The 115343-nt window shown below is 70.8% G+C and carries 81 protein-coding genes and 2 pseudogenes; 54 read left to right on the plus strand and 29 right to left on the minus strand.

Going from position 1 to position 115343, the window contains the following annotated elements; translation table 11 throughout:
- The 7 genes from mbhE to ACZ32T_RS30885 form a co-directional block, all read left to right on the plus strand.
- Nucleotides 1-1131: hydrogen gas-evolving membrane-bound hydrogenase subunit E (gene mbhE, locus ACZ32T_RS30855; RefSeq protein ID WP_467370311.1), on the plus strand; the 1131-nt coding region annotated here is incomplete at its 5' end.
- Entirely contained in the window at nt 1128-1721 is a 594-nt protein-coding gene (locus ACZ32T_RS30860) for a Na(+)/H(+) antiporter subunit C (protein ID WP_467267868.1), read from the plus strand. The genes mbhE and ACZ32T_RS30860, both read left to right, overlap by 4 nt.
- Nucleotides 1718-3367, plus strand: a complete 1650-nt coding sequence (locus ACZ32T_RS30865) for a Na+/H+ antiporter subunit D (RefSeq protein ID WP_467267866.1) — start codon at nt 1718-1720, stop codon at nt 3365-3367. The genes ACZ32T_RS30860 and ACZ32T_RS30865 overlap by 4 nt, the downstream gene beginning before the upstream one ends.
- Nucleotides 3364-3996, plus strand: coding sequence for a Na+/H+ antiporter subunit E (locus ACZ32T_RS30870; protein WP_467267864.1), 633 nt, complete (start codon nt 3364-3366; stop codon nt 3994-3996). Before ACZ32T_RS30865 ends, ACZ32T_RS30870 begins: the two co-directional genes overlap by 4 nt.
- The gene (locus ACZ32T_RS30875) at nt 3993-4316 is read left to right on the plus strand and encodes an MrpF/PhaF family protein (RefSeq protein ID WP_356710531.1); all 324 of its coding nucleotides are present in this window, start codon (nt 3993-3995) and stop codon (nt 4314-4316) included. Before ACZ32T_RS30870 ends, ACZ32T_RS30875 begins: the two co-directional genes overlap by 4 nt.
- Nucleotides 4313-4726: a monovalent cation/H(+) antiporter subunit G gene (gene mnhG / locus ACZ32T_RS30880; RefSeq protein ID WP_467370315.1), complete on the plus strand. Its 414-nt coding sequence runs from the start codon at nt 4313-4315 to the stop codon at nt 4724-4726. The genes ACZ32T_RS30875 and mnhG overlap by 4 nt, the downstream gene beginning before the upstream one ends.
- A gap of 92 nt (nt 4727-4818) precedes the next feature.
- Nucleotides 4819-5550: a CDP-alcohol phosphatidyltransferase family protein gene (locus ACZ32T_RS30885; RefSeq protein ID WP_467267859.1), complete on the plus strand. Its 732-nt coding sequence runs from the start codon at nt 4819-4821 to the stop codon at nt 5548-5550.
- On the opposite strand, the gene ACZ32T_RS30890 is transcribed toward ACZ32T_RS30885, so the two are convergent.
- Nucleotides 5519-5968: an FAD synthase family protein gene (locus ACZ32T_RS30890; RefSeq protein ID WP_365934772.1), complete on the minus strand. Its 450-nt coding sequence runs from the start codon at nt 5966-5968 to the stop codon at nt 5519-5521. The genes ACZ32T_RS30885 and ACZ32T_RS30890 overlap by 32 nt on opposite strands.
- A gap of 166 nt (nt 5969-6134) precedes the next feature.
- On the opposite strand from ACZ32T_RS30890, the gene ACZ32T_RS30895 reads away from it, so the two are divergent.
- From ACZ32T_RS30895 to ACZ32T_RS30905, 3 genes are read left to right on the plus strand one after another with little or no spacing between them, the layout of a single operon-like run.
- The gene (locus tag ACZ32T_RS30895) at nt 6135-7364 is read left to right on the plus strand and encodes a glycosyltransferase (RefSeq protein WP_467370485.1); all 1230 of its coding nucleotides are present in this window, start codon (nt 6135-6137) and stop codon (nt 7362-7364) included.
- Nucleotides 7361-9046: a P-loop NTPase family protein gene (locus ACZ32T_RS30900; protein WP_467267856.1), complete on the plus strand. Its 1686-nt coding sequence runs from the start codon at nt 7361-7363 to the stop codon at nt 9044-9046. The genes ACZ32T_RS30895 and ACZ32T_RS30900 overlap by 4 nt, the downstream gene beginning before the upstream one ends.
- Nucleotides 9043-10281: an MATE family efflux transporter gene (locus ACZ32T_RS30905; protein ID WP_467370317.1), complete on the plus strand. Its 1239-nt coding sequence runs from the start codon at nt 9043-9045 to the stop codon at nt 10279-10281. Before ACZ32T_RS30900 ends, ACZ32T_RS30905 begins: the two co-directional genes overlap by 4 nt.
- On the opposite strand, the gene ACZ32T_RS30910 is transcribed toward ACZ32T_RS30905, so the two are convergent.
- Entirely contained in the window at nt 10250-11764 is a 1515-nt protein-coding gene (locus ACZ32T_RS30910) for a hypothetical protein (RefSeq protein ID WP_467370319.1), read from the minus strand. The two genes, ACZ32T_RS30905 and ACZ32T_RS30910, sit on opposite strands and share 32 nt — an antisense overlap.
- A gap of 121 nt (nt 11765-11885) precedes the next feature.
- On the opposite strand from ACZ32T_RS30910, the gene ACZ32T_RS30915 reads away from it, so the two are divergent.
- Nucleotides 11886-13043 (plus strand): glycosyltransferase, encoded by a 1158-nt coding sequence (locus tag ACZ32T_RS30915; protein ID WP_467370322.1) that lies wholly within the window; start codon nt 11886-11888, stop codon nt 13041-13043.
- Between the two features lie 4 nt (nt 13044-13047).
- On the opposite strand, the gene ACZ32T_RS30920 is transcribed toward ACZ32T_RS30915, so the two are convergent.
- Genes ACZ32T_RS30920 through gmd form a run of 5 tightly spaced genes read right to left on the minus strand, consistent with a single transcriptional unit; the run spans nt 13048 to nt 20618 of the window.
- Nucleotides 13048-13875, minus strand: a complete 828-nt coding sequence (locus tag ACZ32T_RS30920; protein WP_467370324.1) for a glycosyltransferase family 2 protein — start codon at nt 13873-13875, stop codon at nt 13048-13050.
- Nucleotides 13872-14585, minus strand: coding sequence for a hypothetical protein (locus ACZ32T_RS30925; protein ID WP_467370326.1), 714 nt, complete (start codon nt 14583-14585; stop codon nt 13872-13874). Before ACZ32T_RS30925 ends, ACZ32T_RS30920 begins: the two co-directional genes overlap by 4 nt.
- Nucleotides 14582-16837, minus strand: a complete 2256-nt coding sequence (locus ACZ32T_RS30930; RefSeq protein ID WP_467370328.1) for a LamG-like jellyroll fold domain-containing protein — start codon at nt 16835-16837, stop codon at nt 14582-14584. Before ACZ32T_RS30930 ends, ACZ32T_RS30925 begins: the two co-directional genes overlap by 4 nt.
- Nucleotides 16834-19608: a DNRLRE domain-containing protein gene (locus ACZ32T_RS30935; RefSeq protein ID WP_467370331.1), complete on the minus strand. Its 2775-nt coding sequence runs from the start codon at nt 19606-19608 to the stop codon at nt 16834-16836. Before ACZ32T_RS30935 ends, ACZ32T_RS30930 begins: the two co-directional genes overlap by 4 nt.
- Entirely contained in the window at nt 19605-20618 is a 1014-nt protein-coding gene (gene gmd / locus ACZ32T_RS30940) for a GDP-mannose 4,6-dehydratase (RefSeq protein ID WP_362932444.1), read from the minus strand. The genes ACZ32T_RS30935 and gmd overlap by 4 nt, the downstream gene beginning before the upstream one ends.
- Nucleotides 20619-20736: 118 nt before the next feature.
- Here gmd and ACZ32T_RS30945 point away from each other — a divergent pair, with 118 nt between their 5' ends.
- Nucleotides 20737-21720 (plus strand): GDP-L-fucose synthase family protein, encoded by a 984-nt coding sequence (locus ACZ32T_RS30945; protein ID WP_467370335.1) that lies wholly within the window; start codon nt 20737-20739, stop codon nt 21718-21720.
- Between the two features lie 72 nt (nt 21721-21792).
- Here the strand turns inward: ACZ32T_RS30945 and ACZ32T_RS30950 are convergent, their stop codons facing one another.
- A complete protein-coding gene (locus ACZ32T_RS30950; protein WP_467370337.1) occupies nt 21793-23343 on the minus strand; it encodes a sugar transferase in 1551 nt (516 codons plus the stop codon).
- Nucleotides 23344-23545: 202 nt separating this feature from the next.
- On the opposite strand from ACZ32T_RS30950, the gene ACZ32T_RS30955 reads away from it, so the two are divergent.
- Nucleotides 23546-23923 carry an ankyrin repeat domain-containing protein gene (locus ACZ32T_RS30955; RefSeq protein ID WP_467267840.1) on the plus strand — a complete coding sequence of 126 codons (378 nt, stop codon included), beginning with the start codon at nt 23546-23548 and terminating at the stop codon, nt 23921-23923.
- A gap of 65 nt (nt 23924-23988) precedes the next feature.
- Here ACZ32T_RS30955 and ACZ32T_RS30960 read toward each other — a convergent pair whose 3' ends face one another.
- On the minus strand, nt 23989-25491 hold the full coding sequence (locus ACZ32T_RS30960) for a catalase (protein ID WP_467267838.1): 1503 nt from the start codon (nt 25489-25491) through the stop codon (nt 23989-23991).
- Nucleotides 25454-25933: a Fur family transcriptional regulator gene (locus ACZ32T_RS30965; protein WP_467267837.1), complete on the minus strand. Its 480-nt coding sequence runs from the start codon at nt 25931-25933 to the stop codon at nt 25454-25456. The genes ACZ32T_RS30960 and ACZ32T_RS30965 overlap by 38 nt, the downstream gene beginning before the upstream one ends.
- Before the next feature lie 133 nt (nt 25934-26066).
- On the opposite strand from ACZ32T_RS30965, the gene ACZ32T_RS30970 reads away from it, so the two are divergent.
- The 14 genes from ACZ32T_RS30970 to ACZ32T_RS31035 all read left to right on the plus strand — a co-directional run bounded on the left by ACZ32T_RS30970 (nt 26067) and on the right by ACZ32T_RS31035 (nt 63606).
- A complete protein-coding gene (locus ACZ32T_RS30970) occupies nt 26067-27554 on the plus strand; it encodes an AlkA N-terminal domain-containing protein (RefSeq protein ID WP_467370339.1) in 1488 nt (495 codons plus the stop codon).
- A gap of 81 nt (nt 27555-27635) precedes the next feature.
- A complete protein-coding gene (locus tag ACZ32T_RS30975) occupies nt 27636-28145 on the plus strand; it encodes a methylated-DNA--[protein]-cysteine S-methyltransferase (protein WP_467370342.1) in 510 nt (169 codons plus the stop codon).
- A 202-nt stretch (nt 28146-28347) separates the two neighbouring features.
- Nucleotides 28348-28851: a hypothetical protein gene (locus ACZ32T_RS30980; RefSeq protein WP_467267831.1), complete on the plus strand. Its 504-nt coding sequence runs from the start codon at nt 28348-28350 to the stop codon at nt 28849-28851.
- Nucleotides 28851-30242 carry a hypothetical protein gene (locus ACZ32T_RS30985; protein ID WP_467267830.1) on the plus strand — a complete coding sequence of 464 codons (1392 nt, stop codon included), beginning with the start codon at nt 28851-28853 and terminating at the stop codon, nt 30240-30242. Before ACZ32T_RS30980 ends, ACZ32T_RS30985 begins: the two co-directional genes overlap by 1 nt.
- Entirely contained in the window at nt 30239-31654 is a 1416-nt protein-coding gene (locus tag ACZ32T_RS30990) for a vWA domain-containing protein (RefSeq protein WP_467370344.1), read from the plus strand. The genes ACZ32T_RS30985 and ACZ32T_RS30990 overlap by 4 nt, the downstream gene beginning before the upstream one ends.
- Before the next feature lie 50 nt (nt 31655-31704).
- A complete protein-coding gene (locus ACZ32T_RS30995; RefSeq protein WP_467267827.1) occupies nt 31705-32817 on the plus strand; it encodes an ATP-binding protein in 1113 nt (370 codons plus the stop codon).
- On the plus strand, nt 32814-35609 hold the full coding sequence (locus ACZ32T_RS31000; RefSeq protein ID WP_467370347.1) for a DUF5682 family protein: 2796 nt from the start codon (nt 32814-32816) through the stop codon (nt 35607-35609). Before ACZ32T_RS30995 ends, ACZ32T_RS31000 begins: the two co-directional genes overlap by 4 nt.
- Before the next feature lie 278 nt (nt 35610-35887).
- Nucleotides 35888-37393: a glycine betaine/L-proline transporter ProP gene (gene proP, locus ACZ32T_RS31005; RefSeq protein WP_467370349.1), complete on the plus strand. Its 1506-nt coding sequence runs from the start codon at nt 35888-35890 to the stop codon at nt 37391-37393.
- A 516-nt stretch (nt 37394-37909) separates the two neighbouring features.
- Nucleotides 37910-38128 (plus strand): MbtH family protein, encoded by a 219-nt coding sequence (locus ACZ32T_RS31010; protein ID WP_356710585.1) that lies wholly within the window; start codon nt 37910-37912, stop codon nt 38126-38128.
- A gap of 404 nt (nt 38129-38532) precedes the next feature.
- Nucleotides 38533-53046 (plus strand): amino acid adenylation domain-containing protein, encoded by a 14514-nt coding sequence (locus ACZ32T_RS31015; protein WP_467370353.1) that lies wholly within the window; start codon nt 38533-38535, stop codon nt 53044-53046.
- Entirely contained in the window at nt 53043-60602 is a 7560-nt protein-coding gene (locus ACZ32T_RS31020; RefSeq protein WP_467370355.1) for an amino acid adenylation domain-containing protein, read from the plus strand. The genes ACZ32T_RS31015 and ACZ32T_RS31020 overlap by 4 nt, the downstream gene beginning before the upstream one ends.
- Before the next feature lie 45 nt (nt 60603-60647).
- Complete coding sequence (locus ACZ32T_RS31025; protein ID WP_467267817.1) at nt 60648-61100, plus strand: GNAT family N-acetyltransferase; 453 nt, start codon at nt 60648-60650, stop codon at nt 61098-61100.
- 99 nt (nt 61101-61199) lie between these two features.
- Entirely contained in the window at nt 61200-62258 is a 1059-nt protein-coding gene (locus ACZ32T_RS31030) for a vWA domain-containing protein (RefSeq protein ID WP_467267815.1), read from the plus strand.
- Between the two features lie 280 nt (nt 62259-62538).
- Nucleotides 62539-63606, plus strand: a complete 1068-nt coding sequence (locus tag ACZ32T_RS31035; protein ID WP_467370358.1) for a C40 family peptidase — start codon at nt 62539-62541, stop codon at nt 63604-63606.
- Between the two features lie 61 nt (nt 63607-63667).
- On the opposite strand, the gene ACZ32T_RS31040 is transcribed toward ACZ32T_RS31035, so the two are convergent.
- On the minus strand, nt 63668-63853 hold the full coding sequence (locus ACZ32T_RS31040) for a DUF397 domain-containing protein (RefSeq protein ID WP_467370362.1): 186 nt from the start codon (nt 63851-63853) through the stop codon (nt 63668-63670).
- Nucleotides 63850-64719: a helix-turn-helix domain-containing protein gene (locus tag ACZ32T_RS31045; RefSeq protein WP_467370487.1), complete on the minus strand. Its 870-nt coding sequence runs from the start codon at nt 64717-64719 to the stop codon at nt 63850-63852. The genes ACZ32T_RS31040 and ACZ32T_RS31045 overlap by 4 nt, the downstream gene beginning before the upstream one ends.
- 146 nt (nt 64720-64865) lie before the next feature.
- On the opposite strand from ACZ32T_RS31045, the gene ACZ32T_RS31050 reads away from it, so the two are divergent.
- Nucleotides 64866-65336, plus strand: a complete 471-nt coding sequence (locus ACZ32T_RS31050) for an ATP-binding protein (protein WP_467267809.1) — start codon at nt 64866-64868, stop codon at nt 65334-65336.
- A gap of 58 nt (nt 65337-65394) precedes the next feature.
- Here ACZ32T_RS31050 and ACZ32T_RS31055 read toward each other — a convergent pair whose 3' ends face one another.
- Nucleotides 65395-66144 carry an SDR family oxidoreductase gene (locus tag ACZ32T_RS31055; protein ID WP_467267807.1) on the minus strand — a complete coding sequence of 250 codons (750 nt, stop codon included), beginning with the start codon at nt 66142-66144 and terminating at the stop codon, nt 65395-65397.
- Between the two features lie 94 nt (nt 66145-66238).
- Between ACZ32T_RS31055 and ACZ32T_RS31060 the strand changes: the two genes are divergently transcribed.
- Nucleotides 66239-66847, plus strand: coding sequence for a TetR/AcrR family transcriptional regulator (locus ACZ32T_RS31060; protein ID WP_467267806.1), 609 nt, complete (start codon nt 66239-66241; stop codon nt 66845-66847).
- Between the two features lie 65 nt (nt 66848-66912).
- On the opposite strand, the gene ACZ32T_RS31065 is transcribed toward ACZ32T_RS31060, so the two are convergent.
- The gene (locus ACZ32T_RS31065) at nt 66913-67986 is read right to left on the minus strand and encodes an alkene reductase (RefSeq protein WP_467370365.1); all 1074 of its coding nucleotides are present in this window, start codon (nt 67984-67986) and stop codon (nt 66913-66915) included.
- Between the two features lie 155 nt (nt 67987-68141).
- Between ACZ32T_RS31065 and ACZ32T_RS31070 the strand changes: the two genes are divergently transcribed.
- Nucleotides 68142-68573 carry a MerR family transcriptional regulator gene (locus ACZ32T_RS31070; RefSeq protein ID WP_467267803.1) on the plus strand — a complete coding sequence of 144 codons (432 nt, stop codon included), beginning with the start codon at nt 68142-68144 and terminating at the stop codon, nt 68571-68573.
- Nucleotides 68574-68740: 167 nt separating this feature from the next.
- Here the strand turns inward: ACZ32T_RS31070 and ACZ32T_RS31075 are convergent, their stop codons facing one another.
- The gene (locus tag ACZ32T_RS31075; RefSeq protein WP_467267801.1) at nt 68741-69700 is read right to left on the minus strand and encodes an ROK family protein; all 960 of its coding nucleotides are present in this window, start codon (nt 69698-69700) and stop codon (nt 68741-68743) included.
- A 993-nt stretch (nt 69701-70693) separates the two neighbouring features.
- On the opposite strand from ACZ32T_RS31075, the gene ACZ32T_RS31080 reads away from it, so the two are divergent.
- Nucleotides 70694-72001, plus strand: a complete 1308-nt coding sequence (locus ACZ32T_RS31080) for a cellulase family glycosylhydrolase (RefSeq protein ID WP_467267799.1) — start codon at nt 70694-70696, stop codon at nt 71999-72001.
- A 209-nt stretch (nt 72002-72210) separates the two neighbouring features.
- On the opposite strand, the gene ACZ32T_RS31085 is transcribed toward ACZ32T_RS31080, so the two are convergent.
- Together ACZ32T_RS31085 and ACZ32T_RS31090 are read right to left on the minus strand one after the other, a co-directional pair.
- Nucleotides 72211-72333: a hypothetical protein gene (locus ACZ32T_RS31085; RefSeq protein ID WP_467267798.1), complete on the minus strand. Its 123-nt coding sequence runs from the start codon at nt 72331-72333 to the stop codon at nt 72211-72213.
- Nucleotides 72334-72427: 94 nt separating this feature from the next.
- Nucleotides 72428-72838 carry a MerR family transcriptional regulator gene (locus ACZ32T_RS31090; RefSeq protein WP_467267796.1) on the minus strand — a complete coding sequence of 137 codons (411 nt, stop codon included), beginning with the start codon at nt 72836-72838 and terminating at the stop codon, nt 72428-72430.
- Nucleotides 72839-72887: 49 nt separating this feature from the next.
- Between ACZ32T_RS31090 and ACZ32T_RS31095 the strand changes: the two genes are divergently transcribed.
- Nucleotides 72888-73772, plus strand: a complete 885-nt coding sequence (locus ACZ32T_RS31095) for an NAD(P)-dependent oxidoreductase (RefSeq protein WP_467267794.1) — start codon at nt 72888-72890, stop codon at nt 73770-73772.
- 287 nt (nt 73773-74059) lie between these two features.
- Here the strand turns inward: ACZ32T_RS31095 and ACZ32T_RS31100 are convergent, their stop codons facing one another.
- Nucleotides 74060-74854 carry an SDR family NAD(P)-dependent oxidoreductase gene (locus ACZ32T_RS31100; RefSeq protein ID WP_467267793.1) on the minus strand — a complete coding sequence of 265 codons (795 nt, stop codon included), beginning with the start codon at nt 74852-74854 and terminating at the stop codon, nt 74060-74062.
- Nucleotides 74855-75032: 178 nt separating this feature from the next.
- On the opposite strand from ACZ32T_RS31100, the gene ACZ32T_RS31105 reads away from it, so the two are divergent.
- The gene (locus ACZ32T_RS31105; RefSeq protein WP_467267791.1) at nt 75033-75635 is read left to right on the plus strand and encodes a TetR/AcrR family transcriptional regulator; all 603 of its coding nucleotides are present in this window, start codon (nt 75033-75035) and stop codon (nt 75633-75635) included.
- 201 nt (nt 75636-75836) lie between these two features.
- Here the strand turns inward: ACZ32T_RS31105 and ACZ32T_RS31110 are convergent, their stop codons facing one another.
- Nucleotides 75837-76772 carry an alpha/beta fold hydrolase gene (locus tag ACZ32T_RS31110; RefSeq protein ID WP_467370368.1) on the minus strand — a complete coding sequence of 312 codons (936 nt, stop codon included), beginning with the start codon at nt 76770-76772 and terminating at the stop codon, nt 75837-75839.
- Nucleotides 76773-77606: 834 nt separating this feature from the next.
- On the opposite strand from ACZ32T_RS31110, the gene ACZ32T_RS31115 reads away from it, so the two are divergent.
- The gene (locus tag ACZ32T_RS31115) at nt 77607-78332 is read left to right on the plus strand and encodes a glycoside hydrolase family 11 protein (RefSeq protein WP_467267787.1); all 726 of its coding nucleotides are present in this window, start codon (nt 77607-77609) and stop codon (nt 78330-78332) included.
- A gap of 178 nt (nt 78333-78510) precedes the next feature.
- Here ACZ32T_RS31115 and ACZ32T_RS31120 read toward each other — a convergent pair whose 3' ends face one another.
- Together ACZ32T_RS31120 and ACZ32T_RS31125 are read right to left on the minus strand one after the other, a co-directional pair.
- Nucleotides 78511-78732: a hypothetical protein gene (locus ACZ32T_RS31120; RefSeq protein WP_467370370.1), complete on the minus strand. Its 222-nt coding sequence runs from the start codon at nt 78730-78732 to the stop codon at nt 78511-78513.
- A 92-nt stretch (nt 78733-78824) separates the two neighbouring features.
- Complete coding sequence (locus ACZ32T_RS31125; protein WP_467370372.1) at nt 78825-79853, minus strand: LacI family DNA-binding transcriptional regulator; 1029 nt, start codon at nt 79851-79853, stop codon at nt 78825-78827.
- A 420-nt stretch (nt 79854-80273) separates the two neighbouring features.
- Between ACZ32T_RS31125 and ACZ32T_RS31130 the strand changes: the two genes are divergently transcribed.
- The 4 genes from ACZ32T_RS31130 (at nt 80274) to ACZ32T_RS31145 (ending at nt 86060) form a co-directional block, all read left to right on the plus strand.
- Nucleotides 80274-81596 carry an extracellular solute-binding protein gene (locus ACZ32T_RS31130; protein ID WP_467370375.1) on the plus strand — a complete coding sequence of 441 codons (1323 nt, stop codon included), beginning with the start codon at nt 80274-80276 and terminating at the stop codon, nt 81594-81596.
- A complete protein-coding gene (locus tag ACZ32T_RS31135) occupies nt 81593-82495 on the plus strand; it encodes a carbohydrate ABC transporter permease (protein WP_467267780.1) in 903 nt (300 codons plus the stop codon). The genes ACZ32T_RS31130 and ACZ32T_RS31135 overlap by 4 nt, the downstream gene beginning before the upstream one ends.
- A complete protein-coding gene (locus ACZ32T_RS31140; RefSeq protein WP_467370377.1) occupies nt 82496-83380 on the plus strand; it encodes a carbohydrate ABC transporter permease in 885 nt (294 codons plus the stop codon).
- A 310-nt stretch (nt 83381-83690) separates the two neighbouring features.
- Nucleotides 83691-86060: a beta-xylosidase/alpha-l-arabinosidase gene (locus tag ACZ32T_RS31145; RefSeq protein ID WP_467370380.1), complete on the plus strand. Its 2370-nt coding sequence runs from the start codon at nt 83691-83693 to the stop codon at nt 86058-86060.
- Between the two features lie 178 nt (nt 86061-86238).
- Here the strand turns inward: ACZ32T_RS31145 and ACZ32T_RS31150 are convergent, their stop codons facing one another.
- Both ACZ32T_RS31150 and ACZ32T_RS31155 read right to left on the minus strand, forming a co-directional pair.
- Nucleotides 86239-87426 carry a fumarylacetoacetate hydrolase family protein gene (locus ACZ32T_RS31150; RefSeq protein WP_467370382.1) on the minus strand — a complete coding sequence of 396 codons (1188 nt, stop codon included), beginning with the start codon at nt 87424-87426 and terminating at the stop codon, nt 86239-86241.
- Between the two features lie 48 nt (nt 87427-87474).
- Nucleotides 87475-89208 (minus strand): IlvD/Edd family dehydratase, encoded by a 1734-nt coding sequence (locus tag ACZ32T_RS31155; RefSeq protein ID WP_467370384.1) that lies wholly within the window; start codon nt 89206-89208, stop codon nt 87475-87477.
- A 104-nt stretch (nt 89209-89312) separates the two neighbouring features.
- Here ACZ32T_RS31155 and ACZ32T_RS31160 point away from each other — a divergent pair, with 104 nt between their 5' ends.
- Together ACZ32T_RS31160 and ACZ32T_RS31165 are read left to right on the plus strand one after the other, a co-directional pair.
- Nucleotides 89313-90113, plus strand: coding sequence for a FadR/GntR family transcriptional regulator (locus tag ACZ32T_RS31160; protein WP_467370387.1), 801 nt, complete (start codon nt 89313-89315; stop codon nt 90111-90113).
- Nucleotides 90114-90694: 581 nt separating this feature from the next.
- On the plus strand, nt 90695-91330 hold the full coding sequence (locus ACZ32T_RS31165) for a carbonic anhydrase (RefSeq protein WP_467370389.1): 636 nt from the start codon (nt 90695-90697) through the stop codon (nt 91328-91330).
- 510 nt (nt 91331-91840) lie between these two features.
- On the opposite strand, the gene ACZ32T_RS31170 is transcribed toward ACZ32T_RS31165, so the two are convergent.
- Nucleotides 91841-92515, minus strand: a complete 675-nt coding sequence (locus tag ACZ32T_RS31170) for a lytic polysaccharide monooxygenase auxiliary activity family 9 protein (RefSeq protein ID WP_467267768.1) — start codon at nt 92513-92515, stop codon at nt 91841-91843.
- A gap of 333 nt (nt 92516-92848) precedes the next feature.
- Here ACZ32T_RS31170 and ACZ32T_RS31175 point away from each other — a divergent pair, with 333 nt between their 5' ends.
- The 6 genes and pseudogenes from ACZ32T_RS31175 (at nt 92849) to ACZ32T_RS31200 (ending at nt 98192) form a co-directional block, all read left to right on the plus strand.
- Nucleotides 92849-93640 (plus strand): calcium-binding protein, encoded by a 792-nt coding sequence (locus ACZ32T_RS31175; protein WP_467370391.1) that lies wholly within the window; start codon nt 92849-92851, stop codon nt 93638-93640.
- Between the two features lie 310 nt (nt 93641-93950).
- On the plus strand, nt 93951-94277 hold the full coding sequence (locus ACZ32T_RS31180; protein WP_467370393.1) for a hypothetical protein: 327 nt from the start codon (nt 93951-93953) through the stop codon (nt 94275-94277).
- A gap of 187 nt (nt 94278-94464) precedes the next feature.
- Nucleotides 94465-94925: pseudogene (locus ACZ32T_RS31185) on the plus strand (transposase); the annotation flags it as partial.
- Between the two features lie 564 nt (nt 94926-95489).
- Nucleotides 95490-96803, plus strand: coding sequence for an NtaA/DmoA family FMN-dependent monooxygenase (locus tag ACZ32T_RS31190; RefSeq protein ID WP_467370395.1), 1314 nt, complete (start codon nt 95490-95492; stop codon nt 96801-96803).
- Nucleotides 96804-96862: 59 nt separating this feature from the next.
- On the plus strand, nt 96863-97315 hold the full coding sequence (locus ACZ32T_RS31195) for a flavin reductase family protein (protein WP_467370397.1): 453 nt from the start codon (nt 96863-96865) through the stop codon (nt 97313-97315).
- Nucleotides 97316-97475: 160 nt separating this feature from the next.
- Nucleotides 97476-98192, plus strand: a complete 717-nt coding sequence (locus ACZ32T_RS31200) for an NADPH-dependent F420 reductase (protein WP_467370398.1) — start codon at nt 97476-97478, stop codon at nt 98190-98192.
- A gap of 71 nt (nt 98193-98263) precedes the next feature.
- Here the strand turns inward: ACZ32T_RS31200 and ACZ32T_RS31205 are convergent, their stop codons facing one another.
- Both ACZ32T_RS31205 and ACZ32T_RS31210 read right to left on the minus strand, forming a co-directional pair.
- A complete protein-coding gene (locus tag ACZ32T_RS31205; protein ID WP_467370400.1) occupies nt 98264-98815 on the minus strand; it encodes an NAD(P)-binding domain-containing protein in 552 nt (183 codons plus the stop codon).
- A gap of 248 nt (nt 98816-99063) precedes the next feature.
- Nucleotides 99064-99684 (minus strand): TetR/AcrR family transcriptional regulator, encoded by a 621-nt coding sequence (locus ACZ32T_RS31210; RefSeq protein ID WP_467370403.1) that lies wholly within the window; start codon nt 99682-99684, stop codon nt 99064-99066.
- A 304-nt stretch (nt 99685-99988) separates the two neighbouring features.
- Here ACZ32T_RS31210 and ACZ32T_RS31215 point away from each other — a divergent pair, with 304 nt between their 5' ends.
- A complete protein-coding gene (locus ACZ32T_RS31215; protein ID WP_467370405.1) occupies nt 99989-101530 on the plus strand; it encodes a DHA2 family efflux MFS transporter permease subunit in 1542 nt (513 codons plus the stop codon).
- 95 nt (nt 101531-101625) lie between these two features.
- Here the strand turns inward: ACZ32T_RS31215 and ACZ32T_RS31220 are convergent.
- The 3 genes and pseudogenes from ACZ32T_RS31220 to ACZ32T_RS31230 form a co-directional block, all read right to left on the minus strand.
- Nucleotides 101626-101812 (minus strand): annotated as a pseudogene (locus ACZ32T_RS31220) (IS5 family transposase); the annotation flags it as partial.
- A 212-nt stretch (nt 101813-102024) separates the two neighbouring features.
- Entirely contained in the window at nt 102025-104883 is a 2859-nt protein-coding gene (locus ACZ32T_RS31225) for a GH32 C-terminal domain-containing protein (RefSeq protein ID WP_467370407.1), read from the minus strand.
- A 116-nt stretch (nt 104884-104999) separates the two neighbouring features.
- Nucleotides 105000-107933: a glycoside hydrolase family 32 protein gene (locus ACZ32T_RS31230; RefSeq protein WP_467370410.1), complete on the minus strand. Its 2934-nt coding sequence runs from the start codon at nt 107931-107933 to the stop codon at nt 105000-105002.
- A 262-nt stretch (nt 107934-108195) separates the two neighbouring features.
- Here ACZ32T_RS31230 and ACZ32T_RS31235 point away from each other — a divergent pair, with 262 nt between their 5' ends.
- The 7 genes from ACZ32T_RS31235 (at nt 108196) to ACZ32T_RS31265 (ending at nt 115289) form a co-directional block, all read left to right on the plus strand.
- Entirely contained in the window at nt 108196-109230 is a 1035-nt protein-coding gene (locus ACZ32T_RS31235) for a LacI family DNA-binding transcriptional regulator (protein WP_467267749.1), read from the plus strand.
- 141 nt (nt 109231-109371) lie between these two features.
- Nucleotides 109372-110673 (plus strand): ABC transporter substrate-binding protein, encoded by a 1302-nt coding sequence (locus ACZ32T_RS31240; RefSeq protein WP_467267747.1) that lies wholly within the window; start codon nt 109372-109374, stop codon nt 110671-110673.
- A gap of 63 nt (nt 110674-110736) precedes the next feature.
- On the plus strand, nt 110737-111672 hold the full coding sequence (locus tag ACZ32T_RS31245) for a carbohydrate ABC transporter permease (RefSeq protein ID WP_467370412.1): 936 nt from the start codon (nt 110737-110739) through the stop codon (nt 111670-111672).
- A gap of 1 nt (nt 111673) precedes the next feature.
- Nucleotides 111674-111898: a hypothetical protein gene (locus ACZ32T_RS31250; protein ID WP_467370414.1), complete on the plus strand. Its 225-nt coding sequence runs from the start codon at nt 111674-111676 to the stop codon at nt 111896-111898.
- Nucleotides 111899-111939: 41 nt separating this feature from the next.
- On the plus strand, nt 111940-112548 hold the full coding sequence (locus tag ACZ32T_RS31255) for a carbohydrate ABC transporter permease (protein ID WP_467370416.1): 609 nt from the start codon (nt 111940-111942) through the stop codon (nt 112546-112548).
- Nucleotides 112549-112629: 81 nt separating this feature from the next.
- Nucleotides 112630-114108 (plus strand): glycoside hydrolase family 32 protein, encoded by a 1479-nt coding sequence (locus ACZ32T_RS31260; RefSeq protein ID WP_467370418.1) that lies wholly within the window; start codon nt 112630-112632, stop codon nt 114106-114108.
- A gap of 185 nt (nt 114109-114293) precedes the next feature.
- Nucleotides 114294-115289 carry a carbohydrate kinase family protein gene (locus ACZ32T_RS31265; protein WP_467267740.1) on the plus strand — a complete coding sequence of 332 codons (996 nt, stop codon included), beginning with the start codon at nt 114294-114296 and terminating at the stop codon, nt 115287-115289.
- The last annotated feature ends 54 nt before the right edge of the window (nt 115290-115343 follow it).

The raw sequence follows: 115343 nt of genomic DNA on the forward strand, positions 1-115343 counted from the left end.
CCCCTCCAGGGGGCGGTGGCCGCGCTCACCTGCGCAGCGGCCCTCTCCTGTCTGACCGTCAGCCGCCGGATGAAGGCCGTCGTCCTGGCGGGGCTGACCGGATACGGGGCCGCCCTCCTCTTCGTCGTACAGGGCGCTCCTGACCTGGCGCTCACCCAGTTCTGCGTCGAGACCGTGTCGATGATCGTGTTCGTGCTGGTGCTGCGCCGGATGCCGGTGCGTTTCGAGGAGTCGATCGGCACCTGGCGGCGCGCGGTGCGGATCCCCGTGGCGCTGGCCGCGGCGGCGACGGTCGGCGTGGCCGTCTGGGTGGCGGGAGCCGCGCGGGTCGCCGAGCCCGCGGGCGCCGCGATGGTCGAGGAGGTCGCCCACCACGGTCTCAAGGACGTGGTGGCCACCATCCTGGTCGACCTGCGCGCCTGGGACACGATGGGGGAGTCCGCCGTCCTCGCGGCCGCGGCGATCGGGGTGACCAGCCTCATCTATCTGCACCGCCGCGGTGAGGCCTCCATGCCCAGGGAGGAGCTGCGGGGGGAGACCGCCTGGGCGGCGCTGTCCGGCCGGCGGCTGGCCGGCGTGCCGGAGGGTGACGACAACGCGCCCGAGCGCAGCTGGCTGGCGGCAGGCTCCACCCTCGCGCCCGAGCACCGGTCCATCGTCTTCGAGGTGGTGGCCCGCCTGCTCTTCCATCCCATTCTGGTGCTCTCCCTCTATCTGCTGTTCTGCGCGGAGAACATGCCGGGCGGCGGCTTCGTCGCCGGACTCGTGGCGGGCCTCGCCCTCATCACCCGCTATCTGGCGGGCGGCAGATTCGAACTGGCGGAGGCCGCACCGCTGCAGCCCGGGCTCTTCACCGGACTCGGACTGTTCGTGTCCACCGGAGTCGCCCTGGGCGGCCTCGCGGAGGGGACGGTGCTGCACGCCTGGACCTACCACGGGCATCTGCCGGTCTTCGGTGACTTCCACCTGAGCACATCGGTCCTCTTCGACTTCGGTGTCTATCTGCTGGTGCTCGGCGTGGTCCTGGACATCGTGAGGGCGCTGGGCGCCAAGGTCGACCGGCAGATCGAACGGGCGGCGGGCGCCCTGACCCCCGTGACGGACACCGGGAAGGGGGAGCCGCAGCGATGACCATGAGCGCCTCGCTCCTCGCCACCGCCGTCGTCCTGTGCGCGGTCGGCGGCATCCTCATGCTCACCCGGCCGCTCACCCGCATCCTGCTCGGCGCGGTGATCACGGGCAACGGCGTCAACCTGCTGGTCCTCGCGTCGACCGGCTCGGCGGGCGCCGCGCCCCTGCTCTACGGCGTGCCGCTGCGGCGGATCACCGACCCGCTGCCCCAGGCCATCGCCCTCACCGCCATCGTCATCACGCTCGCCACCACGGCGTTCCTGCTCGCCATGGCCTACCGCAGCTACCAGCTGACCGGCACGGACGAGGTCCACGACGACCTGGAGGACCGGCGCATCTTCCTGCGCGCCGAGGTGATGGGTCAGCGGGCCGAGCTCCGCGAGGAGTACCGGGCGGGGCCACGCCCCACACAGGAGGAGCGTGCGGACTACCGCGAGGAGCGCCGCCGGCTGCGGGCCCGGCTCCGGGCAGACCGCGCCCTCCAGGCCCGGGGCCGGGACGCCGGCGGAAACCTCTGGCACGACGTGCTGGGAGCCGATCCGGAGGACTACGTGAAAGACAAGGACGACGACCGAGGAGCCGCCGGATGAACGCGCTCGTCCCGCTGCCCGTCCTGCTGCCGCTCTGCGCCACCGGGGTGAGTCTCGCCTTCGGTACCAGGCTCGCGCGCTTCCAGCGCTTCATCAGCGTGGCCGTCCTCACCGCCGTCCTCGGTCTCTCGGTGACCCTGATGATCGCCGCCGACCGCCAGGGCCCCCTCTCCGTCCACCTCGGTGACTTCGCGCCGCCGCTCGGCATCACGCTCGTCGCCGACCGGCTGTCCGGACTGATGCTGACCGTCTCCTCGGCGGTCACCCTCTCCGTCCTGGTCTACTCGCTGGGCCAGGGCATGGCCGACCGGGACAAGGAGACGCCCGTCGCCGTCTTCCACCCCGCCTATCTCATCCTGGTCTCGGGGGTCTCCCTCACCTTCATCGCGGGCGACCTCGTCAACCTGTACGTCGGCTTCGAGATCATGCTGGTCGCCAGCTTCGTCCTGCTCACGCTCGGTGGCACGGGCCCCCGGATCCGGGCCGGCTCCACCTACGTGATCATCTCCCTGTTCTCCTCGATGCTGTTCCTCACGGCGATCGCCATGACCTACGCCGCCGCCGGCACGGCGAACCTGGCCCAGCTGGCCGTCCGGCTGCCCGAACTCTCCCTCGGCGTGCAGACCCTGATCCAGGCCATGCTGCTCACCGTCTTCGCCATCAAGGCCGCCGTCTTCCCCGTCGCGGCCTGGCTCCCCGACTCCTACCCGACGGCGCCCGCGCCCGTCACCGCGGTCTTCGCGGGCCTGCTGACGAAGGTCGGCATCTACTGCATGCTGCGGACCGAGACGCTGCTCTTCCCCGGTAACCGGCTCGGCGATCTGATCATGGCCGTCGCCCTCGTCTCGATGCTCGTGGGCATCCTCGGGGCGGTCGCGCAGACCGACCTGAAGCGGCTGTTCTCCTTCACGCTCATCAGCCACATCGGTTACATGGTCTTCGGTATCGGCCTCGCCACCCGTGCGTCCTACGGCGCCGCGATCTTCTACGTCGCCCATCACATCACCGTCCAGACCTCCCTCTTCCTCGTGGCGGGCCTCATCGAACGCCGGGGCGGGACCAACGAGCTCACCCGGCTCGGCGGACTGGCCAGATCCGCTCCGCTGCTCGCGGTCCTCTTCTTCGTCCCCGCGATGAACTTCGCCGGGATCCCGCCCTTCTCCGGTTTCATCGGCAAGCTCGGACTCATGCGGGCCGGCGTCTCGGACGGCGGCGTCTGGGCCTGGACCCTTGTCGCGGGCGCGACCGTGACGAGCCTGCTCACCCTGTACGTGATGGCCAAGATCTGGAACCTGGCCTTCTGGCGCACCGAGCCACCGGGCCAGGCCGCCTACGGCACCGTCCTGGAGGCCGCCGACGACAGCGACGACGACGACACCGACACCGGACCCGACCGCATCCCCGGGACCGGCGACGAAGGCGTGGGGCCGCCTCCGGCCGGCCGGACCCAGGCCGCGACCCTGCAGGGGCGGGCCGTCACCACCACGGTCCGCCCGCCCGGAGCCATGACGGCGGCCACCGCGGGAGCCGTCGTACTCGGTCTCGCCTTCACCGTGCTGGCCGGCCCGCTGGCGGCGTTCACCGACCGTTCGGCAGCCGGACTCATCGAGCGCCGGCCCTATGTGGAGGAGGTGCTCGGCCGGTGAGGCGCCTGATCACCCTGTCGTACCGCAATCCCGATCTGCCCCCGTTCAGCCTCCAGTTCGCCGGCCGCCGTCGCCGGGTGCTCGAACTTCCGCTGATCGCCTGGCTCACCCTGATCTGGGTCCTGCTGTGGTCCACCCTGACCTGGGCCAACGTCGTCACGGGGGTGGTCGTCGCGGTGGTCGTCTGCCTGGCGTTCCCGTTGCCGAAGGTCGATCTGGGGCTGCGACTGCACCCCTGGGGCATCCTCCGGCTCGCCGGCTATCTGCTCTACGACATGTACACCTCGGGGGTGAAGGTCACCCGGCAGATCTTCGCCGGCCGTCCGCACCGGCCCGCCGTGATAGGCGTGCCACTGCGGTGCCGCAGCGACCTGATGCTGGCCGCGACGGCCGTCTCCGTGTCCAACGTGCCGGGCGGCGCCGTCGTGGAGGTGCGCAGGGCCACCGCCACGCTCTTCATGCACGTGCTGGACGCGGACAGACCGGAGGAGTTGGAGGCCGCCCGGCAATCCGTCTGGAAGCTGGAGGAACTGACAGTCCGCGCGTTCGGCACCCCTGACGAGATCGACCGGGTCTCCGAGCCGCCACCACCGGTCGCCGGGTCCGACGGAGTGGAGGGGGGACCGTGAGCGGCCCCGAGACGGTCGACCGCGTGCTGATCACCGCCGCCGTCGTGCTGGTCGTGGTGGCGGGCGCGCTGCTGCTCTTCCGGATCAGCCGCGGGCCCTCGATGCTCGACCGTGCCATCGGGCTCGACGTCTTCGCCGCTGTGATCATCGCGGGCCTGGGCGCCAAGTCCGCCTTCGCCCGGGACCCGTTCTACTTCCCGATCATGCTGGTGCTCGCGTTCCTGGGCTTCACCGGCTCGGTGGGCATCGCCCGTTTCATCGCCGTACGGGACAAGCCGCTGTCGCGCCGGAAGGCCGGCGGGAAGGAGGGGCAGCGGTGAGCGTCTGGCTCCAGATCACGGACACGGCCGGAGCGGTGCTGGTGTTCCTCGGCGCGGCGATCTGTCTCCTCGGCGTCGTCGGCATGCTCAAGCTCCCCGACGTCCTCTCGCGCAGCCACGCGGCGACCAAACCGCAGACCCTCGGACTGCTGCTGGTGCTCGCGGGCGTCGCACTGAGGCTGCGCAGCGGAATGGACCTGGCGACGCTCGGCCTCATCGGCTTCTTCCAGCTGATGACGGGCCCGGTGGCAGCCCACCTGGTGGCCCGGTCGGCGTACCGGACGGGGCAGATCGAGCGCGGTGAACTCCTCTTCGACGACCTGGACGCGCAGCTCACCGAGCCGGGGGAGCGGGCCCCCGGTGGTGAGCCGGAGGCGGGGGGCGGAGCCGAGCGCGGCCAGGGGGACTGAACGCCCCGGTGCACGGCAGTCCCCGTATCTCCACGCCCCGCACATGATTTCTGCGATGATGCGCCGGGAATCCACCGGGTGCTGGGGGGCGTATGGGAAGCACGGGTACGGTGCTGCGCGAATTGCGCGGCGCGCAGAAGTCGTCCAAGGGTGTCTCGCTCTACTCGCGGTACGTGAACCGGCCGGCCGGGCGCCTGCTCGCCGCCGGCGCCTTCCGCGTCGGCCTGACGCCCAATCAGGTCACTGCGGTCAGCGCGGTGTTCACCTTCGCGTCGATCGCCGCGGTGGCACTCGTGGAGCCGTCCTGGTGGCTCGGGGCGGCTGTCTGGGCCGGTCTGGCCGTCGGCTTCGCCTTCGACTCCGCCGACGGGCAGCTCGCGCGGCTGACCGGGCGGGGCGGACCGGACGGCGAGTGGCTCGACCACGTCGTGGACTGCGCGAAGATGATCCTCGTCCACAGCGCCGTACTGATCTCCTTCCACCGCCTCGGCTCCCTGCCGGACGAGGGCTGGCTCCTGCTGCCGCTCGGCTTCCTCTTCGTCGCCGTGCTCACCTTCTGCGCGGGGCTCCTGCGCGAACAGCTCGGCAAGGCGGCGGCCCGTGCCGCCCCGGCGCCCGCGGGTCCCGCGGCGCCGGTGTCCCGGGCCCGGGCGGTGGCGCTGCTGCCCGCGGACTACGGGGTCTTCTGCCTGGTCTTCCTGCTGCTCGGCGCACCCGGGGTGTTCCGTGCCGGGTACGCCGCGCTCGCGGCCGTGCACGCCGTGTTCCTTGTGGCGTTCCTCGTCAAGTGGTTCAGGGAGCTGAAAGAGCTCCGGGCCGGCTGACGAGCACGTCCAGCGCCCGGCGCAGCTGAGTGCTGGACGTGTGCACGGTGTACGGGAAGTAGATGACCTCCACCCCGACCTCGGCGAAGTCCCGCTCCAGCCGTTCGCCCTTCTCCGTACCTCGCCAGTCGTCACCCTTGAAGATGACGTCGAAGCGGACCTGCTGCCAGGTCTCGACCTTGTCCGGAACGGTCTCCACGAACGCGGCGTCCACGTAACGCACACTGCGCACGATCTCCAGCCGCTCGGGCAGCGGGATCACCGGTCTGTGGCCCTTGGCCAGCTCGGCCATCTCGTCGGAGACCACTCCGGCCACCAGGTAGTCGCACTGGCTGCGGGCGTGCCGCAAGATGTTGAGGTGGCCGACATGGAACAGGTCGTACACCCCCGGCGCGTAGCCGACTCTGTGCTGCACCATCCGTTCTCTCCCCCCACGGTGGAACTGGTGCAACGACCTTACTGTGAAGAACACTTGTGCATCCCGTGAACGGATAAGCTCGGGGGAGAGGCTGTTCCGGGGGGAAGGCGATCATCCGTTGTCCGCAGTTGAGCATCCGATACGGCTCGAGAACCACCGACTTCTCGTGGTCTCCACCAACTACGCCCCCGAGCTGACGGGCATCGGCCCGTACGCCACGCAGCTCGCCGAGCACTGGGCGGCGTCGGGGGCCAGGACGGAGGTCCTGGCCGGCATGCCCCACTATCCCGCCTGGCGCGTGGACGAGGGCTACCGGGGCGTGTGGCGCAGGGAGGAGAGCCGTGAGGGCGTGCGGATACACCGGCGACGCCACTATGTGCCGCCCCGTCAGACTGCGCTGCGCCGCGGTGTGTTCGAGGCGAGCATCCTCGTCCACGGGATCCTCGCCCCGCCGCCCGGCCGTTTCGACGCGGTGGTCTCCCAGATGCCGAGCCTCGCGGGCGGCGTACTCGGAGCCCGGCTGGCGCGCCGCCACCGCGTCCCCCACATACCCGTCGTCCAGGACCTGATGGGAGCCGCCGCCGCACAGAGCGGCATCCGCGGAGGAGGCAGGGCGGCGGAGGCCGCCGCGAAGGCCGAGCGTTACGCGCTGCGCGGCGCGGCCCTCGTCGGTGTCATCCACGGAAGCTTCGTGGAGGGGGTCACCGCCCTCGGCGTGGACCCCGGGCGCATCCGGGTGGTCCCCAACTGGACTCACGTGCGGAGCCCTTCGGCCGGCCGGGCCGCCACCCGGGCCCGCCTGGGCTGGACCGGCTCCACACCCGTGCTGCTGCACTCCGGGAACATGGGCCTCAAGCAGGGGCTCGACGTCCTGGTCGGCCTGGCGCGGCTCGCCCCGGACATCCGGGTCGTCCTGATGGGCGACGGCAACCAGCGCGACGGACTGCGTGAGCTGGCGGCCGGGCTGCCCAACCTCGACTTCCTGCCGCCCGCGGACGCCGACGACTTCACCGATGTGCTCGCCGCCGCCGATGTGCTCGCGGTGACCCAGCGGGCCTCCGTACTCGACATGAGCGTTCCGTCCAAGCTCACCTCGTACTTCGTCTCCGGACGCCCCGTCGTCGCCTCCGTGGCCGACGGGGGCGGCACGGCGGACGAGGTGCGCCGCTCGGGCGCGGGCGTCCTCGTGGCCCCCGAGGACCCGGCCGCGCTCCTCGACGCCGTACGCCGGCTGGCCGCCGACCCGGTGACGGCCGACGCGCTGGGAGCACACGGCCCCGAGTACGTCGCACAGCACCTGAGCAGGGAGGCGGGGCTCGCCCGCTTCGACGCCCTGCTCACCGAAGCGCTCGGGGACGCGCGAACAGGTGACACACGAGGGGGAGCACGCCGATGACGCACCAGATCCGTCCCCTGGACGACCAGGACGAACCGGCGCTGCTGCGCGACCAGTTCCGCCAGCTCCTGCGCTACCGCCTGCTGCTCGCCGGGGGCGTCGTCGTGGGCCTCCTCGGCGGGGGCTTCCTCGCCCTGAGCGGTGACGACACCTATACGGCCACCGGTGAGGTCCAGGTGCGCTCCGCGACCGCCGACCCCTTCGCCACCGGGGCCTCCGCCGACAAGGGCATCAACATCGGCTCCGAGCGGCAGACCGCGGTCAGCGACATCGTCGGCGACCTGGCCGCCGGGACCCTGCTCAAGAAGGGCGACGACGTCACCGCACGGAAGCTGCTGGCCGGCCTCCAGGTCACCAACCCGCCGAACACCCTCACCCTGCGCTTCTCCTACACCGGGGCCGCCCCCGAACAGGCCCGGTCCCGCGCCGAGGCGCTGGCCAACGCCTACCTCGCGCACCGCAAGGCGCGCACCCAGGAAAGCCTCGACAACATGGCGAACGGGTACCGCGCGCAGCTCGAACCACTGGAGGAGAAGCGCGATCTGCTGGAGGAGCGGACCGGCGTCGACGCCGCGGACGACGTCAGCAGTGCCCGCGCCAACATCATCGTCTCCATCTCCGAGCTGAGCCGGAAGATCTCCGAGCTCAAGGCGCTCGACATCACCCCCGGCTACCTGAACAAGAAGCCCGTCGCCCCCACCGAGCCGGCCGGCGCGGGACTGCCCCTGCTCCTCGGGCTCGGCGCCGTCGTCGGTCTCGCCCTCGGCCTGCTGCTGTCCTGGGTGCGCCTCGTCTTCGACCCCGCCGTACGCTCCCCCCGCGAACTGGTCCGTTCCCTCGGGGGCCCGCTGCTCGGCACGCTGCCCAGGGAACGCGCGGCCGGGGACACCCTGCTCGCGATCGGGCGCAGCGGTTCGCGGCTCGCCGAGGAGTACCGCGCGGTCGCCTTCCGGCTCGCCTACGACCCGTCGTTCGCGGAGCGGCGCAGACTCCTGGTGACCGCCCCGCGCGGCGACAACAGGGCGGCCGCGGCCGCGGCGGTCAACCTGGCCGCCGCCTTCGCCGAGATGGGCCGCGACGTCCTGCTCGTCGAGGCCGACCTGCGTACGCCCTCCCTCGCCCATGACCTGGGGCGGGCGGCCCACGAGGTGCGGCCGCCCCGCTGGGCCGCCGACGAGAGCGACCGCGGCTGGCCGGCCGGCGGCCGCTCCAACGTGGACGTGCCCGGCTCCGGGGCGTTCGCCCTGGTCGCCGGGGTCACCGCGGACAACGTGCCGCGCGCCCTGACCTCCGCGTCCGTCGGACGGATCGTCGCCGAGGCCGACCGCCCGGGCGCCGTGGTCATCGTCCTCGCCCCGCCGGTGCTGTCGTACGCCGACGCCGTCGCACTCGTCGACCGGGTCGAGGGCGTCATGATCGTCTGCGACCCGCGCGAGGTGCACCGCAGTGACCTGGAACGGATCCGCGAGATCATCGGCGCCTCCGGCGGCTCGGTGCTCGGCGCCCTCCTCCACCCGGCCCGGACCCGGCTGCGCCGCTCGGAACGCCGGCACAAGTCCGCCCGGCGCCGCACCGGCGGCCCGGACGGCCCGGCCGCCGACGCGGACGCGCCGGAGAACACCGGGAGCCCCGACGAGACCATGGGGCTGCGCTCCTTCACCCTCCCGGGGGCGCGCCGGTGAGAGCCCGCACCGCGATCCTCTGCTCGGTCGCGGACCAGGGCGTGGCGGCGCTCACCAACATCCTGGTGCTCGTGGCCGCCGCCCGGCTCTCCACCGTGGACGACTTCGCCCGCTTCTCGGCGGTCTACCTCGTCTTCACGGTGCTGCTGGGTGTCTCCGGCGCGTACACGGGACAGCCCCTGGCCCTCCGGCGCGGCGGCGGTGCGGACACCCGGGGCGCCTGCCGCTCGGCCGTCGTGTTCACCGTCGGAGCGTCGGCAGCCCTCGGCGCCCTGCTGGCCGCCGTCTGCCTGCTCGTCCCGGGCGACACGGCCCGCGCCCTGCTGGCGCTCGGCCTCGTCCTGCCGGTGGTGCTGGGACAGGACGCCCTGCGCTACGCCTTCTCCACGCTCCAGCAGCCCCATCTCGCCCTGACCGGAGACCTGTTGAGGCTGTCCTGCGTCCTGGGCGCCCTGGCCGCCCAGGAGTACGGGGCCGCCCCCGCCCGGCTGATCGCCGTCTGGGGGCTCTCCGCGCTGCCGGCCCTCCTGCTCTCCGCCGTGCTGCTGCACCGCACGACCGCGGGCGCCCCGATGTCGCTGCGCCCGCTGCTGCGGCGCGGCCACCTCGGTCAGCGCTTCACCGTCGAGTTCGGGGTCGGCAACGCGACCAGCCAGCTCTCCGTCCTGGGGCTCGGCGTCGTCGCCAACCCCCTGCTGGTCGGAGCGCTGCGCGGGGCGACCACCCTGTTCGGCCCGCTCAACGTGCTGTTCACCTCCGCCACCTCCTTCGGCCCCCCGCTCCTCGGCAGGATCGGCGACGAACGGCGCAGGGTGCGGGCCACCGCGGGCCTCGCCGCCGTGCTCGCCGCGACCGCCGCTCTCTGGGCCGCCGCACTCGCCCTCCTGCCCGAACGGGCGGGGCGCGAGCTCCTCGGCGACACCTGGCCGACGGCCGCCGCCCTGCTCCCCGCCACCGGCAGTCAGTACGCGGCGATGGCCGTCGGCACCTGCGGACTGCTCGCCCTGCGCATGCTCGACCCGCGTACGACGCTGAGCATCCAGGTGGTCTTCTCCCTCACCGCCGTGGCCCTCATGGCCGGCGGGTACGCCCTCGCAGGTGTCCCCGGGGCCGCCTGGGGGCTGTGCCTCGGATCGCTCTGCAAGGCCGCCGCCACCTGGACCCGGGTCGCCCGGCTGCGCCGCCGGAGCGCGACAGGGCCCCTCAGCGCCGACGCGCTGCCCGCTGCTCCCTGAACGTGCTGATCAGCACCAGGCACAGCGCGGCTATCGCCAGTTTCCCCGCGGCCTGGAGCAGCGGCCCCCGCAACAGGATGAACGTGTACCCGGCGATCAGCGGCGCCGCGATCGCCAGCACGCTGCCCGGCCCGGGGCCCGCCCGCGTGACCGCCAGCGCGTACCTCCGGTCCGTACGGGCCGCCGCGTAGCCGATCAGCGCCAGACCGCCGATCATGCCGGACGCGCCGAAGTCGACCCAGAACTCGGTCCACAGCGGAGCCGACAGGTTGGTCATGTTCATACCCATCCACTCGCCGACCCGGACGCCGGTGTCCTCCGGCTTCCCGCTCCAGACCGCCCTGGGCACGAAGAAGAGTGCGGAACCCGCGAGCTGACGGCCGTAGGTGTGGCCCCGGGTCTCCACCCAGGAGATGGTGTTGGCGAACATCACCGTCTGGTCGTAGTCCTTGGTGGCCAGCGGCTCGAAGACGGAGGCCGACTGCACGGGCCGGTACCCCTCGTCGTCGTAACGGAAGCGGTCGGCGTAGGGGAAGAGCACCAGCGCGCCCACGACGCCCATGGTGAGCACCGAGCGGTACATCGCGGCACTGCTCGGGAACGCGGTGAACAGCAGGGACACCAGCACCGTCAGGAACCAGTAACGAGCGTTGGATATCGGGTTGTTCACGATCAGGTTGACCGCCGCGAGCGCCACCCACACCAGCACGGTCGAAGGGGAGCGGCGGGCCCGGCGCGAGGTCACCAGGCGCCGGGTGCAGAAGAGCAGCGCCAGCAGCGCCGGGACCGTGCCGAAGCCCTTCAGGAACGCGGAGCCGACGTTCGACTCCGCCGAGGCCACCCCGCTCTGCGCCACCGTGTCGCTGATCTCCTGACGGCTGGAGAAGAACACGGCCGGCCCGCCGAGCTTCAGTACGTAGTACGCGCTCGCCAGCAGCGCGAGCAGCACCAGCAGCCGCAGCCTGACCGGGTGCGCCACGGCCGGCCGGCCCGTGGCGCGCGAGGAGGCGCGCCTCTTCAGGGGGCGGCGGGAGGCCAGCAGCGCGCCCAGGTCGAAGGCCGCGCACCCCACCAGGATCATCGCGATCGCCGTCACCAGGTCGGAGCGCGGTCCCACCATCGGCGTCGGGGTCTGCCCGATCACGACCTGGGCGAACGGCGCCACACCCATGGCGATGTACACGAACATCCAGAAGACGCCCTGGAGCAGCCGCCGGCGCGTGGACAGGATCATCGTGGCGAGCCGGGCCCCCGCGTAGCACGTCAGCACGAGCTGCAGCCAGTAGGCGGTGTCCCGCACCCCCGAACCGGGCTGGGCCGCGATCACCGCGGGCAGGAAGCAGACCAGGCCCAGGATGAGCGGCACGGACACCGCCCGCGAGAGCATCGCCCACGTCAGGGGCCTTGCCGGCGGCTCGGCCGGCGGGCGCGGAGCGCTCTCCCGGACGGCGACGGCCCCCACCGACTCGTGCACGGACGTCATGACCCCCCGATCACCGGCCCCGAGGGCCCCACGGCCCACGAACACCTTAACGAATGCGGCCCACTCGGGGTGGAGTGATGACTAGTCTGTGAACAGTCGGCCGAGGTTGAGGGGAACCCTGGTGAAGGTCCTGCACATCGTCACGCTGCACTCGCCCGACCACGCGTTCGGCGGGCCCACACGGGTCGCGCTCAACCTGTCCAAGGTGCAGCGCGCCGACGGCGACGACGCCCGCGTCATGGCGCTCGGCGACGGCTTCGCGGGCGCGCTGCCGGACACGGTGGAAGGGGTGCCCGTGCACCTCTTCCAGGCACGGCACCTGCTGCCGATGTTCGAGGTCAGCGGCATCACCTCCGGCGCCCTGCTGAACACCGCGCGCCGCATGATGCGCGGCGCCGACCTCGTCCACGTCCACCTGATGCGCGACCTCGTGACCCTGCCCGCCGCGCTCCTCGCGCTGGCCACCCGCACCCCGCTCGTCGTCCAGACGCACGGCATGGTCGACCCGACCGAGAAGCGTGTCGCCCAGCTCACCGACCTGCTGGGCGTCCGTACGGTGCTGCGCCGCGCCGACGCCGTGCTGCACCTCACCGAGGCCGAGCGCCTCGACGTGAACGCGGTCGCCGCACCGGTCGCCCTCACCAACACCGTCAGGCTCGTCAACGGCGTCCGGCCGCAGGAGCGCAAGCCCGCCCGGGACGAGGGCCGCCCGCCCACCGTCCTCTTCCTGGCCCGCGTCCAGGAGCGCAAGCGGCCCGAGGACTTCGTCGCGGCGATGCCGGCCGTCCTGGCCCGGCACCCCGACGCCCGGTTCGTCCTCGCGGGACCGGACACCGGCGCGCTCCCCGGCACGCTGGCGCTCGCACGCAAGCTCGGCGTCATGGACTCACTGGACCATGTGGGCCCCCTCGGCCACGAGGAGGTGCTCGCGGCCGGACGGCAGGCCGACGTGTACGTCCTGCCGTCGATCGAGGAGCCCCTCGGCGTTTCCGTCCTGGAGGCCATGTCCGTCGGCACGCCGGCCGTCATCACCCGGACCTGCGGCCTCGGCCCCGACGTGGCGGCCGCCGGAGCGGGCCGGGTGATCGACAGCAGGGCCGGCCAGGACGCGGAGAACGCCCGCAAGGTCGCCGACGCCGTCCTGGAACTGCTGGAGCCCGAGGCCAACGACCGCGCGGGGAAGGCCGCGTGGAACCTGGTCAACGAGCAGTTCACCATCGAGGCCGTCACACGGACCCTCCGGAGGACCTACGAGGACGTGGTCCGCCGGAGGGCGTGATCCCTCAACCCGTTCTTCCCTCACGGGACTTCAGCGCGATCTGCCAGCGGTAGAAGCTCATCGCCAGCGCGAAGTCCAGACCGGCGCGCCCGTCCAGGAAGCCCCGGCGGTAGACGTACATGTAGGCGAAGGACACCAGCGGCTTGAACGGCGCCTTGTGGAAGAGCTGGCCCTGCCGGGACTTCACCCTCCTCACCTGCTCCTTCACCTCGGGGTGGTGCTCCAGCCACGCCTCCCAGTCGGAGTAGCGGTTGTGCCGTTCGAACCAGGCGGTGACGGGGTCCAGGTCCTGGTGCTCGATGGGGTTGCTCAGCGCCCGGGCCGTCGCCGCGACCGGCTGGTAATGCCCCTCGACCTCTCCGATGCCGGGCGCGGCAAGGTCGCCGACCTCCGGGTAGTGGCACCGGGTCCGGTCGGTCAGGGACCGCTTGCGGATCGTGTAGCCGTGCCGCAGCCGCTTCCCCGAGAACCAGTAGCCCAGCGGGATGTCGTACGCGGCGGGTTTCGGGCTCTCCGTGTCGGCGAAGATCCTCCGCAGCTCCGCCAGCAGCCCGGGACTCAGCCGCTCGTCACCGTCGAGCAGCAGGATCCAGTCCAGGTCGGTGCGGACGTTCTCCAGACACCACTGCTTCTTGCGCGGATGACCTCCGTCCCAGGTGTACGCGACGACTTCGGCCCCGCACTCCTCGGCGATCTTCGCCGTGTCGTCGGTGCTGTGCGAGTCCACCACGACGACCGCCTCGAAGTGCCCCAGGACCGACTTCACCGCCTCGGCGATGTTCAGACCCTCGTTCTTCGTGGGGATCGCGACGGCGATGGGCAGCTTGTTCAACTGTTGTCTCCTTGCGGCAGCCAGGCGTAGCAGCCTGTGGAGGTGAAGGTGCGGGCCGACCGGGCGACGGTGATCTCCACCTGCTCGCCCGTGGCGGAGGAGCCCGAATCCAGCTCCTTGCCGTCCGCCCCCGCCACCTGCCAGCTGCAGGCTTTGGTGGGAGAGGGGGCCCTGTACCGCCCGGGCCGGAGCCCGGCGCCCTTGTGGGTGCCGTCGGCGTAACCGAGTGCGGCCTCGTCGATGACGTCCTGGTGCTGGGAGCAGAGATGGGTCACGGCCGGCTCGGCGTCCGTGACCTCACCGGAGACGATCGCGGCGACGGCGATGTCCCGGTCGGCCTTGACCAGGTAGCGGAGCCGGTCGCAGGTCTCCTGCCCGGTCTGGAGCACCGCTGCCGGGTCCATCCCCTTGGGTACGCGGTCGGTCAGGTACTCCTTCTGCTTCCTGGTGAAGGACCCCGTGGCCGGGGTGACGTCCCCGGCGTGAGCCTTCGGCGTGCCGCTGGGCTTCCCGGGTGCCGGGGCCGCCGCAGAGGCCCCGGACGGCGTGGGGGAGGCCGTGACCGCGACGGACGGCGTACCACCCGCCACGGCTGCGGTCTTCCTGCCCTCCTCGCCGGACCCGTCGCCCGGCCCGCCGGACGAGCCGCAGGCGGCCAGCGCCGCCGTCGCGAGGGCGACGGCGGCGCCGGCCAGGAACGGGTGTCTCATTCGGTGTTCCTCAGGCCGTGGTGCGCGCTGACCTGGGCCTCGCTCAGCGCGGTCGGGTAGACGGCGGTCTCGTCGATCTGGCCGGCGAAGAAGTTGCTGGTCGGGCGGTTGGCCCAGTTGTTCAGGTTGTCCCCGCCGACCCGCCAGTAACCCGGGTAGTTCTCGTTGCCGCTGTAGAGGATGTTCGACGCGCGCAGCTGCCCGTCGACGTACAGCCGCATGCCGCCGGTGCCCTGGGTGGCGACGACGTGGTGCCAGTTGCCGTCGTTGTAGGCCCCGGCCGTGGTCACCGTGCGGCGGCCGCCGCTGTAGACACCGAAGACCAGTCGTCCGTCGTTGGCCATGTACACGTGCTTGTCGAAGCGGGTGCTGTTCTGCATGCTCAGATTGCCGAAGCCGATGATCTTGCCACCCCGGTTGGTGGTGGTCTTGATCCAGGTCTCCACCGAGAAGCGGGTGGGCTGCGGGTGGCGCTTGTTGCTGTACGCGTACTCGCTCGCCCCGTCGAAGCCGATCGCGGTCGAGTCGCCCGCGATCGCGGCCGGGGTCTGCCGGTAGGAGGGCGCGTTGCGCAGGAAGCCGTTGTCCAGGCCGCCCGTGGTGTCCGCCGCGAAGGTCGAGGTGCTCTCGTCGTAGCGCCAGTACAGCGAGGCGCCGTCGGCCAGCACCCGCGCCGGGTAGGCCTGGGTCGACGCGGCGACGGTCGCCGACTGCGCCGGGGACTTCGCGCTGGTGTTGGTGCCGTCGCTCGCGGTGACGCGGTACGAGTGCGTCTCACCCACCGCCACATCGGTGTCCGTCCACTTCAGCTGCGGGCGGTCCCAGAAGAGCGAGTATCCCGTGACCGTGTGCACGGGCGTGCTCGCGCCGTCCTTGTAGATCCGGTAGGTCAGCTCCCCGTCGTCGGTGTCGAAACTGGTCTGCCAGTTCACGTCGATCCGCCCCGGGGTGACCGTGGAGAGACTGACGTTGGGCACCCAGGGCGCCCCGGTGTCCGGGCCGTCGGCGAACCGGGTCAGACCCTGCTGCCCGGCGCCGTTGACGGTGGTGAACTCCCCGCCTACCCACAGGTAGTGGTGGCCGCCCTTGTCGGTCTGCGTCATCACCCGCGGCCCGACCGGCTCACCGATGCCGTCGTTGGTGTCGGGGAACCAGGGCAGCAGCGTCGGGTCGTCGACGGACTGGGCCAGCAGGTGCTTGCGCGGCTGGTCGGCGAACCCTCCCATGCTGGCGCAGTCATGGGCGTGACTCCCGCTGTAGAGCACGCCCGAGTGGACCAGGACGGCCTGGGTGGCGCCCAGGCAGGTGTCCCGCCAGCGCTGTTGGTAGTCGTCGAGGTCGATGGCGATCCGGCCGTCGAACACACCGCCGCCGGTGCCCTCGTTGGCGGTGTAGAGACCGGTCGCGTCGGTCGTGAGGTCCTGCACCGTCGACGTGTTGGGAATGAAGCCCGGGTAGCTCTTGGTGAGTGCCCCCGTGGTGGCGTCGACGACGGCGAGCGCGTGCGAGGTGGTGCCGTTGACGGTGAAGAAGTCACCGCCGAGTGCCACGTGCTGCCCGTCGGGGGTCACCTGGACCGCCCGGGCCACCTCGTCGGCGTTCGCCGTCCACGGCAGCAGGGCGGCGTCGGTGGTGACCGCGGCGAACTTGTTCCTCGTCTGCCCGCCCACACTGTTGAAGTCACCGGCCAGGTAGACGGTGTCCGCGGTGACGTCCAGGGCCCGAACGGTCGCCGAGACGGAGATCTTGAAGTCCGTACGGGGCGTGCAGGTCGCCGTGTCGACGGCGGCGATGTTGCTGACACCCTCGCCGTTCACCGCGCCGAACTGCCCTCCCGCGTAGAGGGTCCCGCCGTCGGGCGACAGGGCGAGCGCCCGTACGGTGGCGGTCCCCGAGGTCTGGGTGAACGACAGGCTGCACCCCGTGGGCGCGCCGGTCGCCGCGTCGAACGCCGCGAAGTTGACCGCGGGCTGCTCGGAGGTCCCCGCCGCCGCGTCAGGCGGCCGGACGGTGGAGAAGGTGCCACCCGCGTAGACGGTTCCCTCCGTCGCGGCCATCGACCAGACGATCCCGTTGGTCTGCCAGGTGGAGAGGTCGTCCGCGGTGATGGACACCGGCGGTGTCAGCGCCGCGGCCGGGGAGGCCCCGGCCGCTGTCGCGGTCAGGGCACCCGCGAACAGGCAGAGCGCGGTGGACGCGGCCCGTACACGGCCGCTTCCCCGGAATCTCCGCCCCGTGCTTGCGTTCATCATTCAACTCCGAAGGTGAGGACGAGCTGCGGCCGGTAGGCCGCGGTTGCCTCGCTCGACCAGATGCGGAGACTGTCCGTCCCGCTTCCGGTCAGGGCGAGTGAGGTGGCGGAGCCGAGGGCCCCGCCGAGTGCGGACGCGTCCAGTTCCGCCGAGTGGTCGGTGGAGACCGATGCCGCGCCGGTGATGGTCCCCAGCACGGACGTGGCGAGCGCCGGCCGGGTGTTGTAGGTGACCGCCGATTCGGTCCACGTGCCGGTGACCGGCACGATGCTGTGGCTCTCGGCCGATCCCGCCGTCGGGTCCGACGAGGTACGGAAGGTGAGCCGCGCGCCCGTGAGCACCCGGCCCGCCGGAGCGGACGGCAGGGTGAAGCGCAGATAGCTCAGGTAGGCCGTGGTGCCCCGCGAGGCGAGCTGGCTGCCGTCGTAGTTGGTGTTCGCCGCCACGCTGTTGACGTAGGCGTCCTCGTCCGGGGTGAGGGTGACGGTGCTGCCGCCGGGGTCCGGCGGGGCGCCCGCCAGCTCGTGGTGCGCGGCGACCTGGGCGGCGGTCAGCGCCGACGGGTAGACCGCGGTCTCGTCGACCTGGCCGGCGAAGTAGTCGCTGGTGGGGCGGTTCGGCCAGGCGTTGCTCATGGCGTCCCCGCCCACCCGCCAGTAGCCGTCGTACGAGCGGTTACCGGTGGCCGCGTTGCTGCCGACCGCCTCCCCGTCGACGTACAGCACCATGCCGGACGGGCCCTGTGTGGCCACGGCGTGGTGCCAGGCGCCGTCGTTGTAGGAGCCGGCCGAGGTGACGGTGGGCCGGGTGCTGCCGCTCTGGACGCCGAACGCCAGCCGGCCGTCGTCCGTCAGATAGACCAGCTTGTCCGAGATGCTGCTCGTGTGGCCGCGCTCCGTACCGATGTTGTTGCCGTACCCCACGATCCGCCCGCCGCTCGTCGACGTGGTGCGGAACCAGGTCTCGACGGAGTACGGCGTGGGGGAGGTGTAGTGGTGCAGCCGGTCGCTGTGGACGTACTCGTTCGTGCCGTTCAGGGAGAGCGCGGCGGAACCGGCCACCGCGGACGGCGTGGCGCGGTAGGAGGGCGCGTTCACGTACACCCCGCCGTTACGGCTCGCCGACGCGTCGGCCGCGAAGGCGCCACCGGCCTCGTCGTAGCGCCAGTACAGATCGGCTCCGTCGGCCAGCACCTTCTCCTGGTAGGGCGACGCCGACGACGCGGCGGTCACCGGGGCCGCGGCGGAGAGCGCGCTGGTGTTCGTGCCGTCGCTCGCCGTGATCCGGTAGCTGTACGACCTGCCCGCGACCACGTTCCGGTCGGTGAAGGTCAGCTGCGGTCTGCTGAAGAACAGCGACGAACCCGTCGTCGTGTACACCGGCGTCGCGCCGCCGTCGCGGTAGACCCGGTACGTCAGGAGACTGTCGTCCAGGTCCAGGCTGCTGCGCCAGCTGACCGCGACCTCACCGGTCCGCGGCGCGGACACGCTCACCGCCGGTGCGGGCGGTGCCCCGGTGTCCGGCGTGTTCGCGAACCGGGTCAGCGCCTGCTGGCCGGTCCCGTTGACCGTGGTGAACTCGCCGCCGACCCAGAGGAAGTCACGGCCGCCCTTCGAGGACACGGTCAGCGCCCGGGGGCCGACCGGCTCACCGATGCCGTCATTGGTGTCCGGGAGCCAGCCCAGCAGGTCGGGGCTGTCGACCGACTGCGCGGTCAGATGCTTGCGTGCCTGGTTGGGGAAGCCGCCCATGGTCGAGCAGTCGTGCACATGGCTGCCCGCGTACAGCACCCCCTGGTGGACCCGGAGTGCCTGCGTCGCGCCCTGGCAGGTGTCCCGCCAGCGCTGTCCGAAACCGTCGAGCTCCATGGCCAGCCGGCCGTCGAACGACGTCGGCCCCGAGCCCTCGCCCGCCGCGTACCAGCCGTCGGACGCCTCGTCCGTGACGATGTCCTTGATGACGGCGGACCGGGGGATGAAGGATGCGCCGTAGGCGTGGGTGACGGCGCCGGTGGACGCGCTCGTCACCGCGAGCGCGTGCGAGGCGGCGCCGCCGACGGTGAAGAAGTCACCGCCGATGAGGACTGCGGTCCCGTCCGGGGTCACCCTCAGGGTGCGGCCCGGTTCGTCGGCGTCCGGGTTCCAGCCGGTCAGGGCTCCCTGGGCGGTCACCGCGCCGAAGAAGCGCCGGGCCGTCCCGTTGACGGTCTGGAAGTCCCCGCCCGCGTAGACGGTGCCGTCCGCCGCGACGTCGAGGGCGCGGACCGTCGCGCCGAACTGCGGGGCGAAACCCGCCCGCGGCCGGCAGGTGGCGGTGTCGATCGCCGCCAGGCCGTTGACGGCCGTTCCGTTCACCGCGTTGAAGTATCCACCCGCGTACAGCGTGGACTTGTCGGGCGAGACGGCGAGCGCCCGGACCGTCGCCGTGCCGCTGCTGCGGGTGAAGGAGAGCGAGCACCCGGTGGGCGCCCCGGTCGCCGAGTCGAACGCGGCGAAGTTCACGGCGGGCGTCGTGTTGCTCCCGGCCGGGGAGCCCGCGGGCCTGACCCCCGAGAAGGTGCCTCCCGCGTAGACCACCCCGCCCGCCTCGGCCAGCGACCAGACGATGCCGTTGGTCTGGTACGTGGACAGGGCGTCGGCGGTGAAGCCGACCGGCGGGGTGAGCGCGGCGGCGGGGGGAGCGGAGAGCGCCGTGAGCGTGCCCGCGGCGAGAGCGACGACGGCGGCGAACACCACCCCCCGGGCGCGTCCGAGCCGTCCGGCCCCCGTCATCTGTCCACCCGGACCGCGGAACCCGTGAGCTGGTCGCTCAGCAGCCGGATGTCGGCGTCGACCATGATCCGGGCCAGCTCGCGCGACTTCACCTCCGGCTTCCAGCCGAGGAGTTCCTCCGCCTTGGACGCGTCTCCGATCAGCGCGTCGACCTCGCTGGGGCGCTCGTACTTCGGGTCGTAACGCACATGCTCGGCCCAGTCGAGGCCCGCGTGCTCGAAGGCGTACTCGAGGAACTGCCGGACGCTGACCCCCTCACCGGTGGCCACCACGTAGTCGTCGGGGGTGTCGCACTGGAGCATCCGCCACATCGCCTCCACGTACTCCGGGGCGTAGCCCCAGTCGCGTACGGCGTCGAGGTTGCCCAGATGCAGCCGGTCCTGCAGACCCGCCTTGATCCTCGCCACCCCGCGGGTGATCTTGCGGGTCACGAAGGTCTCGCCGCGGCGCGGGGACTCGTGGTTGAACAGGATGCCGTTGGTGGCGAACATCCCGTACGCCTCACGGTAGTTGACCGTCGCCCAGTACGAGTACACCTTGGCCACGCTGTACGGGCTGCGCGGGTGGAACGGCGTCCCCTCGTTCTGCGGGGGAGGGCTCGCGCCGAACATCTCGGAGGAGGACGCCTGGTAGACCCGGGTCTCGATGCGGCTGGCCCGGATCGCCTCCAGCAGCCGGACCGTTCCGAGCCCCGTGACGTCCCCCGTGTACAGCGGAGCGTCGAACGACACCCTGACATGGGACTGCGCGCCGAGGTTGTAGACCTCGTCGGGCTGTATGTCCCGCAGCAGGTTCACCAGCGCGACCCCGTCGGAGAGATCGGCGTGATGGAGCACGAAGGAACGATTCGCTTCCTCGGGCCCCTGATAGATGTGGTCGATCCGCTCCGTGTTGAAGCTCGAAGAACGGCGTATCAGGCCGTGGACCGTGTACCCCTTCTCGAGCAGCAGCTCCGCCAGGTACGAACCGTCCTGCCCGGTCACGCCGGTGATGAGTGCGGTTTTTGCCATGACTCCCCCCCTTTTTTCTGGTCGCCCGTAGGGCGGTTCGGTGCATCGAAATATCGCCATCTGAGCGGAATGCGGCAAAGGGTCACCCCGATGCCGCGCTCCTGGCAGAATCCGGGCCATGACGACTGACCTGCCAGGACCGTCCCAGGAATCCGCCCTCCCCCTGCTGCGCCCCGGCGCCCGCATATTCGTCGCCGGCCACCGCGGCCTCGTCGGTTCGGCGCTGGTGCGCCGCCTCACCGCCGACGGCCACGACGTGATCACCCGCGGCCGGGACGAACTCGATCTGCGCGAGGCCGCGCCGACCGAGGCGTTCCTGCGTGACACCCGCCCGGACGCGGTCGTGCTGGCCGCCGCCAAGGTGGGCGGGATCATGGCCAACAGCACGAGCCCCGTGCAGTTCCTGGAGGACAACCTCCGGATCCAGCTCTCGGTGATCGCTGGCGCGCACGCCGCCGGGATCCAGCGGCTGCTCTTCCTCGGGTCGTCGTGCATCTACCCCAAGCACGCCCCGCAGCCGATCCCCGAGGACGCCCTGCTCACCGGCCCCCTGGAGCCGACCAACGAGGCCTACGCACTGGCCAAGATCGCCGGGATCGTGCAGGTCCAGTCGTACCGCCGGCAGTACGGCGCCTCGTACATCAGCGCCATGCCCACCAATCTCTACGGCCCCGGGGACAACTTCGACCTGGAGACCTCGCACGTGCTGCCCGCCCTGATCCGCCGCTTCCACGAGGCGAAACGGGACGGTGCGGACGAGGTCACCCTGTGGGGTTCCGGCAGCCCTCGCCGCGAGTTCCTCCACGTCGACGACCTCGCCGCCGCCTGTGCGCGGCTGCTGGAGGTCTACGACGGCGCCGAGCCGGTCAACGTCGGCTGCGGCGAGGACCTCTCCATCCGCGAACTGGCCGCGACCGTCCAAGAGGTGACGGGTTACCAGGGGCGCGTCGTCTGGGACACCTCGAAGCCCGACGGCACCCCGCGCAAACTCCTCGACGTGTCCCGGCTCTCCTCCCTCGGCTTCAAGCCGCAGATCCCCCTGCGGGACGGCATCGCCCGCACCTACGCCTGGTGGCTCGGCAGGAACGCCCCGCAGGGCTGACGCTCCGGCCGGACGGCCGCGGTACGCACTGGTTCCGTGCACGCTCGTCCCCTCGTGTCCCCCCACCACGTCTCAGTACGCCCCGCGGCCGTCGGTGACGGCGCGCACCGTTCTGGCGAGGAGCCCCATGTCCGTCGCCACGGACCAGTTGTCGACGTACCAGAGGTCCAGCGAGACCGTCTCCTGCCAGGACAGGTCCGAGCGCCCGCTGACCTGCCACAGACCGGTCAGCCCGGGCCGCACCGCCAGCCGCCGCAGCTCCCGCTCGTCGTAGCGCGAGACCTCCTCCGGCAGCGGAGGGCGCGGACCCACCAGGGACATGTCACCTCGCAGTACGTTGAGGAGCTGAGGGAGCTCGTCCACGGAGGTGCGCCGCAGGGCGTGGCCGATGCGGGTCACCCGAGGATCGCGGCGCATCTTGAACATCGGGCCCTCGCTCTCGTTCTCTGCCGAGAGCCGCTCCCTGAGGGCCTCTGCGTCCGCCACCATCGTGCGGAACTTCCACATGGTGAACGGCCTGTTGTGCAGGCCGTGACGCGTCTGGCGGTGGAAGACCGGGCCGGGTGACGAGAGCCGCACCGCCAGAGCCACCCCTGCGAACAGGGGCGCCAGCACCAGCAGCCCGAGGGCGGCGCCCGCCCGGTCCACGAGGGCCTTGAGCGCGGCCTGCGGACCGCGCCGCAGCGGCGGCGCGACGTGCAGCAGCGTCAGTCCGGCGGCGGAGGCCGGCCGCACCCGGGCGGCGGCCACGCCGGACAGCTCCGAGAGGACGCAGAGGGCCAGCCCCCCGTCGTGCAGTCCCCACGCCAGCCGGCGCAGCCGGTCGTCGTCGAGCTGCGGGCCGGGCGCGACGAGCACCAGATCCGCGTCATGGGCGAAGGCGCCGCCGAGCACCGTGGACACGTCGTCGTCGGCGTGCCTCGGCCCCAGCCGCCCCGGCACCGGGGTCGCGCAGGCCGGTGCCGCCGGACCCACGGGGACCACGGCCACCGCCGTGTACGGGTGATCCGCACGGGAGTTGAGGAGATTCACCGCCCGGTCCAGGCCTGCCGCATCGCCCACCACGAGGACCCGGCGCCCCCCTCGCCGGCCCGCCGTGCGCCGTATCCGGCCCGCGGCCCCCACCAGGACGGCCACGGCCAGGCCGGGCGCCAGCGCCGCGACGGCGGTCGCCGGGTCGAGGCCCCCGCCCGTCAGGGCCAGCAGCACCGCCAGCACCCCGACGAGCGCCAGCCAGTCCCCCGAGGAGGCGTACGCCGCTCCGGCCGCTTCCCCCGGCAGCCGGGGTGCGTACCGGCCGCGTGCCGCACGCACCCCGGCCCACACGAGCGCGGCCGACGCCGCGGCGGCCGACGGCCCCGGCTGATCGCCGGCGCGCAGCACGAGCCAGGCGGGAACCCCCAGGCCCACCAGATCGGTCAGGACGAGGAAGGGCACACGCGGACCGGGCGACTTCCTCGCCCGCGGTCTCTCCGCGTGATCGCGCTCACCAGCCGTCGGGGCTCTCCACAACTGCTGCGGAGCCACCGTGTGGTTCCGGGACCCTGCGGTACGCGGTCGTGGTGCTCCCGCGAGCCCGACAGGCCCGGATATATCCGATTCAGGTATTTCGACATGCCCCATGAACCCCCCAGCCACAGTTGCATCCCCCCAAACGGGGCGCATCCGCCGATCCTGTGGACTGACGGATGCGCCCTCGCTCGGTGCACGATATCCACACACGTGCCATTTCGCTGGAGTTCTCGTGAAGTTCAGACACGCCGGGCGATGTGATTCCCGTCGCCCCGTCCGGAGGGTCGCGGAGGCGCACATCTAGAGTGGAGGTATGGAACCGCTTTCCGAGGAACAGACCGACCAGCTCGTCGTGATCGTGACGGACCTGGCCAGGCAGGGGCGTACGGAAGAGCTTCTGGAGTTCTTCGACCACGGGCTGCCGGTCGACGTCCGGGACCAGGAGGGCAACACCGCCCTCATGCTCGCCGCCTACCACGGGCGGACGGAGACGGTGCGGGCGCTGATCGGGCGAGGGGCCGACGTCGATCTGCGCAACGCCAGGGACCAGTCACCGGTGGCCGGAGCCCTGTTCAAGGGTGAGGACGCGATCGTCGCGGCACTGGTCGCCGCGGGCGCCGACCTGGACGCCGGGACGCCCAGCGCGCGGGCCACGGCGGAGATGTTCGGACGGACGGCGCTGCTGGCGTAGCCGCGCCACTGCGGAGGGGCCCCGGGCGACGACGTGTCGCCCGGGGCCCCTCGCGTTCGGCCGGCTCAGGCCTGCTTGGAGGCCTTCAGGGCCTCGATGGCCTTGCGCACACCCTCGCCGTAGGCCGGGTCGGCCTGCGTGCAGTGGTGGATGTGACGCTCGATCGTGGCCTGCGAGGCCCCGTCGATCGCCCGCGCGGTGTTGCCGAAGAGGGCGTCCTGCTGCTCCGGCGTCATCTGCCGGAACAGGTTGCCCGGCTGCTCGAAGTAGTTGTCGTCGTCCTCGCGGTAGTCGAACCGGTCGGCCGCGGCGCCGTCGAGCGCCAGACCCGGCTCGGCGAACTGCGGCTGCTCGGCCCAGCGGCCGTAGCTGTTCGGGGTGTAACCGGGGACGGCGCCCTGGTTGCCGTCCACGCGCAGCTGGCCGTCGCGGTGGTAGGTGTTGACGTTCTTCGCGCCGCGCGGCTGGTTCACCGGGATCTGGTGGTGGTTGACCCCGACGCGGTAGCGGGCCGCGTCACCGTACGAGAACAGCCGGCCCTGCAGCATGCGGTCGGGCGAGGCGCCCACACCGGGGACGAGGTTGGCCGGGGTGAAGGCGGCCTGCTCCACGTCCGCGAAGTAGTTCTCCGGGTTGCGGTTCAGCTCGAACTCGCCGACCTCGATGAGCGGGTAGTCCTTCTTCGACCAGACCTTGGTGAGGTCGAAGGGGTGGTAGCGGTACGTCGCCGCGTCCGCCTCCGGCATGACCTGGATGTAGAAGGTCCACTTCGGGTGGTCGCCGCGCTCGATGGCGTCGAACAGGTCCGCCTGGGAGGACTCGCGGTCGTCGGCGACGATCGCGGCGGCCTCCTGGTCGGTCAGGTTCTTGATGCCCTGCTGCGTACGGAAGTGGAACTTCACCCAGAAGCGCTCGTTGCTCTCGTTGATGAACGAGTAGGTGTGCGAGCCGAAGCCGTGCATGTGACGGTAGCCGTCGGGGATGCCGCGGTCCGACATCACGATGGTGACCTGGTGCAGCGCCTCGGGGAGGTTGGTCCAGAAGTCCCAGTTGTTCTCCGGCGAGCGCAGGTTGGTGCGCGGGTCGCGCTTCACGGCGCGGTTGAGGTCCGGGAAATGGTGGGGGTCACGGTGGAAGAAGACCGGCGTGTTGTTGCCGACGACGTCCCAGTTGCCCTCCTCCGTGTAGAAGCGGAGGGCGAAACCGCGGATGTCGCGCTCCGCGTCGGCCGCGCCGCGCTCACCGGCGACGGTCGAGAACCGGGCGAAGAGCTCCGTCTCCTTGCCGACCTCGGAGAAGAGGGCAGCCCTGGAGTAGCGGGTGATGTCCTGCGTCACCTTGAAGGTGCCGAAGGCGCCGGAGCCCTTGGCGTGCATACGGCGCTCCGGGATGACCTCACGGCTGAAGTGGGCCAGCTTCTCCAGGAACCAGACGTCCTGGAGCAGCATCGGGCCGCGCGGACCGGCGGTGACGGCGTTCTCGTTGTTCGCGACCGGTGCCCCGGCGGCGGTGGTCAGCGGCTTCGTGTTGTCAGAAATTGTCCTGCTCCTCCGTGTGGAAACTTGCATGCACCGACTCCGGGTCCCGTCGGCCACGGTCGGTCCGGCATCCGGGGCACAGGCCCCAGTACGTGACCTCCACGTGGTCCACGGCGAATCCGTGGTCCTGGGGCGCATCGAGGCGCGGAGAGTCCGGGGGGACGTCGACGTCGGCGATCGTGCCGCACGAGCGGCAGACCACGTGCTGATGGTCGTCCCGGGACTGTCCTTCGTACCGTGCCGGAGAGTTCGGCAGGTCGATCCGCCGCGCCAGTCCGGCGTCGACGAGCGTCTTGAGTACGTCGTAGACGGCTTGGGTCGAGACCGCTCCGGTGCGCGTGCGTACCAGCGTCAGGAGGGTACTGACATCGGAGTGCGGGGCCTCGTGGACCGCCGAGAGCACGGCGACCCGGGGGCGGGTCACTCGCAATGACGCTCCGCGAAGGAGGGCCCTGGCCTCGGTTTCGATCACCTGCGCAGTCAATCACTTTTCTGGAATGATTCCAATGAAAGACTGACACCAGTTCTGGTGGCAGGGGTGTACGGCGGGCGCGGTGTCCGATTCCCGCCAGCTCCTGGCGTGTGTCATCCCGCATCCTTGGGGCATGACCAGTGACGACAGCAGGTACGAGGCGGTGACCTCCCGCGACGCCCGGTTCGACGGCGAGTTCTTCTTCGCCGTGTCCACGACCGGGATCTACTGCCGCCCGAGCTGCCCCGCCACCACGCCGAGGCGCCGGAACGTCACGTTCTTCCCCACGGCTGCCGCAGCCCAGGGCGGCGGATTCCGCGCCTGCCGGCGCTGCCGCCCGGACGCGGTGCCCGGCTCGGCCGACTGGAACGCGCGCGCCGACCTGGTCGGCCGGGCGATGCGGCTGATCGGCGACGGAGTCGTCGACCGGGAGGGCGTGGCCGGACTGGCCTCGCGCCTCGGCTACAGCGCCCGCCAGGTGCAGCGCCAGCTGAACGCCGAGGTCGGAGCGGGACCCATCGCGCTCGCCCGCGCCCAGCGGGCCCACACCGCGCGGGTCCTGCTGCAGACCACCACCCTGCAGGCCGCCGACGTCGCGTTCGCCGCCGGTTTCGCCAGCATCAGACAATTCAACGACACCGTCCGGGAGATCTATGCCCTCACCCCCGGCGAACTGCGCACCGCCCGGCCCGGCAGCTCCTCCCGCTTCGGCTCCGTCTCCACCGCCGACGGGGCCGGGGGAGTGCCGCTGCGACTCGCCCACCGGGGGCCCTACGCGGCGGAAGCGATCTTCGACCACCTCGCGGCCCGCGCCCTCACCGGCATCGAGGAGATGGCCGGCGAACGGGGCGACCGCACCTACCGGCGCACCCTGCGCCTGCCGCACGGCACCGGCATCGCCGAGGTCCGCGAGCGGACCGGCGACGGCTGGCTCGAGTGCCGGCTGCACCTGGGCGACCTGCGCGATCTGACGACCGCCACCCAGCGGATGCGCCGCCTCTTCGACCTGGACGCCGACCCCCAGGCGGTCACCGAACGCCTCGGCGCGCACCCCGCTCTGGCCCCACTCGTCGCCCGGACGCCCGGACTGCGGGCCCCCGGCGCCGCCGACGTCCACGAACTGGCCGTCCGGGCGGTTCTCGGCCGGCACGTCTCCGCAGCCGCCGGACGCAGACTGGGCAGCGCCCTGGTGACGGCCTACGGCGCGCCCCTCCAGGTGCCCAGCGGCGCCCTCACCCGTACGTTCCCCGGCCCCGGCGACCTGGCCGAAGCCGGCCTGGAGGAGCTGGCGGCCGCCGGCTCCTCACGCGCCACCCTGCGCGCCGTCGCCGCCGCCCTGGCCGACGGGCGGCTCGGGCTCGACCCCGGCGCCGACCGCGACCAGGCGGAGAAGGAGCTCCTGAGCCTGCCGGGCGTCGGCCCCTGGGCGGCCGGCTACATCCGCATGCGGGCGCTCGGCGACCCCGACGTGCTGCTGACCGGCGACACCGCCCTCGACGCGGGCATGCGGCACGCGGGCGCGGACGCGGCGGACGCCGAGGCGTGGCGCCCCTGGCGCACGTACGCCGCGCACCACTTCTGGAAAGCGGCCGCGGACCGGCCCCGTCCCCCGGCAGCGTGACGTCCGAAACCCGCCAGCCATCACTTCGCGGACCTCGCACAGTTGACGTAGACGACCGATCCATCCGGAAGGACCATGACGATGACGCTCTACACCACGATCGACAGCCCGCTCGGCGAGCTGCTGCTGGTGGGCGAGGAGTCGGCCACCGCGGAGGGCGGCACGGCTCTCGCCTCGCTGTCCGTGCCGGGCCAGAAGGGCGGTGCGACGGTCCAGGACGGCTGGACGGAGAGCCCGGCGGCCTTCACCGCGATCGCCGCCGAGCTGCGCGCGTACTTCGAGGGGAGCCGGACCGGCTTCGGCATCGAGCGCGCCGCCGGCCGTGGCACCGACTTCCAGCGGCGCGTGTGGGAGGCCCTGGAGACCATCCCGTACGGGACGACGCTCAGCTACGGCGAGATCGCCGCGCGGATCGGCGCCCCCCGCGCGGCCGTCCGCTCGGTGGGCACCGCGATCGGCGCCAACCCGCTGTTGGTCGTTCGCCCCTGCCACCGGGTGATCGGCGCGAGCGGCGCGCTGACCGGCTACTCGGGCGGCCTCGACCGCAAGAGGCAGCTGCTGGACCTGGAGAACCACCACCGGGCGGCCTGAACGCCCGCACCCCACGGTGTGCGAACGCCCTGGGGCCGTGCGGGGAAGGCGCACCGATGACCGGCACCCCGCATCACGACGCGCGTCACCGGGCTCACGTGGACCGTCTCCCGATCTCGTTGTCAGTGGGCGCCAGTAGGTTCAGTCGTGTTCCGCCGATCCGGCGGCGACAACCCCTCAGCTGTGCATTGGAGATGGCGCGTTGTCCGATTGGGAGAGGTCGAGCACGGCACGGGTGATACCGCCCGCGCGGCCGCGCAAGCTCGCCAAGGTTCCGTTCGTCGAGCTGGCCGACGGGCGCCTGCAGGGTGTGGTGTCCAGCGGCTCGGACATCGGGCGGGTCTACGTCTCGTCCGTCGCCACGGGGACCTACGCGTTCGCCTGCAGCACCAACAACAACCGGCCCTGCGGCGGTGCGCGCGGATCGTTCTGCAACCATATCGGCGCCCTGATCAACGAGGCGGTCCTGCAGTACGGCGCCGAGCGCGTCGTCCGCTATCTGAAGGCCGACGTGCCTGAGGGAGAGGTGGACGGGGCCGCGCTGGCTTCGGCCATGAGGAGCACCCGCCCGCAGGCGGACGGGACGAAGGCGGCGGCATCCGTCTTCAGCCGCTTCCTGCGGCACCTGGCCTACCTCGAACACCCCCCGGTCACCGCTCCACTGCCCGAGATGCACTTCTTCCCGCCGACCCGGGCGGTGGCGTGATGCACGCCGGACTGCTCACCGAACCCGTCGACGGACTCGACGAAGCCCTGGAGGCGGTCGACGCCTTCGACCGGGCTCTCGTCGCCGGCCTGCTCCGCCACCGGCCCGCCGAGGCCGACGGCCCGGCGCGGCTCGCCGACGCAGTGACGGGGACACCGCTGGCCGCCAGGGTCGCCGAGGCGGCCGGGAAAGCAGCGGCCGGAGCGGCCGGCGAGGACCACTTCCTGGCCCTGGCCGCCGCGCGGACCGCGCTGCTCGGCTCCGTCCACGACGCGCTGCTGACCCGTGCCGAGGAGGCGGCCGGCCGTTCGCCCGGCGCGGAGACCGCAACGGCCGCCGGTGGGCAGCCGACGGCGAATCTGCTGACGGCCGCCCGCGCCTGGCTCTCCGACCTGGCGCGCTGCGGTTGGCAGGGACTCGACCACGAAGTGGTGTCCGGGGCGGCGGAGGTCGTGTCCGCGATGCTTCCCGACCCGTCCCTGCGCCGTCTCGCGACCCTCCTCGACGGCTTCGCCGCCGAACTCGCCGCGTCCTGTCCCGGCGCCTCGGCGGAACGGTTTCCGGTACGCCGCTGGGCCGACCTCTGGTCGCGCGGGATGCTGCTGACCGTGCCCGGAGCGGCCGTCACACCGGCGGCCGGGACCGCCGACGGCCGCCTGCTGCCCCTCGGCGTCGACGTACAGGAGCACGCGACCGCCGCACAGGCGCAGGTGCACGCGGTGCTCGAGCCCGCGGACGGAACCGCGCCCCGCCTCGTGCGTGCCAGTGTGTCCGTCCCGAAGCCCGACACGGTCCTCGGCGCCGGGATCTGGCAGCTGCTGCGCCCGCACATGTCGCTCCTCGCGGCCGCGGGTGAGGGCCGCTCGATGGACCTCGCCGGTATGCCGGTCACGGCCGAGGGCGACCTCCTCTGGAGCGACGAGCACGCCCGCCCCGGTCAGCCGGCCGAGGCGTTCGCCACGGCCCGCGTGGTGCTGCCCACCGCGACCGCCCCGGTGACCGCGCCGCTGGACCGGCATCCGGCGCGCATCGCCGTACCCGTCTTCCTGGAGGGCTACACCGCCCGGACGGATGACGACGGCCGGCTGACGTTCACCGTCGCCGGAACCGAACTGGACGTGGACACGGACCGTATCCCGGCCGCCGGGCCGCTCACGCCCGAGGCCGTCGCCAGGTCCGGCGCGTGCATCGCCCTCATCCGCTGGGACGCCGGGAGGTTCCGCGTACAGCCGCTCGCCGTCGAGACCGCGGTGCGGAAGAAGGCGACGCCGGTGCACGCGGGGGCGTGGGCCGGAGGGACGGCCGACAAGGCCGGGGTCAGAGCGGAGAAGGCGGCCACCGACGCCGCGAAGGTGCTGAGCGAGCGCGCGGGAAGGCTGCTGCGGAAATGACCGGACAGCAGAGTCCCGAGGCGACCGGAGAGCCCTCGCACGACAACCGCCGCCAGGTCATGTACTGGCGCCTACTCGCCCGGCTCTTCGACCACGAGGAGCAGTCGGCCCTGGAGTCGGCGAGCCTCGCCGTGGTCGAGGACATCGGCCTGCCGGCCAAGCTGCTGGATCCGCAGGCGTCGGTCGACTCCGTGGTGCAGCGCCATCCCGGGCTGGCCGCCGAGTTCGACGGCCTGATGGCTCCGGAGGCGGAGGCTGACGGTGATGCCGACACTCGCGACCGGGCAGCCGAGGTGCGGCGAGCCGCGCTCGTGTCGAAGGTGCTGCTGAACGTCTTCCACGACCCTCCCGGCACCGTCACGGCCGGCCGGCTGTCCCGGTGGCAGTCCGACGCGGGATGGCTGGAGCGCGCGCTCGGCTGCGAGCCCGGCGAACTGCGCGGCGGGCGCGCCGGAGGACCAGGTGTCAGCCCGACGGGGACGGGAGGCGGCGGCCGGACCCCCGATCTCAGCCGCCTCGTCCCGGAGATCGGCCCGGAGCTCGGCTCCATCGAGGCCGGGCTGGTCAAGCGGATGCGGCTGCGTGAGGTGCTCGCCGACCCGCATCTGGCCGGACAGCTCACGCCGAGCATGTCGCTGATCGAACAGCTGCTGCGCGACAAGGACAACCTCTCCGGTGTGGCCCTGGCCAACGCCAAGGCGCTGATCCGCCGCTTCGTCGACGAGGTCGCCGAGGTGCTGCGCACACAGGTGGAGAAATCCACCGTCGGAGCCCTGGACCGCTCGGTCCCGCCCAAGCGGGTCTTCCGCAACCTCGACCTGGACCGCACGATCTGGAAGAACCTCACCAACTGGAGCCCCGAGGAGGAACGGCTCTACGTCGACCGCCTCTTCTACCGCCACACCGCGCGCAAAACCACGCCGCAGCGGCTGATCGTGGTCGTGGACCAGTCGGGCTCGATGGTGGACTCGATGGTCAACTGCACCATCCTCGCCTCGATCTTCGCGGGTCTGCCCAAGGTCGACGTCCACCTCATCGCGTACGACACCCAGGCACTCGACCTCACTCCATGGGCGCACGACCCCTTCGAGGCCCTGCTGCGCACCAACCTCGGGGGCGGTACCGACGGCATGGTCGCCATGGCACTGGCCCAGCCGAAGATCGCCGAACCCCGCAACACGGTCGTGGTGTGGATCTCGGACTTCTACGAATGGCAGACCGAGACGCTGTTCGAGAGCATGGCCGCCATCCACCGCTCCGGGGCCAGATTCATCCCGGTCGGCTCCGTGACCAGCTCCGGGCGCGCCGGCGTCAACCCGTGGTTCCGGGAGCGCTTCAAGGACCAGGGGACGCCCGTCCTCTCCGGCCACATACGCAAGCTCGTCCACGAGCTCAAGACCTTTCTCACCTGAGGCCTCCCGGCCCGGTGCAGTCGAACCCGCATTCTTCGAAAGGCACACCCATGTCCGACCTGTTGCGCGCCCCCGCCGAGATCAAGTACGCCGAGGAACTGGACTGGCTGGAGTCGGTCGACGACGGCCCGAAGCCCTTCTCCTGGCGCCTGTCGCCGAAGATGGTCCGCCTCTTCATCCTGGGATCCGAGCGCTCCGACGGCCTCGACCGGGAGATCTCCCAGAAGTGGTACGGCGACCGCAGCTTCGTCGAGCGTTCCATCGTCACGCTGGCCTCCGACCGCGGTCTGCTGCTCATCGGCGACCCGGGCACGGGCAAGAGCTGGCTGGCCGAGCTGCTCTCCGCGGCCATCTCCCGTAACTCCACCCTCGTGGTGCAGGGAACGGCAGGTACCACCGAGGACCACATCAAGTACTCGTGGAACGTGTCCATGGTGATCTCCAAGGGCCAGTCGCGGGAGTCCATGATTCCCTCACCGATCATGACCGCGATGGAGACCGGGGCGATCGGCCGTTTCGAGGAGCTCACCCGCTCCACCAGCGATGTACAGGACGCGCTGATCTCGATCCTGTCCGAGAAGTACATCTCGGTCCCGGAGATGGACAGCGACAACATCGTCTTCGCCAAGCCGGGCTTCTCCGTCATCGCCACCGCCAACAGCCGCGACCGGGGCGTCAACGACCTGTCCTCAGCGCTCAAGCGCCGCTTCAACTTCGTCCGGATCCCGGTGGTGACGAACAAGAAGAGCGAGGCGGAGATCGTCCGCTTCCGCACCGAGGAACTGCTGCGCCGCCATCAGATCGAGCTGGACGTCCCGCCGACCCTGCTCGACGTGCTGCTGCAGAGCTTCGCCGACCTGCGGGCCTCCGCCGCCCGCGCCGGCAGCGACGACGAGAAGCTGGAGTCCGCGCTGTCGAGCGCCGAGCAGATCGGCGTGCTGGAGGACGCGATCCTGCACAGCAACTTCTTCGGCGAAAGCACGCTGACCGCCCGCGCCCTCGCCTCCTCGCTCGTCGGATCGCTGGCGCGGCGCGAGCCCGAGGACCTGGCCATCCTCAACAAGTACCTGCACGGTGTCGTCGAGCCGCGCAGCAAGGAGCAGGGCGGCTCCTGGCCGGAGTTCCTGGAGGGCGGCCGCGACGCGATCGCCACCCTGTCGTGAGCGCCGTGGCCGAAGGGACCCCCTTCGAAGCGCTACGGGGGCAACTCGAGCACGCGGCCACGGAGTTCGCCGACGGGCCCGACGCGCTGCGGGACATCCTCCTGGGCATCGTCGACGACGTCGACCGGGCAGTGCGTGAGCCGCTGGAGATCTTCCCCGTCTGTCATCACTCGCCCGCGTCCGCGGTGGCGATGGCACGGCGGCTGCGGGAGAAACAGCCGAAGGTGGTGTATCTGGAGCTGTGCGAGGACATGGCACCGCTCCTGCCGGAGCTGCGGAACTGCCGGCTCCCCGTGGCGGTCCAGGCGTTCGCGAGCGAGGTCAAGGGCTTCCCCGCGAAATGGGCACCGCTGTCGGTCGTAGCTCCGATCACCGAGGCGTCGGCCGAGTACCAGGCCATCGCCTACGTACTGGAGACCCCGGGCGTCGAGCTGGTCCTCGTCGACCGTTCCTCTGACCACGTGTTCCAGTGGCAGGCCGGCGCGACGGAGCCCCCGGACCCCGACGCGCCGCCCGCCGATGAGGAGGCGGCGCTGCACGGCGACGCCGTCGGGGTCGAGATCGGTGACCTGCGCCCCCGGTTCGCGGAGCTGGAGGAGCACCTCCTGCGCCACGGCCGCGTGCGGCACTGGTCGGAGTGGTGGCACCAGTACGTCGAACTGCCGCTCGGCGACAGCGACCACGACACCTACCGCCAGGTGATGCTCCTGATCGGCAGCCTGTTCCGCCGGCTGGCTCCCGGGGACACCGACCGGGTCCGGGTGGACGAGGACCGTGAGCGCTACATGTGGACCCGTATGCGCGAACACCTCGCCACGACCGGTACGGACCCCGGGGACTGCCTCTACGTCTGCGGCGCGTTCCACGCGTCCAGCCGCGTCGAGGAGTTCGGGGTCCACGGCACCGACACCTTCGAGATCACCCCGCCGAGCGAGAGCACCTGGCAGCACGGCTTGATCCCGTCGAGCCACGCGGCGATCGAGGCGCAGTTCGGGCTCGCGGCCGGGTCCGTGTCGATCGCCGCCACCCAGTGGGCGAAGAACGTCAAGCGCACCCGGGTGGAGCCGTACCGTCTCGCGGGTCAGGCGGGCGCCAGGAAGGCGGCGAAAGCGGGGAGGACCGTCCAGCCGGCCGCCCCCGCGACACCGGAAACACCCTCCGACAAACTCTCCGGCTTTCTGCGGACCCCGCCCGTCCTCGACCGGCTCGACGAGGCCGAACTCCTCGGCTGGTCGGTGGAGATCGTGCGTTCCGCCCGCCGTAACGGCTACCTCGCCTCGACGGCGGACGCCATCGCCGTGTTCGAGACGTCGATCCTGCTGGCCGGCATGCGGGACCGGGCCAGGCCCACGCCGTACGACTTCCAGGACGCGGCGGTCACCTGCATCGAGAAGGAGACCGTGCCGGGCAGGCGCGACGTCCGCCGCCTGGTGGAGATCCTGATGGGCGGCGACCGGATCGGCCAGGTCGGCTACGACGCCCTGCCGCCCCTGGCCCGCGACGTCCACGACCGGCTCGCCCCGCTGGATCTCAAGCTCCAGCAGCGCGGGGTGCGGCGAGCCCTGCTGGACATGACGTCCCGGCCGGAGCTGCGGCAGTGCTCGGACGTGCTGTGGATGCTGCGCCATCTCATGCCCCACGGCGCCGTACGGCCGATCATGGGTGAGCGGGAGCTCGGCAAGCAGTCGGTCCAGGAGTCCTGGGACCTGGCGCTGGGCACCCACCAGCGGGCGCTCATCGAGCTCGGTTACGAGGGCGTCAGCATCGAGCAGGTCCTGGAGCAGCGCCTGCGCCGAGCGGCGTACGCCCCGAACGCCACCACCGCGCAGGTCCTCGCGGCCGTCGAGGACGCCGTGCTGCATCTGCGCAGCGGCCGCCTCGCCGACGAGCTGGGCACCCGCGCCCTCGAGGTACTGGCCACCGAGCGCAGCGTCGACGGGGCACCCGAGGTCCTGCGCAGGGTGCGCCGGCTCCTGGCGTACTACCGGATCAGCCGGCCGGTGCTGCCGTCGTGGATCGAGTCCTTCGCCAGGACGGGGTACGCGCACTACTGCACGCTCCTGCCGACGGCGTTCACCGACGAGGACGCGACCGTCCGCCAGGTCGCCGCGATGCTGGGGTTCCTCTTCAGCATGGAGAGCCTGGCACTGTCGCTCGGCTGCGACCGGACGCAGCTGGACCTGGCCTTCGCGCAGTCGCACCCGCGGGAACCCTCCCGGGTGGCCCTGCTGTGGGCGGCCCAGGTGCACCTCGGGCAGCTCTCGCGCGCCGAGCTGAGGGAGCGGTGCGACGGACTCCTGGCCGACCCGCTGGTGGTGCCGGCCTACCCGCGCTACCTCAGCGGGTTCCTCCACGCACTGGAGCCGGTGCCTCAGCTGGCCGACTTCGTCGTGGAGGCGGTCTCGAACGCCTTCGCACGGCTGCCGGACCCGGTGCTGCTGCCCTGGCTCCCGTCCCTGATCACCACCCTGCGGGCCGAGGGCGCCGACCTGGCCCCGTTGCTCATCCGCGAGGCCGGACGCGTCTTCCCCGGCCGCCTCGCCGCGCTGGACGCCTGGGTCCCGCCGTGGCGCGGCACCCCGGAGACGACGACCGCGCCCCCGGCGGCCGGCGGCAGGGCCCGGCGAGCCGCGCTGCTCGCCGCCCACCCGGAGACCTGCGACAGCGTGGCGCAACTGCTGGGCTGCGAGGGCACCTGGGACACCGAGGCACCGGCCCCCTCGGGGGCGGTACTCGTCGGCCGCCACCCGGAGTCGGCGGTGGCACTGGAGGTGCTGCTCGCGGGAGTCTGACGGCGACGGGGGAGTGGCCCGGAGCTCGCGTGTGCCGCCAGGACGGCCCACGCGGGCCACCGGCCTCCCCCGTACGGGGCCCTCGGCTCACTCCTACGGCACAGTCACGCGGCGTCCCGCCCCATGGGCGGGGAAGGTGGGCCTGTCGGAAAGACAGCCGGCGTCGCGCGGTACGGCGGAGGGGCAGGGCTACAGCGGAGGGCAGCGTTCTCATGCACCGACCGAGACAACAGCCACGTGTCCTCCGGCAACAGGGCGAGCGGTCGGCGACGGACCGGATGGTGCGGACCCTTCTGCGACGGCGCAAGAAGTCCCTGGCCGCCGGCGACGTGATGGTCACCGATCCGCCGAAGGTGCGCCGCGCCGTCACGGCGGCGGCGCTCGGCAACACCATGGAGTGGTTCGACTTCGGTGTCTACGCCTACCTCGCGGGGACCCTGGGGAAGGTCTTCTTCCCGTCCAGCTCACCGGGCGCACAGGTCGTGTCGACCTTCGCGACCTTCGCCGCCGCCTTCGTCGTGCGTCCGCTCGGCGGGCTCGTTTTCGGGCCGCTCGGCGACCGCGTGGGGCGGCAGAAGGTACTGGCGATCACCATGATCATGATGGCGGCGAGCACCTTCGCCGTCGGCTTCCTCCCCACCTACGCGGCGGTCGGCTTCGCCGCTCCGCTCCTGCTCCTGCTGTGCCGTCTGGTGCAGGGCTTCTCGACAGGTGGCGAGTACGCGGGCGCCACGACGTACATCGCGGAGTACGCGCCCGACAAACGCCGGGGGATCCTCGGCAGCTGGCTGGACTTCGGGACCTTCGTCGGATATTCGCTCGGGTCCGGTCTGGTGACCGTGCTGACCGCGGTGCTCGGCACGGACGGCCTGACGGACTGGGGGTGGCGCATCCCGTTCTTCGTCGCGGGCCCGCTCGGTCTGATCGGTCTGTACATGAGGCTGAAGCTGGAGGAGACCCCCGCCTTCCAGCGGGAGGAGGAGGCGCAGGCGGAAGCCCTGTCCGAAGGTGACCCCGTCGAACAGGCGCGTCAGTCCGGTAAGGGCCGGCTCAAGGAGATCTTCACGCAGCACTGGGAGGCGGTGCTCATCTGCATGGGCCTGGTGCTGCTCTACAACGTCACGAACTACATGGTGACCTCCTACCTGCCGACGTACATGTCCGAGACGCTCGGCGAGCCGGAGACGACCTCCCAGCTGCTGGTCCTCGGCACGATGCTGCTCGTGGTGCTCAGCATCACGGCGGTCGGCAGATCCTCGGACCGCTGGGGCCGGCGCCCGGTGTTCATGGCCGGGAGCGTGGCGCTCATCGTGTTCGCGATCCCGGCCTTCCTGCTCATCCGGCAGGGCGGCATCCTGCTGCCGGCGATCGGCTGCGGGGTGCTCGGGCTGCTGCTGGTCTGCTTCGCGGGGACGTCCGCCTCGACGCTCCCGGCGCTGTTCCCGACACGCCTGCGCTACGGCGCCCTGTCGATCGCCTTCAACATCTCCGTGTCACTGTTCGGCGGGACCACGCCGCTGTTCGCCTCCGCTCTCGTCGAGATGACCGGCAACGACATGATCCCGGCGTACTACCTGATGGTCGCGGGTGCCGTCGGACTGGTCGCGACGTTCTTCCTCCACGAGACGGCGGGCAAGCCGTTGCGCGGTTCCGGCCCCATGGTGGAGACCCCGGAACAGGCGCGCACTCTCGTCGCACGCAGCAGGACACGGGCGGGCAGACAGGCGCGCGACGTGTGGATCCGGGTGCGGCACCCGGGGGGTGGGGACGGCGGCAAGGGGTGAGGCTGCTCAGCCGGACCGGTCGTCCCGGGGGGCCGGATCAGGGGCGCGCACCCGGCGCATGGGAGCTTTGCCGCGATCTGCGCGCGTAACAGGAGTACGCGGGCGCACGCCGGAGGCTATCCGAAAGTGTGTGGTGTATATCAAGCAGTACCCGCACCGAGCGGACATTTTGTGGCCGGATATGTTCGTACAGGGTCGGTTGGCATATACCCGGGGCGGGTGCGATCCCCGGCGGCAGAGCGGGTACTTGTAAGTAATCAGGCGAATACTCGCCGTTCGTTGCTCCGGGTCCTCTAATGTGATTGCCGTGAGCGGGTGACGTCGGGTTAACCCTTGCGTGGACACCGGTATGTTGACGGAATGCGGAGAGGGAACGTATCTCCGTCCCGCATGGCCGATGCCGCACCGCAGGGTCGGGGGCTCGACGGTGTGTCGCGGAAAACGACCGGAGCGGTACGCCCGCACAGAGTCGATGAACGTGTCGTGAAAAGAGTGAGAACAGGTGGGGGGACGGCCGTGACCAATCCTTTCGATGACGAGTCGGGACGGTTCGTGGCGCTGGTGAACGACGAGGGTCAGTACTCGTTGTGGCCCGCGCATATCGACGTTCCGGGCGGCTGGCGCGCCGCCGGTCCGGAAGGTTCGCGTCAGGAGTGTCTCGACGTGATCGAAGGCGCCTGGACCGACATGCGGCCCGCCGGCCTGGTGCGATCGATGGGGGCCGACGCCGGATAGGGGGGGCGGCCGGGCCGCCGGGGGCGGCATCTTCCGCTTCCAGGCCGAGCGGCTTGTCGACGCCCCGCTCCGATCGATTTCGTTCCTATCCGAGCGAAGTCGATCAATTTTGATCAGGTGTCGATGCGCCTTGTTCGCGCATGTTCATTTCGCCTCCGTGTGGCGTGCATATGTTATCGATGGGCTGCCTTGCGAGACGCCCTCGTTGTGCGAACGAAACGCTGTCTCCCGCTGGGCGGTAATGCCCCGTGGGAGATCTCGGCCGCGTCTGATTCGGTGGGTTCGGTGGCAGTCGTCTCCGCTTGCGCCGGCCCCTGTCCCAACGATCGGTGCACTGGCGTGGTCGGTTCCACCCGGCCCTTCTTCACCGTCCCCTAACGCTCTCCCCAAAGGTGTGGACCGGCATGCAGGAAAACCGTTCTCTCCCGACCCCCGAGGCTCCCGAAGAGTTCCTCGAACTGACCACGGCGCAGCAGGGTGTCTGGTACGGGCAACTCGTCGACCCGGCCAGCCCGAAATACAACATCGGGGAATGCTTCGAGATCCATGGTGACCTCGACGAGGAATTGTTCGGCGCGGCGTTCGGCCGGGCCATCGCCCTCTGCGACAGCCTCCATCTCGAGTTCGTCACCCAGGGCGAGACGGTCCGGCAGCACGTCGGCCACCGGGCCACGACGGACAGCGGCCGGCTCCGCCGGGTGGACCTGTCCGGCGCCGACGATGCCGAGGCGGCGGCCGAGCGATACATGGCCGCCGACATGTCCACCGTCGACCGGCTCGACGCCCCTCGCCACCACTTCGCGCTGCTGCGCATCGGCGACCGGCTGCACTACTGGTACGTCCGCTTTCACCACATCGCCGTCGACGGCCTCGGCGGCAGCGTCTTCGGCCGCATCGTGGCCGACCTCTACGGGCGGGCCGTGCGCGGCGAGGCCCTCGCCGCGGCCGAGCTGCCCCCCGCGCCCCTGCGCGACCTCATAGCCGACGAGGCGGCCTACCGGGGCTCGGACCGCTTCGAGGCCGACCGCGCCTACTGGACCGGGAAGTTCGGGGACCTGGCGGGCGTCGGCGACACCGCGGGCGTCGGGGACGACACGCGCGCCCGGGGCGGCGCCACGCTCATCCGGCGGCGCACCGACGCTCCGACAGCGTCCGGGCCCGCCGGAACGGACGTCCGGATGCACACCGGGGAGACCCTGCCCGTCACCGTCCTCGACGACCTGCGGAGTCTCGCCTCCGGACACCGCACCAGATGGCCGGTCGTCCTCGTGAGCGCGGTCGCCGCCTACGTGGCCCGGGTCACCGGGCAACAGGACATCACCGTGGGGCTCGCCTCCAACGGCCGTCACGGCGGACTGCGTCACATCGTCGGCATGACCGCCAACATCCTGCCGCTGCGCCTGACCGTCACCGCGGACATGACGGTCGGCGCCCTCGTACGCGCCGTCGCGGCCGAGATGGGCGGCGCCCTGCGTCACCGCCGCTTCTCCCGCGAACAGCTCGCCCGCGAACTGAACATGGCCGACGGCGCGGCGCACCTCACCGATGTCGTCGTCAACATCATGGGCTACGACTACGACCTCGACTTCGCCGGCAGCCCCGCCCCGTCCCGCGTGCTGTCCATCGGCCCGGTCGACGACGTGTCCCTCTTCGTTTCCGAACGGGCCGAGGGTAAGGGGCCGTTGATCGGGTTCGACGCCAACCCGGAGCTGTACCACCCCGATAACGTGCGGCTGCTCCAGCAGGCACTCGTCTCCTTCCTGTCGGCCGTGGCCGGCGCGGACGCCGGCACACCCCTGGGCGACCTGCCGTTCCTGGACGACACCGCCGCCGAGGCGTTGCTCGCCCACGGGCGTGGTGCCGCCCTGCCGGCCGGGACGGCGGCCTCCGGTCTGCCGGAAGCGTTCGGCGCGCGGGCCGCCCTTACCCCCGACGCCCCGGCCGTGGTGGACGGCGCCGCCACCCTCTCGTACCGGGAGCTGGCGCGGGTGGCGGAAGGCCTCGCCGGTGCCCTGGCCGGATGGGGCATCGGTGCCGAGGACGGCGTCGGCGTCCTCATGGGCCGCTCGGCGGCCGTGGTGTCCGCCACGCTCGGGACGGTCGCGGCCGGCGCCGCGTACGTACCCATGGACGCGGCCTGGCCGGCCGAACGGCTCGCCCGTGTGGCCGAAGTGGCCCGTGTCCGAGCGCTGGTGGTCGACGAGGCCACCGCCCGGCAGCGCTGGGTGGACGAGATGTCCGCCACCCTGCCGGTGCTCGTCCTGGACGGTCTCGGCGGCGTCGTACGCGGATACCCGCCCCGGCCCGGACTGCTGCCCGGAGCGGCTCCCGCAGGCCGGCTCGCCTACGTGATGTTCACCTCAGGCTCCACCGGCCTGCCCAAGGGCGTCGGCGTCACCCACGCCGACGTTCTCGCGCTGGCCGCCGACACCACCTGGTCGGACGGGGCGTGTGACGCGGTACTGCTCCACTCGGCCTATGTGTTCGACGCCTCCACGTTCGAGATCTGGGCGCCGCTCCTGAACGGCGGCTGCGTGGTTGTCGCGCCCGGCGGCGTACTGGAGGCGCCTGCCCTCAGGGACGTCGTGGACCGGTACGGGGTGACCGCGCTGTTCCTGACGACGGCCCTGTTCAACGTGGTGGCCGAGGCCGACCCCGCCGCGTTCGGCGGACTGCGCCTGGTCGCCGCCGGCGGTGAGGCCGCGACCCCGGACATGATGCAGCGGGTGGCGGCGGCCGCGCCCGGCACGCGCGTGCTGCACGTGTACGGGCCCACGGAGACCACGACCTTCGCCACCCGCCACGAGGTCGACGCCGGCACGCCCGGCACGCCGCCCATCGGCCGGGCCCTGGACGGGATGCGCCTCCTCGTGCTCGACGCCACCCTCGGGCCGGTGCCGCCCGGCGTCGTCGGGGAGCTCTACGTGAGCGGCCACGGTGTCGCCCGCGGCTACCAGGGCCGGCCGGCGCTGACCGCCACCCGGTTCGTCGCCGACCCGTACGACACCCGTGGCGGCCGGATGTACCGCACCGGTGACCTCGTGCGCTGGACCGCGCGCGGCGACATCGAGTACGTCGGGCGCGCGGACGGACAGGTCAAGCTCCGTGGATTCCGCATCGAGCCCGCCGAGATCGAGCACACCCTGCTCGCCGACCCGGACGTGCGCGCCGCCTGCGTCCTGGTCCGCGAGGACCTGCCGGGCGACCGGCGCCTCGTCGCCTATGTGGTGCGGACCCCGGGCGCCCGGGCGGACGACGCCGCCCTGGCCCGCCGCGTGGGGCGGGCTCTGCCCGCGTACATGGTGCCTTCCGTGTTCGTCCTCCTCGACGCGCTGCCCCTGAACGCCAACGGCAAGGTCGACCGCCGCGCCCTGCCCGTCCCCCGCGCCGTGGCCGCCACGGGCCGGGCCCCGCGCACGGCGTACGAGGAGGTCCTGGCGGGTCTGTTCGCCGACGTCCTGGGCGTGGACGCGGTCGGCGTCGACGACAACTTCTTCTCCATGGGCGGCCACTCGCTGCTCGCCACCCGCCTCACCGGACGGGTGCGGGCCACCCTGGGCGCCGAAATCAGCATGCGTACGCTCTTCGACCACCCCACGGTCGCCGCTCTCGCCGCCGCCCTCGACACCACCGGCACGGCCAGGCCCGCCCTCGTCCCCCAGCAACGGCCCGGCACGGTGCCGCTCTCCTTCGCGCAGCAGCGCCTCTGGTTCCTCAACCGCGCCGAGGGCCCCGGTGACACCTACACCGTCCCGCTGGTCGTCGAGCTCGAAGGCCCTCTGGACACGGACGCGCTGCGCGGCGCGCTGGCCGATGTCGTCGTCCGGCACGAGAGCCTGCGCACCGTGTTCGCCGAGGAGGACGGTGTCGCCCGCCAGGAAGTCCTCGACCCGTCCGCCGCCGTGGCACTCGTCCCCCTGGCCGTCGAGCTGCCGCCGGCGGACGAGAGCGCCGACGCCTGGGCGGAGGCAACGGTGCGCCGCTTGTCCGCGGTGCCCTTCGACCTCACCGGGGACGTCGGCGTCCGCGCGCATCTGCTGCGCCTGGGCCCGGCCCGACACGTCCTGGTGCTCGTCCTCCACCACGTCGTCGCCGACGGCTGGTCCCTCGCCCCGCTCAGCCGTGACCTCGGGGCCGCCTATCGCGCCAGACGTTCGGGCGCCGACACCCCCGACTGGCCCGCGCTGCCCGTGCAGTACGCCGACTACGCCCTCTGGCAGCGTCGGCTGCTCGGCTCGGCCGACGACCCGGGCAGCCTGGCCGCACGTCAGATCGCCTTCTGGCAGGAGGCGCTGCGGGGCGCGCCCGGTCTGCTCGACCTGCCGCTCGACCGGCCCCGCCCGGCGGTGGCCGGCCACCGGGGCGACTCGGTCCCGTTCGAGCTGCCCGCCCCCGCGCACGCCGCGCTCACCCGGCTCGCGCGTTCCACCGGCTGCACCCCTTTCATGGTCCTCCAGGCGGCTCTGGCCGTGACGCTGCACGCCCACGGCGCCGGGACCGACATCGCACTGGGCACCGCGACCGCGGGGCGCACCGACGAGGCCCTCGACGATCTGGTCGGGTTCTTCGTGAACACCGTCGTCCTGCGCACCGACCTGTCCGGCGATCCGACCTTCCGCGAACTCCTGGAGAGAGTGAAGGCGTTCGACATCGCCGCCTTCAGCCACAGCGACATCCCCTTCGAGGGGATCGTGGAGGCGCTCAATCCCGAGCGGTCCGGCGACCACCACCCGCTCTTCCAGACCATGCTGGTCCTCCAGAGCCAGGAGCGGGCGGGGCTCGACCTCCCCGGCGTCACCAGCCACGACCGGTCCCGGCACACCGGGGTCAGCAAGTTCGACCTGACGTTCTCGCTCACCGAGGTCACCGAGGTCACCGAAATCGCCGGGACCACCGAAGTCGCCGGGACCACCGAAGTCGCCGGGACCACCGAAGTCGCCGGGACCACCGAAGTCGCCGAGGTCGCCGAAGCCGGCATCGGGGGCTACCTGGAATACGCCACCGACCTCTTCGACGCCTCCACCGCCCGCGCCCTGTGCGCCCGTTTCGCCCGCGTCCTCACCCAGGCCGTGGCCGACCCGGACCGTGCGGTCGGCGACCTCGACCCCCTCGCGCCGGGCGAGCGCGACCGTCTCCTCGGCCAGGGACGCGGCGCGGAGCTCCCGCCGCCCGCCCGCACCGCCCCGGAGGCCGTCCGGGAATGGGCGGCACGCACACCTCGCGCCGTCGCCGTGCGCGACGCGCACACCAGCCTCACCTACGCCGAACTCGACGCCCGCGCCGACGCCCTCGCCCACGTCCTGCGCGAGCGGGGCGCGGGGCGTGAGGACCGGGTGGCGCTCGCCGCGCCGCCGTCCGTGGACACCGTCGTCGCCATGCTGGCCGTACTGCGCGCCGGTGCCGCCTATCTGCCCGTGGACCCGCAGTATCCGCCTGCCCGTGTCCGGCACATGCTCGACGACGCCCGGCCCGTCCTGGTGCTCACCACCACGGACGTCCACGCGAACCTGCCCGCCCTCGGCATACCGTGGCTCGCCCTCGACGGTCCGGACGCCCGGCCGGAGGGCCCCACCGTGCCCCTGCGGAGCGACCCGCACCCCACGGATCCCGCGTACGTCATCCACACCTCCGGCTCCACCGGCCGTCCCAAGGGCGTGGTCGTGACACACGCGGCCCTGGCCAACCACATGGCCTGGATGGCGCGCTACCTGGACGTCACCCCGGACGACCGCGTCCTCGCCCGCACCTCCACCAGCTTCGACGCATCCGTGTGGGAGATCTGGCTCCCGCTGATGAGCGGCGCCGAAGTCTGTGTGCTGCCGCACGACGCCAACCGGGAACCGGGCGCCCTCGTCTCCTGGATGAGCCGGTTCGGCGTCACCCTCGCCCAGTTCGTCCCCTCGCACCTCACCCTGGTCCTCGCCGAGGCGGCGCACGCCGCGCCGCTCCCCGGCCTGCGTGCCGTCCTGTGCGGCGGCGAACCGCTGCCGCGCGCTCTCGCCGACGACGTCACCAGGCTGTGGCGGGCCGAGGCGCACAACCTCTACGGGCCGACCGAGGCGACCATCGACGCGACCGCCCACCGTGCCGGCGGCCCGGAGACCGGCGGGCACCCGGACGCCCGCAATCCGTCGGAGACCGTGCCGATCGGCCTTCCCGTCGACACCATGCGTGCCTACGTCCTCGACACCCGGCTGCGGCCCGTGCCCCCCGGCGTCACCGGGGAGCTGTACCTCTCGGGCCCCAACCTCGCCCGTGGCTACCTGAACCGCCCGGGTCTGACCGCCGCACGGTTCGTCGCCGACCCGTTCGACGCCGGCGGCGCCCGCATGTACCGGACGGGCGACCTCGTACGGTGGAACCGGCACGGTCTGCTCGACCACGTGGCCCGCGCCGACGACCAGGTCAAGCTCCGCGGCTTCCGCATCGAGCTGGGCGAGGTCGAGGCCGCTCTCCTGGCGCGGCCCGGAGTCACGGCCTCCTGCGCCGTGATCCGGGAGGACGCGCCCGGCCGGCGCCGACTCGTCGCCTACGCCGTCGCCGGGGAGCCCGCCCCGCGCCCCGCCGCCCTCCGCGACGCCCTCGCCGAGACCCTTCCGCACTACATGGTGCCCGGGGCCGTCGTCGTCCTGGACGACCTCCCGCTCCTGCCCAACGGCAAGGTGGACCGGCGTGCCCTGCCCGCGCCCGAGCCGGACGCCGGTGCTCCCGCCGGAGCGGGGCAGCGCACTCTCCAGGAGGACCTGCTCGCCGGGATCTTCGCCGACGTCCTGGGCCGCCCGCTCGTGGGCCCGCACGACAGCTTCTTCGACCTCGGCGGACACTCGCTCCTCGCCATGCGCGTCGTCAGCCGTGTCCGTACCGTTCTGGGCGCCGAGATCGCCGTACGCACCCTCTTCGAGCACCCGACCGTCGCGGGCCTGGCCCGCGTCCTCGACACGCCGGGCCAGGCCCGCCCGCCGGTGGTCTCCGTGGCTCAGCGGCCCGATCCGCTGCCGCTGTCCTACGCGCAGCAGCGCCTGTGGTTCCTCAACCGGCTCGAAGGCCCCGGCTCCGCCTACAACGTCCCGCTCGTCCTCGAACTTGAGGGCGCCCTGGACACCGACGCCCTGCGAGCAGCCCTGCGCGATGTCGTGGAGCGGCACGAGGCGTTGCGCACCCTGTTCCCCGAACGGGACGGTGTCCCGCACCAGTTGATCCTCCCCGTCGACACCGCCACGCCCCACCCCCCTGTCCTGGCCACGGCCCCCGGGGAGCTGGAGGAAGCCGTCCTGGCCGCCGTGCGCGAGCCGTTCGACGTCGTCGTGGATCCGCCGTTGCGGGCCCTGCTGCTCCGCTCGGCACCGGGGCATCACGTCCTGGTGCTCGTCCTGCACCACATCGCGGGCGACGGCTGGTCCCTCGCCCCGCTCGCCCGCCACCTCGGCGAGGCCTACCGGGCCCGCGTCGAGGGCCGCAGGCCCGAGCTGACAGCCGGTACCCCGCTCCAGTACGCCGACTACACCCTCTGGCAGCACGCGGCCCTCGGCGACGGCGTCGCACCGGAGAGCGCACTGCGCCGGCAGCTCGACCACTGGCACTCCGCCCTCGCCGGTCTGCCCGGGCTGATCGACCTGCCGCTCGACCGGCCCCGCCCGGTCACCACGGACCCGAGAGGTGCCGTCCACACCTTCGACGTGCCACCCCCGTTGTACGCACAACTCCTGCGCCTGGCACGTGAGTCGGGCAGCAGCCTGTTCATGGTGCTCCAAGCCGCGGTGGCCACCCTGCTGCACCGGCACGGCGCGGGTGACGACATCCCGCTCGGTTCGCCCGTCGCCGGCCGCACCGACGAGGCACTGGAGGATCTTGTCGGGTTCTTCGTCAACACACTCGTGCTGCGCACGGACCTGTCCGGCAATCCGACCTTCCGCGAACTCCTCGTGCGGGTACGAGAGTTCGATCTCGCCGCCTACGCACACCAGGACGTGCCCTTCGAGCGCCTCGTCGAGAGCGTCAACCCCGTCCGGGCGCGCAACCACCACCCGCTGTTCCAGACCATGCTGGTCCTGCAGAACCAGGAGACCGACCGCCCGGACCTGCCGGGTCTCACCGTCGAGGACCGGCTCGTCCACAACGGCCTGAGCAAGTTCGACCTCACCTTCGCCTTCACCGAGGAGCAGGGCGCGGGCGGCGACGGCCAGGGCGCGGGCGGCCTCTCCGCCGGGATCGAGTACGCCACCGCCCTCTTCGACCGGGCCACCGTCGAAGCCCTCGCGGCACGTCTGGTCCGCCTCCTGGAGCAGGTGGCCGCCGACCCGGGCCTGCCCCTGGCGGGCTACCACCTGATGACGCCGGACGAGCGCACCCGGGTCACACGCTGGGGCACCGGCCGCGGTCTGCCGGACACCGCTGACGCCACCCTGTCCGCGCTCTTCGCGGCCCAGGCGCGCCGCACACCCGACGCAGTGGCCGTGACCGGCGACCACGCCACGCTCACGTACGCCGACCTCGACACGATCTCCGCCGGCCTCGCCCGCACCCTCGCGGGCCTCGGGACCGGCCCCGAGACCGGGGTCGGCGTGCTGCTCACCAGGTCGCCGGCCGTGGTGTCGGTGTCCCTGGGCGTGGTCCGCGCGGCCGGCGCCTACGTCCCGCTGGACGCGCGCTGGCCCGAGGAACGGCTCGACCAGGCCGCCGAAGTGGCGGCCCTGCGGGTCCTCGTCGTCGACGAGGAAGCCCACGCCACCCCCTGGGTCACCGCGACGGCCCGCCGGGTGCCGGTCGTGGTCGTGGACCGCGTCGGCCGGGTCCTGCGGGGCGCTCCCGCCCAGCCGGGCCACCCCGCGACGGTGCCGGGACCCGACGCGCTCGCGTACGTGATGTTCACCTCCGGCTCGACCGGCCTGCCCAAGGGCGTCGGCGTCACGCACGGCGACGTGGCCGCGCTCACCGCCGACTCGGCGTGGGCCGGCGGCGCCGCCGACGCGGTCCTGATGCACTCGGCGTACGTCTTCGACGCGTCCACGTTCGAGATCTGGGCCCCGCTCCTGCGCGGCGGCCGGATCGTCGTCGCACCCGCCGGGGTCCTGGAGGCCCGCGCCCTCGGCGACGCCGTCCACGAGCACGGCGTGACCGCCGTCTTTCTGACGACTGCCCTGTTCAACGTGTTCGCCGAGACCGACCCCGGTGCCTTCGCCGGCCTCCAACTGGTGTGCGCCGGCGGGGAACTGGCCTCACCGGACGCGATGCAGCGGGTGGCGGGCACCGCACCCGGCACGCGCGTCCTCCATGTGTACGGACCGACCGAGACCACCACCTTCGCCACCCGTCACGACGTGCCGGCCGACCTGCCCCCGGGGCCGCCGCCCGTCGGGCGCCCCCTGGACGGCATGCGCGGTTACGTCCTCGACGGCTCCCTGGGCCCCGTACCGCCGGGCGTCGTGGGCGAGCTGTACCTGGCCGGACGCGGCGTGGCACGCGGGTACACCGGGCTCCCGGGCCTGACCGCCACGCGTTTCGTCGCCGACCCGTTCGACCCGGCGGGCGGGCGCATGTACCGCACCGGCGACCTCGTCCGGTGGACCCACGACGGCCGGATCACGTACGTCAACCGCGCCGACGGGCAGGTGAAGCTGCGCGGCTACCGCATCGAACTCGGCGAAATCGAGGGCGTGCTCGCCTGCTGCGAGGGCGTCGCCGACTCCTTCGCCGTCGTCCGCGAGGACACACCCGGCGACCGCCGGCTGGTCTCATACGTGGTGCCCGCCGGCGGCGCGCGTCCCGAACCCGGAGACCTCGCCCGGGCCGTCGGCAGGTCCCTGCCCGCCTACATGGTCCCGTCCGCCTTCGTCCTGCTCGACGCGCTGCCGCTGACCCTGAACGGCAAGGTGGACCGGAACGCCCTGCCCGCCCCGGAGCAGCACGCCCCGGTCCGCGGGCGCACCGCGCGCACCGCCCGCGAGGAAATCCTGTGCGGGCTCTTCGCGGACCTGCTCGGCCTCGACGGGGTGTCTCCCGACGACGACTTCTTCTCCCTGGGCGGCCACTCCCTGCTCGCCACCCGCCTCGTCGCCCGCATCCGTACCGCGCTGGGTGTGGAGGTCCAGGTCAAGGCACTCTTCGAGCACCCCACACCGGCGGCACTCGCCGCCGCGCTGGACGGTGCCGCAACGGCCAGGCGCCCCCTCGGGCGCGCCCCGGGCCGTCCCGATCCGCTGCCGCTGTCCTACGCGCAGCAGCGCCTGTGGTTCCTCAACCGGTTCGAGGGGCCCAGCGCCACGTACAACGTGCCCCTGGTGCTCCGCCTGCGCGGACGGCTCGACACGGACGCCCTGGAGAGCGCCCTGTCGGACGTCGTCGAACGGCACGAGAGCCTGCGCACCGTCTTCCCCGACACCGGCGGAGTGGCGCGTCAGCTCGTCCTCGGCGCCGAGGACGCCGACCTCGACCTGACGCCCCGCGACACCGAGCCCGCCCGCCTCGACGAGATCCTGGGCGCCGAGGTGGCGCACACCTTCGACGTGAGCACGGACCTTCCCGTACGGGCCCGGCTGCTGCGGCTGGGAACCGAGGACCACGTCCTCGTCCTGCTCGTCCACCACATCGCGGGTGACGGCTGGTCCCTCACCCCGCTCGCGCGCGACCTGGGCGAGGCGTACCGGGCGCGTGTCGAGGGGGTGGAGCCCGCCTGGGCGGAACTCCGCGTCCAGTACGCCGACTACACCCTGTGGCAGCGCGCCCTGCTCGGCGAGGGGAACGACCCGGCGGGAGTGGCCTCCCGCCAGCTGGATTTCTGGCGGACCGCGCTCGCCGGCGCTCCCGATCTGCTCGATCTGCCCTGCGACCGGCCGCGCCCCGCCGTCACGGGGCACCGCGGCGACGCGTTCGCCTTCCCCGTCGACGCGGACACCCACCGGGCGCTGGCCGAGCTGGCCCGGACCAGCGGGTGCAGCCTCTTCATGGTGCTCCAGGCGGGTCTGTCGGTGCTCCTCTCCCGGCACGGCGCAGGCGAGGACATCCCGCTCGGCACCGCCGTCGCCGGACGCACCGACGAAGCCCTCGACGACCTGGTGGGCTTCTTCGTCAACACCCTCGTCCTGCGCACCGACCTGAGCGGGGATCCCACCTTCCGCGACGTACTCGACCGGGTACGGGACTTCGACCTGGCGGCCTACGCCCACCAGGACGTGCCGTTCGAGCGGTTGGTGGACGCCCTCAGCCCGGCCCGGGCGCAGAACCACCACCCGCTGTTCCAGACCATGCTCGTCCTCCAGAACCACGCGGCCGCGGCCGTCGGCCTGCCCGGGCTCACGGTGACCGAACAGCCCGTGCGCACCGGCATCAGCAAATTCGACCTCACCTTCACCTTCACCGAGAAGCACGACGGCACGGGCCGGCCCGCCGGTCTCGACGGCGTCCTGGAGTTCTCCACCGAACTCTTCGCCCACGGGACCGCGCGCACCCTGGCCGCCCGGCTGACCCGCCTGCTCGCCTCACTCGCCGCCGACCCCGGCCGGCGTGTCCACACCACCGACGTCCTGGGACCCGCCGAGCGGCGCGGCGTCGAACGCGCCGCACACGGCGCGGTGCGGCCGGTGGCCGCCCGCACGGCGCCCGAGGCGTTCCGGGCACAGTGCGCGCGTACCCCCGCGGCGACCGCCGTGCTGGACGGCGCGCACCGCCTCACCTTCCGCGAACTCGACGCGCTCTCCGACGATCTCGCGCACCACCTGGGCGCCAGAGGCATCGGCCGCGGCGACCTCGTCGCCCTCGCCCTCGAAGGGACCACCGACCAGGCCGTCGCGATGCTGGCGGTGGTCAAGGCCGGGGCCGCGTACCTGCCCGTCGACCTGGAGTACCCCGAGGCGCGCGTCGCCCACATGCTCGACGACGCCCGCCCTGCCCTGCTCCTCACCCATGGCACCGCACGAACCGCGCGGTACAGCCGGTCCGTCCCCTGCCTCGCCCTCGACGACCGGGCCGCATGGTCCACCGGCCGGCCGGCGCCCGTGACCGCCGCGCCGGACCCGCGCGACGCGGCGTACGTCATCTACACCTCGGGCTCCACCGGCCGCCCGAAGGGCGTCGTCGTCACCCACGCCTCCCTGACCAACCACATGGCGTGGATGGCGGACCACCTGGGCCTCACCGGCGAGGACCGGGTCCTCGCCCGCACCTCGCCGAGCTTCGACGCCTCGGTCTGGGAGACATGGCTTCCGCTCCTGCACGGCGGCGCCACCTGCCCCGTGCCGCCGGCCCTCAACCACGACCCGGCGGCGCTGCTGGCCCGGATGCGTGACGCGGGCACGACCCTGGCCCAGTTCGTGCCCTCGCACCTCTCGCTCGTCCTCACCGAGACCGCTCCCGGCGAGGCGCCCCCGACGCTGCGGGCCGTCCTGTGCGGTGGTGAACCCCTGACCAGGGACCTCGCGGAGCGAGTCGGGCGGACATGGCAGGCCGAGGTGCACAACCTCTACGGGCCCACCGAGGCGACCATCGACGCCACCGCCCACCGGTACGGGACCACGGACGCCCCGGTGGGGGAGGGGAACGTGCCGCTGGGCCGCCCCGTCGACAACACCCGTGCCTACGTCCTCGACGGGGGCCTCCTGCCGGTGCCCCCGGGCGTCACCGGCGAGCTCTACGTCGCGGGCGAGGGCCTCGCCCGCGGCTATCTGGGGCGCGCGGGCCTGACCGCCGCCCGGTTCGTCGCCGACCCGTACGGCCCCGCCGGCAGCCGCATGTACCGCACGGGTGACCTCGTCAGGCGGGACGCCGACGGCCTGATCGGCTATGTAGCCCGCGCCGACGACCAGGTCAAGCTGCACGGCTACCGCATCGAACTCGGCGAGATCGAGGCCGCTCTGACCGGGCTCGACGGCATCACCGCCGCCTGCGCCCTCGTCCGCGAGGACCGTCCGGGCGAGCGGCGCCTGGTCGCCTACACCGTCGCCGGCGGGAGCGGCGGCCACGCGGCCCTCACGGACGGCGAGGTACGCACCCGTCTGATGGCCGCCCTGCCGCCGTACATGGTGCCCGCCGTCCTCGTCCCCCTCGACGCGCTGCCGCTGCTGCCCAACGGGAAGACCGACCGGCGGGCCCTGCCCGCCCCGGAGCGGCCCGCCGCCCTCCGGCCGGGCGGAGAGCCGCGCACCGAACAGGAACGCGTCCTGTGCGAGGCGTTCGCCTCCGTCCTGAAGGCTCCGGCCGTCCGCGCGGACGACGACTTCTTCGCGCTCGGCGGCGACAGCATCCTCTCCATCCAGCTCGTCAGCCGCGTCCGCGACGCGGGCCTCGGCGTCACCCCGCGCGACGTCTTCGTCCACCGCACGCCCGAGGCCGTCGCGGCCGTCGCCACCGCCCTCGGCCGGGAGACCGCCGCGCCGGCCGGGGAGGGCACCGGCGAGATGCCGCCGACGCCCATCGTCGCCTGGTTCCTGGAGCGGCCCGGCACCACCGACGGATACAACCAGTCCGGGGTGCTGCGCACGCCCGCGGGCGCCGACGAGGACTCCCTCGTAGCCACTCTCCAACTCCTCATCGACCAGCACGACATGCTCCGGCTCCGGACCACCCGCTCGGCCGGCGGGGCACCCGTCATGGAGGCCCTGCCGCCCGGGGCCGTCCCCGCCCGGCGCCGCTTCACCCGGGTCGACGTCGCGGGGCTCGACGCGGAAGCCGTCCGCGCCGCCGTCACCGAGGCGGGTGAAGAGGCGCGCAGACGGCTGCGGCCCGCGCACGGGGAGGTGGTCGAGGCCGTCTGGTGCGACGCCGGGCCCCGCACCCGCGGGCGGCTGCTGCTCGTCGTGCACCACCTGGCCGTCGACGCGGTGTCCTGGCGCATCCTCGCCGCCGATGTGGCGCACGCCTGGGAGACCGTCACCGAGGCCGCGGCCGAAGGCGGACGGCCGCCCGCACCACGCCCGGCCACCACGTCCTACCGGCAGTGGGCACGGCTCCTGGCGTCCCAGGCGCGTGAACCGAGACGTGAGAACGAACTCAGCCTGTGGCAGACGGCGTTGAGTACGCCTGACCCGCAGCTGGGATACCGGCCGCTCGACCCCGACCTGGACACCGCCGACCGGACGCGCACCCTCGTCACCCACCTGCCCGCCACCTGGACGAGATCCCTCCTCACCACCGCCCCCGCCGCCTTCCACGCCGGGGTCGACGACGTCCTGCTCACGGGGCTGGCCCTCGCCGTCTGCTCCTGGCGTGCCGAACGGGCCGCCGCCCTCGGCGGGTCCCGGCCGGACAGCACCGCCGTCCTGCTCGACCTGGAGGGACACGGCCGCGAGCAGATAGCCGACCACCTCGACCTCTCCCGTACGGTCGGCTGGTTCACCAGCCTCTACCCGGTCCGGATCGACCCCGGACCCGTCGACGCCCGCGCTCCCGGCCGCTTCGACGCCGCCCTGGTCGAACGCGCCCTCAAACGCGTCAAGGAGCAGCTGCGCGCCGTCCCGGACCACGGCGTCGGCTACGGAATGCTGCGCCACCTCAACCCCGCCACCCGCCAGGTGCTGGCCGCCTCACCCGATCCCCAGATCGGTTTCAACTACCTCGGCCGGTACGTCTCTTCGCCCGCCCCGGCGGGCGGGAGCGACGGCGCCGACTGGGACGTCCTGCTCGACGGCGGCGGACCACGCGGCCAGGACCCCGACATGCCCGTCCACCACGTCCTCGACATCAACGCGCACACCGAGGACCTGCCGGACGGTCCGCGCCTGGTGACCCGCTGGACCTGGCCCAGCGACCTCCTCAAGGAGGAGGACGTGGAGTCCCTGTCCGAGGCCTTCACCCGCGCCCTGCGCGCCGTGGCCGAACACGCCGAACGTCCCGACGCGGGCGGCTACACGCCGTCCGACCTCCCCCTGGTCTCCCTAGGCCAGGCCCAGATCGACCGACTGCAGAACAAGTGGGGTGGCCGCAAGTGACCGGGTTCCGACTGGAAGACGTACTGCCGCTGACGCCGTTGCAGGCAGGCATGCTCTTCCACGCGCTGTACGACTCCCGTGCCGTGGACGTCTACACCGCGCAGTTCGTCTTCGACCTCGAAGGCCCCGTGAGTGTCCCCGCCCTGCACGCCGCCGTGGACGGCCTGCTGCGGCGGCACGCCAACCTGCGGGTCGGATTCCTCCACGAGGACCTGGACGAACCCGTGCAGGCCGTCGCCGCCGAGGTACCGGTGCCGCTGGAGGAGCTGGACCTGACCGGGGCGTACGGCGCGGACACGGCACAGGAGCGCCTCACCGCGTTCCTCGCCGCCGACCGGACCCGACGCTTCGACCTCACCTCACCACCGCTGATGCGGTTCACCCTCGTGCGCACGGCTGCCGAGAGCCACCGGCTCGTCATGACGAGCCACCACATCCTGCTCGACGGATGGTCGATGCCGCTGCTCGTGCGGGAGCTTTTCGAGCTGTACGCACGCAAGGGCGACGACAGCGCCCTGCCGCGCGTCGTCCCGTACCGCACCTACCTCGCCTGGCTGGCCCGGCAGGACCGGACCGCCGCACTGGACGCCTGGCGCGCCTCACTCGCCGGTGTCGAGTCGCCCACCCTGCTCGCCGGGACGGGCGGGGCGGACGTGCCGGGCTCCGGCGAGCTGCCCGACACACTCGTCCTCGATCTGGACGCCGGCACGACGCACCGGCTGCGTGAGACGGCCCGCGCGCACCGGCTCACCCTCAACACCCTGGTGCAGGGCGCCTGGGCCCTGGTGCTCGCCTACCGCACCGGACGTTCCGACGTCGTGTTCGGCACCACCGTCTCCGGACGCCCGCCGGAGATTCCGGGCATCGAGTCGATGGTCGGCCTGTTCATCAACACGGTGCCCGTACGGCTCCGCCCGGCCCCCGGCGAAACGCTGGCCGCGCTCCTGACCCGGCTCCAGGAGGAGCAGAGCCGTCTCCTCGGTCACCAGTACGTGGGCCTGACCGAGATCCGCGGTGTCACCGGGCTGGACGAGCTCTTCGACACCCTGGCCGTGTTCGAGAACTACCCGATGGACGCGGAGGCCCTGCGCACCGCGCAGCAGGGGCTGCCCGGCCTCGCCGTCACCGGCTTCAGCGGCACGGACGCCGCCCACTACCCGCTCACCCTCACCATCGCTCCGGGCGACTCCCTGAGGATCACCTTCGGATACCGGACGGCCGTACTCGGCCATGACGAGGTGGCCCGTACGGTCGCCCGCATGCGGCGCCTGCTGACCGCGATGGCGGACGGGCTCGACAGCCGCGCCGACGCCGTCCCCGTGCTCCTGGACGGTGAGCGCGAGACGCTGCTCTCCCAGGGGATCGGTGCCGGGCTCCTCCGCGACACCCTGGACGAGAGCATTCCGGCCGCCGTCGCCCGGAGTGCCGCCCGCCACCCGGACGCGGTGGCCGTGTCCGAGGCCGGCGAGCAGCTGACCTACGGCCGGCTCGTGTCACTGTCGGACGGGTTGGCCGGTGCGCTGGCGGGTGCCGGAACCGGCGCCGAGGACGGCGTCGGGATCCTCATGGGCCGCTCGACGGCCCTGGTCACCGCATCCCTGGCAGCCCTGCGCGCCGGTGCCGCCTATGTACCGCTCGATCCGGGCTGGCCCGCCGAACGGCTCACCCGTGTCGCCGAGGTGGCCTCCCTCCGCACCCTGATCGTCGACGGGGCCAACCGCACCCACCCGTGGGTGCGCGGTCTCGGACCCGACGTGCACGTGGTGACGGTCGACCACGTGGGCCGGCCCGTGCAAGGGGCCCCAGACATCCCGGGAGCCCTCCCCGCCGTCCCGGGCGGCGCCGGGCTCGCGTACGTGATGTTCACCTCGGGTTCCACCGGTCTGCCCAAGGGGGTCGGCGTCACCCACGCCGACATCACCGCCCTGGCGTCCGACCGGACGTGGTGTGACGGCGTCGCCGACGCCGTCCTGCTGCACTCGGCCTACGTCTTCGACGCCTCCACCTTCGAGATATGGGCCCCCCTCCTCAACGGGGGCCGTGTCGTCGTGGCCCCCGAGGGCGCCCTCCAGCCCGAAGTGCTGCGTGACCTCGTCGCCCGTGACGGCGTGACGGCGGCGTTCCTGACCACGGCCCTGTTCAACGTCATCGCCGAGACCGATCCCGGTGCCCTCGGACTGCTCCGCCTGGCCGCCTCAGGAGGCGAGGCCGCGGCGCCCGGCGTCCTCCAGAGCCTCGCCGCCGCGCACCCCGGCACCGTCTTCCTCAATGTCTACGGTCCCACCGAGACCACCACGTTCGCCACCCTCCACCACGTACGCCCCGGCGACGCTCCCGGCGTCGTCCCCCCGATCGGCCGCCCGCTCGACGGTATGCGCGCCTACGTCCTGGACGGCGCGATGCGGCCCGTGCCGTCCGGCGCCGAGGGCGAACTGTACGTCGCGGGGCCCGGGGTGGCGCGCGGCTACCTGGGGCGCCCCGGTCTCACCGCCACCCGGTTCGTCGCCGACCCGTTCGCCGGCACGGGGGCGCGGATGTACCGCACCGGCGACCTCGTGCGCCGCGACCCCGACGGCACCCTGCACCACGTGGCCCGGGCCGACCAGCAGATCAAGCTCCGGGGCCACCGCATCGAGCCCGCCGAGATCGAGGCGGTGCTCCGCGCCGACCCGTCCGTACGGGCGGCCTGCGTCCTGGTCCGCGAGGACCTGCCGGGCGACCGGACCCTGACCGCCTACGTCGTCCCGGCGCCAGGGCGTGTCCCGGACCCGGACCTGCTCGCCGCCCACCTCGGCAGCCAACTGCCCGCCTACATGGTGCCGTCGGCCATCCAGCCGCTCGACGCGCTTCCGCTGACCACCAACGGCAAGCTCGACCGGTCGGCCCTCCCGGCACCCGCCGCCCCTCCCGGCCCGGGGAGCCGCCCGCCCCGCACCGCACACGAGGAGATCCTCGCCGGACTGTTCGCCGACGTGCTGGGCGTGGACCGCGTCGGCGTCGACGACAGCTTCTTCGCCCTGGGCGGCCACTCCCTGCTCGCCACCCGCCTCGTCGGCCGCGTCCGCACCGCCCTGGACACCGAGACGGAGATCCGCACCCTCTTCGAGAACCCCACCGTCGCCACGCTCGCCACCGCCCTGCGGGACGCCGGCCGTCCCGCGCGCCCCGCGCTCGTACCGCAGGAACGCCCGGCCGCGCTCCCGCTGTCCTACGCCCAGCAGCGCCTGTGGTTCCTGCACCGCCTCGAAGGCCCCTCCGCCACCTACAACATCCCCTTCGCCCTGCGCATCGACGGACCGCTCGACACCGAGGCGCTGCGCATGGCCCTCCGCGACGTCGTCGACCGGCACGCCGCCCTGCGCACCGTGTTCCCCGAGCACGACAGCCGGCCGCGCCAGCACATCACCGCCCCGGACGACGTCCGCCTCCCGTTCGCCCTCGAAGCCGTCGACGAGCAGGGACTGCCCGACCGGATCAGGGCGGCCGCCGCCGCACCGATCGACATCGAGCACCGTCTCCCGCTTCGGGCGACCCTGCTGCGCCTGACCGACGACGCCCACGTCCTGGTCCTCGTGATCCACCACATCGCCGCCGACGGCTCGTCCCTCGCATCCCTCGCCCGGGACCTCGGCACCGCCTACCGCGCCCGCGTCCGCGCCGAGGCACCGCAGTGGGCCGAACCGACCGTCGACTACGCCGACTACACCCTCTGGCAGCGCCGCCTGCTCGGCGACGAGCACGACCCGGAGAGCCTCGCGGCACGCCAGCTGGCCCACTGGAGAAGCGCACTGGACGGGCTGCCGGAGAGGGTCGAGCTGCCCTGGGACCGGCCGCGCCCGGCCGTACCCCGGCACACCGGCGCCACCCACGACTTCGCACTCGGCACCGCCACCGCCCGGCGGGTCGCCGACCTCGCCCGCAGCAGCGGATGCAGCGTCTTCATGGTGCTCCAGGCCGCCCTCTCGACCGTCCTCTCACGGCACGGCGCCGGCCACGACATCCCGCTGGGCACAGCCGTCGCCGGACGCACCGACGAGGCGGTCTCCGACCTCGTCGGCTTCTTCGTCAACACACTCGTGCTGCGCACGGACCTGACGGGAGACCCCACCTTTCTTGAACTCCTCGATCGTGTGCGGGAGTTCGACCTCAACGCGTACGCGAACCAGGACGTCCCGTTCGAACGCCTGGTGGAACTGCTCAACCCCGCCCGCTCGCAGAACCACCATCCGCTGTTCCAGACCATGCTCATCCTCCAGAACCACACCCCGGCCGCCCCCGTGGACCTGCCCGGCCTCACCACCCACGGTGTGCCGGCCGCCCCAGGCGTCAGCAAGTTCGACCTGTCGTTCACCTTCACCGAGACGTACGACGACAGCGGCACACCCAGCGGCATGCGAGGCGCCGTCGACTACGCGACGGAACTCTTCGACGCGGCCACGGTCCGCGACCTCGCCGCGCGTCTCGTCCTGCTGCTCGACTCCGTGACCACCGAACCCGACCGCCCGCTGAGCACGTACGACGTGCTCACCACCGACGAGCGCGCCCGCCTCGCCGCCTGGGGGACCGGACCCGTCGAGAACCTGCCGGAGTCGACCGTCCCCGCGCTCTTCGAGCAGTGGGTCCGGCGCACCCCGGACGCTCCGGCGGTCCGCGACGCCGGCACCACCCTCACCTACGGTGAGCTCGACGCCCGCGCCGACGCCGTCGCCCACCACCTCGCGGCCCGGGGCATCGGCCCCGAGGACCGGGTGGCGATAGCCCTGCCCCGCACCCACGACCTCGTCGTGACCCTCCTCGGCGTCCTCAAGGCCGGGGCGGCGTACGTACCGCTCGACCCCGACTACCCGGCCCCGCGCCTGTCCTACATGCTCGACGACGCCCGGCCGCGCCTCCTCCTCACCACGCCCGCCATCCGCCGCCGCCTCCCGGAGTCCCCGGTGCCGTGCCTCTACACCGGCGACCTGGAGACCGGCGCGTCGGCGTCCGCGCCCGCCCGCCCGGTCCTGCTCCCGGCGCACCCGGCGTACGTCATCTACACGTCCGGCTCCACCGGCCGCCCGAAGGGCGTCGTGGTCACCCACCGGGGCGCCGGTGCCATGGCCAGGACCCAGAGCGAGCGGCTGCGGGTCGCCCCGGGAAGCCGGGTGCTGCACATGGCGTCCGTCAGCTTCGACGCCGCGTTCTGGGAGCTGTGCATGGGGCTGCTCTCCGGAGCCTGCCTGGAGATCGACGAACGCGAAGCCTTGCTGCCCGGCCCCGCCCTCGCCACCCTGGTCCGCGAGCGGGGTGTCACCCACCTCACCCTGCCGCCCGCCGCGCTCGCGGTGATGCCGCCGAAGTCACTGCCCACCGGGACGACGATGGTCCTCGCCGGTGAGGCGTGCCCGCCGGCCCTGGTGCGCGCCTGGGCGCGGGACCGGTTCCTCGTCAACGCCTACGGCCCGACCGAGACCACCGTGTGCGCGACCATGAGCACCTTCCAGCACGCGGACGGGCCGCACGCCCCCGACCGGAGCGTCTCCATCGGCGTCCCCGTCAACGGCACCCGCGTCCAGGTCCTGGACGACAGGCTGGCCCCCGTGCCACCCGGCGTCATCGGCGAACTGTACGTCTCCGGAGAGGGCGTGGCCCGCGGCTACCACGGCCAGGCTGCCCTGACCGCGACCCGCTTCGTGGCCGACCCGTCCGACCGCGCGGGGGGCCGTATGTACCGCACCGGTGACCTGGTGCGCTGGACGGCCGACGGGGAGCTCGTCTACGTCTCCCGTGTCGACGACCAGGTCAAACTGCGCGGCTTCCGCATCGAACTCGGCGAGATCGAAGCCGCGCTCACCGCCCTGCCCGGCGTCGCCGCGGCCTGCGCCGTCGTCCGCGAGGACCGGCCCGGCGACCGGCGCCTGGTCGCCTACACCGTGGCCGCCGACGGTGCGGACGGCCCGGACGACGCCGGGACACGGGCGCACCTCGCCGCCACGCTGCCCGCCCACATGGTCCCCGCGGCCCATGTACGGCTCGACGCCCTGCCCGTCACCCCCAACGGCAAGACCGACCGGCGCGCCCTGCCCGCACCGGAGCACGCCGTACCGGCCGGCGGCCGTGCACCGCGCACCGCTCGCGAACGCGCGCTGTGCGAGGCCTTCGCGGAGACACTCGGCGTGCCCGAGGTCGGTGTCTCGGACGACTTCTTCGCCCTCGGCGGCCACTCGCTGCTCGCCGTGACCCTCGCCCGGCGGATCGAAGAACGCTGCGGCCGACGCCCCGCCCTGCGCGCCCTGTTCGCGGCGCCGACCGTCGAAGGGGTGGCCCGCCTCCTGGAGAGCGAGGCGGGGGAGGAGGACCGGGCGAGCACCGTCGCTCCGGGGCTCGCCGCCGAAATCCGCCTGGCGCCGGACATCACCGGCGTGGGGCGGGACGGCACCGCCCCGCGCCCCGGACTCTCCCGCCCGTCCCCGCGGCCGCTCCTGACCGGCGCTTCCGGCTTCCTCGGCGCTTTCCTCCTCCGCGACCTCATCGAGACCACCGACGGCCCGGTCGACTGCCTCGTACGTGCCGAGGACGAGCAGCGCGCCGCGGACCGGCTACGGGCGAATCTGGAGCGCTACGGCCTGTGGCGTCCCCGGTATGCCGCCCTCGTCCGCCCCGTCCCCGGGGACCTCGCAGCCCCCGGCCTCGGCCTGTCACCCGAGGCCCGGTCGGCCCTGGTCCGCCGGCTCGGCCCGGTCGTCCACAACGGCGCCCGCGTCAACTTCGCCGCCGGCTACGGCGATCTGCGCGCCCCGAACGTGGCGGGCACCGAGGAACTGCTGCGTCTGCTGGCCGACTCGGCGTCACCCGGGATGCACTACGTCTCGACCACGAGCGTCTACGCCCCGGCGACAGGCGCGGAGCCCGACACCGTCACGGAGTCCACCCCGACAGGACCGGCGTCCGGCCTGCCCGACGGCTACGCCCAGAGCAAGTGGGTCGCCGAGCAACTGGTCGGCCTGGCCCGCGAGCGCGGGCTGCCGGTGACGGTCTACCGGCCCGGGCGCATCAGCGGCGACACCGCCACCGGCGCCTGCCAGGACCGCGACCTGCTGTGGCAGCTCATCAAGGGGTGCCTCCAGGCGGGCGCGGTGCCGGACCTGCCGTACGGGTCGACCGACTGGGTGCCCGTGGACCACGTCAGCGCGGCAGTGGTGGCGCTCTCCGCGTCCGGCGGGACCGGTGCCGAGGCCTACCACCTCACCAACCCGGACGCACCGGGGCTGGACCGTGTCTTCGAAGCCGCCGCCCGCCTGGGCCACGACGTGCGCACCGTCCCCGCAGCGGAATGGCAGGCCCGCGTCGCGGCCCGGCACGACAACGCGGCGCAACTGTTCCTCGGCGACGCGGGACAGACCAGGCAGGAGGCGACGGAGCACCGCCGCTTCGACTCCAGCCGGACGGCAGAGGCGGCGGGAGCACTGGGCGTCCACCTGCCGGCCCTGACCGACGACATCCTGACCCGCTACCTGACCTACTTCCAGGAGACGGGCTTCCTGCCCACTCCGCAGGGGCTGCGGGTGACGACGTAGCCGGCCGCCCGGGATTGTCAGTGGCGGGTGGCAGACTCTGCCGGCATGAGTGAACAGGTGCGTCTGAGAGATGTCGGTCAGTCCGATCTGGAGGTGTTCCTCGCGCAGGAGCACGACCCGGAGTCCGTGCGCCGGTCGAACTTCCCGCCCAGGGAACGCGAGGCCTTTCTGACGCACTGGAGGACGAAGGTCCTGGGCGAGCCCTCCAACCTGGTGCAGGCCGTCACCGTGGACGGGGAGCTCGCGGGCAACCTGGTCGCGTGGTGGGACGAGGACCGGCGCTTCATCGGGTACTGGCTCGGCCGGCAGTACTGGGGCAGGGGCATCGGCACCCGGGCGCTGGCGCTCTTCCTCGACCTGGAGACGGCCCGGCCTCTGCACGCCGACCCCTTCGCGGGGAACACCGGCTCGGTGCGACTGCTGGAGAAGCACGGTTTCCGGCGTACCGGGACGGTCATGTACGGCGAGCACGAACACATCATGCTGGTGCTCCCCTGACCCACCGACGGGAGGGCGGTCGGCGGCCGAAAGCCGTTGTCAGTGGCTCCTCATACAGTGAACACATCACTCGGGGAGCTTCGGAGAAGGAGCGGAAACATGTCCGCAAACAGGATCCAGCACAAGGTGAACCACGTCGCGCTGGTGGTGGACAGTTCGGGTTCCATGTATCAGCACCAGGGCCAACTCATCCGCGTCGTGGATGAGTTCGTGGCCGGTCTGAAGGCCGAGTCGGACAACCTCGGACACGAGACCCGCATCAGCCTCTACTCCTTCGACCACAGGGTGGAGAACCTGGTCTGGGACATGGATGTGAAGCATCTGCCGTCCATGCGGGGCCTGTACAAGGTCAACAACGGCGCCACGGCGCTCATCGAGGCCTCCCTGAAGTCCCTGGACGACCTGGGGCACATCTGGGAGGAGTACGGCGAGCACAGCTTCCTCCAGATCGTGGTGACGGACGGCGAGGAGAACGCCTCCGGCGGCGACAGGCGGCACGACGGGGACATGTCCATACTCGGCCCCTGGCTCGACAGGATCACGGCGAAGATGGGCGGGCTCCCGAGCCACTGGACCTCCGCGATCCTCGTCCCCAACTCCCTGGCGAAGCGGACCGCGCAGAACTACGGCTTCCCCGCCGGCAACATCGCCATCTGGGACGCGGACTCCCAGAAGGGCGTCGAGGACGCGATCGGCACCGTCCGAGCCGCCGCCACCAGCTTCCTGCGGGGCCGTGAGCAGGGTGTGCGCGGCACGAAGAACCTGTTCGCCGTCGGCCAGGACATATCGGTCGACGAGGTGCGCGCGAACCTCGAACCGGTCTCGGCCGACAAGTACCGGCTCCTGAAGGTCGACAAGGAGACCGAGATCCGCGCCTTCGTGGACTCGCATCCGGGAGTCACCTACCAACGCGGCTCCTGCTACTACCAGCTGGGCACCCGGGTCCAGGTGCAGCCCGACAAGGAGGTCATCGTGGTCGAGAAGGACACCGACCGCGCGTACACGGGTGACGCCGCGCGCAGCCTCCTGTTCGGCACGGGCGTCCATGGGACGGTCTCCGTCAAGGCGGGCAACAACCCCAAGCTGGAGGTGTACGTGCAGAGCCGCTCGGTGAACAGGAAGCTCAAGGCGGACACGCGCCTCCTAATCATGCTCTGACGCGCCGGCGAGAAGGCGGACCGCCCGGACGGGTCGTCAGGTCTCGGTTACACGGCGTGTGTCGACGGTGCGCAAAAGCCGCGCGTGTCGACATTCACGCTGTGAAGATTGCATGGATAACGAGATGGTTACTAAGGTCAGGCCTCGAACCTTCGCACGGTTGGTTGCCCGCCCGGGGTGACGGCGAAGGAACCGCCGAGTCCGTGACGTGCACGGAGCCGGGGATCCATTCGTTCCCCCCAGCCCGGTAGGCGGCCCGAGGAAGAAGGAGCTCGCCTTCGTGGGGTCCCACCGTCGTCCCAAGCAGCCGAGCCGCGCCCGTGTGACCGTGCTCACCGCGACCGCCGCCGCAGCCGTGGCCCTGACCTCGCAGGCGGCGCACGCCGACCCCAAGCCGACCAAGAGCGAGGTCAAGGCGAAGGTCGACAAGCTCTACCACGAGGCCGAGGTCGCCACCGAGAAGGCCAACGGCGCCAAGGAGCAGCAGGACAAGCTCAAGAAGCAGGCCGACGCGCTCCAGGACAGGGTCGCCCGCGGCCAGGACGAGCTCAACACCCTGCGTGGACAGCTCGGTTCGCTGGCCACCGCGCAGTACCGCTCCGGTGGTCTCGACCCGTCGGTCCAGCTGCTGCTCTCCTCGGACCCGGACAGCTTCCTCGACCAGGCGACCGCGCTCGACCAGCTGTCGGCCAAGCAGGCCGAGTCGCTGCAGAAGATCCAGGCGAAGCAGCGCACCCTCGCGCAGCAGCGCGAGGAGGCGCAGGGCAAGCTCACGGCCCTCGCCGAGGTCCGCGAGACGCTGAACGAAGCCAAGAAGAAGTCCCAGGGCAAGCTGGCCGACGCCCAGAAGCTGCTCAACACCCTCACCGCCGCCGAGCGCGCCAAGATCGCCGAGGACGAGCAGCGGGCCAGCCGCGCCGCCGGTGACCGGGTCGACGTCGGCAAGAAGACCTCCACCTCAGCGGTCGGGAAGGTCGACCTCGGCAACGAGGTCCCCGCCTCCGCCCTCGGCGCCGCAGCCCTCCAGGCCGCCCACACCCAGGTGGGCAAGCCGTACGCCCGCATGGGCACGGGTCCCGGCTCCTACGACTGCTCGGGTCTGACCCAGTGGGCCTACGCACAGGCCGGTGCCCAGATCACCCGCACCACCTTCACGCAGATCAACCAGGGCACCCGCATCTCGCGCAGCCAGCTGAAGCCGGGCGACCTGGTCTTCTTCAGCAACACCTCGCACGTGGGCCTCTACGCGGGCAACAACACGGTGCTGCACGCCCCTTACCCGGGCACGTACGTCCGCTACGAGTCGATGAACACCATCGGCGCCTACCAGGCCGCCGTCCGGATCTGACCCGGGTCTGAGGCCTGAGAGAAGCGCCCCGGAGCCGGTCACGAACCGGCACGGGGCGCGGTCAGGCCTGGGAGGCGTACGAGACGAAGCTCGTCCACGATGTGGGCGAGAGGGCGAGCTGCGGGCCCTGCTCGACCTTCGAGTCACGGACGTGGACCGCCTCGGGGGCGGTTGCCACCTCGACGCAACTGTCACCGGAACTGCCGCTGTAGGTGCTTTTGAACCAGGCCAGGTCTGTGTTGTTCATGTTGCTCCTCGGATCTGCCGCAACAGGCTCAGGGAGTCCTCCAACGAGAGAGCCTGTGACCGCATCCTGGCATACCGCATCTGGAGCATGCTGACCACTTTGCGGTCAGAGATGAACTGGCCGCTTTCCTGCCCTTCGCAGTAGCCGAACCACCTGTTGTCCGGCGTCTCCAACAGCTGCATGGGGCCGTCGATCCCTGCGTGGCTGCCGCGCGCCTGCGGCATGACCTGGATTTCGATGTTCCGGTGCCCGGCGAGGTGCAGGACCCGATCGAGTAGCTCCACCGTGGCCTCTGATCCACCCGTCCCTCGTCGGAATAGATGCTCCTCGACGATGAAGCTGTACGCCGTGTTGGGCCGCTCGGTGAGTAACCGTTGCCGCTCCGTCCGGGCAGCCAGCCGGGTGTCGATCTGTTCGTCGCCCAGCGGGGGAAGTCGCTCGGAGAACAGACTTCGCGCGTACGCCTCTGTCTGCAAAAGCCCGGGGATCAAGCGGCACTCGTACGTATAGAGGGCGAGCGCCTCCGCCTCCAGCACCGCCCACTGCCGGAACCAGCTCGCCAGCCCCGGCCGCCGTGACAGATGCCTCGCCGCACCTCGCAGCGCCCCGAAGGCGTCCAGCACCTCCTCGGCCTTCTCCACGAAGTCCGCCGGCGGGAAGCGCCGCCCTTGCTCGATGGAGGCCACGGTCGGCACCGAGTACCCCACCAGTGGCGCGAACTGCTCCTGCGTCAGCCGCGCCCGCTTCCGGAACGCCTTCACGACCTCCCCGAACGCCTTCAGGCTGTCCGAACTCTCCGGCTCCGCACCGCCGTTGGCCGCCGTACCCTCACAGGCGCCACCTGTGCCCACCGCCGAGTCATCCAACCCGCCCACCTCCACGCACCGTCCCGCCGACCCACCCATGCTCACGCGCCGTGACGCACGGTGTCCACTCTCCGCACCCGTACGCTGACTCAGCGTACGGCCCGCTGATCTGGAGACCCACGCCGAACCCCGTCACCGTGGCCTTCATGACGACCCCCGCCACCCCCACGGCATCCAGCGACCAGCCGATGCGCGACGCGTGCACGTTCACCCAGCGCTTCAGCGCCACTCCGCGCGGAGCCCGGCTCGCCCGGCGGCTGGCCGTGCTCCAGCTCGACCGCTGGGGCATTCCGCTCGGGAGCGATCTGTCCGACACGGCCGCCCTGGTCGTCGCCGAGCTGGCGGCCAACGCCGTGACGCACGGGCATGTGCCGGGGCGGGACTTCGAGCTGGTGCTGACCCGTGCGCCCGGGGCCGTCCTGCGGATCGAGGTGTCCGACGCGCGCGGTGAGCGGCGGCCGCCCTCGCCGGGCGGCCTCGGCCGGTCCGGTGGCGCGGCGGACCGTGGCCGGGGGCTGCTCCTGGTGGAAGCACTGGCCACCCGGTGGTCGGTGCACGACCGTGTGCCCGTGGGCAAGACCGTCCGGGCGGAGATCGACCTGCCGTGCCGTCCATAGCCGGGGCGGCCCGTCCGGGGACGGGCCGCCTTCGCTCGTTGACGCCCGGCCAGGGGGCTCAGATCTGGTTCAAGCCGCCGTCGACGTACAGGCTCGAACCGGTGATGAAACTGCTCTGGTCGGAGGCGAGGAAGGCCACGGCCGCGGCGATCTCCTCCGGGCGCCCGAGCCGGCCCAGCGGCACCTGCGAGGCCAGGTGCTGCCTGAGGCCGGCGGCCTGCTCCGGGTCGGGAGCGAGTCCGGAGAGGCCAGGGGTGTCGGTCGGGCCGGGTGTGACGGTGTTGACCCTGATGCCGCGCCCCTTGAGTTCGTTGGCCCAGGTGCGGGCGAACGACCGGGTGGCCGCCTTGGACGCCGCGTAAGCGCCGAACGCCTCCGCGCCGACGTCCACGTTGGTGGAGCCGTTGAGGATCACCGAGGCGCCGTCGTTGAGCAGGGGCAGCGCCTTCTGGACGGTGAAGAGCGTGCCCCGGACGTTGATGCCGTAGAGGGTGTCGAAATGCTCTTCGGTGGTCTGTTCCAGTGTGGCGAACGTGGCGACGGAGGCGTTCGCGAACAGGACGTCCAAGCCCCGGCCCCGGTTGCGGATGGTCTCGTAGAGCCGGTCCAGGTCGGCCAGGTTCGATATGTCGCCGATCACCGCGGTGGCCGATGACCCGATCGTCTCGACGGCCGCGTCGAGTTCGGCCTTGCGCCGGCCGGTGATGAACACGTGCGCACCCTCGGCCGCCAGCCTTACGGCGCCGGCCAGACCGATCCCGGTGCCTCCCCCGGTGACGAGAGCGGTTCTGCCTTCGAGTGACCCCATATGAATGACCTCTTCCGACTTCCGCATCGATCGCTGCTGAAGTCGAACGGTAGCACTTCCGTAGCGATCGATGCGGAAGAGGTAGACTGCGGGGGTGGCGACGAAACAGAGCGGCCCGATCGGCCGACCGCGAGGCTTTGACGTCGACGACGCTCTCGAGCGCGCCGTGCTGGTCTTCTGGGAGCAGGGCTACGAGGGAGCCAGCCTGGCCAACCTGACGGACGCGATGGGCATCTCCACCACCAGCATGTACGCGGCCTTCGGCAACAAGAAGGAGCTGTTCCGCAAGGCCCTGGAGCGCTACACGGAAGGCCCGGGCGCCTATCTCACCCGGGCACTGGACGAGCCGACCGCCCTCGGCGTCGCCACCGCGATCCTGGCCGGCACCGTCCGGACCACCACCCGCCCGGCCGGCCCCCACGGATGTCTGGGCGTCCAGGGCGCCCTGGCCGCCGGGGACTCCGGGCGGGCGGTCCGGGACATCCTCGTCGCCTGGCGTAACAACGGGTGCTCCTGCGTCCGGGAGCGGTTCCGGCGAGCCGTCGACGACGGAGACCTGCCTCCGGACGCGGACCCGGGGCTACTGGCCCGCTACGTCACCACCTTGGCCTTCGGCATCGCCGTACAGGCCGCGAGCGGTGTCGGCCGCGACGAACTCCAGGAGATGGCCGACGCCGCCCTGCGCACCTGGCCGCTCTCCTGAGGACCGCAGTCACCGACGCCGTGCCGCGGCACCGGTCTCCGTCACCTGGGATGAGGCGGAGGCGGTCAGGCCGTGTGCTGGTACGTCGGGTAGGTGAGGTACCCGGCGTCGCCGCCCTGGTAGAAGGTGTTCTCGTCGGCGGGCGCGATGGGCAGGCGCGAGCGCAGCCGTTCGACCAGGTCGGGGTTGGCGAGGAAGCCGCGGCCGAAGGCGATCAGGTCGGCGCCCAGCCCCAGCCAGTGGTCGGCTTCCGCCTGCCCGGCCTGCTTCGGGCCGCCGGGCATGGTGGGGCTGACGATGAGGGTGCCCGGCCAGGTCCTGCGCAGCCCGAGGAGGACGTCCTCGCCGGTGGTGGCCTCCAGGTGCACATAGGCGAGGCCGAGGTGGGCCAACTCCGTCAGCAGAGCGGTGTTCAGCTCCGCCGCGTCGTCCTCGGTCACACCCCAGATGCCGCCGCCGGGTGACAGGCGGATCCCCGTACGGGCGGCGCCCACGGCCTCGACCGTGGCAGTGGCCGCCTCGACGGCGAAACGGATCCGGTTGGCGATCGAGCCGCCGTAGCGGTCGTCGCGCAGGTTGGCGTTGGACGACAGGAACTGGGATATCAGATAGCCGTTGGCGCCGTGCAGTTCGACTCCGTCGAAGCCCGCGTCGACGGCGCGGCGGGCGGCGTCGGCGTAGGACAGGACGTGCTCGGGGATCTCGTCGGTCCCCAGGGCCCGCGGCACGGACAGCGGCTGGGGGCCGCTCGGGGTGAACACGCTGCCCTCGCCGGCCACGGCCGACGGGCCGACCGGCTGGAGGCCCGTGGTCTCGTGGTGCGAGACCCGGCCGCCGTGCATGATCTGGGCGAAGACGCGTCCGCCGCCGGTGTGGACGGCGTCGGTCACCTGCCGCCATGAATCCGTCTGCTCGTCGGTGTGCAGGCCGGGCGTGCCCGGGTTGGACTGTCCGACGCGGCTGGGCTGCACGCCCTCCGTGACGATCAGGCCGGCCGAGGCGCGCTGCGCGTAGTAGCTGGCCATCGAGGGAGTGGCCAGACCGCCGGCGGCGGCCCGCACCCGGCTCATGGGAGCCATGACGGTCCGGTTGGGCAGCGTGAGCCCGCCGAGACGGTAACTGCTGAACAGGGAGGGCATATCGGTTCTCCTCGCGTACACAGTGCTCCGTTCGCCGAAGCACGTGGGTACGCTAAAACCTGACGTCAATGTCAGAGGCAACCGAAGAGCACCGCGGATCCGTGTGGGGCGCATCACAGGAATCGCGGTGCTGTGAACCACCACGGGAGGCAGTCATGCGGATCGGAGACCTCGCGGCACGCGCCGGAGTGAGCGTGCGGTCCCTGCGCTACTACGAGCAGCAGGGGCTGCTCACCAGCACCCGTACGCCGAGCGGACAACGGCAGTACACGGAACACGACGTGGACCGCGTCCACTTCATCCAGGGGCTGTACGCGGCCAACCTCTCCAGCCGCACCATCGCCGAACTCCTGCCGTGCCGCGACAACCCGAGCACGCACAACTCCGACGCCACGCTGGAGCGGATGGCCCGCGAACGCGAGCGGATCACGGCGCAGATCGACGATCTCCTGCGAGCCCGGGGCACCTTGGACAGGATGGTGGCCGTGGCTCGCGCCCACCGTGAGTCCCTGCTGCACACGGTGCCCGACGCGGACGAATCGGCGGCGCCCCTGGACGCGGCGCCGCTTTCCTCCGCGCCCGCCTGAGTGTGAGCCGACGCGGTGGCAGGTCGGAGGAAGCTGACGTCCACGGTGGCGCGGATGTCGGTTGCCGTCCCGGTGACCGTCACCGGCTCGCCCGCGCGTACGTACACCGCAGTGCCGGCGGGCAGTTCGGGCTCGTCCCGAGGAGCGGCGTCGTGGACGGCGAACGTTCAGGAAGAGCCGTGAGCCGCGAGCGCGGATCTGCCGGCCTGTGCGGAGGCGACGGCGGCTGCCCCGATCAGCCCGGCGTCCAGAGCGAGGAGCGCCGGCACGACGGGCAGTCCACGGGTGAAGTCGAGGACGGCGTAGTCGGCCATGCGACGTCGCAGCGGTGCGAAGAGCGTGTCACCGGCCTGTGCCACACCACCGCCGACGACCACGATGTCGAGTTCGACGAGGGCCGCCGTCGCCGCGATGGCCGCCGCCAGCGCCTGGGCGGCGCGCTCGTACGCCTCCAGGGCTCGCCGGTCCCCCTTCCGCGCCGCGTCCGCGACCGCCGCGGCTGTCGGCGCCACCCCGGCCGGCGGGGACCACCCGGCAGCCTGCGCCTGGGCGGCTATCGCCGTACCGCTGGCAAACCCCTCGACACAGCCAGGAGCGCCGCACGGGCACAGCGAACCGTCCATATCCACGCTGATGTGCCCGAGGTGGCCCGCGTTGCCCGTCCGGCCCGTGCGGAGCCGGCCGTCGAGGATCAGACCGCCTCCCACTCCGGTGGACACCACCATGCAGAGAGCGTTCTCGGACTCCCGCGCCGCGCCGAGCCAGTGCTCCGCCGCGGCCATCGCCACCGCGTCCCCGATCAGGACCGGTCGAACCCCCGCGGGGAGCCGTGGGTGTGCGGCCACCTCGTCGGCCAGCGGGAAGTGCCGCCAGGCGGGAATGTTGACCGGGCTGACCGTGCCTGCGGCGGTGTCGACCGGACCCGCGCTGGCGATGCCGAGGCAGGTCATCTCGTCCCACATCGGATGGGCCGTCAGTTCGTCGATGACCGAGGTCACCACTGCCATGAGTTCATCGGCGGACTTCAGCGCCGGAGTCGGGCGTTGCGTACGCAGCACCAGCGTGCCTGCGTCGTCCACGAGCGCTCCGGCGATCTTCGTGCCGCCGATGTCCAGTGCTCCGTACACAGTTCACATACCTTTCGTGAGTGGAGCGGATCCTCTCGCTCGGAGCACACTCTGACGGGTCCTGACAACGTTGTCTAGTAAACCGTTTAGTTCAGGTAAATGTTTAGTAATCGCCATGACCGAACATCCAGAGCCGTGCGACATCGACCCCGCCGTCACGCGTGCGTGCGAAGTGCGCGTCGATGCGCGCCTTGTCCATGCGCTCCGTCTCCCGTCTCCCGTCTCCGTCTCGTCGGAGCCGACGCCGGAACTGAAGGTGAAACAGGTCGTACGTGTTGGCCCCGACGACGCAGTGCTCCTCGCCGTTCGGGCGGAAGCGGATATCGCAACGCGTCGAAGGAGTCGGTGGCGGCCAAGGCGGCCAGGAGCGGGGCGCACGGGTCGGTGACGCCCGACCGGAGCGTGGGGGTGACTGTGCATGGCGTCTCCTTCATCCGAAGGGAGGGGCTGCCCGCTACTTCGGGAGGCGCGGCAGGCGGAGGGGTGGACTCGGCGGCTCGGCGAGGTGAACCCCGACCTCTACCGGTTTATCGACCAGGAACGTAAGGGCGTGTCGTGCAACTGTCAATCGCCACGGTGGCGCTGTTGTTGCTGGTTGATGACCACCTTTTCATGCGCAGTAAGGCTGGCCAGTGGGTTTAGCGGTTTAGTTCCAGGAGGCTTTTCTGCGTGGTGAACGGATCGCGAACCCACTATTGACAGGGACGTAACACCCGGTGCCTCATGGTGTGGCGACGACCCGTTCGAGCCGCATCTGGCCGAAGTCGCAGCTGGCCGATGTCAGTTGTCCGGCGCTGCCTCCCACCGTAACGACGCCTGCGAAGCCTGCCTTCGGTGCCACCCACGCCGACGTGCATGCAGCGCTCACCAAGCGTGCCTCCATGGCCCTCCGCAGGCGGCCCAGACATCGTTGTCATGTGGGTGTCGCCCGTCCCACGACCTCGTCCCGCTCCGTACCCGTCCGTGCACCCGCATGCGTATCCGAGGAGAGAAATGCGAAAGCCGAGAAGCACTCTGATGACGACGGCGGGCATGGCGTTCGCCGCCGCCCTGGGCCTGCTGGGATCGATCGCCGGCCCTTCCGTCGGCGAGGCCGAGGCCGCGCCCACCGGCATCCGTGTCAGTGACGGACACGTGGTCGAGGCGAACGGCAACGAGTTCGTCATGCGGGGGATCAACCACGCATACACCTGGTACCCCGAGCAGACGACCGCCATCGCCGACATCGCGGCCAAGGGCGCCAACACCGTCCGCGTCGTCCTCAGCAGTGGCGACCGTTGGACGAAGACGAGCGCCTCCCAGGTCTCCGCCCTGATCGACCAGTGCAAGGCCAGCAAGGTCATCTGTGTGCTGGAGGTCCATGACACCACCGGTTACGGCGAGGACGGCGCCGCCACCACCCTGGACAAGGCCGCCGACTACTGGATCGGCGTGAAGAGCGCGCTGGAGGGACAGGAGGACTACGTCGTCGTCAACATCGGCAACGAGCCGTACGGCAATACGAATGCCGCGGCCTGGACCGGCGCCACCAAGAGCGCGATCAGCAAGCTGCGGAACGCCGGCATCGACCACGCCCTGATGGTGGACGCCCCCAACTGGGGCCAGGACTGGTCCGGAACCATGCGGGACAACGCGGCCGCGGTCTTCGCGTCCGACCCCGACCGCAACACGATCTTCTCGATCCACATGTACGGCGTCTACGACACCGCCGCCGAGGTGCAGGGCTACCTGAACCACTTCGTGAACAACGGACTGCCCATCGTGGTGGGTGAGTTCGGCGACGCGCACAGCGACGGCAACCCGGACGAGGACGCCATCATGGCGACCGCGCAGTCACTGGGCGTGGGCTACATCGGCTGGTCCTGGAGCGGTAACGGCAGCGGCGTCGAGTACCTCGACATGGCCAACGGCTTCGACGAGAACTCCCTGACGACCTGGGGCAACCGCTTCATCAACGGCGCCGACGGCATCGCCGCCACCTCCGAGACCGCCACGGTCTACGGTGACGGGGGCGAGCCGGGCGGCGGCGACACGGGCGGCGGTACGGCCCCCAACGGGTACCCGTACTGCGTCAACGGCGGCTCGTCCGACCCGGACGGTGACGGATGGGGCTGGGAGAACAGCGCCTCCTGCGTCGTGGCCGGCAGCGGCGCGGACGGCGACGGCGACACAGGCGGCGGTACGGCCCCCAACGGGTACCCGTACTGCGTCAACGGCGGCTCGTCCGACCCGGACGGCGACGGATGGGGCTGGGAGAACAGCGCCTCCTGCGTCGTCCCCGGCAGCGGCGCGGACAGCTGACAGCTTGAGCGGGGCTCTCATCCGTTACTCCCCGTCGAGAGCCCCGAAGGACTCCGTCACACCCCGTCCGACCTCGCATGCACGCAGGTCGGACGGGGATATGACGGAGTCCTTCGGATCGTAAGTGAGGCTGCTGGCCGATCGGCCTTGCCAGGCGCGGCAGGTGAGCGCCGCTGGGACCTCGGCGAAGGTCTCCTCGACCAGATTCGTCAGGCCGTCGCGGCCTCCGGCGCCGCCAAGCGCGGGGAAGCGGTGCGCCAGGCCGCCACGAAGATCTCCACGGTCAGTCGCAGCCGTACCCCGTCGACGTTGTCGCCGGCGCGACCGTTCACGGCTTCGATCAGAGCCGGGTGGTGTCCTGCCGGCTCACGGGTCGCCAGGACGGCGGTCCCAGTCGGGGCCTGGTGCGGCATCCCGAGTTCAGCCTCAGTAGGCGGCGGCGGGACCCAGGTCGGCATCGTCAAAGGGTGGGTAGCTCTCGCGGCCCGTTCGCTCGGCCGCATGGATGTAAGTGGCAAGAGCACCGCGAGATTGGGCGAGGGTGGCCATCTGATCGTCCAGCCGCTGCAGCCGTGACCGCATCGCGGCCAGTAACTCGGGACATCCGAGCAGCACCGGGGCCTCTCCGAGTGCACAGGGCAGCACGTACGCGATGTCCTCGGAAGACAGACCTGCCCCGAGCAAGTGCCGGATCTGCTTCACTCGCAGTACGGCGTTCTCCTCGTACTCGCGATATCCGTTGGCGCCACGATCCGCCTCCAGCAGTCCCTGGGCTTCGTAGTAACGCAACTGATGAGTGTGGACTCCCGTCCGACGACTCAGTTCCCCGATCCGCATCGCTACCTCACTTGACCCTCACACCGGTATCAACGTTGACGATGCTGTCATGAACGACCGAACCGAAACACCCGTGACCATCATCGGACTCGGCCTGATGGGCCAGGCACTCGCCGGCGCGTTCCTGAGAGCTGGGCATCCCACCACCGTGTGGAATCGCACCTCCTCCAAAGCCGAGCAACTCGTGGCCCAGGGCGCACGGCTGGCACCGACTCTTGGCGACGCGTTCAAGGCGGGTTCGCTGACGATCGTCTGCGTCACCGACTACCCGGCCCTGTACGAGCTGCTCGGCGCGGACGACGCCGAACTGGACGGCACCATGTTGATCAACCTGACCTCGGGAAGTTCGTCCCAGGCCAGAGAAGCCGCCCGATGGGCCGAACAGCGTGGTACCCGCTACCTGGACGGCGCCATCATGGCCGTCCCGTCGGCCATCGGCACCGCCGACGCGGTGATTCTGCACAGCGGGCCGCAGATGGACTTCGCGGTGCACGAGTCGACACTCGGCGCGCTCGGCACCGTCACCTACCTGGGGGCGGACTACGGGCTTGCGTCGCTGTACGACGTGGCGGGCCTGGCCATGATGTGGAGCATCCTGAACGCCTGGCTCCAGGGCACGGCCATGCTGAGGACGGCCGGCGTCGACGCCGCGACGTATGCACCGTTCGCGCGGCAGATCGCCGCCGTTGTGGCCGAATGGCTGCCTGGATACGCCGAGCAGATCGACAGCGGCTCATTTCCCGCCGAGGTCTCCGCCTTGGAGACCGACGCACGGGCGATGGATCACCTGATCGAGGAGAGCGAGGCCGCGGGGGTGAACGCCGAACTGCCGAAGTTGATCAAAGCTATGGCGGACCGGGCGATCGTCGCCGGACACGGCAAGGAGCAATATCCCGTGCTGATCAAGGAGTTCGGCAAGCTCCGCAACGGCTGACCGACCCCGAGGGCGGGATCCAGGCGGCCCGGAGAAACGGGAGTCTGCGCCGGACCGCCACACCATCACACCGCCGCGGCCACACCACACTCGGAGGCCGGCCCCCGATCAGTCGCGTGAACAACCCTGCGGGTCAATACACCTGAGGCATGTCCGGCGGATCACTGCCTGCGGCAGATGAACCCGTGCAGTGGCGCTCTTCGTAGGCGCGGTGGGACGGCGGGCACCGGCCGGCACGAGGAGGTGGGGGAGGGCGGTGCTTCCTCGCCCCGGGCCGGTCGGCGCGCTCAGGCGCTGGCGCCGCCGTCGACGACGAGGTCGTGGCCGACGACGAAGCTCGCGGTGTCGGAGGCGAGCCACAGCACGGCCGCGATGATCTCGTCGGGCCGGGCCAGACGGCCCAGCGGGATGGTTCCGTTGAGGCGATCGGCGCGCTCGGTCTCGCTCTCGCCGGGCAGGAAGGTCATCAGGGTGTCGGTGGCGCCGGGGCTGACGGCGTTGATGCGAATGCCGTCGGAGATGTGGTCCAGGGCGGCGGCGCGGGTGAGGGCGGAGACTGCGGCTTTGGAGGCGGCGTAGGCGCCGGTGCCGGGGTAGCGCAGGTGGTCGCCGATGTTGGAGGCGGTGTTGACGATGGCACCACCGCCATGGGCGCGCATGTGCTGGATCTCGTACTTCATGGTGAGCATGACGCCGGTGAGGTTGACGTCGAGCTGGGTGTGCCACTGCTGCTCGTCGATGTCGCCGACCGGGCCCCCGGCGGTGAAGACGCCGGCGTTGTTGTGCGCGACGTCGAGGCGGCCGTGCCGGGCGGCGATGGTGGCGATCAGCTCGCGCACCGAGGCTGCGTCGGTGACGTCGACCGGGACGAAGTCGGCGATGCCGCCGTCCTGTTCGATCCGTTTCACGGTCTGCGCGGCACTGTCGGCGTTGCGGCCGCCGATCACTACTATCGCGCCGCGGGCGGCGAAGGCGCGGGCACTGGCCTGGCCCATGCCGCGGCCGGCGCCGGTGACCAGGACGACCTTGCCCTCGAAGGCGGATGACGACAGGTCGTGCGGGGCGGCGGAAGGCGAAGGCATGGCAGGGCTCCTTGCTGGTACAGGGAAAGGGGGTGTGCCGACCGATTTCTGTATGGGCTGACACAGAAATGATGCAGGCGCACCTGGCCAGGGTCAAGCGTTATCTTTAACAAGCACTACAGAAATCGGCGGCGCCGCCCACCCCGGCCCCGGGCCGCCCGACCGGAAGGCGACGGCCATGGCAGGCAGAGGACGCCCTAGATCCTTCGACCGCGACCAGGCACTCCAGCAGGCCCTGCTTGTGTTCTGGGAGCGCGGCTACCACAGCACCTCCATGGCCGATCTCACCCAGGCCATGGGCATCAAATCGCCCAGCCTGTACGCCGCGTACGGCTCCAAGGAGCAGCTCTTCCAGGAAGCCGTGACCCTCTACACCTGCACCGAGGGCGCCCACACCCACCGCGCCCTGACCGCAGAGCCCACCGCCCGCGCCGCGGTGGAGGCCATGCTCCGCGACAACGCCGCCGCCTACGCCGACCCGGCCACCCCCCGCGGCTGCCTGGTCGTCCTGGCCGCCCCGCTGCCCGCCGACGCCCCGGCCGTCGCCACCGGCCTCGCCCGGATGCGCGCTGCCAACCGCGAGGCCATCCGCGCCCGCATCGCCCGCGGCATCGCCGAGGGTGACGTCCCCGCCACCGCAGCCCTCGACACTCTTGCCGACTTCTACGCCGCCGTCCTCAACTCCCTCTCCCTCCAGGCCCGTGACGGCGCCGACATCGCCGCGCTGGGCAACGTCATCGACATCGCCATGACCGCCTGGGACGCCGCGACACGTACCTGACCGAGGTCCCTGCCGGCGGGCCGTCCCACCGCCACCCGAACGGCCCTCCGCCTGCGCGTCGCCGCAGGCCACCAACCGCGCTGACGGCAAAAGGCAAAGCCCGGTTCCGGGCTGTGACCACCAGCGGGGTGCGGGCGGAGGACGCGGCAGCCGAGGCCGGCCGGGATGCTGAGGCCGAGGCGGGACATCGCGTCCCGGAGATCAGTGTTGCGCGGCGAACATGGCTTCGATCTCCTTGAGCACGAGGTCGGGACGGTCCGTCGGCACCTCGTGGGAAGTGCCCTTGGCGGTGACGAGCGTACGGTTCGGCGCCTCCTGTGCGAACGAGGCGGCGGCGTCACGCCAGCGCTGGGCGTCCACAGGAGACCCGGCGAACGGAGTCTTCTCCGAAACCATGACCGTTGCCGGCACCGAAGCCGGCCACGTCACCTTATGGAATGCCTTGTGCGCGGCGGCGAAGCCCTCTGCTGTGGAGATCAACTGGCGGTTCTCCGGCTTCTCGGGGTCCTTCTTCGCCGCATCGACGTCCGGCTGCGTCCCGGCTACGAGGCGGGGGATCTCCTCGTCCGTGAAGAACTGCGGGAGATTGGCGTCGACCAGGACTGCGCCGGAGAGCATCTCCGGGTTGTCCTGGGCGAGATAGTGCGCGATCTCCCCGGCCTGGGAGTGAGACACCAAGGTCACGTCCTTGGCGATGCCCAGTTGCCTGAGTCCCGCCTTGAGGTCGCTGACGGCGCTCTGAACCTTCCACGCGCCAGGCACCACGTCGCTCTTGCCGAGACCGGCCCGGTCATACGTGATGACGGTGGCGCCGGTGGCCGCGTGAAGCTTGGGGACGATGTCCTTCCACTGCGAGGAGTACTCACCGCCGCCCGAGTCCAGGACGACGGTGGAGTCATTACCCTGCGTGACATAGAAGGCCACACGGTGACCCCCGTTGTCGACCATGTGCAGCTTCGCTTCGGCCGCCTCGGCGGATCCCGGGGAGGAGGACGAGGTGGCGGACGACGAGGCCGTGGGGTTGGAGGCGGGATCACTGTCGCTGCAGGCAGTGATGCCACCGGCCCCCGCAGCCAGCAAGGCGAGGGAGCACAGGACACGGGACGTGGAACGGCTCATACGGGGGGTGCGGGACACGAGTGATCCTTCGACGGCTTGAGAGAGCTGTGCTGCATGTCCGATCATTCGGGAACCTGGCTGCCCACAGAATCCGGCTGGCACGTCTGTTGATGGTGCTGCTGATGCCCGCGAGGGTGGTGGGGTTATCCCCTGGTCCTTCGCCGACCCGTGTCTGCTCACCGATGAGGCCCGCAAGGTGTCCGCTTGGCTGCGCGCGGTGGCCGCAGGACGGTGGACGCCTCCGAACCTGAGCTCACCGGCCGGCCGAAGCGTTCGAGCGACCGCATCGGGGAAGCCGTCCGCCGCGGCGTGGTCACCTCTCGCACAGCGCCCGTACCGCCCCGGAGATCTCCATTCCCCACCGCTTCTGCGTCCCGGGCGCGGCACCGCGCTTCGCCGTAGGTGATGGTCGCGGACATCGCCGCGTCGTACGCGGTGACTCATGCGGGGCCGTTCGTACGCAGCTGTTCATGAGCCGTCACAATCATGTCCATGCCCGATCGAAAGTTTCGAAGATGGTGCGCACGCTTGCGGCGCCTACCTTGCTCGTCCTCGTCCTGACTGCACGGTTGCTCGCGTGAAAGATGGCTTGAGCAGGGACGATCCCCTGGCTGAGACCTTTTGCGGTGAAGGAAGTGTTTCCGAAAATGCGTCGAAACTATTGACAGGGGCATGGCGCCGTACGAAAACTGTGGCCCATCGGACGACAGGAGCCGTCGGTCGGCTCGCGCCGTGTGGCCGGGATGGTGATCGGTCGTAGCGGTGGGATGACCGGGCGGCCCCGCCGTGGTTCGTGCAAGGCCGCGGGCAGCAGAAGCCGCCCGCCCCCACCAGCCTTCATCGGGAGAACCCATGCAACAGGACGGAACGCAGCAGGACCAGATCAAGCAGAACCCCGCTCCCTTCGGCGGCATGAGCCGACGTGGCTTCCTCGGCGGCGTCGGCACGGTCGCGCTCGCCACGGCGTCCGGGCTGCTGCTGCCCGGCACCGCCCACGCCGCCACCACCATCACCACCAGCCGGACCGGCACCGACGGCATGTACTACTCGTTCTGGACCGACGGCGGCGGCTCCGTCTCCATGACGCTCAACGGTGGCGGCAGCTACAGCACCCGGTGGACCAACTGCAACAACTTCGTCGGCGGTAAGGGCTGGAGTACCGGTGGGCGCAGGACTGTCCGCTACAACGGCTACTTCAACCCGTCGGGTAACGGCTACGGCTGCCTCTACGGCTGGACGTCGAACCCGCTGGTGGAGTACTACATCGTCGACAACTGGGGCAGCTACCGGCCCACCGGTGAGTACAGGGGCACCGTCTCGAGTGACGGCGGCACGTACGACATCTACAAGACGACGCGGTACAACGCCCCCTCCGTCGAGGGCACCCGCACCTTCGACCAGTACTGGAGTGTCCGGCAGTCGAAGGTAACCAGTGGCTCCGGCACCATCACCACCGGCAACCACTTCGACGCCTGGGCGCGCGCGGGCATGAACATGGGCCAGTTCAAGTACTACATGATCATGGCCACCGAGGGTTTCCAGAGCAGCGGGAGCTCGAACATCACGGTCAGCGGCTGACCTCCGTCCGGCGGTCAACCGGTTGCTGCCTATCGGCCTGCCGGTGCGTGCCGGTGTCGAGGTGACCTTGCGTGACCGGGTGGGCGAGCCGGGCGTCGACGCGCTGAGCCGGGCCGGTCTCGGGACGGCACGTTCGTCCGGCTCGCCCTGCGAGGCACCGGCGGTCCGCAAGGCCTGGTCATACCTCTTCGACGATCAGGTGCTGCCGCTCCCGCAGGTATCCACGCGTGGTCACTGGCGCGTGGACGGGCCAACCACCCTGACCGTGAACCTGGTCGACGGCAGAAAGTGCTGTGTGCGGCATGCCGGCGATCAGGTCCGCTGTGAGCGCGGGAACGGGCACACCGATCTCCCTGGCGGTGGTGCGAAACGGTGCGACCTGCTCCAGATGGAGGTCCATCGTGCGTCCCTTGCGGGCGGCATGAACGTCGGCGTTCGTTCGACTCCGGCGCGACCGGTTCGCCGACGCTGTCCGCTGCTCCCTCGCAGGGACTACCCAGGTACCGAAGTCCCCTCGCCGGGCGGTGCCGTCGAGGCGCGTACCACCAGTTCGGTGGCGAGCTCGACGTGGTGGGACCCCACCTTTTCGCCGTTGGACAGGCGGAGGGCGGTGCGCAGCGCAGCACCGCCCATCTCCCTCAGCGGTTGGCGCACCGTGGTCAGTGGTGGTGAGGCCATCTGGGCGAGACTGGTGTCGTCGAAGCCGACCACGCTCAGATCTTCAGGAATGCGCAGACCGCGGGCGCGCGCGGTCTCGATGACACCGATGGCGATCTCGTCGTTGCCTGCGAAGACCGCTGTCGGCGGCTCTTGCAGGCTCAACAGCGCTGTGGCGCCGAGCAGCCCGGTCTCGTACGTGAAGTCTCCGCACCGGACATAGTCGTCGGGCACCCGCACTCCCTCCGCCTCCATCGCGGCGCGGTAGCCGTGCGTGCGCGCCTGGTTGCATACGGCCATGGACGGACCGCCGAGATAGGCGATGCGGCGGTGGCCCAGGGAGAGCAGGTGCTGGGTCGCTGTCAGGCCGCCGGTGAAGTTGGTCGCCCCGATGCTGTTGACCCGGCTGTCCGGCAGGTGCAGTGGGTCCAGTACGACCAACGGCAGCCCGCACCGGGCCAGTTCGTTCAGGTGTGCTGTGGAGTACACGCTGGTGACCGCGATGACGGCGCGGCGCCCGGCTGAGACCAGATCCCTGGCCCAGTGCGGGGCACGGGACGCCTTGCTGATCACCACCGAGGCCCCCAGCTCTGCTGCGGAGTCGATGATGCCTTCCAGGGTCTCGGCCACGTACGACTTGAGGCCGCCCTTGAACTGCACCTCTATCGTCGGGACGTCGGCGGCCTCGGTGTGGCGGAACACGGGTGCGAGGTAGTGGTACTGATGCAGTAGTTCCTGCACCCGGGCGCGGGTGTGCGGCGCCACGTCACCGCGACCGTTGACCACTTTGGACACGGTCGCGACGGAGACCCCAGCCACTTGGGCGATGTCCGCCAAAGTGGTGCGCCTGGCGTTCGGTCGCATCGGTTCCTCTCGGTTGTACGTCCACCAGTGCGGTGAGCCGCCGGTCGGGCCGGCGGCTCGTCTGGAACCGGTCAACTGTACGGCAAGCCGGCACCCGTCCGGCATGTCCGGCGCAGGGCCCCTCCCCTCCGGCGCGGGATGACCTGCACCGACAGTGCGACGCCCGCGGCGGGCGCGTCGCCCTACGCTCTCAACCCTCCGTTTTCGAAAGGGTTTCGGTTCCTGTCGAGGTCTGATGGGAATCGTTCGCACTCGCTGTCATGTCAGCCCTGCCAAGACCAACAGCGCATATCTGCGCGTGTATTGACAGCTGTCAGCCCGAAACCTAACTTGCATGAACAGGTCTCTGAGAAGACTGTTTTCGAAATCTTTCACCATGACTGACGAGAAGCCTGTGGCTCTCGAGTGCGGAGGAAAGACATGGCGCTCTCCAGACGTACCCTCCTCGGCCTGGCAGCCGGCGTGCCGGTCTCCGCGGCGCTGACGGCCTGCGGCTCGTCCGGTCCCAGCGGCAGCGGCGGCGGCAGCGCCGGCGGGGCCACGTACTGGTACCTGAACGGCCAGCCGCAGGAAGGTGTCAGAGCCGGCGCGGTGGACGCCTTCAACAAGGCTCACCCGAAGGAACAGATCAAGGACACCACCTTCCAGAACGACGCGTACAAGACGAAGATCAAGACCGCCATCGGTGCCGGGCAGGCGCCCACCATCATCTGGGGCTGGGGTGGCGGGACGCTGCGCACCTACGTGGAAGCGGGCCAGGTCGAGGACCTCACGTCGTGGTTCGGCGAGCACTCCGAAGTCAAGAAAGGGCTGTTCCCGTCCTCGTTCGGCGCGGCAACCGTCGACGGCAAGATCTACGCGATGCCGTGCGAGGTCGTGCAGCCGATCATCCTCTACTACAACAAGAGGGTCTTCGACCAGGTCGGCGTGGAACCACCTCAGTCCTGGGCGGATGTCATGGCACTGGTGCCCCGGTTCAACGCGAAGGGCGTAGCGCCGTTCTCACTCGGTGGCCAGTCCCGGTGGACGAACATGATGTGGTTGGAGTTCCTGTTCGACCGCATCGGCGGCCCCGAGCTGTTCCAAGCCATCATGGAAGGCGAGAAGAACGCCTGGTCCCACCCGGACGCCATCGCCGCTCTGACCCAGGTGCAGGAGCTGGTCAAGGCCGACGGGTTCGTCAAGGGCTTCTCCTCGATCACCGCGGACTCCAACGCCGACCAGGCCCTGCTGTACCGCGGCAAGGCCGCGATGATGCTGCACGGCGCCTGGTCGTACGGCATCCAACAGACCGACGGCGGGGACTTCGTCTCCAGCGGCGCCCTGGGCTACATGAACTTCCCGCCCGTGGACGGCGGCAAGGGCGACCCGGGGAACACCGTCGGCAATCCGGCCCAGTACCTGTCCATCTCCTCGAAGGCCGGTGCCGAGGAGAAGAAGATCGCCAAGGACTTCTTCGCCACCGGCGTCCTCCAGGACGAGGAGGCGAAGAAGTGGATCGACAACGGGTCGGTCCCCATCCGGCTCGGCACGGAGGGACTGCTGGCCGCCTCCAAGAACGCCGACTTCCTGCAGTTCACCTACGACGTCGCCAGCAAGGCCAAGGTGTTCGGCCAGTCCTGGGACCAAGCGCTCAGCCCCGCGGCCGCCGAGACCCTGCTGGACAACATCGCCAAGCTGTTCCAGCTGTCCGTCTCCCCCCAGCAGTTCGCCACCAGCCTCGACGCGGCCACCGCCGGATGACCTCCGTCACCGGCCATCCACCGCGTCGCGAACCGCGCAGCATCCTGCCGTGGCTGGCGGCGCCGGCGCTGGTGGTCTTCGTCGCCTTCGCAGTGATCCCGCTCGTCGGTGTCTTCGTGCTGAGCTTCACCACCTGGGACGGGATCGGCTCCATCCGCCCGTCCGGGCTGACCAGTTGGCGCGCCGTGCTCACCGACCCCGGGCTGCCGCACGCCCTGTGGGTGACGTTTCTGGTGATGGCCGTGTCCTGGGCCGTGCAGACGCCGCTGAGCGTGCTGCTCGGCACGTTCATGGCAGGCCGCCAGCGCTACCGTGCGGTGCTGGGCGTGGTGTACTTCGTCCCGCTGATGCTCAGCTCGGCGGCGATCGCGATCGCCTACAAGGCCCTGCTGGATCCCAACTTCGGGCTCGGCGCCGGGCTGAAGATCCCGCTGCTCAGCCAGGACTGGCTGGGGAAGCCCGGGCTCGCGTTCGGCGTGGTGGTCTTCGTCGTCTCCTGGCAGTTCATCCCGTTCCACTCCCTGATCTACCAGGGCGGTGTCCAGCAGATCCCGGAGTCCCTCTACGAAGCCGCGCAGCTGGACGGGGCCGGGCGGATCCGGCAGTTCTTCAGCATCACCCTGCCCCAGCTGAAATACACCATCATCACCTCGTCCACGCTGATGGTGGTCGGGTCGCTGACCTTCTTCGACCTCATCTACGTCCTGACCGAGGGCGGTCCCGGCGACGCCACCAGGGTCCTGGCACTGGACATGTACAAGCGGGGGTTCCAGGCCAGCCTGATGGGACCGGCCAGCGCCATCGCGGTCATCCTGGTCCTGGTGGGTCTGGCCCTGGCCCTGCTGCTGCGCCGGCTCGGCGGCCGGGACGCCGGCGCGAGCCAACTCGAGGGGGCCTGAGTGACCACCACACCGACCGAGGCACGACACCTGCGGAAGACCACCCCCCGCAGACGGCAGCGCCTGCCCCGCCGGCGCAACTGGGCCGGCGGCCTGGCCGGGTGGATCTGGCTCGTCGTCGTCGCCGTCCCCCTGTACTGGACCCTCATCACCAGCCTCAAGGCCCAGAGCCGCTACTACGCGAGCAACCCGCTGGTGCCTTCGGCCGACCCGACACTGGAGAACTACCGGCTGGTCATCGAGTCCGACTTCGTCCGCTACTTCGTCAACAGCCTCGTCGTCACGGCCGGCGCCGTGATCCCGGCGGTGCTGTTCTCCTTCATGGCCGCCTACGCCATCGTCCGCGGCTGGCGCATCCGGGGCCTGCGCGCGATCAACGGGCTGTTCCTCATGGGCCTGGCCATCCCGCTGCAGGCGACGGTGATCCCGGTCTACCTGATCATCATCAAACTGCGTCTCTACGACAGTCTGCTCGCGCTGATCCTTCCGTCGATCGCCTTCGCCATCCCGCTGTCCGTGCTGGTGCTCGCCAACTTCGTCCGCGACGTGCCCAAGGAGCTGTTCGACTCGATGCGCGTCGACGGTGCCACCGAATGGACGACACTGTGGCGGCTGGCGGCACCGCTCACCCGGCCTGCCATCCTCACCGTGACCATCTTCAACGCACTGACCATCTGGAACGGATTCCTGCTGCCCCTGATCCTCACCCAGAGCCCTGAGCGCCGGACGCTGCCGCTCGCACTGTGGACCTTCCAGGGCCAGTACGGCGTCAACGTCCCTGCGGTTCTCGCCGCCGTCGTCCTCACCACGCTGCCCCTCCTGGTCCTGTACGCGTTCGGCCGCCGCCAGCTGCTGAGCGGCCTGACCGCCGGATTCAGCCGTTGACCGTCGCTGTGGCCGGTGGTCGGAGACCCTTGAAGCTCCAGGAGCGATGTCCGGCAGGAGAGACGCGGCAGGCCGGACCCCGCAGCCGTTGTCCGCGCCCCGATCCCGGTCTGCACCTCATCCGTCAGTGCGGACGGGACGGCATGCGTCACTCCGGAAGCACCAGCGGCCTCGGCCCCGGGCGAAGCGGATCAGGGCCGGAGCCGGGACGCGCCCTGCCCCGGCTCGAGTCCTACTCGTTCACTGTTCGCCCCTCGTGCCCTGACCAAGGGGCTGCGGGTGGGGGGCGTGGGAGAAAAGGAACGCCAACGTGACTGTAGAGAACATTCCCGGAACCTCCCTCTGGAACGACCTCCGCCTCTCGGCCACCGAGAGAGTCGACGCCCTGATCGACGCGATGACCCTTCAGGAGAAGACCGCCCAACTGTACGGAGTATGGGTGGGCGCCTCCGACCAGGGCGGTGAGGTGGCCCCTCATCAGCACGACATGGAGGAGGCCGTCGATCTCGACGCACTCCTGCCCTCCGGACTGGGGCAGCTGACCCGTCCCTTCGGTACGGTCCCGGTCGACCCCGCCCTGGGCGCGCTCTCCCTGGCCCGCTCACAGACCCGTATCGCCGCCACCAACCGGTTCGGCATCCCCGCTCTCGCGCATGACGAGTGTCTGGCCGGCTTCGCCGCCTGGGGGGCGACGGCCTACCCCGTTCCGCTTTCCTGGGGCGCCACCTTCGATCCGGACACGGTGCGGCGCATGGCCACCGCCATCGGCCGCGACATGCGTTCCGTCGGCGTCCACCAGGGACTCGCGCCCGTCCTGGATGTGGTGCGCGACGCCCGCTGGGGCCGGGTCGAGGAAACCATCGGCGAAGACCCGTACCTCGTCGGCACCATCGGGACGGCGTATGTGCAGGGTCTTGAGTCGGCCGGGATCGTCGCTACCCTCAAGCACTTCGTCGGTTACTCGGCCTCCCGAGCCGGTCGTAACCTCGCTCCCGCTTCCATGGGCCCGCGTGAGCGCGCCGACGTGCTGCTGCCTCCCTTCGAGATGGCTGTCCGTGAAGGCCGGGCCCGGTCGGTGATGAACGCGTACACCGACACGGACGGCATGCCCTCCGCCGCCGACGAGGATCTGCTCACCGGGCTGCTGCGCGATACGTGGGGCTTCGACGGCACCGTCGTCGCCGACTACTTCGCCATCGCCTTCCTGAAGACGCTGCACGGCATCGCAGCCGACTGGGCAGACGCCGCCGGCACCGCGCTGCACGCGGGCATCGACGTCGAACTGCCCAACGTCAAGGCATACGGTGCGCCCCTGGCCGAGGCCGTCGCGGACGGCCGCGTTCCGGAGGCGTCGGTCGATCGCGCCCTGCGCCGGGTACTCACCCAGAAGGCGGCACTCGGTCTTCTCGACCCGGACTGGAACCCGTTGCCGGCCGCGCTCCACGGAGCAGACCTGAACGATCCGGCCGCCGTGCGCGGCCGGATCGACCTGGACGGTCCGGAGAACCGCGCGCTGGCCCGCACGGTCGCGGAGAAGGCGGTGGTGCTGCTGAGCAACGACGGCACCCTGCCGCTCACCAGGCCGCGCCGCATCGCCCTGCTCGGTCCCAACGCCGACGAGCCCGTCGCCGTACTGGGTTGTTACTCATTCCCCCAGCACATCGGCGTCCGCCACCCCGGGACCCCGCTCGGCATCGAACTGCCCACGCTGCGCGACACTCTCGCCACCGAGTTCCCCGACGCCGAGATCACCTTCGCCCGCGGCACCGGAATCGACGACGGAGATCTCTCCGGCATCCGCGAGGCCTCCCGTGTGGCACGCGAGGCCGACATCGCCCTGGTGGTGCTCGGCGACCGCGCCGGGCTCTTCGGACGGGGCACCAGCGGCGAGGGGTGTGACGTCGAGACGCTGGTGCTGCCCGGCGCGCAGCAACAACTGCTCGACGCCCTGCTCGACCTGGAGACACCCGTGGTCACCGTGCTGCTCGCGGGCCGACCGTACGCCCTCGGCCGTGCCGTTGAGGAGTCCGCCGCGATCGTGCAGTCCTTCTTCCCGGGCGAGGAGGGCACCCACGCGATCGCCGGAGTGCTCAGCGGCCGTACCGATCCTTCCGGACGCCTTCCGGTCAGCGTGCCGCGCGGGCCGGGTTCGCAGCCGGCCACCTACCTCGGGGCGCGGCTCGCTCACGCCAGCGAGGTGTCCGACAGCGACCCGACCCCGGCGTTCGCCTTCGGACACGGTCTGTCCTATACGCGGTTCGACTGGACAGATCTGACCGTGGACATCGAAGAGGCCCCGACGGACGGCGAGTTCACCCTCTCCTTCACCGTCCGCAACACAGGCGGGCGGTCCGGAACCGAGATCGTCCAGGTCTATCTGCACGACCCGGTGGCCTCCGTCGTCCAGCCGGTGCAGCGCCTCGTCGGCTACGCCCGGGTCGAACTGAAGCGGGGCGAGGCCCGGCGCCTCCTCGTCACGGTCCCGGCCGACGTCGCGTCCTTCACCGGACGCGACAAGCGGCGCGTCGTCGAGCCGGGCGAGCTGGAAGTGCGCTTGGCCGCCTCCAGCGCGGATCCACGCCTGACGGCCAGGGTCACGCTGACCGGCGCGGAGCGCCACGTGGATCACATACGACGCCTGCACGCCAGGGTCGGGCAGGAGCCGGTTGATCAGGCATGAGCCGGGTGGGCGCGGCGCACGTCGCAGCAGCGGTGGCGCTGCGCACACAGGCGCATGACCGACAACGCTCGTTGCAGAGGTCCGAGTCCACCGACCCGGTGAGCGATACGTGACGCCCGGCCTCCGACGTCAGGCACCCACCCCGGAAGCTGTGGTTGCACGATGACTGCCCGTCATCTCAGAGCACGCCGCGCCGGGCGAGGCTGCGCATCAGCGCTCGTACGCCGAACGTCCAGGGCGCGGCCAGCTCGCTGGACATGACGGTGTTGACCAGAGTGCCGAGTCGCGGGCTGGAGATCCGCACGACATCACCGTACTCGTGGGTGAAACCCGCGCCGGGTGCCTGTCGGTCCTCGGTGGGGGCGAACAGCGTTCCGGTGAACAAGACGGAGCCGTCAGGGTATTGATGGTGTGGTCCGTGGGTGGCGGCCACCAGGTCCAGTATGTCGCGGCTGATCTCACGCATGGAGCTGCTGCCATGCAGTACGTAGCCGTCCGGGCCGTCGATCCGCAGGCCGATGTCGAGTCCGCGCACGGTGTCGAGGTCGAAGCCCTCGTCGAGCAGGCGGATGAACGGGCCGATCGCGCACGAGGCGTTGTTGTCCTTCGCCCGGGACAGCAGCAGGGCGCTGCGACCCTCGATGTCGCGGAGGTTGACGTCGTTACCGAGCGTCGCGCCGCGTACCTGGCCGCGCGAGTCCACGACGAGGACGACCTCGGGCTCAGGGTTGTTCCACACCGAGGCACCGAGCACTCCGATGTCGGCGCCGGTGCCGACCGCGGACAGTACCGGGGCCTTGGTGAACACCTCCGGGTCGGGCCCGATCCCGACCTCCAGGTACTGCGACCACAGTCCTTCGGCGACGAGCAGTTCCTTGGCCTTGTCGGCTTCCGGCGATCCGGGACGGATGCTGTCGATCGTGCCGCCCACCACCTGCCCGATGTGGGCCCGTACCCGCGCCGCCTGCGCCGGATCGCCGCCCGTGCGCTCTTCGATGACACGTTCCAGCAGACTGCGGGCGAAGGTGACGCCCGCGGCCTTGATCACCTGCAGGTCGATGGGGGTGAGCAGATGCGGGACGTCACTGCGGTCGGTCGGTGCCTCGACCAGTTCGTCCAGACGCCAGACGTGCCCGCCCTCGGCCTCGCGGACGACTGCCGCCGCGTCGTGGCGTTCCATGAGGTCGGAGACAGTGGGCGCGATGGCCGTCAGGTCGACGACGTGCTCTCCGCGGACCGCGCCCACACACGGTCCGTCCCATTCCGGGCTGTGGACACGCGCGACGAGGGCGGCCCGGTCGGCGTCCTCCGGCAGGAGGGAGCCGGTTGTGAGCATCGGACGGGGGCGCGTTGCTTCCGGTTCCACGATCAATGCTCTCCTGGGTCCGAGGGATGGCGGTCACCCGGCGCGGGCTCAGTGGGAGTCACGGGGGACCTCGTGACCACGGCTTCCTCGCAGGAAGCCGAAGTCGGCGCCTCGGTCCGCCTGTTCCACGTTCTGGGTGTAGAGCCAGGCGTAGCCGCTGGTATACCGCTCAGCAGGTGCCCTCCATGTCTGCCGGCGCCGCGTGAGCTCGGCGTCGTCCACGTCCAGATCCAGGGTGCGGTTCGGGACGTCGAGGACGACGGGGTCCCCGTCGCGCACGAGGGCGAGAGGCCCACCGACGGCGGCCTCGGGCGCTACGTGCAGGATCACCGTCCCGTACCCGGTGCCACTCATCCGGCCGTCGCAGACGCGCACCATGTCCTTGATGCCGGCCTTCAGCAGCTTGGCCGGCAGCGGGACGTTGGAGACCTCGGGCATACCGGGATAGCCCTTGGGGCCGGCGTTGCGGATGACGATGACGGTGTTCTCGTCGACGTCGAGTTCCGGGTCGTCGGCCACCGCGTGATAGGCCTCGGGGGAGTCGAAGACGCGCGCGGGACCTCGGTGGGTGAGCAGGTGCGGTGACGCGGCGGACTGCTTGATCACAGCGCCGTCGGGGCACAGGTTGCCGCGCAGCACGGCGATACCGGTGCCCGCGGGCTGGAAGGGGGTTTCGAGGCCGGTGATGACGTCGGAGACGATGCGTTCGGCGTTCTCGGTGTTCTCGGCGATGGTGTGTCCCGTGACCGTGATCTCTTCGCCGTGCAGCAGCTCGCCACTGAGCAGCTCGGCCATGACGGCCGGCAGGCCACCCGCGTAGCAGAAGTCCTCCATGAGGTACTTGCCACTGGGCATCAGGTTGACCAGGGTGGGAACCGACCGTACCAGTTCGTCGAAGTCCTGCAGGCTCAACTCGACACCGACGCGTCCGGCGATGGCGGTGAGATGGATGATGGCATTCGTGGAGCCGCCGATGGCCGCGTTGACCCGGATGGCGTTCTCGAACGCCGCCCGGGTAAGGATCTGCGAGGGGCGCAGATCCTCCTCCACCATCCGTACGATGCGCTGTCCCGCGGCCTGCGCGGTTTCCATCCGCCGGGAGTCGACCGCGGGCCAAGCCGCCGAGCCCGGCAACTGCATGCCGAGCGCCTCGGCCACGCAGGCCATCGTCGAGGCGGTACCCATCGTCATGCAGTGCCCGTTGGAACGGGCCATGCACCCCTCCGCGAAGAAGCACTCCTCCTCGGTCATCCGGCCGGTCTTCAGATCCTCCTCGAACTTCCACACGTGGGTGCCGGACCCCACGTCCTGGCCCCGGTACTTGCCGTTGAGCATCGGCCCGCCAGTGACCATGACGGCGGGCAGGTCGACGCTGGCAGCGCCCATCAGCATGGCGGGGGTCGTCTTGTCGCAGCCGGACAGGAGCACGACACCGTCGAGCGGATTGGCCCGGATCAGCTCCTCGACCTCCATGGCCATGAGGTTGCGGTACAGCATGGCGGTGGGGCGCATGAGGGTCTCGCCGGTGGCCATGGTGGGAAACTGAAGCGGTAGGCCGCCCGCCTGCCACACGCCGCGTTTGACGGCTTCGGCGACGTGGGTCAGATGGGCGTTGCACGGGGCGAGTTCGGAGGCGCTGGTCGCGATGCCGATGACGGGACGCCCGTCGAACACCTCGTGCCCGAGCCCCTGGTTGCGCATCCAGGAGCGGTACAGCATCCCGCTGCGTCCCTGTGCGCCGAACCAAGCCTGGCTGCGACTCGTCTTGCGGCCGTCGGTCATGTAGGCACTCCCGTGGCTCCGGCATCGTCCGCTGTGCGATGGGGGTTTTCGGGTGAGGGCCCGCAGGCCTTACCCTGTAAGGCAATCATTAAATGATTCGATGAATGGTGTCCAGGGGGCGAGCGGAGATCGTGGTGCACTTCCTGACCATGCATCAGCGGGTGGTCGACGAACTCGGGCGGCGCATCGTGGGTGGCGCGTGGGAGCCGGAGGATCCGTTGCCGGTCGAGGATGTGCTCGCGGCCGAGACCGGCGTCAGCCGAGGGGTGTTGCGGGAAGCGGTCAAGTCACTGGTGGCCAAGGGGATGCTGCACGTACGCCCGCGCACCGGCACGCGCGTGCTGCCCCCGGAGCACTGGAACCACCTGGACCGTGACGTACTGCGCTGGAAACAGGCCGGGGACGCCACGGCTCTGCTGCGCGACACGGGTGAGCTGCGCCGGATCGTCGAGCCCGAGGCCGCCCGGCTTGCTGCCGACCGGGCCGATCCCGACGAAGTGCGAGTCCTGTACGACTGCCTGGCGGCCATGGAGGCCGCGGCGGCGGAATCCGACCGCAGCGGATACGTAGAGGCCGACATCACCTTCCATCGGGCCCTGCTCGATGCCAGCGGCAACCGTCTTCTCGGCTCGCTGGGCCGCGCCATCGACATCGCGCTGGAACACAGTTTCCTCGTCAGCACCCGGACCCCGGGCGCGGTGGAAGCCTCACTGCCGGGTCACCGCGCCATCGTGCGTGCCGTCGAGGCCCGCGATCCCTCGGCCGCGGCGGCTGCCGTACTGGCCATCATCGAAGCCGCCGAAGGCGAGATCGCCCGGTCGCCCGGGATGCCGAGCGATGCGACACGGAAGTCATCGCACCCCCTGCTCGGCCCAGGGCGGTCGAGCGGACCCACGGCCGGCTGACGCTCCTCCGACGCCTCGATCGTGACGGGTGCACACGGGGTTCGGTTCGCAGGGTGATCACCATCAGCATCGGCCAGCGCGTCGCCCGGCCGCCGGAGTCGCCGCCCTTCTGCACGCGGCAGGGCTGCTCGGAGCCGTCTCCGCCACCCGCCCTCGGCACGCGACCGGCACTACGACTTGCCGCCCGGGTCCGATGTCCCCTTGCCGCGGGTGCCGCGGGCAAGGCGATCCTCGCTCTCCTTCCCGAGGGTGTCCTCGGCGACCTGCCGCTGGTCAGGTACACCGACCACACACCGTTGAACCGGGCCGGGATCAAGAAGGATCTGGAGCAGGTGTGCGAACAGGCTGGGCCGTCGGAGACGGTGAACGCATCCCGACGGCTACGGCGTCGCCGTGCCCTCTTCACCGAGCGCGCAGTGGCCGGCTCCATCCGGGCAACTGGACCGCGCGCTGAGGTTCTGCCTCGAGGGCGGCCACGCTGCCGGCCGGGGGTAAATGCTGGCCGGCAGCGTGGCCCGACCTGGCTCCTTACGGCGGGACCGGTTGCAGCGACGGCCGGTGTCGCCTCGTAGGCTGCGGTCATGACTGAGACCCAGACGCCCCGCGACGCCTTCGAGCTGCTCATGGCCGGCAACAAGCGCTTCGTCTCCGGCACTCCCGAGCACCCGAACCAGGACGCCACCCGCCGCACCGAGATCGCACCGTCCCAGCAGCCCTTCGCCGTGGTCTTCGGGTGCTCCGACTCCCGGTTGGCCGCCGAGATCATCTTCGACCGCGGCCTGGGCGACCTGTTCGTGGTTCGCACAGCCGGGCACGTAGCCGGTACTGAAGTGCTCGGAAGCATCGAGTTCGGTGTGAGCGTCCTCAACGCACCGCTGGTCGTCGTCCTCGGCCACGACTCGTGCGGGGCCGTCGCCGCGGCCTGCTCCGCCCTGGAAGACGGACAGACGCCAGGTGGCTTCGTCCGGGATGTCGTCGAACGGGTCACCCCGAGCGTGCTGGCAGCCCGCGCCGCCGGACGCGAGACGGCCGAGGAGATCCTGGCAGAGCACATCGAGCACACCGTGGACCTGCTGCTGGAGCGCTCCCGCGTCATGGCCGAACGGGTCGCCGACGGCCGCCTCGCAGTGGTGGGGCTGTCCTACCGGCTGGCCGACGGCAGTGCACAGCTCGTCGCCGACCGCGGCATCGATGCGGCGGTCCCCACCGCGTCCTGACCCGTACCGGTTGCGGCCACTCACCGGGAGGGCCGGGGCCTGCAGCCGGCGAAGCCGGTTGTCGATCGCCGGCCCCAGCCCGTCCTCCGCGGCAGGGAGGCAATGATGAGGTCGCACCCTTGCTGGTCGAGCTCGCGCAAGAATCCATGCAAGCGGTGCGCGTAGGCGTCCATTGAACCGGACCGTCCTGACGGAGAGTCCCTTCACCGGGGTGTCGGCGAAGGAGGCAGGCACAAAGACGCCGACCTTGTGGCCCCAGCCTTCGAGCTGGACATGATCAGCCGCCTGGAAGGCTGTGAAGGTAGGTATCCCCAGGTCAGCAGGCGCATTAAGGTGTCGTGCCCCTTGCCCCCAAGGGGCACGACACCCCGCCGATCAGATGTCCCGAAGAGACCAGTCAGCTCGGTGACCTGCAACGATGAGAGGGAATCGGCCGCTGACCTGTGCGAATTCCCTTTCAGTCGGCCGGACGGCGCTTCGAGGGCGTCGCCCGGGACCGGTGCCGTGAGCTCAGCCGAAGGTCACGTCGCTGCACCACATGTAGGCCTGGTCGAGATGTGAGGCCTGCCAGATCACGAACACGATGTGGTGTCCGGTGTAGCCGGAGGTCTGGACGGGGAACGTGATGTCGTTCGCCGGCGCGTAGCTGCCGGTCTGCGTGATGAAGTCGAGGTTGCCCCAGCCCAGGGTCTGGGTCTTGGGGTCGAAGCCCTGCTTGCTCACGTAGACCTTGAAGTAGTCGGCACCGTGGGACGCCTGGTCGTGCAGGTGCACCGAGAAGTTGTTGCCGACCGTGGTGGTCTTCCACGCCCCGGGCTTGTCCAGGCTGGCGTTCCGGGACAGGTTGTTGCTGCAGAGCGCCCCGTCGGGGGTCTTTGCCTGGAACTGGCCGCCGAGGCCGTCACGCAGAGCGCTCATCCAATTCCACATGGTGTCGGTATTGGTCTGCCAGGCCTGCCAGCACATGGGGTCCTGCGTTTGCATGGCCGGGTCCATGTGGTTGCTGCCCCACGTCTCCCAGCACTGGTAGGCGCGGGTGGCGGGGCCGACGATCGTGCCGTGAGCCTGGGCGGGGGTCGACCAGGCCAGCGCGCCGGCGACGACGGCGAACAGCATGACGAATGCCTGGAGGGGGCGGCGGAGGTAAGACCTCGAACGCCCAGTCAACGGAATCTTGTGATGCATGTGGGGGGAACTCCTTCCAGTGGCAAAGCTGTGATGGGAGCGCTCCCAACGGTACGACGTTCGCGTGAAGTGTCAATAAAACCAACCAAGTTGATCACAAATCGGGTCAGCGGGGAGTGTGTGCCGTGAGCGGGATGGCGGTCCTCGCCGTCATGTCGGGAGGGAGACCGGCTTGCCATGACACCGCGTCGGTCCGCGCTCTTGCAGATCCGGGCCAACCGAGGAGACTGCCTTTATTCCCCGGTCCACTCCGTACCCGGCAGCACCACGCCGAACAGGTCCGAGCGGCCCCGGGCAGATCGGTCCACCGTCACTCCCTTGGGATGAGGTCTCATGAACCGGAACCGAGCCGTCGTCAGTGCCGTCACCGTGACCCTGTTATCAGCCGGCCTCGCCGTCTGTCCTGCAGCCGCCTCCGCCTCCGCCTTGGCCTCCGTCTCCGCCTCCGAAGCGAAGGCGCGCGTCGAGGGCGACTGGGAGACTCAGACGATCGTCTTCACCGCCGCTGCGGGCCAGACCAACGACCTCAACATCTACCCGATGTACACCAGCGACGGGATCCGCCGGATCGGCTTCAGGGACGTGGTCCCGCTGGAACCGGGCGAGCACTGCGCATACTCCAGCGCCGAGGACCCCACCGCCGTCGTCTGTGAACTCCCCGCCGACAGCGCACGGCCCGACGGGATCGACGTCTTCCTCGGCGACGGCGACGACACGATCGCCGCCTTCACGCCCGGAATGAACAGGGTCAGCGGCGGCGCTGGCGACGACGAACTGCATGCCCACACCGCCCGCACGGTACTGGGCGACGCGGGGGACGACATGGTCATGGGGCCCGCGGCCCTGTACGGCGGGGATGGCACGGATCACCTGATGGGCGACAGCGAGAACCAGCGGATGTGGGGCGGCCGAGGCGACGACATGATCGAGGGTTACGGCGGTGACGACACCGTGTACGCCGGCTCCGGCGACGACCATGTCATGGGCGGGGACGGCCAGGACATCCTGCTCGGCGGCTCCGGCGACGACATGGTGCACGGGGAAAGGGGCGATGACTTCGTCTGTGGTGGCACCGGGAAGGACACCCTCGACGGCGGGGACGGCCGCGACATCGTTCTGCCGTAGGACCGCTCTCGCGGATACCGCGAGCCGGAGGCGGCTGCTGTATGACGCCAGCTCGATGACTCACCCTGGTGTAGGCGATCCGGACCGCGATGCGGACCTCGGGACCGGCTCCCACGACCCGGTGCACGTTTACGCAGGGTGAATGCGGATCGGCGTGTCCGAGGCGGTCGGTGAGCGTGTACACGTCTACCCGCCGTTGATCATCATCGACGCGTACATGTGTACTTCAGCTGTAGATCGTGATCTTGCCGACTGTGCCTGAGCACCCCCGTCGTCGCGCTCGGCCAGCCGCTCCGGCTACCCTCCGGCCATGGAGCAGGACCACCCCCTCATTCGCGACGTCTTCCCAGATCTCATCGCCGAGCTGACTGCCCTCCTGGAGGCTGAAGGAGAACGCGAGCTGGCCATCTGCGCGTGGGATCTGCGTCTGGTTGACGCGTGCGGCTGCGGCGATGACTTTTGCCAGAGCATCCGGACAGCAGAGCATCCGCAGGGGCAGCCGTACGGCCCGGGCCATCGGTGCGTGCCTCTCCCGCCCTCGAAAGGCATGCTGATCCTGGACGTCGTGGACGGCCGGATTATGTACATCGAGATACTCGATCGGCCACCCATGCACCGTCAGGGTTCACAGTCGTGACGTTCGCCCGAGCGGAAGACGAAGTGCGCGCCCGGGCTTGCCAACTCGGGTGCTGGGGCCTATTGATGGGGCTTGGTTCGGGTGCGGCCACCGTTGATCACCGTAATTTGTGTGGAGTAACGATGGGTCGGTGGCCGCAGGGCACAGCTCAGATCCCGCTCGTTGGCGGGAGGCGTTCGAGGTAGCCATGGGCCGCATCGCGGGACGGTTCGCCCGGGTTGAGCCACGGTGTGCCGGGCCGGGCGGTTGGTGCTGGGTCTGCTGACGGACCTGCCGCACAAGAACTGCTGGACGATCGCGGAGTGGGCCGGGGAAGCGAGTCCGAACGGCATGCGGCATCTGCTGTGTCGGGCCTCCTGGGATGCCGACGCCGTCCGTGATGACGTCCGCGAGTACGTCGTCGAGTACCTGCACGACGAGGAAGCGGTGCTGGTCGTGCACGAAACCGGCGATGTGAAGAAGGGGCTCCACACCGTCGGCGTACAGCGTCAGTACACCGGAACGGCCGGGCGGATCGAGAACTCCCAGATTGCCGTCTGCCTCGTCCACGCAGGTGCCCGAGGCCATACGGCGGTGGACCGGCGAGGACATCGCCTTCGCGACCGAGCCCGAGCTGACCCGCACGATGATCGAACGGTTCTACAGACGACGGCCACGCCTACCTGACGACCAGCCGCCATCCCGTGCTCCTCCCGCCCGAACTGGCCCGTCTCGTGGAGACCCAGCTCCATGCTCCCACCGCATTGCGGCAGCGACCGGCCGAGGCCAAGTTCCTTCTTTCCGGTCTTGTTCCTGGACATCCCCGCAACCCCGCAACCCCGCAACCCCGCGGGCCTCGCCGACACGAGGAAGCGCCACCGTCCGCCAGCCCGGGCCGCACGCAACACCGCGATGATGGAAGCCCTCTCCGGCCTGCCGCCCCTCGTCGTCGCGGACCTCATCGGCATCAGTCCTGTCACCGCCGATCGGTGGCCCCGGACCGCAGGCGACACCGGGTCGGCTACCTCGCTGCCCGCAACACCGGACGAGGCTCCCGCGTACGCCGAGGCACCCATGCCAGGCGGATCTGCCTTCTTGATCCAGCTCTACCGCAACGCTTTTGACAATGCGGAGAGTATCTCCGTATTCTCGTGGACAGTAAATGGAGACATCCTCCGTTTCCTTGTCTCGTCTGGAGGGCCAGTCATGCCCAACCCTCAGATGCTCTTGTGCATGCAGTTCACCAGCGGCTACGGCGCCGAGCCCGGGGCCTGGCGTCTTCCTGGGGCCAACCTGCGCAGCTATACGGACATGGATCAGTTCGTGCGGTACGCGCAGGCTGCCGAACGGGGCAAGATCCAGCTGCTGTTCTTCGCGGACACACCGGTTCTTGACGTGGACCTCGACCACCAGGTCCCGCATTTCGCGATCGATCCGCTGCTGGTGATGACGTCCATAGCGCGCGCGACAGGGCGGATCGGGCTGGTCTCCACCGCCTCCACCACCTTCAACGAGCCCTACAGCCTTGCCCGCCAGTTCAAGGCGCTGGACGTGATCAGCCACGGCCGCGCCGGGTGGAACGCGGTCACCACATCCGACCCCGCCGCCGCGGCGAACTTCGGCCGCGCTGTTCCGCCGCGGGCGGAGAAGTACGAGCGGGCCCACGAGGTCGTCCAGATCGTGCAGGCACTGTGGGGGAGCTGGGAGAAGGAAGCTTGGGTCCTGGACGTGGACGACAAGCGGTTCGCCGACATGGAGAAGATCCAGCCGGTCAATCTCCAGGGCCGCCATGTCGCCTCCCGGGGCCCGCTGCCCATCCCGCCTTCCGAGCAGGGCCAGCCGGTCATCTTCCAGGCGGGCGGCGGCGAATACGGCCTGGAGCTGGCCGGACGCTACGCTGACGGCGTCTACGCCAACCCCTACACCATCGAGGACGGCATCGCACAGCGCCAGGCACTGCGCGATGCCGCCGAGCGCGCCGGCCGCGATCCGGACGAGGTGAAGATGTTCGTCGGCTTCATGCCGGCCATCGCCGGCTCCCGCCGAGCCGCCCTCGACCGGCGGCGGTTCCTGGACGAATCAGTGGACCTGCGCCAGCGCGTCCACTACCTCGGCGCCATGATCGGCCTCCCGCTCGAGTACGGGCAGATCGACGAGCCGCTGACCGCGGACCAGCTGGCCGGCGCCGTGCCCAGCCCGCGCGACCCGCGCTCCCCCCGCGCACTGGAGGTGGTCCGGGAGGGCTGGACCTTGCGCGATGTGCTCGCCCACGGCGTCATCGACTACCACCCGGTCGTAGCCGGCACCGCCACCGATGTGGCCGACCACATGCAGCAGTGGTTCGAGGCCGGGGCCTGCGACGGCTTCTCCCTGGCCATCGACGGATACCACGATGGCGTCGACACCTTCGTCGACCAGGTCATCCCCCTCCTGCAGGAACGCGGCCTGTTCCACCTCGACTACGAAGGCCCCACGCTGCGCGACCACCTTCACGCCCGCGAGCAGTACGGTCTCGACCCGCGCGTCACCGCAACGGCGGCCCGGTAATGTCCACCAGAACTTCTCGGCAATCCGGCGCTGCGGCGCAGCGGGCGTTCCGGGACGTCATGGCCACCGTGGTGTCTCCGGTCGCCGTGGTCACCGCCCTGGACGGCACTCGCCCGCACGGCACCACGGTCAGCGCCTTCGCGTCACTGTCCCTGACGCCGCCCATGGTGCTGGTGTCGTTGGACGAACGCTCGCATCTGCTTGCGGTCGTCCGCCGCAGCGGCCGCTTCGGCCTCAACGTCCTCGGTGCGCACCAGAGCGATCTGGCCTCCGTCTTCGCCCGCTCCGGACCCGACAAGTTCGACGGAGTCGACTGGTCACTGAGCGAGGAGTTGCCGCGGTTGCCGGATGCCGCCGCATGGATCACCGCCGATGTGGCCGACAGCGTCGACACCGGGGACCACACCCTCCTGCTCGCCCACGTCATGGCCGCTGAGCCAGGGGAGGGATCCTTGCGACCGCTCACGTATCACCGGCGATCCTTCGGCACCCACACAGCACTGATCCGGTAAGCCCTGCGGCACACGGAGAAGGGCAAGAGCGAGCCTTGATCACGGGCCCGCAGCACCAGAGGGCCTGCACGCCCTGCTCCACGCGGCACTGCAGGCGATGACCCGAAAACCGCCCGGACCGCCCGGTCCTAGGCGCACATGAAGGAAGCAAGGAGCAACGATGCCGACACTGGGAATCATCGGAAGCGGCAACATCGGTTCCGCGGTCGCACGGCTGGCGGTAGCCGCGGACATCGACGTGGTGATCGCGAACTCACGCGGCCCCCAGAGCCTGACGGACCTCATCGAGGAGTTGGGGCCGCGTGCCAGCGCAGGCACCGTCGAGGAGGCGTCACGCGCCGGAGAGGCGGCCGTGCTCAGCATTCCCCTGACCGCGTACCGTGACCTGCCTACCGGCCTGCTGGAGGGCAGGACCGTGCTGTCCACCGGCAACTACTACCCGTTTCGCGACGGCCGGATCGGCGAACTCGACTCCGAGGAGATGACCACGGCCGAGCTGGAACAACAGCTCCTGCCCGGCGCGCTGCTGGTCAAGGCGTTCAACAACATCCTGGCCCACCACATCCCCCAGCTGGCCAGGCCCGCCGGGGCCCCTGAGCGCAGCGCCTTGCCCATCGCAGGTAACGACGCCGACACGAAGAGCCGGGCGGCCGAGCTGATCGGCCGGCTCGGCTTCGACACTGTGGACGCCGGAGCCCTGGAAGACAGCTGGCGCTTCGAGCCCGAGGCCGGCGCCTACACCCGTATCTACCTGGCGGATCCCGACGTGGCGGCCGAGCACATGCTCCAGGCCCCCGCGGCGCCACTGCCCGCCGACAAGCTGCGCGAGGCGCTGCAGGCGGCTCAGCGGGTGAAGGTGGCCGCGCGCACCTTCTGACAGCACCTACCGGCGGGCGCTGCCCCTGAAGCCCTTGGCCCGGCGTCGACCGACGCCGGAGCCAAGGTCGCTCAGAGCGTACGGTCGGCCTCTGCCGCGGCCAGCGCGCCCGGCATCTTCTCACGGGTGAGGTCCGTGCGGTAGCACGGCGCGCCCGGCCGCTGCCGCCACAAGTCCGCGAGCGTCCCGGCATCGAAGGCGTCGAACCCGGTGTCCTCGACCAGCGCCTGACGGCCCTGGTCATGGTTGGCGGCGACGGGGACGGCGATGCGGTCCGAGCTTCCGGCGGGTGTGCTCCTGATTGCGAAGGAGTGGGAACCGATCGCGTTCCATGCCTTGGTGATGGGCGCGCCCAGCTGTTCGGTGACCCACAGGCTCTCGACCTGACCAGCGTCGATGGCTTGATCCGGCTGTCCGGCGCCGGGTTGTAGTTCGACGTGTCGATACCGACCGTTCCGGCCGGTACACCAGGGACGAGGGGCGCGACCTGCGGAAGACGGTGCAGGGGAATCGAGAGAATGACGGCGTCGACGTCCTCGACGGCGTCTGCCGCCATCACCGTGCGCGCCGCCCGTGGAGAGCACGTCAGCCCCGATCGTGTGCGGGCCGCGCGAGTTGGCCACTTACACCTGATGCCATGCCGCGGCCAGCCGCTGGGTCAGCGTCTTCCCGATATGTCCTACGCCCGGAGTGCCGATCCTCATGATGTTTCTCCTTGCCCTGAGTCCAGTGGCGAGAAGGCGCAGACGCCGCGTCCGCCGTGTGCCAGCGGCAGCCCGCCCGCAAGCAGCGCGGTAGGCGGGTGGGCCCAGCCCGGTGGTGACCTGCCGGGAGAGTGCCCCGCGCAAGGGCGCCACGCTTCTGCCTGCTCCTACGCAGGGTTGTCGCCGCCCCCGGGGGCGGATTCCCTCGTGGGCGTCTCCCACCCGGTGCGCATGAGGGAATCGAGCGCGTCGGGCGATGACTCGTCGGCCATGGCGGCACCTCGGGCCCAGGCGGTGGCCAGCGTGCTGAGGAACAGGTCACGTCCCCGTACCCCGGGCTTGGCGCCGCCGTCGCGCTGAGCGGCGTGGAGGAAGTCGTCGGTGGTCGTGACGAAGCCCTGGCAGGTGATCGCCAGCGGGGACGTGCCTTCCGCCAGTGCGGCCCGCAATGGTTCGGGCAGACCGTCGAAGGCGGTCACCCATTCGCTCAGCGCCTGAAGCCATTGGGCGAGCGCGGCGCGGGAGTCGGTCTCCTCGCGCTGGATGGCGTCCCGGCGGGCCTCCAGTTCTTCGTCGCGGGCTTGCAGCAGGGCGGCCAGCAGTGCCTCGCGGTTGGGGAAGTGCCGGTAGAGGGTGCCCGGACCGACACCGGCCCGTTTGGCGATGGCGTCCATCGAGCCGGTGATGCCCTGCTCGGCGAAGAACTCCTCCGCGACCTCGAGGATGTGCGTGCGATTGCGCTGCTTGTCCGTCCGCTGCCGACGCTCGCCGGTGGCTGCCTCACCCATGTCGTTGCACCTCCCGTTGACAATGCGGAGACTGTCTCCGTATCGTCATTAACGAAACGGAGACTATCTCCCTATCGGTTCCGATGCTACCGCCGACCTCGGCAGGAATCGGCTGTTCCCAGGGGCAGCCCGGCGGCACATAGGCGTTCCGTGCCGACGGCCGCCGGGGCGGCATAACCCCCACGCGACAGCTCCCCGGCCGAGGCCCCACCGGCCCGGGCTCGTGAAGCCGGACCCCACCGGCGCACCAACGGCGTGGAACTCGTACGGCCTTTCGCTCACCCAGCAATACGGAAGAGATCACATGTCCCCCGACAAGACGCCGGCGCCGGCCGCCGCAGACGCGCCGCCACCGACCCGTAACGATGACCGACTGGCCTCCGGGGACGTCCTCGTCATCGGAATCCTGATGGTCTCCGCGTTCACCGTCCTGCTGAACGAGATGCTGCTGGGAGTCGCACTCCCCACCCTGATCACCGATCTCGACATCACCCCCACCACGGGGCAGTGGCTCACGACGGGTTATCTGCTGACCCTGGCGATCCTCATCCCGGCCACCGGCTTCCTCCTGCGAAGGTTCACTCTCCGTACGATCTTCCTCGGCTCGCTGTCCCTGTTCGCCCTCGGCACGGCGATCGCCGCCGCCGCCCCGGGGTTCGGCGTGCTGTTCACCGGCCGCATCATCCAGGCGGTCGGCACGGCCGCCCTGATGCCCCTGCTGATGGCCACGACGATGCGCTTGGTGCCCCCGCACCGCCGAGGCCGGACGATGGCGCTGGTCACCGGCCTGACCGCGGTGGCCCCTGCGGTCGGCCCGGCGGTGTCCGGCCTGGTGATCTCCCAGCTCAGCTGGCGGTGGCTGTTCATCCTGGTTCTGCCCGTCGTCCTGGCCGCACTGGCCCTGGGCGCCGCCAAGCTGCGCAACATCACCACTCCGGAACCGGTCAGGCTGGACGTGCTGTCCCTCGTCCTGTCCGCCATCGGGTTCGGCGCCCTCGTCTACGGCCTGTCCACGATCGGCGAGTCCGCCTCCGGCCACGCACCGGTCGCCCCGTACATCCCGATCATCATCGGGCTCCTCGCCCTCGCTGTCTTCGTCCGCCGGCAGACCGTGCTCCAGCGCAGCGACAACGCGTTCCTCGACATGAGGATCTTCCACACCCGCTCGTTCACCGTGCCGCTGCTGGTCATGCTCGTCGTCGCCCTGGTCGGCTTCGGCACCACGATGATCCTGCCCCTGGTCCTCACCAACGTCGCCGGCCTGACGACGCTCCAGATCGGCGTCTTCCTGGTCCCCGGCGGAGCCCTGATCGCCCTCGTCTCAGCCCTCGGCGGACGCGTCTACGACTGCTACGGACCGCGCCCCCTGGCCATTCCCGGATCGGTCATCTGGACAGGCTCCCTGTGGTTCCTCAGCCGAGCGGACGAGAACACCGGTATCCCAGCACTCCTGGCCGCCTACCTCGTCCTGTCGGCCTCCCAGGCCCTGATGTGGGCACCGATGACAACGGCCGCACTGTCCTCCCTGCGCGCCGAGCTCTACCCGCACGGCACCGCGGCGTTCAACACCGCCCAGCAGCTGGCCGGCGGCGCAGGCGGCGCCGTCCTCATCTCGGCCTACACCATCGGCTCCCACGCCAAGGACGCGGGAGCACTGAACCTGGCCCAGTCCGTCTCAGCGGCCCAAGCCGCCTTCACGACGGCAGCGGTCATCGGCTGCCTCGCGATCATCGGCACCCTCTGCGTCCGCAAGACCGCAGCCGCCTCCCAGCCCCCGGCTTCGTACCGGGGCGAAGCTCCCGTCGACGCCGCCGCCGTTCCGACAGTGTCGTCAGCAACGGACTGACCGTCCGCCCGCAGGCACGAGCACGCCATCGAGAAACCGCCCCATGCAGAGGCGGCTGCCGCCACCGGCGGCCTGCGACGTTCGCGGCCAGTCACGCGCTGCCCGGCCGTGAACACGATCGATGGGCTTCTGGCCTTGCTCGACCGCCAGACGCGGCTTGGTGCTGACTCCGCCGCGCGACCTTCCCGGCTCGTGATCACTGGGCTCGGTGAACAGGCCACCTGGTGGCCCTTTCCGCAGGTCGCCCTGTGTGCGGGCCCCGGCCGCATGCTGGTGGGCGCGGCAGGCCTCAGGCTGATGTCGGACATCTCCTTCTGTACCGTCGTTGAGACATCGTCGATGTACGACAGCGGACGGCTGGTCAGGCACGCGCTCCAGTCCGATGCCCGGACCTCTGGAAACACTCTCGGCCCACAGCGGCAAGACTGTGGGCCGAGGAGGAGGTGAGGGCACGGCAGCGGAGTACCACCGTGCCCTCCGTACGTGCGGTCGGGTCAGTCGGTCATGTTGCCCATCTTCCAGACGGTCATGGACTTGATGACGCTGCCGTCACCGAAAAGTCGCAGGCCGAGGGAGTCCTGACGGAAGGGGTAGGCGCGGGTGGTGATGGACTTGTGGGAGTTTGCGTATGCCTCGATCATCGAGCGGTCGAGGAACACGTCGAGGGTCAGGTTGCCCTCCGAGAGCGTGAGCGGCCCCTTGTGGATGCCGAAGTCGGGTTCTGCGCTGGAGTTGTTCCCGGAGCGGGATCGGTCGACGCCCAGCTGTCCTGCGGGTGCGTCGTAGAACAGGCGGGTTCGCTCTTCGTCTCCTGGGCTGCGGAGTACGTCGAGGCCGAAGGTGTCGGCGGTGCCTCGTTCCATGGTCAGCTTGATGTGGAGCATGTTGCCCTTGACGGCTGCCAGGCGTGTGTTGGCGTCGTTGACGGACGTCGGTGCGGTGATGCTCAGCAGCGGTTCGCCGGTGTGCAGGCGGGAGACCTCCTCCACGGGGCGGAAGCCGAGGTCTCCGTCAGGCCGCATGTTCAGTTCGATGGGGAGGCCGGCGTTGTGGGCCCAGCCGGCGTCGTAGTGGGCGCGTTCGGTGCGGCGGTCCTGAGCGATGCTGAAGACGAGGGAGCGTCCCTTGTCGTCGACGGTTCCGCTGGGGCCGGTGAAGTGGTCGCCGTAGTCCATCAGCTTGGGTTCGGTCGTGTCGGGTGTCCACCGGCGGGCGCCGGCGTCCCAGGTGCCGACCCAGTAGTAGACGAACTTGCTGCTGTACTCGCCGGGGCCGGCGGGGAAGGCCGGGTTGATGAGCAGCGCCCGGCGCTGGCGGCCCTGTCCGTCCTTGCCGATGGGCAGGAAGGTGGGGAGTTCCCAGACCTGGCCGGTCTTGGGGTGGGCTGCAACGTCGCCGACCATCAGGGGGCCCGAGTAGGTCCAGTCGGTGAGGTTCTTGGAGGTGTAGAGGAGAGCGGTGCCACCGACGTCGGTGCCCGAGGTGTTCTGGACGCCGGAGCCCATCAGCTGGAACCAGGTGTCCCCCTCCTTCCAGACGAACGGGTCACGGAAGTCGCCGAAGCGGACCTTGCGTCCGGCACCGACGTTGAGATCGGCTGTCTGACTGGTGACCAGGGTGGGGTGCATCTTCCACTCGACCAGGTCGGGGTCGCTGGGGTCGACGGGGCGGGCGAGACCGGTCGCCTGGTTGGGGCGCTGGGCGTCGTTCCCGGCCGTGAACAGCAGGACGGGCACACCGTTCTCGTCGAGGGTCGAGTCGCCGGACCAGACGCCGTCGGGTGCCACGCTGTCGGCGGTGGGGACCAGGGCGTCGGGCAGGTCCTTCCAGTGGACCAGGTCCTCACTGACCGCGTGCCCCCAGCCGATGTTGTGCCAGTAGGGGCCGTGGGAGTTGTGCTGGTAGAAGAGGTGGTACTTGCCGTTGACCTGGATCGGGGCGTGGGGTTCGTTCATCCAGTGGTTGGGGGCGGTGAAGTGGTAGCCGGGACGGTAGCGGTCGCCGTCGTAGCGTGCGCGGTCCATGGCCATGCGAGCCTTGGGGATGCTGCCCCCGCTGAACGTCTGCAGGTCCTTGCTGTGGCTCGCCGTGACGGCTGCGGGGGTGAGCGGGTTGGTGTGGACCTTCACTTCGTCGATCAGACCGTTGAACATGTTGACGGCGAAAGTGCCGTTGATGATGGCGGGCTGGTTGTGGCGTCCGATGATCAGAGGGACGTCGGCCTTGGCGAGCCGGGCGTTGGTGGGGATGGTGGTCTGGGCGACCTGCGTGCCGTTCATGTACAGCCTGACGGCGCCTTCACCCGGTGCGAACACGGCGGCGAGGTGGGCCCACTTCCCGGCGTCCAGGGCCGCGGACTTGGGTACCTTCGTCTCGTACCAGCTGTCGCCGGTGCCGACGCCGAACTCCCACACCCCGTGCCGTCCGACGCCGAGGGAGAAGCCCCGCTTGGCTCCCTTGTCCTGCTGGTTGACGATGGCGGAGGGCTTGCCTTCGTCGCCCCATTCGAAGGCGCGCGGGGCGACCCACCCTTCGATCGTCATGCCGTCGGTGGGAATTTGCGTCTGGGACGCGGCACGCGTCACCCAGGTGGAGTAGCCGTCGAACAGGAGGGCGCCGGAGAGCACGCCCTCCTCTTCGCGTTCGGTGCGCCACAGCGGGGCGCTGTCAGGCTTGTCCACCGCGTCGTTGAAGACGTAGCTGATCGGGTCGGCAGCCTGGCTGATCTTCTCGGTGGTCGTCGTGCCCTGTCCTTCGGAGAAGTCCCAGTGGGCTGCCAGACCTTCCTGCGCGGGGGTGGGCGCCTTGTCGATGCCGACGCGGACGTCGTCGAGGTTGATGTGGCCCCAGCCGCCGGTGGCCTGGTCGACCGCGGTGATGCGCAGTTGCTCGCCGAGGTGGGCGCGGGCGTCCCAGGTGACGCGGCGGTACGCCTCGTCCTCGGTGCCGGTGGCCTTGTGCAGGACGGTGCCGTCCAGGGTGGTGAGAGCGACGTACAGCCGGGATTCGTCGCGGCCGCCGGAGACCAGTGCGCTGACCATGCCGGTGCCGTTCACCGTGAACGGCTCTGAGGTGATGCTTCCGGTGGCGGCGTCGCCTCCGCCGGCGAATCCCCAGAGGTGGTGGGTGCCTGCCTGGTTGAAGCAGCATCCCCACCCCCATCCCGGGTCGTCGGTGACCGCGCCGTTGAAGGCGGCGCCGGTGGCGGTCCAGCCGCTGAGGTCGCCGGTCTCGAAGCCGGGGTTGGACAGGGTGGTCTCACTCGCGCTGGCGGTCCTGGCCATCATGGGTGATGTCAGGCCGAGGCATATCGCGAGGGCGAGCAGCAGGCGCAGCAGAGTGCGGCTGGTCACTGGTATGTGGTGCGCTGGGGAGCGCGTTCGCATGCGAACCTCCGGTGTGCGGGTGGACGGAACGCTGTCCCTCATGTCGCGTGTTTCCAGGGACAGCGCGTTCTGGGGAGGGCTTCTCAGGGGCGTTCGACGGGGACGTTGACGTCGTCGACGTTGATGTGGCCCCAGCCGCCCGAGGCGCGGTCGACGATCTCGATGTAGATCCGGTCGCCGATGTGGGCGGCGAGGTCGAAGACGACGCGGCGGTACTGTTCGGCGCCGCGGCCGGTGGCCTTGGCGAGGACCTTGCCGTCGTCGGCGCGGACGACGGCCGCGTAGAGCTGGTCGGGGTTGTCTCCGCCGGAGACGAGCAGGTCGATCACTCCGTCTCCGCCGAGGATCACGGTGGCCGAGCGCAGTACGCCGGTGGCGTCGTCTCCGCCCGCCTCCGGGTTGAAGCCCCACAGGTGGTGACCGGTCGGGTCGTCGTCGGTCTCGGCCTGGTAGAAGGGGCCGCCCCAGCCCCAGTCAGGGCGGGTGCTGACGTTGGCGTCGCTGAAGGTCGTGCCCGAGACGACGGTCCATCCGGTGAGGTCGCCGGTGGCGAAGTCGTGGTTGGGCAGGGCGTCGACGTCCGTGGGACGAGGCGGGTCGTAAGCAGCGGGGGCGACGGATCTGTCGTAGGCGCCGTTCATGCGCCAGACGTCCAGGGACACCACGAGCGCGGATCCGCCCTCACTGGTCAGGCGCAGGCCGGTGGCGTCCCGGCGGGTGGGGTACAGGCGGCTGGTGAGGCTGTGGCTGCCGTTCACGTACGCCTCGAACATCGAGCGGTCGAGCAGAACCCTCAACCTGAGCTGCCCGCCGTCGAGTTCCACGCTTCCGCCGTGCATGCCCTTGCGCACGTCCGGGTCGAGGCTGGAGCGGCTGCGGTCGATCTGGAAGCGGTGGGTGGCTGTGTCGTAGGACAGCAGGGTTTCCTCGGTGCCGTCGGCGCAGGCCCGGACCGCCAGGGTGACGGTTTGCGCGCCGCGTGGCTCGATGACGGCGCTGATGTCCAGCAGGTCGCCGGAGACACCGGTCAGGCGCCGGTTGGCTTCCTTGACCGAGGTGTTGCGGATGTGGGCGAGCTTCTCGACGCGGAGCTCGGCCGTCTCGGCGATCGGTTCGACGCCCAGGGTGTGGTCCCTGCGCAGCGAGAGGCTCACGGGCATGCCGGCGTTGTGCGCCCAGCCGGACTGGGCGTGCTGCTGTTCGGTGCGGCGGTCCTGGGTGATGCTGAAGACCACGGACCTGCCGTCGGGGGTGACGAAGCCGGAGGGGCCGGTGAAGTGCTCGCCGAGGTCGAACTCGCGGGGCTTTTCGTGGTCGGGCACGAAGCGGTGGCGCCGCTTGTCGAAGGTGCCGATCCAGTAGTAGGTGTGCTTGACGGCGTTCGGGTTGAAGCCTTCCCACCACGGACAGATCAGCAGGATGTGCTTGCCGGTGCGCCGGCCCCGGGGTCCGGGGAGCGGGAGGAGTACGGGCAGTTCCCACACCTCGCCGGGCTCCGGCAGTGTGGCGAGGTCGTTGTGGTGCAGCGGGCCCCGGTAGGTCCACGGGCCTTCGGGCCGACGGGCGGTGTAGAGGAGTGCGGTTCCGCCGTGTTTGTGGGTGACCTGGGTGCCGTCGTAGTCGACGATGCCGCTGCCGACCAGCTGGTACCAGGTGCCGTCCTCTTCCCAGACGAAGGGGTCGCGGAAGTTTTCCGCCCACGCGGTTCCGGGGCCGGCCGGCAGGGCTGCCGGGGCTTCGGTGACCGGCTGGGGTTTCATCGTCCAGGTGGGCAGGTCGGTGTCGCGGTCGGCCTGGTAGGTGGACACGGCGAGTCCGGTGCGCTGGCGGTAGCGGAGCCGGTCGTCGCCGCCGGTGAAGAAGAGCACCGGTCCCCGGTCGCCGTCGACGTAGGCGGAGCCCGACCAGCAGCCGTCCGGGCCGGCGGAGTCCGCGGCCGGGGCGAGGGCGATCGGGAGGTCGCGCCAGTGCACCATGTCGGTGCTGACCGCGTGGCCCCAGTGGATCTGCCCCCAGAAGGGGCCGAGCGGATCATGCTGGTAGAAGATGTGGTATTTGCCCTTGAAGTAGACGGGCGCGTGCGGCTCGCTCATCCAGTGCCAGGGCGGCAGCATGTGGAACTGGGGGCGGTGCCGGTCGCCGTCGAAGCGGGCCCGGTCGTGCGCGAGGTCCGGGCGGGGCACACGGCGGCCGGGCAACGCGGCGATTCTCGCGGCGTGTTCCCGGTGTGCTGCCGCGTCGTCCAGGGTGCCCGGGCGGATGGTGAGGCTGTCCATCAGGCCCATGTACATGTTGGCGTGGAACTCGCCGTTGAGCAGGGTGGGGCGGTTGTGCTTCCCGATGAGAAGGGGTGCCCCGGAAGCCTGCACGGGGGCCTGGCCGGGCGTGGTTTCCGTTCCGATCAGCCGTCCGTCGCGGTAGAGGCGCAGTTGATGGGCCGAGGGGTCATAGGTGGCCGCGACATGGGTCCATCTGTTCTTGGCGGCCGGCCGGTCCGGGGCTCCTTTGGCCTCGACCAGGTGGGTTCCGAATCCGAGCTGGAAGACGATCTGGCCGAAGCGGCGCAGGCCGAGCAGGAATCCGGTTCCGGCTTCCGGGTCGTGCTGGTTGACCAGGGCCTGGGGCTTGCCGTCGATGCCGTGCTCGTAGGCGTAGGGGGCGATCCACACGTCGATGGCCATGCCTCTGGTGAAGTCGAGCTTGCCGGGCCCTTCTGCGGTGATCACGGTGGAGTAGCCGTCGAAGTAGAGCGCCCGGCCGTGTACGCCGCGGCGGCGTACGGGATCGCTGTCGGGTTTGAAGCGGGCGTCGTCGAAGACGTAGCCGACGGGGTTCGTGGATCCGGACACCGCCTCGCGGGCGACGGAACCGGTGCGCTCGTCGAAGTCCCACTGTGCGACGGGGCTTCGCAGGGCGGGCCGTCCGTCGGCAGCGGCGTGGGCGGGAGCGAACGAGAGGGGCAGGGCGGCGCCGCCGACGGTGGCGGTCACGACCCTGAGGGCTGTTCTTCTCCTCATACGGGCTCCTGGAGTGTGCGGCAGTCTGACGCCCTGCCAATACGATTTAGGTGATGGGTCGGCATGGTTCGCGCGGCGGCGCCGCTAAAGCAAGAGCTAACGCACACAGATTTCGTCTTCGTGACCCCCACAGATGCCTAAAACGGCGCAAAAGCGCATCGTTACGCAGGCGAGATGTCCGGGGTGTTGACAGTGCATGACGGGTGGCGCAATCTCGTCACACCTTGCTAATCCGATTTAGCCGAACGGGGCTGATCCTCTGATGTCCGAGCGTCGCGTGACCATGGCCGACGTCGCCCGCAAGGCGGGTGTGTCGCCGACAACCGCTTCGTTCGCCCTGTCCGGCCGGACCGACATGCGTATCTCCGAAGCCTCGCGCGAACGCGTTCTGGAGGCCGCCCGGGAGCTGGGCTACCGCCCGAACGTCACGGCGCGCAGCCTGCGGACGAAGTCCACGCAGACGATCGGGTTCGTCTCGGACCGGATCACCACGACACCGTTCGCGGGCGACGTGATCCGCGGCGCCATGGAAGCCGCCCGGGAGAAGGACCACCTGGTGTTCATCACCGAGGCGGGCGGCGATCGTGTCGCCGAGTCGTCCCTGGTCCATGCTCTGCTGGACCGCCAGGTCGACGCGGTGGTCTACGCCTCCATGTTCACCCGGTACGTGACCCCGCCCAAGGAACTGTTCGGCCGCCGGGTGGTCCTGCTGAACTGCCTCGCCCCCGGCTTCGACGCGCCCTCCGTCGTCCCGGACGAGTTCGAGGCCGGACGCGACGCGGCCCGTGCTCTGCTCGCGGCCGGTCACACCGAGGGAATCTGGGCGATCGGCGGCCACCAGGCCGTTCCCGCCACCCCTGAGGGAATCGTCGCCGGCAACGAGCGCATGCGCGGCCTGGAGGAAATTCTCCGCGAGGGCGGAGCGCGCCTGGAGGGCGTCGTCGAGTGCGACTGGGACACCCTCGACGGCCACCGCGAGGTGTCCGCCCTGCTGGCGGCGGGCCACCGGCCCCGCGCCCTGGTGTGTCTGGCCGACCGGGTGTCCTTCGGCGCCTACCAGGCACTCGGTGAGGCGGGACTGTCGGTGCCCGGCGATGTGTCGGTCATCTCGTTCGACGACCAGGACATCGCCTCCGTGCTGCGCCCGGCGCTCACCACACTGAGGCTGCCGCACTACCGGCTGGGACACCTCGCGATGGAACTGATCCTCCGCCCGGGCCCGCTCGAAGCGGTCGTGCACCGCGTGCCCATGCCGCTGCAGAGCCGTGCCTCGCTCGCCGCACCCGCCGGCGGCTGACCCCGGCACCCAAGACAGTCGTCCCGCCACCCGCACCGATGGTCGGGCGGGTGGCGGGACGACCACCAGGAACAGCGACCGTCGCAACCGGTCGCCAGGGCGGGTCCTGCAAGACCCGCCTCAGTGAGATGGAGGAACCTCATGCTGTTCAGAACACGACGCCTCGCTGCTGCGAGTGTAGCTGTCACAGCGGCGACCGCGCTGGTCGCCGGATGCACCTCAGGAGGCGCAAGCACGTCCGGTGCCAGCGGCGACACGCTGACCCTGTGGACGCACAACGCCGGCAACTCGGTGGAACTCGACGTCGTCAAGAAGATCATCAAGGACTTCAACGGGTCCCAGGACAAGTACGAGGTCAAGCTGCAGGCGTTCCCGCAGAGCGACTACAACAACTCGGTCGTGGCCGCCGCCTCCGCCAAGAAGCTGCCCTGCCTCCTCGACGTCGACGGCCCCAACGTGGCGAACTGGGCATGGGGCGGCTACCTGGACCCGATCGACGTCACCGGCAGCGAAGTGCCCGTGCTCAGCCAGCTGGAAAGCACCGTCGGGCGGTACGACGACAAGCTCTACGCGTTCGGCTTCTACGACGTCTCGCTGGCCTTCTTCGCCCGCAAATCCGTACTGGAAGAACACGGCATCCGTGTGGCCACCATGGACAAGCCCTGGACGAAGGCCGAGTTCGACACCGCACTGGCCAAGCTGAAGAAGAGCGGCAAGTTCGAGTACCCGCTGGAAATGGGCACCGGCGGCACCGGCGAGTGGTGGTCCTACGGCTACTCCCCGCAGCTGCAGAGCTTCGGCGGGGACCTGATCGACCGCGGCGACTACAAGAGCGCCTCGGGCACCCTCGACAGCAAGGCCGCCGTGGACTGGGCCACCTGGTTCCAGTCGCTGGTGACCAAGGACTACATGGCGAAGAAGTCCGGAGCCGACCCCAACAAGGACTTCCTCGCCGGCAAGAGCGCCATCCAGTGGGACGGCAGCTGGAACGCCGCCAAGAACGCCGAGAAGCTCGGCGACGACCTGGCGATCATCCCTCCGGTCGACTTCGGCGAAGGGCCCAAGATCGGCGGCGCCTCCTGGCAGTGGGCGATGAGCTCCACCTGCTCCAACAAAGCCGGCGCGCAGGAGTGGCTCAAGTTCTCCCGCCAGACCAAGTACTTCACCGACTACGCCAAGGCCACCAGCACCATCCCTGCCACCGAGGCCGCCGCAAAGCAGATCGCCGACTACCAGCCGGGCGGCAAGTTCGACGTACTCGTCGAGTTCGCGCGCGAGTACGCGACGGTGCGCCCCGCAACTCCGGCCTACCCCTACATCTCCACCGAATTCGAGAAGGCGGCCAAGGACATCCTGGCTGGCGCCGACCCGCAGAACGCTCTCGGCCAGGCCGCGAAGGACATCGACAGCAACCTGAAGACGAACAACTACTACTCCAACTGACCCGCCCGGCCCGGCTCGGGCGAGACCCTGCCGTCCGAGCCGGACCGACCCTCTGGAGATACCGTGCCCACCAAGACCGCAGCCACCGAGCGGCTGCGGCCGGTCCGGCGAACCCGAACGACCAACGCCCGTCGCCGTGAAAGCCTCACCGCCCTCGGCATGGCCACCCCGGCCGTCGTGCTGCTGATCGTCTTCCTCGTTGTACCGGTCGCTCTGGCGTTCACCCTGGCGTTCACCGACGCCAGACTCGTCTCGCCCACCCCAGCCCGCTTCGTGGGACTGAGGAACTTCACCCTGCTCTTCCAGGACCCGACCTTCTACAAGTCCCTGCGCAACACGGCCTACTTCGCCGCCGTCGTCGTCCCGCTCCAGGCCGGGCTCGCCCTGGTACTGGCCCTGCTCGTCAACGCCAAGGTCCGGGGCATCAACTTCTTCCGCACCGTCTACTTCCTGCCGGTCGTCACCTCGATGGTCGTGGTGTCCCTCCTGTGGACCTTCCTCTACCGGAAGGACGGACTGGTCAACCACGTCCTCTCCGCGCTCACCTTCGGTCACGTCGACGGGCCGGACTGGCTGGGCGACCCGGCAACCGCGATGCCCGCCATCATCCTGATGTCGGTGTGGCAGGGCGTCGGCTTCCACATGATCATCTGGCTGGCCGGGCTGCAGACCATCCCCGCAGAGCTGTACGAAGCCGCCGACCTCGACGGAGCGACCCGCTGGCACCGCTTCCGCCACGTCACCTGGCCTGGACTGCGCGCCACCCGCACGTTCGTGCTCGTCACCATCACGATCGCGGCCTTCAGCCTCTTCACCCAGATCAGGGTGATGACACAGGGCGGCCCCCTCGACTCCACCACCACCGTCGTCTACCAGGCGGTGCACACCGGTTACGACCAGCAGCAGACCGCATACGCGGCGGCCATCTCGCTGATCTTCTTCGTGCTCGTACTGAGCGTGTCCCTCGTGCAGCGCTTCCTGACCCGGGAGAAGGACTGACATGACTGCCTTCCTCAAGCACCTCGGCGGCCACACCGGCCGCATCGCGCTCGCCCTGGTCTTCGCGCTCCCGCTCGTCTTCATGCTCGTCTCGTCGTTCAAGCCGGACGACCAGATTTTCGGCGACCTGGACTCCCTGAGTGCCTTCCCCTGCCCATCGGAGCCCTGTCGCTCGACAACTACACCGCAGTCTTCGAGCGGGTCCCCGCGGCACGGTTCCTGCTGAACTCCGTTCTGATCTCCGCCGGCACGGTGGTGCTCGGCATCGTGATCAACAGCATGGCCGCCTTCGCCCTGTCCCGCATGCGGTGGCCCGGCCGCAAGCTCGTCCTGACCGCCGTCATCGCCACCCTCATAGTGCCGTTCGAGACGTTCGCCCTGCCGCTGGTCTGGTGGGTCAACCAGCTTCCGCTGCTGAGCGTCAACGGCTTCCACCTCCAGTGGAGCACCGGTTGGATGGACACCTACCAGGTGCAGATCCTGCCGTTCGTCGCCAACGCCTTCTCGGTCTTCTTCTTCCACCAGTACTTCCAGAGCATCCCCAAGGAGCTGGACGAGGCAGCCATCGTGGACGGCGCCGGCTGGTTCACCATCTACCGCCGCATCGTCATGCCGCTGTCCGGACCGGCCGTCGCCACCGTCGCGATCCTGACCTTCCTCCCGGCCTGGAACTCTTACTTGTGGCCGCTGATGGTCGTGCAGAGCGAGGAACTGCGGCCGGTGATGGTGGGTATCTCCTACTTCTTCCAGCTGAACGTGGGATGGGGCCAGATCATGGCGTACTCCTCCATGATCACCGTGCCGATCTTGGCGCTCTTCGTCGCGTTCCAGCGCTCCTTCGTCAACAGCATCGCTTCCAGCGGCGTCAAGGGCTGACCCGCACAGCGGCACCACACCGCTCGTCGCCCTCGCCCTCGTGATGCCCCCGTGCTCCGCGCACCCTGAGAAAGGCCCCACGTGCCCACGTCACCTGCCGACCCGCACCTCCCGGCCATCCATCTGCGGCCGCCCCGCAACTGGATCAACGACCCCAACGGGCTGGTCTTCCACGACGGCCACTACCACGTGTTCTTCCAGTACAACCCGCACGGACCACAGCACTCGAACGTGCACTGGGGCCACTTCCGCAGCCCGGACCTGATCAACTGGGAGCCCCTCCCCGTCGCCCTCACCCCCACCCCGGGCGGCTACGACGCCGACGGCTGCTACTCGGGCAACGCCGTCTCCGTCGACGGCAGCATCGTGGCCTTCTACTCCGCCCACCGCAACGACCGCTGGTGGCAGCCCGTCACCACCGCCGAATCGCGCGACGACGGCCGCACCTGGGCCAAGCGCCCGGAACTGCTCATCGCCGACCCGCCCGCCGGAACCACCATGTACCGGGACCCCTACGTCTGGCAGCAGGACGACCGCTGGCGGATGCTCGTCGGCTCCGCCCTCGACGACGGGCGCGCAGCAGCGCTGCTGTACGAGTCCGACGATCTGGACACCTGGGCATACCTCGGCCTCTTCCACACCAGCGACGCCGCGCCCGGCACCGAGCCGATCGGCTGGGAATGCCCCCAGTACGCGACGTTCGGCGACCGGAGCATCCTGATCGTCAGCGACTGGACCCCGCAGAACGGCCCCAGCCACACCACCGTCCACACCGGCCGCGAACAGAACGGCCGCTTCACACCGGCCGCTTCCCCCGTGCCCCTGGACCACGGCCCCGACATCTACGCCCCCGCCCTGCTGAAGGTGCCCGGGGAGAACCGCTGGCTTCTGTGGGGCTGGGCCTGGGAAGCGCGTGACGAGGGCTGGGTGCACGAAGCGGGCTGGGCAGGCGTCCTCACCCTGCCCCGCGAGGTGAGCATCACCACCGACGGCACCGTCGTCCAGCGCCCTGCCCGCGAACTCCTGGCCCTGCGCAGCGCCCGTGTACTGCACCGCACCGGGCACGCCGTACGAACCGAGCCGGCCGAACTCGGACAGGTCGGCCGCACCTTCGACCTCATCGCCTCCCTGGCCCCCGACCCCACCGGCACGAGCGGGCTGCGCCTGGTCACCTCTGCGGACGGCTCCGAGTACCTCGACATCAGCCTTCACCCCGCATCCGGGCAGCTCATCGTCGACCGCACCCACGCCTCACTGGACCAGCGGGCGCGAAAAGGCTCGTACACCGCCCCCTGTCCCGCTGCGACTCGCGGGGGCGCCCCCGTCGAACTGCGCGTGATCGTGGACCGCTCGATCGCGGAGATCCACCTCGGCGACGGACAGGTCCTCACGCTGAGGTTCTATCCCCGCGCCGACGGGCCGTGGCGACTGCAGGCCCGTACAACAGGGGCCGGACGCAGCGACTTCACCGTCGAAGCATGGAACCTGGCCACCGGCGGTGTGCGGCAAGAACCGATCCTGGCAGGCCAGGCGCAGAATTCTGCACTCATGCGTTCCTGATCAGCCGGACGGGCGGTGGCCGCCCCACCGCCCGTCCAAGTGAGCGGCAGGTGCCGTCTGTGCCCATGCAGGCCGCGCACGCCGTCAGCTACATCCCACGCAGCACGTCGCGAGCGCCTCGCCCCGGCTGCGCCCACGGCGCGGGACGGCAGCCCCGCGCCCTCCCTGAGAGGCAGACAGTCACCATGGCCCGATCCGGGTCCCCCGGCAGCATCACCGTTCTCGGCGAGTGCGTCGCCGACATCTTCACAGAGCCCGCCCGGTCCGGTCCCGACGGGCTGGCATTGCGGGCTATGCCGGGTGGCGGCCCCGCCAACACCGCCGTCGCACTCGCCCGGCTCGGCACCCCAACCCGCTTCCTCGGACGCTTCTCCAACGACATCTTCGGAACTCTCTTCCGCGCCCGCCTCAACGCCTCCGGCGTTGACCTGACCGCCAGCGTGAACACCTCCGAACCCAGCACTCTCGCCGTGGCCGACCTCGACGCGACCGGCCAGGCCGCCTACACCTTCTACGCCGACGGTGCCGCCGACTGGCAATGGACCGACCAGGAACTCGCAGAAGTGACGAAGGGCGACGCCGTCTGCCTCCACACAGGCTCCCTCGCCCTGGTCCGACAGCCCGGCGGCAGGCGCATCGAGGACCACCTCTCCCAGGCACGCGAGCAGGCCACCGTGTCCATCGACCCCAACGTCCGCCCCCTGCTCGTACCGCCGTCCCTCTACCGAGAACGCCTGCCCAGCTGGTGCGCCGCCGCCGACATCCTCCGACTGAGCGAAGAGGACTGCGGCATCCTCGCCCCCGGAGCCAGCTTCGAAGAGGCTTGCGACACCTGGCATGCCGCAGGAACACGCCTCATCGTCATCACACTCGGCGGACGCGGAGCACTCGTATCACTGAACGGCAGGCGCGTCACCGTCCCAGCACCACCTGTCGTGATCGTCGACACCGTCGGCGCCGGCGACTCCTTCACCGCAGGTCTCCTCCACCGCCTTGCCGCCCTTGGACATCTCGGCAGCCGGCTTGACGAGCTGACCCTTGAAGACGTCACCGACGCCTGCTCCTTCGCCGCCCACGTCGCAGCCTTGACGTGCTCGGTTTCCGGCGCGAATCCACCCTGGGCAGACGGATCAACGCTGCGATTCGGTGCCCCACCACATCTGCCCCAGATCGGGGGCTGAAGACCTTCAGCCTCGGCGACGGGCCTTTCAGCTGCGCGGTGCACGGAAGCCGTC

This window comes from Streptomyces sp. NPDC023573 (assembly GCF_055559735.1).

Excerpts from the sequence above, each read along its gene's own strand:
- ACZ32T_RS31070 (WP_467267803.1), top strand. The coding sequence starts at position 68,142 with ATGCGGATCGGAGACCTCGCGGCACGCGCCGGAGTGAGCGTGCGGTCC.
- ACZ32T_RS30900 (WP_467267856.1), top strand. The coding sequence starts at position 7,361 with ATGACGCACCAGATCCGTCCCCTGGACGACCAGGACGAACCGGCGCTG.
- ACZ32T_RS30885 (WP_467267859.1), top strand. The coding sequence starts at position 4,819 with ATGGGAAGCACGGGTACGGTGCTGCGCGAATTGCGCGGCGCGCAGAAG.
- ACZ32T_RS31200 (WP_467370398.1), top strand. The coding sequence starts at position 97,476 with ATGCCGACACTGGGAATCATCGGAAGCGGCAACATCGGTTCCGCGGTC.
- ACZ32T_RS31095 (WP_467267794.1), top strand. The coding sequence starts at position 72,888 with ATGAACGACCGAACCGAAACACCCGTGACCATCATCGGACTCGGCCTG.
- proP (WP_467370349.1), top strand. The coding sequence starts at position 35,888 with ATGGTGCGGACCCTTCTGCGACGGCGCAAGAAGTCCCTGGCCGCCGGC.
- ACZ32T_RS30890 (WP_365934772.1), bottom strand. The coding sequence starts at position 5,968 with ATGGTGCAGCACAGAGTCGGCTACGCGCCGGGGGTGTACGACCTGTTC.
- ACZ32T_RS30955 (WP_467267840.1), top strand. The coding sequence starts at position 23,546 with ATGGAACCGCTTTCCGAGGAACAGACCGACCAGCTCGTCGTGATCGTG.
- ACZ32T_RS30995 (WP_467267827.1), top strand. The coding sequence starts at position 31,705 with ATGTCCGACCTGTTGCGCGCCCCCGCCGAGATCAAGTACGCCGAGGAA.
- ACZ32T_RS31120 (WP_467370370.1), bottom strand. The coding sequence starts at position 78,732 with ATGGACCTCCATCTGGAGCAGGTCGCACCGTTTCGCACCACCGCCAGG.
- ACZ32T_RS30910 (WP_467370319.1), bottom strand. The coding sequence starts at position 11,764 with ATGACGTCCGTGCACGAGTCGGTGGGGGCCGTCGCCGTCCGGGAGAGC.
- ACZ32T_RS31195 (WP_467370397.1), top strand. The coding sequence starts at position 96,863 with ATGGCCACCGTGGTGTCTCCGGTCGCCGTGGTCACCGCCCTGGACGGC.
- ACZ32T_RS31025 (WP_467267817.1), top strand. The coding sequence starts at position 60,648 with ATGAGTGAACAGGTGCGTCTGAGAGATGTCGGTCAGTCCGATCTGGAG.
- ACZ32T_RS31130 (WP_467370375.1), top strand. The coding sequence starts at position 80,274 with ATGGCGCTCTCCAGACGTACCCTCCTCGGCCTGGCAGCCGGCGTGCCG.
- ACZ32T_RS31155 (WP_467370384.1), bottom strand. The coding sequence starts at position 89,208 with ATGACCGACGGCCGCAAGACGAGTCGCAGCCAGGCTTGGTTCGGCGCA.
- ACZ32T_RS31175 (WP_467370391.1), top strand. The coding sequence starts at position 92,849 with ATGAACCGGAACCGAGCCGTCGTCAGTGCCGTCACCGTGACCCTGTTA.
- ACZ32T_RS31030 (WP_467267815.1), top strand. The coding sequence starts at position 61,200 with ATGTCCGCAAACAGGATCCAGCACAAGGTGAACCACGTCGCGCTGGTG.
- ACZ32T_RS31040 (WP_467370362.1), bottom strand. The coding sequence starts at position 63,853 with ATGAACAACACAGACCTGGCCTGGTTCAAAAGCACCTACAGCGGCAGT.
- ACZ32T_RS31230 (WP_467370410.1), bottom strand. The coding sequence starts at position 107,933 with ATGAGGAGAAGAACAGCCCTCAGGGTCGTGACCGCCACCGTCGGCGGC.
- ACZ32T_RS31125 (WP_467370372.1), bottom strand. The coding sequence starts at position 79,853 with ATGCGACCGAACGCCAGGCGCACCACTTTGGCGGACATCGCCCAAGTG.
- gmd (WP_362932444.1), bottom strand. The coding sequence starts at position 20,618 with ATGGCAAAAACCGCACTCATCACCGGCGTGACCGGGCAGGACGGTTCG.
- ACZ32T_RS31160 (WP_467370387.1), top strand. The coding sequence starts at position 89,313 with ATGGTGTCCAGGGGGCGAGCGGAGATCGTGGTGCACTTCCTGACCATG.
- ACZ32T_RS31105 (WP_467267791.1), top strand. The coding sequence starts at position 75,033 with ATGGCAGGCAGAGGACGCCCTAGATCCTTCGACCGCGACCAGGCACTC.
- ACZ32T_RS30950 (WP_467370337.1), bottom strand. The coding sequence starts at position 23,343 with ATGGGGCATGTCGAAATACCTGAATCGGATATATCCGGGCCTGTCGGG.
- ACZ32T_RS31165 (WP_467370389.1), top strand. The coding sequence starts at position 90,695 with ATGACTGAGACCCAGACGCCCCGCGACGCCTTCGAGCTGCTCATGGCC.
- ACZ32T_RS31170 (WP_467267768.1), bottom strand. The coding sequence starts at position 92,515 with ATGCATCACAAGATTCCGTTGACTGGGCGTTCGAGGTCTTACCTCCGC.
- ACZ32T_RS30975 (WP_467370342.1), top strand. The coding sequence starts at position 27,636 with ATGACGCTCTACACCACGATCGACAGCCCGCTCGGCGAGCTGCTGCTG.
- ACZ32T_RS31240 (WP_467267747.1), top strand. The coding sequence starts at position 109,372 with ATGCTGTTCAGAACACGACGCCTCGCTGCTGCGAGTGTAGCTGTCACA.
- ACZ32T_RS30970 (WP_467370339.1), top strand. The coding sequence starts at position 26,067 with ATGACCAGTGACGACAGCAGGTACGAGGCGGTGACCTCCCGCGACGCC.
- ACZ32T_RS31250 (WP_467370414.1), top strand. The coding sequence starts at position 111,674 with ATGACTGCCTTCCTCAAGCACCTCGGCGGCCACACCGGCCGCATCGCG.
- ACZ32T_RS30945 (WP_467370335.1), top strand. The coding sequence starts at position 20,737 with ATGACGACTGACCTGCCAGGACCGTCCCAGGAATCCGCCCTCCCCCTG.
- ACZ32T_RS31090 (WP_467267796.1), bottom strand. The coding sequence starts at position 72,838 with ATGCGGATCGGGGAACTGAGTCGTCGGACGGGAGTCCACACTCATCAG.
- ACZ32T_RS31180 (WP_467370393.1), top strand. The coding sequence starts at position 93,951 with ATGGAGCAGGACCACCCCCTCATTCGCGACGTCTTCCCAGATCTCATC.
- ACZ32T_RS31115 (WP_467267787.1), top strand. The coding sequence starts at position 77,607 with ATGCAACAGGACGGAACGCAGCAGGACCAGATCAAGCAGAACCCCGCT.
- ACZ32T_RS31055 (WP_467267807.1), bottom strand. The coding sequence starts at position 66,144 with ATGGGGTCACTCGAAGGCAGAACCGCTCTCGTCACCGGGGGAGGCACC.
- ACZ32T_RS30925 (WP_467370326.1), bottom strand. The coding sequence starts at position 14,585 with ATGAGACACCCGTTCCTGGCCGGCGCCGCCGTCGCCCTCGCGACGGCG.
- ACZ32T_RS30935 (WP_467370331.1), bottom strand. The coding sequence starts at position 19,608 with ATGACGGGGGCCGGACGGCTCGGACGCGCCCGGGGGGTGGTGTTCGCC.
- ACZ32T_RS31135 (WP_467267780.1), top strand. The coding sequence starts at position 81,593 with ATGACCTCCGTCACCGGCCATCCACCGCGTCGCGAACCGCGCAGCATC.
- ACZ32T_RS30865 (WP_467267866.1), top strand. The coding sequence starts at position 1,718 with ATGAACGCGCTCGTCCCGCTGCCCGTCCTGCTGCCGCTCTGCGCCACC.
- ACZ32T_RS31235 (WP_467267749.1), top strand. The coding sequence starts at position 108,196 with ATGTCCGAGCGTCGCGTGACCATGGCCGACGTCGCCCGCAAGGCGGGT.
- ACZ32T_RS31190 (WP_467370395.1), top strand. The coding sequence starts at position 95,490 with ATGCAGTTCACCAGCGGCTACGGCGCCGAGCCCGGGGCCTGGCGTCTT.
- ACZ32T_RS30985 (WP_467267830.1), top strand. The coding sequence starts at position 28,851 with ATGCACGCCGGACTGCTCACCGAACCCGTCGACGGACTCGACGAAGCC.
- ACZ32T_RS31210 (WP_467370403.1), bottom strand. The coding sequence starts at position 99,684 with ATGGGTGAGGCAGCCACCGGCGAGCGTCGGCAGCGGACGGACAAGCAG.
- ACZ32T_RS31215 (WP_467370405.1), top strand. The coding sequence starts at position 99,989 with ATGTCCCCCGACAAGACGCCGGCGCCGGCCGCCGCAGACGCGCCGCCA.
- ACZ32T_RS30960 (WP_467267838.1), bottom strand. The coding sequence starts at position 25,491 with ATGCAAGTTTCCACACGGAGGAGCAGGACAATTTCTGACAACACGAAG.
- ACZ32T_RS31065 (WP_467370365.1), bottom strand. The coding sequence starts at position 67,986 with ATGCCCTCCCTGTTCAGCAGTTACCGTCTCGGCGGGCTCACGCTGCCC.
- ACZ32T_RS30930 (WP_467370328.1), bottom strand. The coding sequence starts at position 16,837 with ATGATGAACGCAAGCACGGGGCGGAGATTCCGGGGAAGCGGCCGTGTA.
- ACZ32T_RS31050 (WP_467267809.1), top strand. The coding sequence starts at position 64,866 with ATGACGACCCCCGCCACCCCCACGGCATCCAGCGACCAGCCGATGCGC.
- ACZ32T_RS31080 (WP_467267799.1), top strand. The coding sequence starts at position 70,694 with ATGCGAAAGCCGAGAAGCACTCTGATGACGACGGCGGGCATGGCGTTC.
- ACZ32T_RS31015 (WP_467370353.1), top strand. The coding sequence starts at position 38,533 with ATGCAGGAAAACCGTTCTCTCCCGACCCCCGAGGCTCCCGAAGAGTTC.
- ACZ32T_RS31100 (WP_467267793.1), bottom strand. The coding sequence starts at position 74,854 with ATGCCTTCGCCTTCCGCCGCCCCGCACGACCTGTCGTCATCCGCCTTC.
- ACZ32T_RS31265 (WP_467267740.1), top strand. The coding sequence starts at position 114,294 with ATGGCCCGATCCGGGTCCCCCGGCAGCATCACCGTTCTCGGCGAGTGC.
- ACZ32T_RS30860 (WP_467267868.1), top strand. The coding sequence starts at position 1,128 with ATGACCATGAGCGCCTCGCTCCTCGCCACCGCCGTCGTCCTGTGCGCG.
- ACZ32T_RS30990 (WP_467370344.1), top strand. The coding sequence starts at position 30,239 with ATGACCGGACAGCAGAGTCCCGAGGCGACCGGAGAGCCCTCGCACGAC.